Annotated in this window: 98 protein-coding genes and 1 pseudogene (1 of these 99 running past the window's edge); 49 read left to right on the top strand and 50 right to left on the bottom strand. The window is 66.5% G+C overall.

Annotation, left to right across the window (positions count from 1 at the left end):
* Nucleotides 1-247, bottom strand: part of the annotated coding region (locus tag DBV14_RS12420; protein WP_311732796.1) for an ESPR-type extended signal peptide-containing protein (this coding region is incomplete at its 3' end). The annotated region extends 1,539 nt beyond the left edge of the window; 247 of its 1,786 annotated nt are in view.
* A gap of 564 nt (nt 248-811) precedes the next feature.
* Here DBV14_RS12420 and DBV14_RS12415 point away from each other — a divergent pair.
* On the top strand, nt 812-1,966 hold the full coding sequence (locus DBV14_RS12415) for a DUF2827 domain-containing protein (RefSeq protein ID WP_124459488.1): 1,155 nt from the start codon (nt 812-814) through the stop codon (nt 1,964-1,966).
* Nucleotides 1,967-2,067: 101 nt separating this feature from the next.
* On the opposite strand, the gene DBV14_RS12410 is transcribed toward DBV14_RS12415, so the two are convergent.
* The 5 genes from DBV14_RS12410 to DBV14_RS12390 form a co-directional block, all read right to left on the bottom strand.
* On the bottom strand, nt 2,068-4,653 hold the full coding sequence (locus DBV14_RS12410) for a bifunctional aconitate hydratase 2/2-methylisocitrate dehydratase (protein ID WP_124459487.1): 2,586 nt from the start codon (nt 4,651-4,653) through the stop codon (nt 2,068-2,070).
* 77 nt (nt 4,654-4,730) lie between these two features.
* A complete protein-coding gene (locus DBV14_RS12405; RefSeq protein WP_124459486.1) occupies nt 4,731-5,303 on the bottom strand; it encodes a hypothetical protein in 573 nt (190 codons plus the stop codon).
* A gap of 38 nt (nt 5,304-5,341) precedes the next feature.
* A complete protein-coding gene (locus DBV14_RS12400; protein ID WP_124459485.1) occupies nt 5,342-6,343 on the bottom strand; it encodes a CoA ester lyase in 1,002 nt (333 codons plus the stop codon).
* On the bottom strand, nt 6,340-7,143 hold the full coding sequence (gene tam, locus DBV14_RS12395; RefSeq protein WP_124459484.1) for a trans-aconitate 2-methyltransferase: 804 nt from the start codon (nt 7,141-7,143) through the stop codon (nt 6,340-6,342). The genes DBV14_RS12400 and tam overlap by 4 nt, the downstream gene beginning before the upstream one ends.
* A 23-nt stretch (nt 7,144-7,166) precedes the next feature.
* Nucleotides 7,167-8,153 carry a malate dehydrogenase gene (locus DBV14_RS12390; protein WP_042578072.1) on the bottom strand — a complete coding sequence of 329 codons (987 nt, stop codon included), beginning with the start codon at nt 8,151-8,153 and terminating at the stop codon, nt 7,167-7,169.
* Nucleotides 8,154-8,337: 184 nt separating this feature from the next.
* On the opposite strand from DBV14_RS12390, the gene DBV14_RS12385 reads away from it, so the two are divergent.
* The 18 genes from DBV14_RS12385 (at nt 8,338) to accD (ending at nt 27,705) form a co-directional block, all read left to right on the top strand.
* Entirely contained in the window at nt 8,338-9,096 is a 759-nt protein-coding gene (locus DBV14_RS12385; protein WP_124459483.1) for a GntR family transcriptional regulator, read from the top strand.
* Nucleotides 9,097-9,328: 232 nt separating this feature from the next.
* Nucleotides 9,329-9,775 (top strand): succinate dehydrogenase, cytochrome b556 subunit, encoded by a 447-nt coding sequence (gene sdhC / locus DBV14_RS12380; RefSeq protein WP_124459482.1) that lies wholly within the window; start codon nt 9,329-9,331, stop codon nt 9,773-9,775.
* 13 nt (nt 9,776-9,788) lie between these two features.
* The gene (sdhD, locus tag DBV14_RS12375; RefSeq protein WP_093434813.1) at nt 9,789-10,154 is read left to right on the top strand and encodes a succinate dehydrogenase, hydrophobic membrane anchor protein; all 366 of its coding nucleotides are present in this window, start codon (nt 9,789-9,791) and stop codon (nt 10,152-10,154) included.
* Between the two features lie 7 nt (nt 10,155-10,161).
* Nucleotides 10,162-11,970 (top strand): succinate dehydrogenase flavoprotein subunit, encoded by a 1,809-nt coding sequence (sdhA, locus tag DBV14_RS12370; protein ID WP_124459481.1) that lies wholly within the window; start codon nt 10,162-10,164, stop codon nt 11,968-11,970.
* A 47-nt stretch (nt 11,971-12,017) separates the two neighbouring features.
* The gene (locus DBV14_RS12365; RefSeq protein WP_124459480.1) at nt 12,018-12,719 is read left to right on the top strand and encodes a succinate dehydrogenase iron-sulfur subunit; all 702 of its coding nucleotides are present in this window, start codon (nt 12,018-12,020) and stop codon (nt 12,717-12,719) included.
* Between the two features lie 22 nt (nt 12,720-12,741).
* Nucleotides 12,742-13,056 carry a succinate dehydrogenase assembly factor 2 gene (locus tag DBV14_RS12360; RefSeq protein WP_124459479.1) on the top strand — a complete coding sequence of 105 codons (315 nt, stop codon included), beginning with the start codon at nt 12,742-12,744 and terminating at the stop codon, nt 13,054-13,056.
* Between the two features lie 24 nt (nt 13,057-13,080).
* On the top strand, nt 13,081-14,391 hold the full coding sequence (gltA, locus tag DBV14_RS12355) for a citrate synthase (RefSeq protein ID WP_124459478.1): 1,311 nt from the start codon (nt 13,081-13,083) through the stop codon (nt 14,389-14,391).
* 188 nt (nt 14,392-14,579) lie between these two features.
* Complete coding sequence (locus tag DBV14_RS12350; protein WP_124459477.1) at nt 14,580-15,533, top strand: LysR substrate-binding domain-containing protein; 954 nt, start codon at nt 14,580-14,582, stop codon at nt 15,531-15,533.
* A gap of 62 nt (nt 15,534-15,595) precedes the next feature.
* Nucleotides 15,596-17,017: a 3-isopropylmalate dehydratase large subunit gene (leuC, locus tag DBV14_RS12345; RefSeq protein WP_124459476.1), complete on the top strand. Its 1,422-nt coding sequence runs from the start codon at nt 15,596-15,598 to the stop codon at nt 17,015-17,017.
* Nucleotides 17,018-17,041: 24 nt separating this feature from the next.
* Nucleotides 17,042-17,698 (top strand): 3-isopropylmalate dehydratase small subunit, encoded by a 657-nt coding sequence (gene leuD, locus DBV14_RS12340; RefSeq protein ID WP_124459475.1) that lies wholly within the window; start codon nt 17,042-17,044, stop codon nt 17,696-17,698.
* 39 nt (nt 17,699-17,737) lie between these two features.
* Nucleotides 17,738-18,826 carry a 3-isopropylmalate dehydrogenase gene (gene leuB / locus DBV14_RS12335; protein ID WP_124459474.1) on the top strand — a complete coding sequence of 363 codons (1,089 nt, stop codon included), beginning with the start codon at nt 17,738-17,740 and terminating at the stop codon, nt 18,824-18,826.
* A 92-nt stretch (nt 18,827-18,918) separates the two neighbouring features.
* The gene (asd, locus tag DBV14_RS12330) at nt 18,919-20,061 is read left to right on the top strand and encodes an aspartate-semialdehyde dehydrogenase (protein ID WP_124459473.1); all 1,143 of its coding nucleotides are present in this window, start codon (nt 18,919-18,921) and stop codon (nt 20,059-20,061) included.
* Nucleotides 20,062-20,229: 168 nt separating this feature from the next.
* Nucleotides 20,230-23,031, top strand: a complete 2,802-nt coding sequence (locus DBV14_RS12325) for a FimV/HubP family polar landmark protein (protein WP_124459472.1) — start codon at nt 20,230-20,232, stop codon at nt 23,029-23,031.
* Nucleotides 23,032-23,061: 30 nt separating this feature from the next.
* Nucleotides 23,062-23,883, top strand: coding sequence for a tRNA pseudouridine(38-40) synthase TruA (truA, locus tag DBV14_RS12320; RefSeq protein ID WP_124459471.1), 822 nt, complete (start codon nt 23,062-23,064; stop codon nt 23,881-23,883).
* Nucleotides 23,880-24,587, top strand: a complete 708-nt coding sequence (locus DBV14_RS12315; RefSeq protein ID WP_124459470.1) for a phosphoribosylanthranilate isomerase — start codon at nt 23,880-23,882, stop codon at nt 24,585-24,587. Before truA ends, DBV14_RS12315 begins: the two co-directional genes overlap by 4 nt.
* Nucleotides 24,588-24,635: 48 nt before the next feature.
* Complete coding sequence (gene trpB, locus DBV14_RS12310) at nt 24,636-25,922, top strand: tryptophan synthase subunit beta (RefSeq protein ID WP_124459469.1); 1,287 nt, start codon at nt 24,636-24,638, stop codon at nt 25,920-25,922.
* Nucleotides 25,922-26,767 (top strand): tryptophan synthase subunit alpha, encoded by an 846-nt coding sequence (trpA, locus tag DBV14_RS12305; RefSeq protein ID WP_124459468.1) that lies wholly within the window; start codon nt 25,922-25,924, stop codon nt 26,765-26,767. Before trpB ends, trpA begins: the two co-directional genes overlap by 1 nt.
* Before the next feature lie 65 nt (nt 26,768-26,832).
* Complete coding sequence (gene accD, locus DBV14_RS12300) at nt 26,833-27,705, top strand: acetyl-CoA carboxylase, carboxyltransferase subunit beta (RefSeq protein WP_124459467.1); 873 nt, start codon at nt 26,833-26,835, stop codon at nt 27,703-27,705.
* 72 nt (nt 27,706-27,777) lie between these two features.
* Here accD and DBV14_RS12295 read toward each other — a convergent pair whose 3' ends face one another.
* Nucleotides 27,778-28,338, bottom strand: a complete 561-nt coding sequence (locus DBV14_RS12295; RefSeq protein WP_124459466.1) for a YggT family protein — start codon at nt 28,336-28,338, stop codon at nt 27,778-27,780.
* Between the two features lie 87 nt (nt 28,339-28,425).
* Here DBV14_RS12295 and DBV14_RS12290 point away from each other — a divergent pair, with 87 nt between their 5' ends.
* From DBV14_RS12290 to DBV14_RS12265, 6 genes are all read left to right on the top strand, one after another.
* Nucleotides 28,426-29,391, top strand: coding sequence for a glycosyltransferase family 2 protein (locus tag DBV14_RS12290; RefSeq protein ID WP_124459465.1), 966 nt, complete (start codon nt 28,426-28,428; stop codon nt 29,389-29,391).
* A 31-nt stretch (nt 29,392-29,422) separates the two neighbouring features.
* The gene (locus tag DBV14_RS12285) at nt 29,423-30,046 is read left to right on the top strand and encodes an LON peptidase substrate-binding domain-containing protein (protein WP_260397003.1); all 624 of its coding nucleotides are present in this window, start codon (nt 29,423-29,425) and stop codon (nt 30,044-30,046) included.
* 125 nt (nt 30,047-30,171) lie between these two features.
* Nucleotides 30,172-31,719, top strand: a complete 1,548-nt coding sequence (lysS, locus tag DBV14_RS12280; RefSeq protein ID WP_124459463.1) for a lysine--tRNA ligase — start codon at nt 30,172-30,174, stop codon at nt 31,717-31,719.
* Between the two features lie 2 nt (nt 31,720-31,721).
* Nucleotides 31,722-32,975, top strand: a complete 1,254-nt coding sequence (locus DBV14_RS12275; RefSeq protein WP_124459495.1) for an Hsp70 family protein — start codon at nt 31,722-31,724, stop codon at nt 32,973-32,975.
* On the top strand, nt 32,975-33,511 hold the full coding sequence (locus DBV14_RS12270) for a YgjP-like metallopeptidase domain-containing protein (RefSeq protein WP_124459496.1): 537 nt from the start codon (nt 32,975-32,977) through the stop codon (nt 33,509-33,511). The genes DBV14_RS12275 and DBV14_RS12270 overlap by 1 nt, the downstream gene beginning before the upstream one ends.
* A gap of 60 nt (nt 33,512-33,571) precedes the next feature.
* Nucleotides 33,572-35,533, top strand: a complete 1,962-nt coding sequence (locus tag DBV14_RS12265) for a glycosyltransferase (protein WP_124459462.1) — start codon at nt 33,572-33,574, stop codon at nt 35,531-35,533.
* On the opposite strand, the gene DBV14_RS12260 is transcribed toward DBV14_RS12265, so the two are convergent.
* From DBV14_RS12260 to DBV14_RS12150, 23 genes are all read right to left on the bottom strand, one after another.
* A complete protein-coding gene (locus tag DBV14_RS12260; protein WP_124459461.1) occupies nt 35,530-36,879 on the bottom strand; it encodes a galactosyl transferase GMA12/MNN10 family protein in 1,350 nt (449 codons plus the stop codon). The two genes, DBV14_RS12265 and DBV14_RS12260, sit on opposite strands and share 4 nt — an antisense overlap.
* Nucleotides 36,880-36,882: 3 nt before the next feature.
* Entirely contained in the window at nt 36,883-37,974 is a 1,092-nt protein-coding gene (nagZ, locus tag DBV14_RS12255; protein ID WP_124459460.1) for a beta-N-acetylhexosaminidase, read from the bottom strand.
* Complete coding sequence (gene acpS, locus DBV14_RS12250; RefSeq protein ID WP_124459459.1) at nt 37,971-38,408, bottom strand: holo-ACP synthase; 438 nt, start codon at nt 38,406-38,408, stop codon at nt 37,971-37,973. Before acpS ends, nagZ begins: the two co-directional genes overlap by 4 nt.
* Nucleotides 38,409-38,421: 13 nt before the next feature.
* On the bottom strand, nt 38,422-39,186 hold the full coding sequence (locus tag DBV14_RS12245) for a pyridoxine 5'-phosphate synthase (protein ID WP_124459458.1): 765 nt from the start codon (nt 39,184-39,186) through the stop codon (nt 38,422-38,424).
* Nucleotides 39,183-39,956, bottom strand: a complete 774-nt coding sequence (gene recO, locus DBV14_RS12240; RefSeq protein WP_124459457.1) for a DNA repair protein RecO — start codon at nt 39,954-39,956, stop codon at nt 39,183-39,185. Before recO ends, DBV14_RS12245 begins: the two co-directional genes overlap by 4 nt.
* A 1-nt stretch (nt 39,957) precedes the next feature.
* A complete protein-coding gene (gene era / locus DBV14_RS12235) occupies nt 39,958-40,896 on the bottom strand; it encodes a GTPase Era (RefSeq protein ID WP_124459456.1) in 939 nt (312 codons plus the stop codon).
* A gap of 58 nt (nt 40,897-40,954) precedes the next feature.
* Nucleotides 40,955-41,641, bottom strand: a complete 687-nt coding sequence (gene rnc, locus DBV14_RS12230) for a ribonuclease III (RefSeq protein ID WP_124459455.1) — start codon at nt 41,639-41,641, stop codon at nt 40,955-40,957.
* Nucleotides 41,642-41,658: 17 nt separating this feature from the next.
* Nucleotides 41,659-42,027, bottom strand: a complete 369-nt coding sequence (locus DBV14_RS12225) for a DUF4845 domain-containing protein (RefSeq protein WP_124459454.1) — start codon at nt 42,025-42,027, stop codon at nt 41,659-41,661.
* Nucleotides 42,028-42,058: 31 nt separating this feature from the next.
* Nucleotides 42,059-43,024: a signal peptidase I gene (gene lepB, locus DBV14_RS12220; RefSeq protein WP_124459453.1), complete on the bottom strand. Its 966-nt coding sequence runs from the start codon at nt 43,022-43,024 to the stop codon at nt 42,059-42,061.
* 8 nt (nt 43,025-43,032) lie between these two features.
* A complete protein-coding gene (gene lepA / locus DBV14_RS12215; RefSeq protein WP_124459452.1) occupies nt 43,033-44,844 on the bottom strand; it encodes a translation elongation factor 4 in 1,812 nt (603 codons plus the stop codon).
* A gap of 522 nt (nt 44,845-45,366) precedes the next feature.
* Nucleotides 45,367-46,848 (bottom strand): DegQ family serine endoprotease, encoded by a 1,482-nt coding sequence (locus DBV14_RS12210; protein ID WP_124459451.1) that lies wholly within the window; start codon nt 46,846-46,848, stop codon nt 45,367-45,369.
* Between the two features lie 108 nt (nt 46,849-46,956).
* On the bottom strand, nt 46,957-48,033 hold the full coding sequence (locus tag DBV14_RS12205) for a MucB/RseB C-terminal domain-containing protein (protein WP_124459450.1): 1,077 nt from the start codon (nt 48,031-48,033) through the stop codon (nt 46,957-46,959).
* A 36-nt stretch (nt 48,034-48,069) separates the two neighbouring features.
* Nucleotides 48,070-48,732 (bottom strand): sigma-E factor negative regulatory protein, encoded by a 663-nt coding sequence (locus DBV14_RS12200; protein WP_124459449.1) that lies wholly within the window; start codon nt 48,730-48,732, stop codon nt 48,070-48,072.
* A 17-nt stretch (nt 48,733-48,749) separates the two neighbouring features.
* Complete coding sequence (gene rpoE, locus DBV14_RS12195) at nt 48,750-49,385, bottom strand: RNA polymerase sigma factor RpoE (RefSeq protein WP_124459494.1); 636 nt, start codon at nt 49,383-49,385, stop codon at nt 48,750-48,752.
* A 58-nt stretch (nt 49,386-49,443) separates the two neighbouring features.
* Nucleotides 49,444-49,926: a hypothetical protein gene (locus DBV14_RS12190; RefSeq protein ID WP_124459448.1), complete on the bottom strand. Its 483-nt coding sequence runs from the start codon at nt 49,924-49,926 to the stop codon at nt 49,444-49,446.
* Between the two features lie 13 nt (nt 49,927-49,939).
* Entirely contained in the window at nt 49,940-51,184 is a 1,245-nt protein-coding gene (gene fabF, locus DBV14_RS12185) for a beta-ketoacyl-ACP synthase II (RefSeq protein ID WP_124459447.1), read from the bottom strand.
* 99 nt (nt 51,185-51,283) lie between these two features.
* Nucleotides 51,284-51,523, bottom strand: coding sequence for an acyl carrier protein (acpP, locus tag DBV14_RS12180; RefSeq protein ID WP_007830471.1), 240 nt, complete (start codon nt 51,521-51,523; stop codon nt 51,284-51,286).
* Nucleotides 51,524-51,622: 99 nt separating this feature from the next.
* Complete coding sequence (gene fabG / locus DBV14_RS12175) at nt 51,623-52,366, bottom strand: 3-oxoacyl-ACP reductase FabG (RefSeq protein WP_093236562.1); 744 nt, start codon at nt 52,364-52,366, stop codon at nt 51,623-51,625.
* Nucleotides 52,367-52,400: 34 nt separating this feature from the next.
* Nucleotides 52,401-53,354, bottom strand: coding sequence for an ACP S-malonyltransferase (gene fabD, locus DBV14_RS12170; protein WP_124459446.1), 954 nt, complete (start codon nt 53,352-53,354; stop codon nt 52,401-52,403).
* A 51-nt stretch (nt 53,355-53,405) separates the two neighbouring features.
* Nucleotides 53,406-54,383, bottom strand: coding sequence for a beta-ketoacyl-ACP synthase III (locus DBV14_RS12165; RefSeq protein ID WP_124459445.1), 978 nt, complete (start codon nt 54,381-54,383; stop codon nt 53,406-53,408).
* Nucleotides 54,383-55,480: a phosphate acyltransferase PlsX gene (plsX, locus tag DBV14_RS12160; protein WP_124459444.1), complete on the bottom strand. Its 1,098-nt coding sequence runs from the start codon at nt 55,478-55,480 to the stop codon at nt 54,383-54,385. The genes DBV14_RS12165 and plsX overlap by 1 nt, the downstream gene beginning before the upstream one ends.
* Nucleotides 55,481-55,541: 61 nt before the next feature.
* The gene (gene rpmF, locus DBV14_RS12155; protein ID WP_007830466.1) at nt 55,542-55,724 is read right to left on the bottom strand and encodes a 50S ribosomal protein L32; all 183 of its coding nucleotides are present in this window, start codon (nt 55,722-55,724) and stop codon (nt 55,542-55,544) included.
* Between the two features lie 155 nt (nt 55,725-55,879).
* Nucleotides 55,880-56,437, bottom strand: a complete 558-nt coding sequence (locus tag DBV14_RS12150) for a DUF177 domain-containing protein (RefSeq protein ID WP_124459443.1) — start codon at nt 56,435-56,437, stop codon at nt 55,880-55,882.
* Nucleotides 56,438-56,517: 80 nt separating this feature from the next.
* Here DBV14_RS12150 and DBV14_RS12145 point away from each other — a divergent pair, with 80 nt between their 5' ends.
* From DBV14_RS12145 to DBV14_RS12135, 3 genes are read left to right on the top strand one after another with little or no spacing between them, the layout of a single operon-like run.
* Nucleotides 56,518-57,099, top strand: a complete 582-nt coding sequence (locus DBV14_RS12145) for a nucleoside triphosphate pyrophosphatase (protein WP_124459442.1) — start codon at nt 56,518-56,520, stop codon at nt 57,097-57,099.
* Nucleotides 57,096-57,860, top strand: coding sequence for an SAM-dependent methyltransferase (locus tag DBV14_RS12140; RefSeq protein ID WP_124459441.1), 765 nt, complete (start codon nt 57,096-57,098; stop codon nt 57,858-57,860). The genes DBV14_RS12145 and DBV14_RS12140 overlap by 4 nt, the downstream gene beginning before the upstream one ends.
* Nucleotides 57,861-57,862: 2 nt before the next feature.
* A complete protein-coding gene (locus DBV14_RS12135; protein WP_124459440.1) occupies nt 57,863-59,020 on the top strand; it encodes an MFS transporter in 1,158 nt (385 codons plus the stop codon).
* Nucleotides 59,021-59,059: 39 nt separating this feature from the next.
* On the opposite strand, the gene DBV14_RS12130 is transcribed toward DBV14_RS12135, so the two are convergent.
* The 4 genes from DBV14_RS12130 to DBV14_RS12115 are packed head-to-tail and all read right to left on the bottom strand — an operon-like array spanning nt 59,060 to nt 62,265.
* Entirely contained in the window at nt 59,060-60,100 is a 1,041-nt protein-coding gene (locus DBV14_RS12130) for a S49 family peptidase (RefSeq protein WP_124459439.1), read from the bottom strand.
* A gap of 3 nt (nt 60,101-60,103) precedes the next feature.
* Entirely contained in the window at nt 60,104-60,472 is a 369-nt protein-coding gene (locus DBV14_RS12125; RefSeq protein ID WP_124459438.1) for a Rieske 2Fe-2S domain-containing protein, read from the bottom strand.
* Between the two features lie 10 nt (nt 60,473-60,482).
* Nucleotides 60,483-61,157, bottom strand: a complete 675-nt coding sequence (locus DBV14_RS12120; protein WP_124459437.1) for an HAD family hydrolase — start codon at nt 61,155-61,157, stop codon at nt 60,483-60,485.
* Nucleotides 61,150-62,265 (bottom strand): RluA family pseudouridine synthase, encoded by a 1,116-nt coding sequence (locus DBV14_RS12115; protein ID WP_124459436.1) that lies wholly within the window; start codon nt 62,263-62,265, stop codon nt 61,150-61,152. Before DBV14_RS12115 ends, DBV14_RS12120 begins: the two co-directional genes overlap by 8 nt.
* A 547-nt stretch (nt 62,266-62,812) precedes the next feature.
* On the opposite strand from DBV14_RS12115, the gene DBV14_RS12110 reads away from it, so the two are divergent.
* On the top strand, nt 62,813-66,103 hold the full coding sequence (locus DBV14_RS12110; protein WP_124459435.1) for an Rne/Rng family ribonuclease: 3,291 nt from the start codon (nt 62,813-62,815) through the stop codon (nt 66,101-66,103).
* Between the two features lie 70 nt (nt 66,104-66,173).
* On the opposite strand, the gene DBV14_RS12105 is transcribed toward DBV14_RS12110, so the two are convergent.
* Nucleotides 66,174-67,052, bottom strand: coding sequence for a LysR family transcriptional regulator (locus DBV14_RS12105; RefSeq protein ID WP_124459434.1), 879 nt, complete (start codon nt 67,050-67,052; stop codon nt 66,174-66,176).
* Nucleotides 67,053-67,159: 107 nt separating this feature from the next.
* On the opposite strand from DBV14_RS12105, the gene DBV14_RS12100 reads away from it, so the two are divergent.
* Nucleotides 67,160-68,728, top strand: coding sequence for an MFS transporter (locus DBV14_RS12100; protein ID WP_124459433.1), 1,569 nt, complete (start codon nt 67,160-67,162; stop codon nt 68,726-68,728).
* Nucleotides 68,729-68,759: 31 nt separating this feature from the next.
* Here DBV14_RS12100 and DBV14_RS12095 read toward each other — a convergent pair whose 3' ends face one another.
* The 4 genes from DBV14_RS12095 to hemC are packed head-to-tail and all read right to left on the bottom strand — an operon-like array spanning nt 68,760 to nt 72,879.
* Nucleotides 68,760-70,043: a heme biosynthesis protein HemY gene (locus DBV14_RS12095; RefSeq protein ID WP_124459432.1), complete on the bottom strand. Its 1,284-nt coding sequence runs from the start codon at nt 70,041-70,043 to the stop codon at nt 68,760-68,762.
* A gap of 7 nt (nt 70,044-70,050) precedes the next feature.
* Nucleotides 70,051-71,157 (bottom strand): uroporphyrinogen-III C-methyltransferase, encoded by a 1,107-nt coding sequence (locus DBV14_RS12090; RefSeq protein ID WP_124459431.1) that lies wholly within the window; start codon nt 71,155-71,157, stop codon nt 70,051-70,053.
* Nucleotides 71,154-71,936 (bottom strand): uroporphyrinogen-III synthase, encoded by a 783-nt coding sequence (locus tag DBV14_RS12085; RefSeq protein WP_124459430.1) that lies wholly within the window; start codon nt 71,934-71,936, stop codon nt 71,154-71,156. Before DBV14_RS12085 ends, DBV14_RS12090 begins: the two co-directional genes overlap by 4 nt.
* Before the next feature lie 16 nt (nt 71,937-71,952).
* Nucleotides 71,953-72,879, bottom strand: coding sequence for a hydroxymethylbilane synthase (gene hemC / locus DBV14_RS12080; protein ID WP_124459429.1), 927 nt, complete (start codon nt 72,877-72,879; stop codon nt 71,953-71,955).
* A gap of 84 nt (nt 72,880-72,963) precedes the next feature.
* On the opposite strand from hemC, the gene ppc reads away from it, so the two are divergent.
* The 5 genes from ppc to DBV14_RS12055 all read left to right on the top strand — a co-directional run bounded on the left by ppc (nt 72,964) and on the right by DBV14_RS12055 (nt 86,522).
* Complete coding sequence (gene ppc, locus DBV14_RS12075; protein ID WP_124459428.1) at nt 72,964-75,807, top strand: phosphoenolpyruvate carboxylase; 2,844 nt, start codon at nt 72,964-72,966, stop codon at nt 75,805-75,807.
* 169 nt (nt 75,808-75,976) lie between these two features.
* The gene (locus tag DBV14_RS12070) at nt 75,977-76,195 is read left to right on the top strand and encodes a hypothetical protein (protein WP_124459427.1); all 219 of its coding nucleotides are present in this window, start codon (nt 75,977-75,979) and stop codon (nt 76,193-76,195) included.
* Entirely contained in the window at nt 76,192-84,423 is an 8,232-nt protein-coding gene (locus DBV14_RS12065) for a glucoamylase family protein (protein WP_124459426.1), read from the top strand. Before DBV14_RS12070 ends, DBV14_RS12065 begins: the two co-directional genes overlap by 4 nt.
* Nucleotides 84,424-84,481: 58 nt before the next feature.
* Complete coding sequence (locus tag DBV14_RS12060) at nt 84,482-85,021, top strand: hypothetical protein (RefSeq protein WP_124459425.1); 540 nt, start codon at nt 84,482-84,484, stop codon at nt 85,019-85,021.
* A gap of 244 nt (nt 85,022-85,265) precedes the next feature.
* Nucleotides 85,266-86,522, top strand: coding sequence for an MFS transporter (locus tag DBV14_RS12055; RefSeq protein WP_124459424.1), 1,257 nt, complete (start codon nt 85,266-85,268; stop codon nt 86,520-86,522).
* Between the two features lie 53 nt (nt 86,523-86,575).
* Here the strand turns inward: DBV14_RS12055 and DBV14_RS12050 are convergent, their stop codons facing one another.
* Nucleotides 86,576-87,499 (bottom strand): LysR family transcriptional regulator, encoded by a 924-nt coding sequence (locus DBV14_RS12050; protein WP_124459423.1) that lies wholly within the window; start codon nt 87,497-87,499, stop codon nt 86,576-86,578.
* Nucleotides 87,500-87,547: 48 nt separating this feature from the next.
* On the opposite strand from DBV14_RS12050, the gene DBV14_RS12045 reads away from it, so the two are divergent.
* The 3 genes from DBV14_RS12045 to DBV14_RS12035 all read left to right on the top strand — a co-directional run bounded on the left by DBV14_RS12045 (nt 87,548) and on the right by DBV14_RS12035 (nt 91,909).
* Nucleotides 87,548-88,105 (top strand): GNAT family N-acetyltransferase, encoded by a 558-nt coding sequence (locus DBV14_RS12045; protein ID WP_260397002.1) that lies wholly within the window; start codon nt 87,548-87,550, stop codon nt 88,103-88,105.
* An 8-nt stretch (nt 88,106-88,113) separates the two neighbouring features.
* Entirely contained in the window at nt 88,114-89,385 is a 1,272-nt protein-coding gene (locus DBV14_RS12040; RefSeq protein WP_124459421.1) for an MFS transporter, read from the top strand.
* Nucleotides 89,386-89,587: 202 nt separating this feature from the next.
* Nucleotides 89,588-91,909: a hypothetical protein gene (locus tag DBV14_RS12035; RefSeq protein WP_260397001.1), complete on the top strand. Its 2,322-nt coding sequence runs from the start codon at nt 89,588-89,590 to the stop codon at nt 91,907-91,909.
* Between the two features lie 37 nt (nt 91,910-91,946).
* Here the strand turns inward: DBV14_RS12035 and DBV14_RS12030 are convergent, their stop codons facing one another.
* Complete coding sequence (locus tag DBV14_RS12030) at nt 91,947-92,339, bottom strand: tautomerase (RefSeq protein WP_124459420.1); 393 nt, start codon at nt 92,337-92,339, stop codon at nt 91,947-91,949.
* Between the two features lie 36 nt (nt 92,340-92,375).
* On the bottom strand, nt 92,376-93,344 hold the full coding sequence (locus tag DBV14_RS12025) for a nitrilase family protein (RefSeq protein ID WP_221621885.1): 969 nt from the start codon (nt 93,342-93,344) through the stop codon (nt 92,376-92,378).
* Nucleotides 93,345-93,481: 137 nt separating this feature from the next.
* Between DBV14_RS12025 and DBV14_RS12020 the strand changes: the two genes are divergently transcribed.
* Nucleotides 93,482-94,006 (top strand): helix-turn-helix domain-containing protein, encoded by a 525-nt coding sequence (locus DBV14_RS12020; protein WP_124459419.1) that lies wholly within the window; start codon nt 93,482-93,484, stop codon nt 94,004-94,006.
* Nucleotides 94,007-94,045: 39 nt separating this feature from the next.
* Here the strand turns inward: DBV14_RS12020 and DBV14_RS12015 are convergent, their stop codons facing one another.
* Entirely contained in the window at nt 94,046-94,492 is a 447-nt protein-coding gene (locus DBV14_RS12015; RefSeq protein ID WP_124459418.1) for a hypothetical protein, read from the bottom strand.
* A 128-nt stretch (nt 94,493-94,620) separates the two neighbouring features.
* Here DBV14_RS12015 and DBV14_RS12010 point away from each other — a divergent pair, with 128 nt between their 5' ends.
* Complete coding sequence (locus DBV14_RS12010) at nt 94,621-95,202, top strand: TetR/AcrR family transcriptional regulator (protein WP_124459417.1); 582 nt, start codon at nt 94,621-94,623, stop codon at nt 95,200-95,202.
* A gap of 3 nt (nt 95,203-95,205) precedes the next feature.
* Here the strand turns inward: DBV14_RS12010 and DBV14_RS12005 are convergent, their stop codons facing one another.
* From DBV14_RS12005 to DBV14_RS11995, 3 genes are read right to left on the bottom strand one after another with little or no spacing between them, the layout of a single operon-like run.
* Nucleotides 95,206-96,510 carry an AI-2E family transporter gene (locus DBV14_RS12005; RefSeq protein ID WP_124459416.1) on the bottom strand — a complete coding sequence of 435 codons (1,305 nt, stop codon included), beginning with the start codon at nt 96,508-96,510 and terminating at the stop codon, nt 95,206-95,208.
* On the bottom strand, nt 96,507-97,253 hold the full coding sequence (locus DBV14_RS12000) for a LytTR family DNA-binding domain-containing protein (protein WP_124459415.1): 747 nt from the start codon (nt 97,251-97,253) through the stop codon (nt 96,507-96,509). The genes DBV14_RS12005 and DBV14_RS12000 overlap by 4 nt, the downstream gene beginning before the upstream one ends.
* Nucleotides 97,250-98,323 (bottom strand): sensor histidine kinase, encoded by a 1,074-nt coding sequence (locus DBV14_RS11995; protein WP_124459491.1) that lies wholly within the window; start codon nt 98,321-98,323, stop codon nt 97,250-97,252. Before DBV14_RS11995 ends, DBV14_RS12000 begins: the two co-directional genes overlap by 4 nt.
* A 56-nt stretch (nt 98,324-98,379) precedes the next feature.
* Between DBV14_RS11995 and argH the strand changes: the two genes are divergently transcribed.
* The 5 genes from argH to DBV14_RS11970 all read left to right on the top strand — a co-directional run bounded on the left by argH (nt 98,380) and on the right by DBV14_RS11970 (nt 107,440).
* On the top strand, nt 98,380-99,777 hold the full coding sequence (argH, locus tag DBV14_RS11990) for an argininosuccinate lyase (RefSeq protein WP_124459414.1): 1,398 nt from the start codon (nt 98,380-98,382) through the stop codon (nt 99,775-99,777).
* Between the two features lie 31 nt (nt 99,778-99,808).
* A complete protein-coding gene (locus DBV14_RS11985; protein WP_124459413.1) occupies nt 99,809-101,287 on the top strand; it encodes a rhomboid family intramembrane serine protease in 1,479 nt (492 codons plus the stop codon).
* Nucleotides 101,288-101,474: 187 nt separating this feature from the next.
* Entirely contained in the window at nt 101,475-102,728 is a 1,254-nt protein-coding gene (locus DBV14_RS11980; RefSeq protein ID WP_124459412.1) for an efflux RND transporter periplasmic adaptor subunit, read from the top strand.
* Between the two features lie 9 nt (nt 102,729-102,737).
* Nucleotides 102,738-105,941, top strand: a complete 3,204-nt coding sequence (locus DBV14_RS11975; protein WP_124459411.1) for an efflux RND transporter permease subunit — start codon at nt 102,738-102,740, stop codon at nt 105,939-105,941.
* Nucleotides 105,941-107,440 carry an efflux transporter outer membrane subunit gene (locus DBV14_RS11970; RefSeq protein WP_124459410.1) on the top strand — a complete coding sequence of 500 codons (1,500 nt, stop codon included), beginning with the start codon at nt 105,941-105,943 and terminating at the stop codon, nt 107,438-107,440. The genes DBV14_RS11975 and DBV14_RS11970 overlap by 1 nt, the downstream gene beginning before the upstream one ends.
* A 141-nt stretch (nt 107,441-107,581) precedes the next feature.
* Here DBV14_RS11970 and DBV14_RS11965 read toward each other — a convergent pair.
* The 3 genes and pseudogenes from DBV14_RS11965 to DBV14_RS11955 form a co-directional block, all read right to left on the bottom strand.
* Nucleotides 107,582-107,779, bottom strand: a pseudogene (locus tag DBV14_RS11965) (ShlB/FhaC/HecB family hemolysin secretion/activation protein); the annotation flags it as partial.
* A 246-nt stretch (nt 107,780-108,025) separates the two neighbouring features.
* Nucleotides 108,026-108,472: a hypothetical protein gene (locus tag DBV14_RS11960; RefSeq protein WP_124459409.1), complete on the bottom strand. Its 447-nt coding sequence runs from the start codon at nt 108,470-108,472 to the stop codon at nt 108,026-108,028.
* A 259-nt stretch (nt 108,473-108,731) separates the two neighbouring features.
* A complete protein-coding gene (locus DBV14_RS11955; RefSeq protein ID WP_124459490.1) occupies nt 108,732-110,054 on the bottom strand; it encodes a tol-pal system YbgF family protein in 1,323 nt (440 codons plus the stop codon).
* Nucleotides 110,055-110,274: 220 nt separating this feature from the next.
* On the opposite strand from DBV14_RS11955, the gene DBV14_RS11950 reads away from it, so the two are divergent.
* The 4 genes from DBV14_RS11950 (at nt 110,275) to DBV14_RS11935 (ending at nt 113,696) form a co-directional block, all read left to right on the top strand.
* Nucleotides 110,275-110,850: an RNA polymerase sigma factor gene (locus tag DBV14_RS11950; RefSeq protein ID WP_124459408.1), complete on the top strand. Its 576-nt coding sequence runs from the start codon at nt 110,275-110,277 to the stop codon at nt 110,848-110,850.
* Nucleotides 110,851-110,878: 28 nt separating this feature from the next.
* A complete protein-coding gene (locus DBV14_RS11945; protein ID WP_124459407.1) occupies nt 110,879-111,646 on the top strand; it encodes an anti-sigma factor in 768 nt (255 codons plus the stop codon).
* A gap of 44 nt (nt 111,647-111,690) precedes the next feature.
* Nucleotides 111,691-112,458 carry an SGNH/GDSL hydrolase family protein gene (locus tag DBV14_RS11940; protein ID WP_124459489.1) on the top strand — a complete coding sequence of 256 codons (768 nt, stop codon included), beginning with the start codon at nt 111,691-111,693 and terminating at the stop codon, nt 112,456-112,458.
* Nucleotides 112,459-112,700: 242 nt separating this feature from the next.
* A complete protein-coding gene (locus DBV14_RS11935; protein WP_124459406.1) occupies nt 112,701-113,696 on the top strand; it encodes a tetratricopeptide repeat protein in 996 nt (331 codons plus the stop codon).
* A 62-nt stretch (nt 113,697-113,758) separates the two neighbouring features.
* On the opposite strand, the gene opgC is transcribed toward DBV14_RS11935, so the two are convergent.
* Nucleotides 113,759-114,901: an OpgC domain-containing protein gene (gene opgC / locus DBV14_RS11930; protein WP_124459405.1), complete on the bottom strand. Its 1,143-nt coding sequence runs from the start codon at nt 114,899-114,901 to the stop codon at nt 113,759-113,761.
* Between the last annotated feature and the right edge of the window lie 190 nt (nt 114,902-115,091).

Raw genomic sequence — 115,091 nt, 5'->3', positions numbered from 1 at the left:
GCTGGCACAGGCTCAATCCCCCGTTCCCCAGGGTCGCCTGGGCTTCAGCCCGGCCGCCCATGAACAGGACGGGGAGGCCCAGCACCACGCTGGCAACCAGGTTCAGTGCGAAGAAACCGCGAGCCTCGCGCCGGCCGAGCCCTTGCCTGGCGCCGCTGCTGCGCTTGCCACGCGCCGGCGTGGTTTCAGCGATGGCCACCCACGCGCCCAGTGCTTCGTTCCAGATGCTTCTGTATGACTTGTTCATTTGTTCAACTTAATTCACGATTTGCTTAGCCAGGCACAGTTCAGCAAGAAGCACGACGTTCCTGGCTCAAAACCCGTCGCGAAAGACACCCGATATGGAGCGTCTATTTACAAGAAGAATGGAATGTACGGAGTTGTTTACATTCAGGGTGCAATGCAACATTAGGGAAAAATCAACCGGATGATTTAGTTCACAAAATTGAAAAGAGACTGGCGCCACCAAGGCGTCTGCGTTGCCGAAGGACGACGGCATCAAGGCCCGACCTACAATCAAAATCGCTCTCCCCTGCTTCGCCGGGTGTGAAAAAAGTCCGCATGAAGCCGCCTTCCTCCCGGTTTGGTGCTCATATGTAGCGAATGGATGGCTTTCCCGAAGTCAAATGAACGAAGCCTTTCGTTGACATGTGAGGCTGCGCGGCGTGAGACTTAAATCACAAAATCAGGCCTCCAATTCATCCGCCCTCGGCTTCATTTAACAATTCGGTGACTTTTTTATAATTCCACAACCCGGCGCCCGCTTGATTTAACATTTCGGTGACGTTTAGAAATCCCCGAGAAAACAGAAATGAATTCCGAAATCCATCTGCGCATTGGCATCACCATCGGCCTTCATCACGAGGCCGAGACGCTGTGGAACAACGGCATCAAGCAGAACGCCGTGTTCCTGGCGGAAGCGTTGAAGCACTGCCCGGGCGTGGCCTCGGTGGTGCTGGTCAACACCACGGCCATCCCCATCACCGCCGCCCTGCCGTGGGACCAGGCGCGCTGGCCCACGGTGACTTTCGAAGCGGCCAAGGACAACGTGGACGTGCTGATCGAGTTGGGCGGCCAGGTCGACCCTGCACAAACCGACTACCTGAAGCGCCGCGGCGCGCGGCTGGTGTCGTACTGCTGCGGCTTCGAGTACGTGCACGCGATGGAGTCGATGCTGTTCAACAAGCCGCTGTGGGGCCGGAACCTGTTCGTGAACCAGCGCTACGACGACATCTGGATGGTTCCGCAGGTGGCTCACATCAGCCAGCCGTATTTCGAGGTGCTTCGCCGCGCCGAGGCGCGCGCCGTGCCCTTCGTGTGGAGCCCGGTGTTTCTGGACGAGCGCACCCGCGCCCTGCCCGATGCCGGCATTTACCAGCCTCGCCAGCCGCACCAGCCGCATGGCGGGCCGCGCCGCCTGAGCGTGATGGAGCCGAACATCAACGTCGTGAAGTTCTGCCTCTACCCGATCCTGGTTGCCGAGCTGGCATACCGCGCACGGCCCGAAGCCATTGCGATGCTGCAGGTCACCAACGCCGAGCGGCTGGCCAAGGACAACATGGAGTTCATCACGCTGATGAACCAGCTCGACCTGGTGCGCCAGCACAAGGCGGTGTTCCTGGGCCGGCACGAAACGCCGGTGTTCCTGGCGCAGAACACCGACATCGTGATCTCGCACCAGTGGGAGAACCCGCTCAACTACTTCTACCTGGAGACCTGCTGGCAAGGCTATCCGCTGGTGCACAACGCACACCTGTGCGCGGACCTGGGCTACTACTACGAGGGCAACGACGTGGCCGCGGGCAGCGCCCGCGTGCTGGAAGCGATCGACACGCACGATGCGCAGGCGCTCGCGTACCGCGAACGGCAACGCGGCCTGATCGACCGCTACCTGCCGGGCAACGCGGCGTCCACCGAGATCTACAACAGCCTGCTGCTGGGCCTGATGCAACGCCCGGCCAGATGAACGCAGCCGGGCGCATGCTGCGCTGCCCTTGCCAGGGCAGCGCCCACAAAAAAGCCCCGCCGGAGCGGGGCTTCTTCAATGGAGCGATCTGACCGGGAAGATCAGGCCGCGACGGTGTCCGCCACGCCCTTGTAGTCGTCGATCTTGTCGAAGTTCAGGTACTGGTAGATCTGGGCGCTGGACGCGTCGAGCACGCCCGTTGCAGCCATGTATTCCTCGCGGGTCGGGATGCGGCCCAGTCGCGAGCAGATGGCGGCCAGTTCGGCCGAGCCCAGGTACACGTTGGTGTTCTTGCCCAGGCGGTTGGGGAAGTTGCGGGTGCTGGTCGACATGACCGTGGCACCTTCGCGCACCTGCGCCTGGTTGCCCATGCACAGCGAGCAACCCGGCATTTCGGTGCGCGCACCGGCATTGCCGAACACGCCGTAGTGGCCTTCTTCGGTGAGTTGCTGCGCGTCCATCTTGGTGGGCGGCGCAATCCACAGCTTGACCGGAATGTCGCGCTTGCCTTCGAGCAGCTTCGACGCGGCGCGGAAGTGACCGATGTTGGTCATGCACGAGCCGATGAACACTTCGTCGATCACGGCACCGGCCACGTCGCTCAGCGTCTTCACGTCGTCGGGGTCGTTCGGGCAGGCCACGATGGGTTCGTGGATCTCGGCCAGGTCGATCTCGATGACGGCGGCGTAGTCGGCGTCGGCATCGCCCTTGAGCAATTGCGGATCTTTCAGCCAGGCTTCCTGCGCGGCGATGCGGCGCTGCAGGGTGCGCGCGTCGGCATAGCCTTCGGCAATCATCCACTTCATCAGCGTGATGTTGCTGTTGATGTACTCGATGATCGGTTCCTTGTTCAGGTGCACCGTGCAGCCGGCGGCCGAGCGCTCGGCCGAGGCGTCGCTCAACTCGAAGGCTTGCTCGACCTTCAGGTCGGGCAGGCCTTCGATTTCAAGGATGCGGCCCGAGAAGATGTTCTTCTTGCCTTGCTTGGCCACGGTCAGCAGGCCCGACTTGATGGCGTACAGCGGAATGGCGTTGACCAGGTCGCGCAGCGTGACGCCGGGCTGCATCTTGCCCTTGAAGCGCACGAGCACCGATTCAGGCATGTCCAGCGGCATCACGCCAGTGGCGGCCGCGAAGGCCACGAGGCCGGAGCCGGCCGGGAAGCTGATGCCGATGGGGAAGCGGGTGTGGCTGTCGCCACCGGTGCCGACGGTGTCGGGCGTCAGCAGGCGGTTGAGCCACGAGTGGATCACGCCGTCGCCCGGGCGCAGCGAAACACCGCCGCGGTTGGCCATGAACTCGGGGAGTTCGTGGTGCATCTTGACGTCGACCTTCTTGGGGTACGCCGCCGTGTGGCAGAACGACTGCATCACGAGGTCGGCCGAGAAGCCCAGGCAAGCCAGGTCTTTCAGCTCGTCGCGCGTCATCGGGCCGGTGGTGTCTTGCGAGCCGACCGAGGTCATCTTGGGTTCGCAGTAGGTGCCCGGGCGCACGCCGGTGCCTTCGGGCAGGCCGCAGGCGCGGCCGACCATCTTCTGCGCGAGCGAGTAGCCCTTCTTGGTGTCGACCGGGCTGGTCGGCAGGCGGAACAGCGTCGACACGGGCAGGCCCAGCGCTTCGCGCGCCTTGGCCGTGAGGCCACGGCCGATGATCAGCGGAATGCGGCCACCGGCGCGCACTTCGTCGAACAGCACGTCGCTCTTGACACTGAATTCAGCGATGACCTTGCCGTCTTTCAGGGCCTTGCCTTCGTAGGGGCGCAGCTCGACCACGTCGCCCATGTTCATCTGCGTCACGTCGAGCTCGATGGGCAGGGCGCCCGAGTCTTCCATCGTGTTGTAGAAGATGGGAGCGATCTTGCCGCCGAGGCAGACGCCGCCGAAGCGCTTGTTCGGCACGAAGGGAATGTCTTCGCCGGTGAACCAGAGCACCGAGTTGGTGGCGCTCTTGCGCGACGAACCCGTGCCGACCACGTCGCCGGCGTAGGCCACGAGGTGGCCGCGTGCGCGCAGGTCTTCGATGAACTTCACCGGGCCGCGCTTGCCGTCTTCTTCAGGGACGATGCCGGGGCGTGCGTTCTTGTGCATCGCCAGGGCGTGCATCGGAATGTCGGGACGCGTGGTGGCGTCGGGTGCGGGCGACAGGTCGTCGGTGTTGATTTCGCCAGCCACCTTGAAGATGCTGACGGTGATGCTTTGCGGCACTTCGGGACGGCTGGTGAACCACTCGGCATCGGCCCAGCTTTGCAGCACGCCCTTGGCATGCACGTTGCCCTTGTCGGCCTTTTCCTTGACGTCGTGGAACTGGTCGAACATCAACAGGGTTTTCTTCAGGCCCTCGGCCGCCACGGCGCCGACTTCGGCGTCGTCGAGCAGGTCGATCATGGGGCTGATGTTGTAGCCGCCGAGCATGGTGCCGAGCAGTTCGGTGGCGCGGGCGCGCGACAGGAACTCGCTCTTTTCGGTGCCATGGGCCACGGCCGCGAGGTAGCTCGCCTTGACCTTGGCGGCGTCATCGACGCCGGCGGGCACGCGATAGGTGAGCAGGTCGAGCAGGAAGGCACCGTCCTTGGCGTTCGCGCTCTTCAAGAGCTCGATGGCTTCGGCGGTTTGCTTCGCGCTCAAGGGCAGCGGCGGGATACCCAGCGCGGCGCGCTCGGCAACATGGTCAACGTAGGCTTGCAACATCTTCTTTTCTCCGGAAACTGAGCTGGCAGGGCATGCGGGCGGTCAAGCAAGAGCCGCGCCGCACGCCGTTTCGTTACTTACTTCTTGGCCCCGTCGGCGCCTTCGAAAAGGGCCTTCGGCGGGTTCTTCTTCATTTCTTCGGCAAACGCGACCTGGGCTTCGGTCTGGCATTCGTCGGCAATGCGCAGGCCGGCCTTCTGGTTCATCAGCATCGACTTGTTGCCCAGCTGCAGCCACATGGCGCCGGCACGGGGGTCTTCGAGGCGAATGGCACCGGTGCGGCTTTCGACCGGGTGCATGCGGTACTTCAGGCCCTTGGTGGTGACGGTGAAGAAGCCGGGTTTCTTCTCGTCGGGGGTGACGGTCACGTCGGCGCCGAGTTCGCACTGGGCACGGCCGATGGACACGCGCTGGGCGACGGCCAGGTCGGCTTCGTTGAGCGCGACATCGGTGTCGGTGTTGATGGGGGTCACTTCCTCGACGGCCTTGGCCGCCTTGCGGGTGACCTGGCGCTTGGGCGGCGCCTTCTTGGCTTCAGTGGATTTGGCGGCGGGCTTCGCAGCGGCCGGCTTGGCGGGCGCTGCGGTCTGTGCCATGGCACCGAACGGCAGAGCCAGGGCCACTGCGGCGATCAGGGCAATTTTCTTCATGTGAGGGTTTCCTTGAGGCTGGGTTCGAAGGTTTCGTTTCAGGAGGCCGCGAATGCAAACCAGGCTTTCGCCTCGGGGGGCAACGCGCGCCCTGTTGCGTGGGCGCGCGTCAGGACCTGCCAGAAATGGCGGTAGCTCGCGCGGTCGTGCAATGTGCCATCAATTTGTGTCGGAGCCCAATCCGCGGCTGCGGCTTTTGCAATGATTTGTGTAGCAATCTGGATTTGCGCCTCGTCTGGCGCAAACGCCTCGAGGATGGGGCGGATCTGGTTCGGGTGGATGCTCCACATGCGCGTGTAGCCGAATTCGGTGGCCGCCCTGCGGGCCGCCGTGCGCATGGCATCGGTGTCGTTGAACTCGGTGACGACGCAGTGCGACGGCACCTTGCCGTAGGCGTGCGCGGCCGACGCCATGGCCAGCTTGGCGCGCACCACCAGCGGGTGGCTGAACTGCCCGGCGGCACCCATGCCATCGGCGGGAATGGCCCCGGCATGGGCCGACACGAAGTCCATCAGGCCGAAGCTGAGCGACTGCACGCGCGGGTGCGCGGCGATGTCGAAGGCGTTGTGCACGGCGAGCGGCGATTCGATCAGCACGTGCAGCGGCAGCGCTTCGGCATCGGCCGCCTCGAGCGCCGCGACGGCCTGCAACACGTCGGCCACCGATTCGACCTTGGGCACCATCAGGTGGCTCAGGCGATGGCCGGCACGCCCGGCAATGGTGATCACGTCGCCGGCAAAGGCCGGATGGTCGACCGGGTGCACGCGCACGCCGACGCGCATGCCGGGCTTGGCCGCCAACGCGAGTTCGGTGACGAGCGCGGCATGTTCCGCCTCGCCGCCCACGGGGGCGCCGTCTTCGCAATCGAGGGTGACGTCGAACACGCAGGCGCCAAACTCTTCGGCCATTTCGGCCTGAAGCGCGAGGCTTTTCTTCATGCGGGCTTCGACGCCGCTGTAGTGATCGCAAACGGGCAGCGTCACGGCGCCGGCCTGTGCGCCGAGCAACACTTCCGCGGGGTGGACGGCCTTGTTGGTCATGCCTTCTTTTGCGCCACGATGAACATCCGCGGGAAGGCCAGCAGCCGCTTGCCGTCAGTGCGCGGCGGATAGGCCTCGTTCACGCGGCGTTCGTATTCGGCGAGGTAGCTCGCCTGCAGGTCGGGCGAGAGCCGGTCGACGAAGGGCTTCAGGCCCGTGCCGCGCACCCATTCGACGATGGATGCGGCATCGGCCATGCGGTGCTGGTAGATGGTGTGCCAGACGTCGACATGGGCGGCCAGGGGCGCCAGCAGGTCGTAGTAGCCGCTCAGCGGCAGCAGCCTGGTGCGCAGCCTGTCGGCATCGCCGATGGGCTCGACCCATGGTGCTTCGGCCGCCAGTTCGCGCATGAGGCGGTGCGTGGGCTCCTGGCGGTTGTCGGGCATCTGGACGGCGAGCACGCCGCCCGGGGCCAGCGCGTCGAACAGGCGCGGGACCAGCTTTTCGTGATCGGGCACCCATTGCAGGGACGCGTTGGCATAAATGAGGTTGGGCGCTTGAGCCGGGTCTTGCTTTTGCCCTTGCTCTTGCGGCGCCCAGGTCGCGATGTCGCTCAACTCGAAGTGCGCTTGCGGCAGGCGCTCGCGCGCGCTGACCAGCATGGCTTCGGAGTTGTCGGTCCCGAGGACTTGGGCCTTCGGGAACCGCTGGACCAGCAACTCGGTGGAATTGCCCGGGCCGCAGCCGAGGTCGACCACGCGGGCAGCCTCGGTCAGTGGCACCCGCGCCAGGAGTTCCTGTGCGGGGCGGGTGCGCTCGTCCTCGTAGCGACGGTAGAGCGCGGGATTCCAGTCGAGCATGCTGTGGATTTGCCTTACAGCACTTACAGCAGGTGGGCAACGCCGGCGCGTTCGCCTTCGAGCTCTTCGAGCGTCTTGTTGATGCGTTCCTGGCTGAATGCGTCGATCTCGAGGCCTTCGACCAGCTTGTACTCACCGTTTTCGCAGGTGACCGGGAAGCCGAACATCACGTCCTTCGGAATGCCGTACTGGCCATCCGACGGAATGCCCATGGTGACCCACTTGCCGTTGGTGCCCAGGGCCCAGTCGCGCATGTGGTCGATGGCGGCGTTGGCGGCCGAGGCAGCCGACGACAGGCCACGGGCTTCGATGATGGCCGCGCCGCGCTTGCCGACGGTCGGCAGGAAGGTGTTGGCGTTCCATTCCTGATCGTTGATCATCTTGGCGACGCTTTCGCCGTTGATGGTCGCGAAACGGTAGTCGGCGTACATCGTGGGCGAGTGGTTGCCCCAGACGGTGAGCTTCTCGATGTCGGCCACGGCCTTGCCGGTCTTGGCGGCGATCTGGCTGGCGGCACGGTTGTGGTCCAGGCGCAGCATGGCGGTGAAGTTCTTGCGCGGCAGGTCAGGGGCGCTCTTCATGGCGATGTAGGCGTTGGTGTTGGCGGGGTTGCCGACCACCAGAACCTTGACGTTGCGGCTGGCGACGGCGTTCAGGGCCTTGCCTTGTGCCGTGAAGATGGCGCCGTTGACGGCCAGCAGTTCGGCACGTTCCATGCCGGGGCCGCGGGGGCGCGAGCCGACCAGCAGGGCGTAGTCGGCGTCCTTGAAGGCGGTCATGGGGTCGCCGTGGGCTTCCATGCCGGCCAGCAGCGGGAAGGCGCAGTCGTCCAGCTCCATCATCACGCCCTTGAGCGCCTTCTGGGCCTTCTCGTCGGGGATTTCGAGCAGTTGCAGGATGACCGGCTGGTCTTTGCCGAGCATTTCGCCGGAAGCGATACGGAACAACAGGGCGTAACCGATTTGACCGGCGGCACCGGTGACGGCAACGCGGACGGGCTTTTTGCTCATGGGAAGACTCCAGAAGGTGATGAAACGGTGTCGGCGCGCTCGTGGTGCGCCAATGGTCCAACGGGGGGATTACCTTCCCGCGGCGCGGGACCGGCCAGCATTTTAAGCCGATTCCCCAAAGCCCGTCTTATGTCTTATATAAGATATCCTCGGGGGTGCCGCCACGGCGCACCCCACCGCTGCCATGAACACGCCCACAGCCCTCGACGAGCCCACGACGCCGTCCTTCAGTCCGCTCTACCAGCAGATCAAGACATTGATCCTGCAGAGCCTGCAGGCGGGCGAGTGGAAGCCGGGCGAACCCATCCCGAGCGAGATGGACCTGGCCGCGCGCTACCGCGTGAGCCAGGGCACGGTGCGCAAGGCCATCGACGAGCTTGCCGCCGAAAACCTCGTGGTGCGGCGCCAGGGCAAGGGCACCTTCGTCGCCACGCATGCCGAGCAGCATGTGCAGTACCGCTTTCTCAAGCTGGTGCCCGATGCGGGCGACCCGAACACCGAAGGCCCCGCAGTCCGCACCATCGTCGATTGCAAACGCCTGCGCGCTTCGGCCGACGTGGCCCGCGCCCTCGGCCTGCGCACCGGCGACGCGGTGCTGCAGGTGCGCCGCGTGCTCGCGTATGCGGGCGTGCCGACCATCCTCGAAGACCTCTGGCTGCCCGGCACGCCCTTCAAGGGCCTCACGGCCGAACGGCTGCGCGCCTGGCCCGGCCCGATGTACGCGCTGTTCGAAACCGAGTTCGGCGTGCGCATGGTCCGCGCCGAAGAAAAAATTCGCGCCGTGCTGCCCGATGCCGAACAGGCCGAGCTGCTGGCGGTGTCGCTGCAGATGCCCCTGCTGAGTGTGGAACGCGTCGCGCACACCTACCATGACATGCCCATGGAGTTGCGCCGCGGGCTCTATCGCACCGACACGCACCACTACAGAAATCAGCTGGGCTGACCCCTACCCCGATGCAGACGAATGCCGAATTCCATTGCGCGAATGTGCGCACACAACGTTCGCGATGTGATCCGAAGTCAATAGCATCCGACTGCAACGGTGCGTTGACGCGAGCGCGTCCGCAGCACGATGGTGCATTGCAATAGAATTTTGCGTTGTTTGCATTTCCGCATAAGAAACAAAAGCGTTCGCTCTCAGAACAAGCCACCAAGCCACGAAAGCCCTCCTCCCCATGACAGAGCTTGCATCTCCCCCCCGGCCGCCGCGTCGCGAATTCCGCAACATCAATGCATTCACCGATCTCAGGACCTACCGCCTGCCGCCTGCCGGCATCGTGTCGATCCTGCATCGCGTCAGCGGCGTGATCATGTTCCTGCTGCTGCCGTTCATCATCTGGATGTTCGACACGTCGCTGTCATCTGATTACTCGTTCGCCAAATTCAAGGCCGCTTTCAACACCGGCATCGGCTTTGCGCCGGGATGGTTCTTCAAGCTCGTGGCGCTGGCCCTGATCTGGGCCTACCTGCACCACTTCATCGCCGGCCTGCGCCACCTCTGGATGGACGTGAGCCATGCGGCGGTGACCAAGGAATTCGGCCATACCTCGGCCATGGCCACGTTGTTCCTGAGCATCCTGCTCACCCTGGTGCTCGCCGCCAAGCTGTTCGGTTTTTACTGAGAAGGAGCCCCCCATGTCTGTGAATTACGGCTCCAAGCGCATCGTCGTCGGCGCACATTACGGTTTGCGCGACTGGCTTAGCCAGCGCATCACGGGCGGCCTGATGGCGCTCTTCACGATCATCCTGCTCGCACAGCTGATCTTCTCGCGCGGCCCCATCGGCTACGACCTGTGGGCCGGCATCTTCGCCGCGCAGTGGATGAAGGTACTGACCTTCTCCGTGATCGTCGCCCTGCTCTATCACGTGTGGGTCGGCATGCGCGACGTGTGGATGGACTATGTCCAGCCCGTCGGCATTCGCCTCGCCCTGCAAATTTTCACCATCGTCTGGCTTGTCGGTTGTGCGGGTTGGGCCATTCAAGTGCTTTGGAAGATCTGACCCCACCATGACCTACACAAAAGAACAAATCACCAAGCGCAAGTTCGACGTCGTGATCGTCGGTGCCGGCGGCTCCGGCATGCGCGCGTCGCTGCAACTTGCCCGCGCCGGCCTCAACGTGGCCGTGCTCTCCAAGGTGTTCCCCACGCGTTCGCACACCGTCGCAGCCCAGGGCGGCGTCGGCGCTTCGCTCGGCAACATGAGCGAAGACAACTGGCACTACCACTTCTACGACACGATCAAGGGTTCCGACTGGCTCGGCGACCAGGACGCGATCGAGTTCATGTGCCGCGAAGCACCGAAGGTCGTGTACGAACTCGAACACTTCGGCATGCCGTTCGACCGCAACCCCGACGGCACCATCTACCAGCGTCCGTTCGGCGGCCACACCGCCAACTACGGCGAGAAGCCCGTTCAACGCGCCTGCGCCGCGGCCGACCGCACCGGCCACGCGATGCTGCACACGCTTTACCAGAAGAACGTCGAAGCCCGCACCCAATTCTTCGTCGAATGGATGGCCCTGGACCTGATTCGTGACGACGAAGGCGACGTGGTCGGCGTGACCGCGCTCGAAATGGAAACCGGCGACCTGCACATCCTGCAGGCCAAGACCGTGCTGCTGGCCACCGGCGGCGCGGGCCGCATCTTCCAGGCCTCGACGAACGCCTTCATCAACACCGGCGACGGCCTCGGCATGGCCGCGCGCTCGGGCATCCCGCTGCAGGACATGGAGTTCTGGCAGTTCCACCCGACCGGCGTGGCCGGCGCGGGCGTGCTGCTGACCGAAGGCTGCCGCGGCGAAGGCGCCATCTTGCTGAACAGCAACGGCGAACGCTTCATGGAGCGCTATGCGCCCACGCTGAAGGACCTGGCACCGCGCGACTTCGTCTCGCGCTCGATGGACCAGGAAATCAAGGAAGGCCGAGGCTGCGGTCCCAACAAGGACTACGTGCTGCTCAAGCTCGACCACCTGGGCGCCGAGACCATCCACAAGCGCCTGCCTTCGGTGTACGAAATCGGCGTCAACTTCGCCAACGTCGACATCACCAAGGAACCGATTCCCGTCGTGCCGACCATCCACTACCAGATGGGCGGCATCCCGACCAACATCAACGGCCAGGTCGTCATCCAGAAGGGTGAAGACAACAGCGCCGTGGTGAACGGCCTCTACGCCGTGGGCGAATGCTCGTGCGTGAGCGTGCACGGCGCCAACCGCCTGGGCACCAACTCGCTGCTCGACCTGCTGGTGTTCGGCCGCGCGGCCGGCAACCACATCGTCGAGTTCAACGACAAGCTCAAGGAACACAAGCCCCTGCCCAACGATGCGGCCGACCGCACGCTGGAGCGCCTGAACCGCCTGGAGTCGACCACCACCGGCGAATACGCCCAGGACGTGGCCGGCGAGATCCGCGCGGTCATGCAGCAGCACGCCGCCGTGTTCCGCAAGCAGGCCTCGATGGACGAAGGCGTGGTCAAGATCGCCGCCGTGCGCGAGCGCGTCAACTCGATCGGCCTGAAGGACAAGTCCAAGGTGTTCAACACCGCCCGCATCGAAGCGCTGGAAGTCGACAACCTGATCGAAGTGGCGCAGGCCACCATGGTCTCCGCAGCCGCCCGCAAGGAATGCCGCGGCGCCCACACGGTGGAAGACTACGAACGCCCGGCGGACGACCCCGTCGCACCGCTCGGCCGCGACGACGCCAACTGGATGAAGCACACGCTCTGGTACAGCCAGGACAACCGCCTCTCGTACAAGCCCGTCAAGCTGCAGCCGCTCACCGTGGCCTCGGTTCCGCCGAAGGTCCGTACGTTCTAAGCACCGGCTAACGCCAGCCAAGTAAAAGCATTCACAAGGTCACTACGATGAAGCGCACATTCCAGATCTACCGCTACGACCCGGACAAGGACGCCAAGCCTTACATGCAGACGGTCGAGATCGAACTCGACGGCCACGAACGCATGCTGCTCGACGCCCTGATGAAGCTCAAGGCGCAAGACCCGACGCTGTCGTTCCGCCGCTCGTGCCGCGAAGGCGTCTGCGGTTCCGACGCGATGAACATCAACGGCAAGAACGGCCTCGCCTGCCTGACCAACATGCTCACGCTCAAGGGCACGATCGTGTTGAAGCCGCTGCCGGGCCTGCCCGTCATTCGCGACCTGATCGTCGACATGACGCAGTTCTTCAAGCAGTACAACTCGATCAAGCCGTACCTGCAGAACGACACCGTGCCGCCCGAGAAGGAACGCCTGCAGTCGCCCGAAGAGCGCGAAGAGCTCAACGGCCTGTACGAGTGCATCCTGTGCGCGAGCTGCTCCACGAGCTGCCCGAGCTTCTGGTGGAACCCCGACAAGTTCGTGGGCCCGGCCGGCCTGCTGCAGGCCTACCGCTTCATCGCCGACAGCCGCGACGAAGCCACCGCCGAGCGCCTGGACAACCTGGAAGACCCGTACCGCCTGTTCCGCTGCCACACGATCATGAACTGCGTCGACGTGTGCCCGAAGAGCCTGAACCCCACCCGGGCCATCGGCAAGATCAAGGAACTGATGGTGCGTCGCGCCATCTGATCTTTTTCTTCTAGACATCACCATGCAAACCGCCGACGAACTCCTGCAGCCGCTCAGCGAACGTGCGCTGAGCAAGCTGAAATGGCGTTGCCGGCGCGGCCTGCTCGAGAACGACCTGTTCATCGCCCGCTTTTTCGAGCGGCACGAATCCCACATGACCGTCGGTCAAGCGGGAGCGATGGAGACACTGATGGACCTGTCGGACAACGACCTCCTCGACCTTTTGCTACGCAGGAAGGAGCCCGAGCCCGAATGGGCCGGGGCCGAGGTGGTCGCATTGCTGCTGCTGATGCGCACCGACGGCGCCCAGCGCCCCGCAATCTCTCCTTCGTCCTGAATCCTCCTCTGAAAGAAAATCGAAATGAAAGCATCCGATACCAAGGCCACGCTGTCGTTCAGCAACGGCGGCGACAGCGTCGAGCTGCCGATCTACAAGGGAACCGTCGGTCCCGACGTGATCGACATCCGCAAGCTGTATGCACAGACCGGCATGTTCACCTACGACCCGGGCTTCATGTCGACCGCCGCCTGCCAGTCGGCCATCACGTACATCGATGGCGACAAGGGCGAGCTGCTGTATCGCGGCTACCCCATCGAACAGCTCGCGACCAACTGCGACTTCATGGAAACCTGCCACCTGCTGCTGTACGGTGAACTGCCGGACGCAGCCAAGAAGGCCAACTTCACCAAGCTCGTGACGAACCACACGATGGTGAACGAGCAGATGCAGTTCTTCCTGCGCGGCTTCCGCCGCGACGCGCACCCGATGGCCATCATGACCGGCCTCGTGGGCGCCCTGTCGGCCTTCTATCACGACAGCACGGACATCAACAATCCCGAGCACCGCGAGATCGCCGCGATCCGCCTGATCGCGAAGATGCCCACGCTCGTGGCCATGGCCTACAAGTACACGATCGGCCAGCCGTACATGTACCCGAAGAACGACCTGAGCTATGCAGGCAACTTCCTGCACATGATGTTCGCCACGCCGTGCGAAGAGTACAAGGTGAACCCGGTGCTCGAGCGCGCACTCGACCGCATCTTCATCCTGCACGCGGACCACGAGCAGAACGCATCGACCTCGACCGTGCGCCTGTGCGGCTCGTCGGGCACCAACCCCTTCGCGGCGATTGCAGCCGGCGTGGCTTGCCTCTGGGGCCCTGCCCACGGCGGCGCCAACGAAGCAGCACTGAACATGCTGTACGACATCCAGAAGGAAGGCGGCGTCGAGAAGATCGGCGAGTTCATCAAGAAGGTCAAGGACAAGAACTCGAACGTCAAGCTCATGGGCTTCGGCCACCGCGTGTACAAGAACTACGACCCGCGCGCCAAGCTGATGCAGGAAACCTGCAACGAAGTGCTGACCGAGCTGGGCCTGGAAAACGACCCGCTGTTCAAGCTCGCCAAGGAACTCGAAAAGATCGCCCTGGAAGACGAGTACTTCGTGTCGCGCAAGCTCTACCCGAACGTCGACTTCTACTCGGGCATCGTGCAACGCGCCATCGGCATCCCGGTGCCGCTGTTCACCGCGATCTTCGCGCTGGCCCGCACGGTCGGCTGGATTGCCCAGCTGAACGAAATGATCGGCGACCCCGAGTACAAGATCGGCCGCCCGCGCCAGCTGTTCGAAGGCTCGCCGAAGCGCGACGTGAAGCCGATTTCGGCCCGCTGACCGGCCCGGGGCTTCGGCCCTCGCTGCCCATCTGAAAAGCTGCCTTCGGGCAGCTTTTTTCGTTGGGGCGCAATCCGCAAGCCCCTCTTCGCCAGCGGGCAGGCAGGCCATCGCATATCGCGATGGCTTTAGGGTTAAAACAGGAAGAAAATAGCCGACTCATCGCCAGATGCGATGTCCACAGCCCCATGAGCACGTCCGAACGCAACTTTGCCCGCCGCATCGACCTCACGTCGTTGCAGCTGTTCGTGGCCGTGTGCGAGCTGGGCAGCATCGGGCGCGCGGCGGAGCGCGAATTCATTGCGGCGTCGGCCATCAGCAAGCGCCTGTCCGACCTCGAAGCCACGCTCGGCACCACCCTGCTCTACCGCCATGCGCGCGGCGTCGACCTCACGCCCGCCGGCGAAAGCCTGCTGCACCACGCGCGCTCGGTGCTCTACAGCCTGGAGAAGATGCAGGGCGAGCTCAGCGAATATGCCGACGGCGTGCGCGGCCACGTGCGGGTGCACGCCAACATCTCGGCCATCGTTCAGTTTCTGCCTGAAGACCTGGGCGTTTTCACGCGTGCCCACGAGGCCATCAAGATCGACCTCGAGGAGCACCTGAGCAGCGAGGTGATCCGCGCGGTGCAGGAAGGCGCGGCCGACCTGGGCGTCTGCCACGTCGCCGGCGGCGCGGGCGAGCTGCAAAGCCTGTCGTACCGGCACGACCGCCTGGCGCTGATCGTTCCCACGGGCCATGCACTGGCGACCGAAAGCGCCATCGACTTCATCGACTCGCTGGCCTTCGACCACGTCGGCCTGCACACCAACAGCTCGATCTACGTCGCAATGCACGAAGCCGCGCTGAACGCCGGCCGCAGCATCAAGCTGCGCATCCACGTCACGGGCCTGGACGCCATGTGCCGGATGATCGAAAACGGCCTGGGCATCGGCGTGATGCCGCAGCGCGCCTTCGAGCTGATGCAGAACGGCATTGGCCGCGGCCTCGTGAGCGTGGCGCTGAACGACGCCTGGGCAGCCCGCGAAATCCGCCTGGTGGCACGCGACTTCTCCACGCTGCCGGTGGCGGCGCGCTCGCTGGTCAACCACCTGCACGCTGCGGCCGACTCGGCGGACGCCACGGAACAACTCGCGGCCTAGATCAAATAGATCGCATCGACCGCAGACAGACAATCCATTTCCCCACGAAAGAAGAGACCGACATGGCACGCACGCTCTACGACAAGATCTGGGACGAACACGTCGTCCACACCGAGGAAGACGGCACCGCGATCCTCTACATCGACCGCCACCTGGTGCACGAAGTCACCAGCCCGCAAGCCTTCGAAGGCCTGCGCGAAGCCGGCCGCAAGCTGTGGCGCATCAGCTCGGTGGTGGCCACGGCCGACCACAACACGCCGACCACCGGCTGGGAACGCGGCTACGAAGGCATTGCCGACCCGACCAGCAAAGAGCAGGTCACCACGCTGGACAACAACATCGCCGAGTTCGGCGCCGCGGCGTTCTTTCCGTTTCTGAGCAAGCGCCAGGGCATCGTGCACGTGATCGGGCCGGAGTCGGGCGCGACGCTGCCGGGCATGACGGTGGTCTGTGGCGATTCGCACACCTCCACGCACGGCGCTTTCGGCGCACTGGCACACGGCATCGGCACCAGCGAGGTCGAGCACGTGATGGCGACGCAGACGCTGCTTGGCAAGAAGGCCAAGAACATGCTCGTGAAGGTCGAAGGCAAGCTGCCCCTGGGCTGCACGGCCAAGGACATCGTGCTGGCCATCATCGGCAAGATCGGCACCGCCGGCGGCACGGGCTACACCATCGAATTCGCGGGCTCGGCCATTCGCGAACTGAGCATGGAAGGCCGCATGACGGTCTGCAACATGGCCATCGAAGCCGGTGCTCGCGCAGGACTGGTGGCGGTCGACGAAAAGACCATCGGCTACATCAAGGGCCGCCCGCTCGCGCCCTCGGGCGTGGAATGGGAACAGGCCGTGAGCTACTGGCGCACGCTGCAGTCCGACGTGGGCGCGACCTTCGACGCCGTGGTCGAGCTCGACGCCACGCAGATTCCGCCGCAAGTCACCTGGGGCACCTCGCCCGAAATGGTGGTCGACATCAACGGCCGCGTGCCCGATCCCGACAAGGAAAAGGACGCCAGCAAGCGCGGCGCCATCGAGCGCGCGCTGGTCTACATGGGCCTGGAGCCCAACAAGGCAATGAACGACATCTTCATCGACAAGGTGTTCATCGGCTCGTGCACCAACAGCCGCATCGAGGACATGCGCGAAGCCGCCGCCGTAGTGAAGAAGCTCGGCCAGAAGGTCGCCAAGAACGTGAAGCTCGCGATGGTCGTGCCCGGCTCGGGCATGGTGAAGGAACAGGCCGAGCGCGAAGGCCTCGACGTGATCTTCAAGGCCGCGGGCTTCGAATGGCGCGAACCCGGCTGCTCGATGTGCCTGGCCATGAACGCAGACCGCCTCGAACCCGGCGAGCGCTGCGCATCGACCAGCAACCGCAACTTCGAAGGCCGCCAGGGCGCCGGTGGCCGCACCCACCTCGTGAGCCCGGCCATGGCCGCCGCCGCCGCCGTGCACGGCCACTTCGTCGACGTGCGCACCTTTGCCTGATCTGGCCTGACCTGGAGACATCACATGCAGAAATTCACCGTGCACCAGGGCCTCGTGGCCCCCATGGACCGCGAGAACGTCGACACCGACGCGATCATTCCGAAGCAGTTCCTGAAGTCGATCAAGAAGACCGGCTTCGGCGTGAACCTGTTCGACGAATGGCGCTACCTCGACGCCGGCTTTCCGGGGCAAGACCCGGCCAGCCGCAAGCCCAACCCCGACTTCGTGCTGAACCAGCCGCGCTACGCGGGCGCTTCCGTGCTGCTGGCACGCAAGAACTTCGGTTGCGGCTCGTCGCGCGAGCACGCGCCGTGGGCGCTCGACCAGTACGGCTTTCGCGCGATCATTGCACCAAGCTACGCCGACATCTTCTTCAACAACAGCTTCAAGAACGGCCTGCTGCCGATCGTGCTGCCCGAAGCCCAGGTCGCGCAACTGTTCGACGAGGCTTTTGCGTTCCCCGGCTACAAGCTGACCATCGACCTGGAGCGCCAGGTGGTGGTGAAGCCCGATGGTGGCGAGTTTGCATTTGACGTGCAGGCCTTCCGCAAGTACTGCCTGATCAACGGGCTGGACGACATCGGCCTCACGCTGCGCCACAAGGACAAGATCAAGGCTTTCGAGGCCGAGCGCCTGGCGCAGAAGCCGTGGCTCGCGCATACGATGCTCGCCAACGCCTGAGCGCGTTCTTGTTTCTCTTTTTTTCAACACACGACAAAAATGAAAATCGCAGTTCTCCCGGGTGACGGCATCGGCACCGAAATCGTGGCGGAAGCCGTCAAGGTGCTCAACGTGCTCGACCTGAAGTTCGAGATGGAGTCGGCACTGGTCGGCGGCGCGGCCTACGAGGCCCACGGCCACCCGCTGCCGGAAGCCACGCTCAAGCTGGCGAAGGAATCCGACGCGGTGCTGTTCGGCGCGGTCGGCGACTGGAAGTACGACAAGCTCGACCGCCCGCTGCGTCCGGAGCAGGCCATCCTGGGGCTGCGCAAGAACCTCGGCCTGTTCGCGAACTTCCGCCCGGCGATCTGCTACGAGGAACTGGTGGACGCGTCGAGCCTGAAGCCCGAGCTGATTGCGGGCCTGGACATCCTGATCATTCGCGAGCTGACCGGCGACATCTACTTCGGCCAGCCGCGCGGCCGCCGCATCGCGACCGACGGGCACTTTCCGGGCACCGAGGAAGCCTTCGACACGATGCGCTACTCGCGCCCCGAGATCGAGCGCATCGCGCGCGTGGCCTTCGAAGCCGCCCGCAAGCGCAGCAAGCGCGTGACCAGCGTGGACAAGAACAACGTGCTGGAAACCTCTCAGCTGTGGAAAGACGTGATGCTCGACATCGCGAAGGAATATCCGGACGTCGAGCTCGACCACATGCTGGTCGACAACGCCGCCATGCAGCTGGTGAAGGCGCCCAAGAAGTTCGACGTGGTGGTCACCGGCAACATGTTCGGCGACATCCTCTCGGACGAGGCCGCGATGCTCACCGGTTCGATCGGCATGCTGCCCTCGGCATCGCTCAATTCGAGCAACCAGGGCCTGTACGAGCCCAGCCATGGCAGCGCCCCCGACATTGCTGGCAAAGGGGTTGCCAATCCTTTGGCTACAATCCTGTCCGCTGCCATGATGCTCCGCTTTTCACTCAACCAAGCCGAAGCTGCCGACCGTATCGAGTCGGCAGTCAAGGATGTGCTCGCCTCCGGCCTGCGCACGGGTGACATCTGGTCAGAAGGTACGAAGCGCGTCGGCACCCGTGAGATGGGCGATGCGGTCGTTGCAGCAATCACCAAAAAGACGATTACCGGCTAACCGCAGCCCGCTTCGTCACGCCCCTCCCCGGCTCGACGAGTCGGGGGGCAAAAAAAGACAACTTCTTTCTTTTTTCATAAGGGCAAACTGAAATGGCGAACGCATCTCAACCTCTGGTCGGCCTCGTAGGCTGGCGCGGCATGGTCGGCTCGGTCCTGATGGACCGCATGCAGGCCGAAGGCGACTTCGGACTCATCGAGCCGGTCTTCTTCTCGACTTCCAACGCTGGCGGCAAGGCCCCGGCAATGGCCAAGAACGAGACCGCGCTGAAGGATGCGAACGACATCGAGGCCCTGAAGAAGTGCGACATCGTCATCACCTGCCAGGGCGGCGACTACACCAGCGAAGTTTTCCCCAAGCTGCGTGCCGCCGGCTGGAACGGCCACTGGATCGATGCCGCTTCCACCCTGCGCATGCAGGACGACGCGGTCATCGTGCTCGACCCCGTCAACCTGCCGGTGATCCAGAACGCGCTCACCAACGGTGGCAAGAACTGGATCGGCGGCAACTGCACCGTGAGCTGCATGCTCATGGGCGTCGGCGCCCTCTACAAGGCCGGCCTGGTCGAGTGGATGACCAGCATGACCTACCAGGCGGCATCGGGCGGCGGCGCGCAGCACATGCGCGAGCTGCTGACGCAGTTCGGCACCCTCAACGCCGAAGTGCGCGCGCTGCTGGACGACCCGAAGTCGGCCATTCTCGAAATCGACCGCAAGGTGCTGCACAAGCAGCAGAACCTGAGCGCCGCTGAAACGGCCAACTTCGGCGCACCGCTGGGCGGTTCGCTGATCCCCTGGATCGACAAGGACCTGGGCGACGGCATGTCCAAGGAAGAGTGGAAGGCCGGTGCCGAGACCAACAAGATCCTCGGCCAGGGCGCGGGCTTCGGCACCGCCGCCGTGCCGGTCGACGGCTTCTGCGTGCGCATCGGCGCCATGCGCTGCCACAGCCAGGCGCTGACCTTCAAGCTGAAGAAGGACGTGCCGGTCGCCGACATCGAAGCGCTGATCGCCGCCGACAACCCCTGGGCGAAGGTCGTGCCGAACACCCGCGAAGCCACGCTGAAGGACCTGACGCCGGTGGCCGTGACGGGCACCATGAACATCCCGGTCGGCCGCATCCGCAAGCTGGCGATGGGCCCCGAGTACGTCGGCGCCTTCACCATCGGCGACCAACTGCTGTGGGGTGCCGCCGAACCGCTGCGCCGCATGCTGCGCATCCTGCTCGAAGCCTGATGCGGGTTGCTCAGGCCCATTTGAAACACAATTTGTTGCCACCCGGCAACACAAGATGTGATCGTAAGTATGCGCGCACTGGGTAGAACAGGCGCATTGCCTTGTCAGTGCCCGGTGATGATGCTAACGTCCTCTTACAAATTCTGGGCCTGAGCCGCCCCTATCAGCATGACAAGACATCTGTTGCCTGCGGCCAGCCCATCGGCCGTTCGCCCGCCTCTGCCATCGAACGGTTGGCGCCTTTCCATCCTGGGCGCCGCCGCCGTGGTGGCGCTGGGCATTGCCAGCACCGACGCCAGCGCCTTCACGCTGGGCCAGCTGAAGGTGCAATCGGCATTGGGCGAACCGCTGCGCGCGGAGATCGACGTGACCGAAATCGCCGCATCCGAAGCGGACGGTCTGAAGATCAACATCGCCACCGCCGAAGCCTTCAAGAACGCGGGCGTTCCGTACAACGCGGCCCTGAGCGACGTCAAGGCAACGCTGCAACGCCGTGCGGGCGGCCAGTACGTGGTGCGCCTGAGCGGCAATCGCCCGCTCAACGATCCGTTCATCGACCTGCTGCTGGAAGCCAACGGTGCGTCGGGCCGCATCGTGCGCGACTACACCGTGCTGCTCGATCCGCCGGCCACGCGCCAGGCTGCGGCGAGCACGCCTGCAACCCCCATTGCCCCCCAAATCAGCACGCCCGTCGAGCGCCCTGCGCCGGCAGCCCGCGCACGCCGCGAGCGAGCCCCCGTTGTGGCAGCCGCGCCTTCGGCACCCGTTGCAGCCGCACCGGCTCCGGCGGCCGCGGCGCCAGCCCCCGTCACCGCGGCCGCACCGGCTCGTGCCGGCGGTGGTAGCGGCGAACAGGTCACGGTCCAGCGTGGCGACACCGCCAGCAAGATCGCCGGCGCCCACAAGCCGGCCGATGTTTCCCTCGATCAGATGCTGGTGGCACTGCTGCTGGCCAATCCCGATGCCTTCGTCGGCGGCAACGTCAACCGCATGCGGGCTGGCGCCGTCCTCGACCTGCCAAGCGCCGCTGAAGCCGCCGCCGTTACCCCGGCGGAAGCACGCCGCACGGTTACAGCGCAAAGCCGCGATTTCGGCGCCTACCGCCAGCGCCTCGCCGAAAACGCACCCACCTCGAATGTCGCTGCTGCGAGCCGCAAGGCCACGGGCAAGCTGCAGACCAACGTGGAAGACCGTAACGCCGCGGCCAGCGCCCCCGACAAGCTCACTATTTCCCAGGGCAGCGCCTCCACCCGTGCAGCCGACGAAAAGGTTGCGCAGGCGCGCCAGGCGAAGGACAGCAACAGCCGCGTGGCGGAGCTGTCGAAGAACATCGAAGAGCTGAACAAGCTCAAGACGGCCACCGGCACAGGCACAGGCTCGTCGGCACCTGCTGCCGCGGCGCCGGCCACACCGAGCATCCCGGTTCCGGCACCCACGACGGCCCCCGCTCCGGCAGCCGCCGCACCAGCGGCGCCAGCGCCAGCACCCGCTGCACCCGCTGCGCCCCCCGTTGCTGCCGCGACACCCGCCGCTTCGCCAAGCCCCGCCCCTACACCCGAAGCGACAACGCCTGCTCCCGCAGCAGCCGCTGCTGCGGCACCTGCCGCCGCAGCGCCCGGCACCACACCGGCCAGCCCCGACGCAGCAGCCACGCCGGCAGCCAGCGAAGCCAGCCCTGCAGCCGCCGCACCGGCACCCGCTCCCAAGCCCGTGGTCAAGGCAGCACCTCCGCCGCCGCCCCCACCGGAACGCAGCTTCTTCGAAGAACTGCTCGACAACCCGTTGATGCTCGCGGGCGCGGCGCTGATCGCACTGCTGGTCGGCTTCCTGCTCTATCGCGTGCTGGGTCGCCGGCGCGAGGAAATGAGCGAAAGCGTGTTCCTCGAAAGCCGCATTCCCAAAGACTCGTTCTTCGGTGCCAGCGGCGGCGAATCGGTCGACACCAAGCATCGCGGCGATTCCACCGTCTCGTCGCTGTCGTACTCGCCGAGCCAGCTCGACGCGGGCGATGTCGACCCCGTGGCCGAAGCCGACGTCTACCTGGCCTACGGCCGCGACCTGCAGGCCGAGGAAATCCTGCGCGAAGCACTGCGCCTGAACCCAGACCGCACCGCCATTCACCTGAAGCTGCTCGAAATCCACGCCAAGCGCCGCGACGTCCGGGCCTACGAAAGCCTGGCCACCGAAGTGCACAAGCTCACCGGCGGCCTGGGTTCCGACTGGACCCGCGTGGTCGACATGGGCAAGGAACTCGATCCGGGCAATCCGCTGTACGAATCGGGTGCACCGCGCAGCGCCAGCGCTGCCGAGACGGCCGCCTTCGCCGGCGCCCTGGCCGCAGCCGCCAAGCCGGTGGCCGCGCCGCCTGCTGCTGCCGCGCCCATCGCCGCCGCACCACCCGCCTTCGTACCCTCGGTCGCACCGCTGGACTTCGACCTTGACCTGAGCCAGCCGCCCGCACCCGCTCCGGCGCCCGTCCAGAACCACGCACCGGTCGGCGCCAGCTTGCCGAAGTCGGCCTACGCACCCGCCCCGACCACGGCGCGCCCCGCCGCGCCGCTGTCCAACGGCCATGCCGCGACGCCAGTCGATCTCGAAAACGATTTCGACACGGCACCCGGCGCACTGACGCCCGACACCCGTCCGTCCACGCTGAGCCTGAGCGACGCGGAACACAACACCCGCCCTGCCATGCTGCGCAACGCGCTGCCGGCCGATTCGGGCTTCATCGAATTCGACATGAGCGCGCTGGCAGGCCTGCCGGCACGTTCCCCCGAAACCGCCGCGGCCAAGCCGGCAGCAGCGGACGACGGCGACGACAGCCCGCACGCCGTCAAGCTGTCGCTCGCTCGCGAGCTGCAAGCCATCGGCGACGTCGAAGGCGCCCGTTCGCTGGTCGAGGAAGTCGAAGCCGAAAGCGCTGGCGACCTCAAGTCGCAAGCACGGCAATTGCTCGCCGAACTGCGCTGAGCATTTGCTGCTGTTTCCTTTCCTGAATTCGTGAGGCTGGCGCTAGGCATCCGGTACAACGGCCAGGCGTACGAGGGCTGGCAAAGCCAGCGCTCGGGCCGCACGGTGCAGGACAAGCTCGAAGCCGCCCTCGCGAAATTCACCGCACAGCCCACCGGCACGATCGGCACGCTGTGCGCCGGCCGCACCGACGCCGGCGTCCATGCGCTGATGCAGGTGGTGCACTTCGACACCACCATCGAGCGCGAACCCTTCTCCTGGATGCGCGGCACCAATCGCTTCCTGCCCGACGACATCGCGGTGCAGTGGGCCCTGCCGGTGCCTGACGAGTTCCACTGCCGCGCCAGCGCCCTGGCCCGGCGTTACCTCTACGTGCTTTCGCAGTCGCCGGTACGGCCCAGCCTCGACACCGGGCGCGTCGGCTGGTCGATGCATCCGCTCGACGGCGACGCGATGCGCAAGGCCGCGGCCCTGCTCATCGGCACGCACGACTTCAGTTCGTTCCGCGCCTCGGCCTGCCAGGCCAAGTCGCCCGTGAAGAACCTGCGCCGCATCGAGATCACCCGTGTCGGCGAAGGCGAGCGCTGCCGCTGGCACTTCGAGTTCGAAGCCGACGCCTTCCTGCATCACATGATCCGCAACCTCATGGGTTGCCTTGTGCGCATCGGCCGCGGCGACGAGCGCCCGGCGTGGATTTCCGAGGTGCTGGAAGCCCGCAGCCGCAAGGTGGCGGCCCCAACTTTCTCGGCAGACGGCCTGTACTTTCTCGGCCCGTTGTACGACGCCAAGTGGGGTCTGCCGGCCGAGTCCACGCTGCAGGCCGGCGGGGCTCCTTATGATGGCCCGCCATGACAGCTGCAGCAGCCACCGCACCCCGCACCCGCATCAAGATCTGTGGCCTGACGCGTGAGGCCGACGTGGACGCGGCCGTCGAAGCCGGCGCCGACGCCATCGGCTTCGTGCTCTACGCGCAAAGCCCTCGCGCGGTAACGGCCGAGCGCGCCGCCGAACTGGCCTCGCGCCTGCCCCCGTTCATCACGCCCGTGCTGCTGTTCGTGAACGAGGATGCTCCCAAAGTCATAGCGTCGCTCGCACGCGTGAAGGGCGCCATCGCCCAGTTCCACGGCGAGGAAACGCCCGAACAGTGCGAGGAAGCCACCGGCCCGGGGCGCTTTCGCTACATGCGCGCCGCGCGTATTCCGCTGGGGGCTGCCGGCGCCGGCTTCGACCTCGTAAAATACGCGTCCGATTACTCCCACGCCCAGGCCATCCTGCTCGACGCGCATGTCGAAGGTTATGGCGGTGGCGGCAAGGCTTTCGATTGGTCACTTCTTCCACCCGCCGTCGACGCTCACCTCGTCTTGAGTGGTGGGCTCACACCTGCAAACGTGAGCGATGGCATTCGCATCCTGCGGACGCGCTGCAAGACGCTGTCCGTTGATGTGAGCTCGGGCGTCGAAATCGACGGCCCGGGGAACAAGGGCCTGAAGGACGCCGGAAAAATCCGGCAATTCGTCGCCGCCGCAAGAGCCGCCGACACGTCCTTCTCCAGTTAGCCGCCGCACCCGATCGTCATTCGGGCCGCGGCCCAACGATCGAGAACCATGCAAAGCAATTTCCAGGACTATCAGCAACCCGACGCCACCGGCCACTTCGGCAACTACGGCGGCACCTTCGCGAGCGAAACGCTCACCCACGCGATCAACGAGCTGCGCGACGCATACGCCAAGTTCAAGAACGATCCGGCCTTCCTCGCCGAATTCAACTACGAGCTGAAGCACTTCGTCGGCCGCCCCTCGCCGATCTACCACGCCGCGCGCACCAGCCGCGAAATGGGCGGCGCGCAGATCTACCTGAAGCGCGAAGACCTGAACCACACCGGCGCCCACAAGATCAACAACGTGATCGGCCAGGCGATGCTCGCTCGCCGCATGGGCAAGCCCCGCATCATTGCCGAGACCGGCGCCGGCCAGCACGGCGTGGCCACCGCCACCATCTGCGCACGCTACGGCCTCGAATGCGTGGTCTACATGGGCAGCCAGGACGTGAAGCGCCAGAGCCCGAACGTCTACCGCATGAACCTGCTGGGCGCCACCGTGGTGCCGGTCGAGTCGGGCAGCAAGACGCTGAAAGACGCGCTCAACGAGGCCATGCGCGACTGGGTCACGAACGTCGAGAACACCTTCTACATCATCGGCACCGTGGCCGGCCCGCACCCCTACCCGACCATGGTGCGCGACTTCCAGAGCGTGATCGGCACCGAGTGCATCGACCAGATGCCGGCCATGCTCGCGGCCGACGGCATCACCGGCGAAGCCGAGGGCAAGCAGCCCGACGTGGTGGTCGCCTGCGTGGGCGGCGGCAGCAATGCGATCGGCATCTTCCACCCCTACATTCCGTTCGCCAACACGCGTCTCATCGGCGTGGAGGCAGCGGGCGAAGGCCTGGACAGCGGCAAGCACGCGGCCTCGATCCTGCGCGGCAGCCCGGGCGTGCTGCACGGCAACCGCACCTACCTGCTGCAGAACGAAGACGGCCAGATCACCGAAACGCACAGCATCAGCGCCGGCCTCGACTACCCGGGCGTCGGCCCCGAGCACGCCTACCTGGCGGACATCGGCCGCGCCGAATACGTGAGCATTACCGACATGGAAGCGCTCGAAGCCTTCCACTACCTGTGCCGGACGGAGGGCATCATTCCAGCGCTCGAATCCAGCCACGCCGTGGCCTACGCCATGAAACTCGCAAAGACCATGCGCCCCGACCAATCGATCCTGGTGAATCTCTCCGGCCGAGGCGACAAGGACATCGGCACCGTGGCCGACCTGTCGGGCGTCGATTTCTACGACCGCCCCTCGATGCGCGGCCTGAGCGTGAAGGGAGGCAAGTGATGAGCCGCATTGCCGCCACCTTCAGCACGCTCCAGTCGCAGGGCCGCAAGGCGCTGATTCCCTACGTTACCGCCGGCTTCCCCTTCGCCGACATCACGCCGGAGCTGATGCACGGCATGGTCGAGGCAGGCGCCGACGTGATCGAGCTGGGCGTGCCGTTCTCCGACCCCATGGCCGACGGCCCCGTGATCCAGAAGGCCGGCGAAGCCGCGCTGGCGCTGGGTATCGGCATGAAGCAGGTGCTCGCCATCGTGGCGGCGTTCCGCCAGAAGGACGCGACCACGCCCGTGGTGCTGATGGGCTATGCCAACCCGGTCGAGCGCTACGACCTCGTGCATGGCAAGAAGGCCTTCATCCGCGATGCGGCGGCCGCCGGCGTCGACGGCATCCTGGTGGTCGACTACCCGCCCGAGGAGTGCGAAGACTTTGCCGCGGACCTGAAGGCCGCCGGCATCGACCTGATCTTCCTGCTGGCCCCCACCAGCACCAACGAGCGCATGGCCCAGGTCGCGCGCGTGGCCACCGGCTACGTGTACTACGTCTCGCTGAAGGGCGTGACGGGCGCCGGCCACCTCGACACCGAGGCGGTGGGCCAGATGATCCCGCGCATCCGCCAGCACGTGAGCATCCCGGTCGGCGTGGGCTTCGGCATCCGCGACGCGCGCACGGCGCAGGCGGTCGGTTCGGCCGCCGATGCGGTCGTCATCGGCACGAAGATCATCCAGCTCATCGAAGACCAGCCACGCGACAAGGTGGTGCCGGCGGTGCGCGAATTCCTCGCCGGAATCCGCGAAGCGCTGGACGCCCTGCCGGCGGCTACCCCCAAGAATGCGGCTGGCCGATAATCTGGCTTGCCCTCACCCCAGCCCCTGTCCCGCCCGCGGGACAGGGGAGCTAATTCCGGAGTCCTATGAGCTGGCTTGAAAAACTGCTACCCGCCAAGATCGCACAAACCGACCCTGCCGAGCGCCGCCAGGTGCCCGAGGGCCTGTGGATCAAATGCCCTGCCTGCGAGACGGTGCTCTACAAGACCGACCTCGAGCACAACCAGAACGTCTGCCCCAGCTGCAGCCACCACCACCGCATCGGCGCCCGCGCGCGGCTCGACGCCTTCCTCGATGCCGAGGGACGCTACGAAGTCGGCCAGGAAGTGCTGCCGGTCGACGCCCTGAAATTCAAGGACAGCCGCAAGTACCCCGAGCGGCTGAAAGAAGCGCTCGAAAACACCGGCGAGACCGACGCACTGGTCGTGCTGGGCGGCTCTGTCCACAGCATCAGTGTGGTCGTGGCCTGCTTCGAGTTCGAATTCATGGGCGGCAGCATGGGCAGCGTGGTCGGCGAGCGCTTCGTGCGCGGCGTCGAGACAGCCATCGAGCAGAAGGTGCCCTTCATCTGCTTCACCGCCACCGGCGGCGCGCGCATGCAGGAAGGCCTGCTCTCGCTGATGCAAATGGCCAAGACCAACGCCGCGCTCACGCGCCTCGCGAAGAAGGGCCTGCCCTACATCAGCGTGCTGACCGACCCGACCATGGGCGGCGTGAGCGCCGGCTTCGCTTTCGTGGGCGATGTGGTCATTGCCGAACCCAAGGCGCTGATCGGCTTTGCCGGCCCGCGCGTGATCGAGTCGACCGTGCGCGTGACGCTGCCCGAAGGCTTCCAGCGTGCCGAGTTCCTGCAGACCAAGGGCGCCATCGACTTCATCAGCGACCGCCGCGAACTGCGCAAGACCATCGCCAGCACGCTCGCGATGCTGCTGCGCCAGCCGGCCGACGCGGTCAGCTGAACAAGACCAGCCAAACAAGGCAAAGGGCCCGGGTGCGATGCACCCGGGCCCTTTTTGTTTGCGTGGGCTGACTCAGAAAGTCAGTTGATAGGCAAACACCAGCAGGTTGCCCAGCACGATCGCAATCACCTGCAGCACCACGATGGCTGCCAGCGGCGACAGGTCGACGCCACCGATCAACGGAATGAAGCGGCGAAACGGCCGCACCAGCGGTTCGGCCAGGCGCGAGATCAGGTCGAGCAGTATCGGCGATGCGCCCGGCACCCACGACAGCACCGCATAGACCACCAGCAGCGCCGTCAGGCCCGACACCGCGAGCTGGAGCAGGCCCACCAGCGACACCAGTGGCAAGGTCGCGATGCGCCCCAGGTTGCCGATCAGCAGCCACAGCAGCAGGAACTTGGCGAGCACCAGCAGCCACGCCGCGATCAGGCTCGCCAGGTCCCAGCGCTTGACCGACGGCACGATGCGCCGCAGCGGCAAGACGATCCAGTCGGTGATCGCGAACACGAAGCGGCCGAGCGGATTGCCGAAGGGCACGCGGTGGTATTGCATGTACAGCCGCAGCAGGCAGGCGCCGCCGAGCAGGCCGACGATCACGTCGAGTAGGAACGAGGGTATCTGGTACAACATGTCGGATTGGAGAGAGGCGCGCGAGCGCGATGGCTCCAATTCTGGACCACAAGCCTGCGCACCGCCCACACTGCCCTTCGGAACTCCATGCCTTTGCTCAGCGTCGTGCTTCCCACGTTCAACAGTGGCGACTTCGTTGTCGAAACGCTCCACTCGCTGCTGGCGCAAAGCTTCACCGATTTCGAGTTGCTGATCATGGACGACGCGAGCTCGGACGGCACCTGGGAGCGCCTGGCCGCCTTCGATGATCCGCGCATCCGGCGGCACCGCAACGCGTTCAATGTCGGCCTGCCGACCAACATGAACATCGCCATGGCCATGGCGAAGGGCAAGTACCTGGCGCGCGTGGACCACGACGACTGCGCCCTGCCGACGCGCTTCGAGAAGCAGGTCGACTTTTTGGAGAAGAACCCGTCGGTCACGGTCGTCGGCAGCCAGCTCGAGCACTTTCACGACCAGGCGGGCATCACCGGCCTGCCGCCCGACGACGCGATGATCAAGGCGCGCATGGTGGAAGGCGCCAACTACCTTGCGAACCAGAGCACGCTGGGGCGGCTGGACTTCTACCGGGCCCACGCGCTGCAGTTCGACCCCAATCTCTACGTCGTCGACGACCTGGGCTTCTGGATGGACTGCATGCTGCACGGCGCATCGTTCGCGAACCTGCCCGAGCCCCTGACGCGCTACCGCATCCACGAAAACATGACCTCGCGCACGCTGCGGCTGGACCGGCTCTACGCCTCGAAAGACCGCATCTACCGGCGCTTCCTGCCGCTGCTGTTTCCACGCCTGCGAGGCCACGAATGCGAGCACCTGCTGACGCTGTACCGGCGCCCGCAAGACATGCCCCAGACGCTGGCCCACATGGTCGGCCTTCACCACGCGGCCCGCAGCGCGCTGTCGGAAATCGACACTCGCTGGGGGCAAAGCGCCAGCGGCTGCCAGCAGTCGATCCTGAATCTTCTCAACGGCGCGCGACAGGGCTTTGAAGCGCTCGGCATACTGCGTCCGGAACACGCAACGGTTCTTGACCTGATCTTTCAATCCCGCTGACTTCGGCGCCCTGGCCCCGCCCCTTCTTCACGTGCTCATTCCTCTTTTTCCGCTCGGCACCGTCCTGTTTCCCGATGGCCTGCTGCCATTGCGCATCTTCGAGGTCCGCTACCTCGACATGATCGGCAAGTGCCGCAAGGCCGACGCGCCTTTCGGCGTGGTCAGCCTCACCAGCGGCAGCGAGGTGCGCAAGGCCGGCGCCGATGCCGAGAGCTTTGCCGGCATCGGCACGCTGGCCGCGATCCGCGAATTCGATTCGCCGCAAAGCGGCCTGCTGCAGATCGAGTGCCTCGGCACGCAGCGCTTTCGCATCCGCCGCACCGAGCTGCAGAAGCACGGCCTGTGGATCGGCGATGTGGAGCTTGTCCCGGACGACGTCGCGCTCGAGATCCCAGACGATCTGCAGCACACGGCGACGGCACTGCGGCGCCTGGTCGGCACGCTCGAAGAGCGGCGCGGCGCGCAAGGCGAGTCGGTTCGGCTGCCCATCGGCGCGCCCTACCGCTTCAACGACTGCGGCTGGGTGGCCAACCGCTGGTGCGAGCTGGTGCCGATGCAACTCGAGCTGCGGCAACGGCTGATGGAGCTCGACAGCCCGCTGATGCGGCTCGAGCTGGTCAGCGATCTGCTCGCACGCACGGGCATCACTGAATAGGTCGCTACGCTTTTCATAGCGCATTGCGCAGGATTGACGGGCACTAGGGGCCGGTCTTATTCAAAGGGCCATGGGCTAAAATGCCAGCCCCGCGCACGCTCCCGGTTGCGCGCCACCCGCCTCCCATGTCCGATCAAAAGTCCCCACCGCCTCCTCCGCCTCCCGTCGACGAAAACCAGCTCATCGCAGAACGCCGCGAGAAGCTCAAGCTGCTGCGCACGGCGCAGGCCGAGGGCAAAGGCGTGGCATTCCCGAACGACTTCAAGCCGGGCCACCGCGCCGCGGCGCTCGTCGAAGCGCACAACGCCACCGAAGCCGAGGCGCTCGAAGCTCAGGCCGTTTCCGTCAGCGTGGCGGGCCGCATGATGCTCAAGCGCGTGATGGGCAAGGCCAGCTTCGCGACCCTGCAGGACGCTACCAGCCGCATCCAGCTCTACGTGACGCGCGACGCCATCGGCGAAGAGGCGTATGCCGACTTCAAGCGCTGGGACCTGGGCGATATCGTGGGCGCCGAAGGCACGCTGATGAAGACCAAGACCGGCGAGCTGTCGGTCAAGGTGACCCAGCTGCGCCTGCTCACCAAGAGCCTGCGCCCGCTGCCCGACAAGTTCCACGGCATGGCCGACCAGGAGCAGAAGTACCGCCAGCGCTATGTCGACCTGATCACCGACGAATCGGCCCGCGTGCGCTTCACCGCGCGCAGCAAGGCCGTGAGCGCGCTGCGCGAGTTCATGGTGGCCAACGACTTCCTCGAAGTCGAAACGCCCATGCTGCACCCCATTCCGGGCGGCGCCAACGCCAAGCCGTTCAAGACGCACCACAACGCGCTCGACCAGGAAATGTTCCTGCGCATCGCGCCCGAGCTGTACCTCAAGCGCCTGATCGTCGGCGGCTTCGAGCGCGTGTTCGAAATCAACCGGAGCTACCGCAACGAGGGCATCTCGGTGCGGCACAACCCCGAGTTCACGATGATGGAGTTCTACGCGGCCTATTGGAACTACCGCGACCTGATGGACTTCACCGAGACGCTGATCCGCACCATCGCCGACAAGGCCGTGGGCACGCAGCAGCTCACCTACGGCGGCAAGGCCGTCGACCTGACGCAGCCCTTCGAGCGCCTGACGATCCGCGAAGCGATCCTCAAGTACACCGAGGCGGCCGATGTGGCCCAGGGCGTGGACGACACCGCATGGCTCATCAACGGCCTGCGCAAGCTCGGCCTGAGCGAAGAAAAGGACAAGCTCTCGCAGCGCAGCCTGGCCAGCCTGCAGGTGATGTACTTCGAAGAGACGGTCGAAGAGAAGCTCTGGCAGCCGACCTTCATCATGGAGCACCCGACCGAGATCTCTCCGTTGGCACGTGCCAACGACGAGCGCCCCGAGGTCACCGAGCGCTTCGAGCTCTACATCACCGGCCGCGAATTCGGCAACGGCTTCAGCGAGCTGAACGACGCCGAAGACCAGGCCGCACGCTTCAACGCGCAGGTGGCCGCCAAGGACAGCGGCGACGACGAAGCCATGTTCTACGACCACGACTTCGTGCGTGCGCTCGAATACGGCATGCCGCCCACCGGCGGCTGCGGCATCGGCATCGACCGGTTGATGATGCTGCTGACCGATTCGCCGAGCATTCGCGACGTGATCCTGTTCCCGGCGCTGCGCACGGAGTCTTGAGCGTGTTGTCACCGTCGTCGCTGCCGACGATCGGCATCGACTTCGGCACCTCCAATTCCGCCGTGGCCTGCCGGGTCGACGGCGTGGCCCGCCTGCTGCCCATCGAAGGCGCCGCCACCACGCTGCCCACTGCAATCTTCTTCAACTCCGAAGACCGCACGACGCATTTCGGCCGCGAGGCCGTCGCCCAGTACCTGTCGGGCACCGAAGGCCGGCTGATGCGCTCGCTCAAGAGCCTGCTGGGCAGTGCGCTGATGCAGGAAAAGACCGCCATCTACGACGGCCTCGTGAGCTTCGAGGACATCATCGCGCGCTTCCTGCGCGAGCTGGCCGTGCGCGCCGGCCGCGAGCTGGGCCAGTCGCCTGAACGCGTCGTCATCGGGCGCCCCGTGCACTTCGTGGACGACGACCCGAAACGCGACGAGCGCGCCGAAGACAGCCTGCGCCACGCCGCGCGCGCCGCGGGCTTTCGCGACATCGCATTCCAGCTGGAGCCGATTGCCGCGGCCTTCGACTACGAGCAGCGCATCACCAAGGAATCGATCGTGCTCATCGTCGACATCGGCGGCGGCACTTCCGACTTCACCGTGGTGCGTGTCGGGCCCGATCGCGCCACGCGCGACGACCGCAGCGACGACGTGCTGGCCACCAGCGGCGTGCACATCGGCGGTACCGATTTCGACCAGCGCCTGAACCTGGAGCGCGTGATGCCGCAGTTCGGCTTTCGCCACACCGGCGCGCAGGGGCGCGAGGTGCCGAGCAAGGTGTTCTTCGAGCTCTCGTCCTGGCATTTGATCAACTGGCTGTATGCCGCCAAGGCCGTGCGCCAGGCCAAGGAGCTGCGCACCAGCTACAGCGACACGCGGCTGCACGACCGGCTGATGGCCGTGCTCGAGGAGCGCCATGGCCACCGCATTGCCAGCGCGGTGGAAGCGGCCAAGATCGATGCCTCGGTGACCGACGCGGAAACCACCATCGACCTGTCCTGTGCCGAAGCGGGGCTGGTCGCCACCCTGTCGCCGGCCGACATGGCGCAGCAACTGGCAACGCCGCTGGAGAACGTGATCGCTTGCGCGCATGCCTGCGTCAAGCGCGCCGGCCTTCGCAGCAACGACCTCGACGCCATCTACCTCACGGGTGGCTCGTCGGCGCTGCGGCCTTTCCAGCACGCGCTTCGCAAGAGCTTCGCGGGCGTGAACCTGGTCGAAGGCGACCTGTTCGGCGGCGTGGCGACCGGCCTGGCCTGCGCGACATGATGAAGTACCTGGCGGGCTATCCGGCATCGCTGCTGGACCAGGTCCGCCAGCTGATGGCCGAGGACAAGCTGGGCGCGCTGCTGGTCGGCCGCTATCCCGAGGGGTCGCACGGTATCCAGACCGACCGTGCGCTCTACGACTACGTGAGCGGCCTCAAGAGCGACTTCATGCGCAAGGCCGATCCGCTGTCCAAGGTGATGTACGACAGCAAGCTGCACGTGATCCGCAATGCGCTGGGCACGCACACCACGGTCTCGCGGGTGCAGGGCGGCAAGCTCAAGGCCAAGCGCGAGATCCGCGTGGCCAGCCTGTTCAAGGAAGTGCCGCTGGACTGGCTTCGGATGATTGTTGTGCACGAGTTGGCACACATGAAGGAGCGGGAGCACGACAAGGCCTTTTACGCCCTGTGCACGCACATGGAGCCCGGCTATCATCGATTCGAGTTCGACCTGCGCCTGTACCTGGAGCACCTGAATGCAGGCGGCAAGCGCCTCTGGTCGGGGACAGCGGCACCCGCAACGCCCAGCCCCGACTGACCGACACCGTTCACCTTCAAGCGGCCACCCCAAGTCACCAGTCCCATTGCTGAAGTGCACATGACGACGCTGCCCCGGCTCAACTTCACGTCGCTGTCCTCGCACGAGACCTGCGGCGACATCGTCGAAGCCTTCAGGCTGGCGGCCGAAAGCCTGGGTTACCCGACGCGCTTTACCCCCTGCTACATCGAGCCGGGCGAAATCAACATCCTGTTCTTCTTCTGGGATGTGCCGTGGGAGCACATCGAGCAGCACCACCCCGATTGCATCGTCGTCAATTTCGAGCCGATGGTGCACGGCACCCATGCCTGGAACGATCGCTACCTCGATGTGCTGAAGCGCTGTTATCTCTGGGAGTACAGCAAATCGAATTTCCAGCGGCACCGCGAACTGGGCTACCGCAACGCGGACTACGTGGCGCTTGGCTGGGAGCCCGGCGCGGCGGAGATCTTGCCGCTGGCCGACATCCTGCCCGACGCACAGCAGGACATCGACGTCGTCTTCTTCGGCTCGCTGACGCGCCGGCGCATCGACATTCTTGAAGGCCTCATGGCGCGCGGACTGCGCGTGGAGGTCAATCGCGGGCGCGCCTGGTCGCTGGAAGAGCGCAACGGCTTCATGCGCCGCGCCAAGATCGTGCTCAACCTGCACAACTGGGAAGAGTCGCGCATCGTCGAAGTGCCACGCCTGTCGATATTGCTGCGCCATCGCAAGGCGGTGGTCTGCGAGCTCTACCCCGACAGCGAAATCGAGGCCTCGGTGCGCGACGCGGTGGTCGGCGCGCCTTACGAAAAGCTCATCGAGACCATCGAACAGCTGCTCGCCGACGCGCCCCGTCGCGCGGCGCTCGAGCGCGATGGCCTGGAGCTGTTCAGCCGCGCGTTCGCGCCTCCGCTGATCGGCCCCGCCATCGAACGCTTTCTGAGCTGGCGCGCACAGCAAGCCGACCGGTTCGTGACGACGGCGATCCTGCCCCGCGTGACGGTCTGCCTCATGGCGGGGGACTCGCCAGATGCGCTGTCGCAAACCCTTCAGGCATGGGCGGCGCAAGGCGACGCCGCGCTCCAGGTGGTGCTCGTCGCGCCGGCAGGGCTTGCGGGCATCGACACGCTGCTCGCCCAGGCGGGCATCGCGAATGCCCAACTGATTTCATTGCCCGTCGCGTGCGATCGCGCGACGGCGCGCAACCTTGCGTTGGCGCAGGCGCAGGGCGACTTCATCGTCTTCTCCGATGCCGGCGACATCCCTGCTCCCGAGCGGCTGCAGCGGCAGGCCGCACTGATGGCCGCCTGCCCCGACATCGACGTCGTGGGGTGCTGGTGCGAAACGCACGAAGGGCCGTTCGAGTTTGCCGAGCGGCACCAGGACATCCTCGTGGAGTACCTGGGCCCTCGCCCGCTGCTGCTGTCGGCCTGCATGGTGCGGCGCAGTTTCCTTGAGCGCAGCGGCGTGCGCCACGATCCGGAGCTCACGTCGCATGACGACCTGCACATGCTGTGCAAGAGCGCGGCCGCTGGCGCGCGCTTCGCGGTGATTCCGCAACTGCTGCATCGGCCGTTCGCGCCGCCCGCGCCCGCCGACGCGGCCCGTGCCGCCGTGCTGGCATCGCGCGCGCGCACACTGGTGCTGGCCTACCTGCTGCCGAAAGCCAGCAGCGAAGACGTTCACGAAATCGCGAAGCTCTATGCCTTGCATTGGCCATCGGAACTCGGCTTCGCGCAGGCCCTTCTGCAGACACTGGCACGCGCATGCTTCGAGCCCGCCGCGGCACCGGCGCTGCAGCGGGTCGAACACGAGACGCTGACACGCGCACTTCGGCACGAGGCACTGCGCCTGCTGCGGATCTATTTCAATGCGGGACTGGCCGACAAGGCGTGGCTGGAAGAGCAGTTCGCGTCTCCCGAGGTGGCGCGGTTCCTGGCCCCCGCGGCCAACCAGTTGCCGGTGCGGGTCTTCAGGCGCGAACCGGCGCCTGCCGCTGCCGTGCACGGCGAACCGCCGCCAGCGGCCGAAGCCAGCTAGCGCAGCCGCTGGGAGGCCGCGTCCATCGAGGCCATGTAGGCCGAGCGGTACGGCTCGTCGAGGTTGATGAAGTGCACCAGCAGCGTCTCGTCCGAGGCCAGGCACGGCGGCGTGTTGATGCTGAGGTTGTCGACGATGACACGGTCGTCCACCAGCCCCTCTTCCGACAACACCTGGTTGGTGTAGTACTGGTCGCCCTGGCTGCTGTAGACCGCCGATTTGTCGTCGACCTCGCCGATGCGCTGCCAGATGCGCGCGAGCAGCTCTGCATTGCGCGCCGTATTCCGAAAACCCATCACGCCCGAATTGAAGGACCAGCCGCCCACGTCCTTTGCCAGCAGCAGGTCGCGCCCTTCGAGCAGTTCATCGATGCGGCGGGCCTGGTTGAGAAAAAGGGTGTCGGCATCGACCCAGATCACCCACTGGTGATGGGCGATGTGCTGCTGCAGCAGCCAGCTGCGAACCCACGATCCACCGATGCCCGGGCCGACCGCGTCGGGCACGGCGCGGTACACGTGATAGGCGTAGCCGTGCCGGTCGCAGTAGCGCTTCACGTTGTGCTCGGAGACCCGCGCGTAGCTGGCGACATGGTGGGTGTACAGCGTGACGAAGGCAATCTGAGCGCCGGCGTTGTAGCTCGACATGGCGTCGTCCGACAGCGCGGGGAACGCCGCGGGCTGCAGCACGGGATGCCCATGCACGAGCGCATTGGTGACCTGCGCCGCCAGCAGGTCTTGAAGGTTGGGGTCGTGCAGCACCTCGTCGCGCCACCGCCCCTCGGGCATGGCAACCGGCAAGGGCGCCAGGTTGACGACGAAGATGCGCGCCTGGAACCACTGCGGAATGCGCCAGGAAACGTTGACGTAGATGTCGCCGACCATGGCGTTGCATTCGAGCAGGCCGAGCGGGCCCAGCCGCGCGGCTTCGTCGATCGACGGGTTCACCAGGGCCACGGCATTGCCTGCGTCGCCCATCAGCTGGTGCAGCGCCGCGCGGTTGGCGGCGGTGTTGCGCAGCACCGCCATGTTGGTCATCGCGGGGCCTCTGCGGTCGCCGGTGGGCGGCCCTTCCACGACCAGTGCATCGCGGTCCTGCATCAGGGTGTCGATGGCCACGGGGTGGAACACCACCGAGTCGCCATCGAGGAACAGGAGCCAGTCGTTCTCGGGCAGCGTGCGCAGATGGCGCAGCATCTGGCTGTAGCGCGCGCTGGCGAGCAACGCCGGGTGGCGCAGGCGGTCCGCCTCGACCCATTGGTGCGGGTAGCCGAACAGCCGGCAATAGTGCGCATGGTTGCGCAACACGGCCTCGTCCTTGTGTGCAAAGAAGCTGAGGCACAAAGGCATGGACTACTCCACCAGGCCGCTTCGCGACAGGAGGCGCCTGGCGCCCTGGTAGGGCGTTGAATCAGCGAGCGACGACCACGGCACCGCTGCCGAACGGGGCAGCAGCGCGCGCCGGCGCGCCTCGCTGGCGGCATCGCCCGCCCAGCGCCCGGCATCGCGGGCCGCGCCGAAATCTTTCAGCAAGGCGTCGAGCGGAGCACCGTCGCCGATGCTCTGGTTGCACAGCAACGCCAGGTCGCAACCCGCCTCGATGGCCGCCAGGGCGGCATCGGCGTAGCTGAGCAACTGGCCGTCGATATAGCGCCCGGCCTCCATGCTGAGGTCGTCGCTGAAGATCACGCCGTCGAAACCGAGCCGCTGCCGCAGGATGTCTTGCAGCCACTTGGTGGAGAACCCGGCTGGCCGCTTGTCGACCTTCGGGTAGATCACGTGCGCCGGCATCACCGCGGTGAGCGTGCCCGCCAGCCAGTCGTAGGGCCGCGCATCGTCGGCCAGGATGGCTTTCAGGCCGCGCTTGTCGACGGGGATTTCGACGTGCGAATCGGCGGTCACGAAGCCGTGCCCCGGGAAATGCTTGCCGCAGTTGCGCATGTCTGCCTGCAGCATGCCGTGCATGACGCTCTTGGCCAGCAGCGCGACCATGCGCGGGTCGCGATGAAAGCTGCGCGTGCCGATGACGCTGCTGCCGCCGTAGTCCAGGTCGAGCACCGGCGCAAAGCTGAAGTCGACGCCGCACGCGCGCAGTTCGGCGGCCAGCACCAGGCCGGTCGCCGTGGCAGCCTTGGTGGCCTGCATGGCGTCGCGCATCCACAGCTCGCCCAGGGCGCGCATCGACGGCAGCCGCGTGAAGCCATCGGTGCGAAAGCGCTGCACGCGCCCGCCTTCGTGGTCCACGCAGATCAGCAGGTCGGGCCGGATCGCCTTGATCTCGGCATTGAGCGCGGTCATCTGCGTGCGGTCTTGCCAGTTGCGCGCGAAATGGATCACGCCGCCGACCAGCGGATCGGCCAGCCGCCGGCGGTCGGCCGCGTTCAGTTCGGTGCCGGCCACGTCGACGATCAACGGCGAATGGACGGGGGGAATCGGGTTCGTCATGCGTCGCTGCTGCTGATGCTGATGCTGGTGCTGTTGTCGCTGCTCTTGTGCTCGACCACGACGAAGCTCGCCGCGTATTCGGTTTCGTCGGTCACGGTGACATGGGCCGTGAGCCCCTTGGCCTCGAACCATTCCTTGAGTTCGCCATGCAGCACGATCACCGGCTTGCCGCTGCGAAGGTTCGCGATCTCGCACGACCGCCAGGTCATGGGCATGCGCATGCCCATGCCAATGGCCTTGCTGAAGGCCTCTTTGGCGGAGAAACGGGTGGCAAGGTAGCTGAGGCCGCGCTTGGGCCAGCGTGCGCTGCGGGCCTTCCAGACCGCGAATTCGGCGTCGCACAGCACCTTGCGGGCAAAACGTTCGCCCTGGCGCTCGAAGGTCGCGGCGATGCGACGCAGGTCGCAGATGTCGGTGCCAATGCCGTAGATCATGCGGCGCCGGCGTTCACTGCGCCTCGCTGATGCAGCGCAGGTACTCCCGCGTGGTGGCCGTGTAGCCGAACTCGAGTGCGTCGGCCACGAAGGCGTGGCCGATCGAGACTTCATGCACGCCGGGCACCGCGCGCAGGAAGGCAGTGAGGTTGTCGCGGCTCAGGTCGTGGCCGGCGTTGACGCCCAGGCCCGCCGCATGCGCCGCTTGTGCCGAGGCAGTGAAGCGTGCGAGCACGGACGCTTCGTCGGGGGTGCCGCGCGATGCGGCGTAGCTTTCGGTGTAGAGCTCGACACGGTCGGCGCCCACGGCCTTGACCGCCGCCATCATCTCGGGAATCGGGTCCATGAACAGGCTGACGCGCACGCCCAGGGCCTTGGCCTCGGCGATCAGCGGGCGCAGGCGCTCGGCGTCGTCGGGGAAGGTCCAGCCATGGTCGCTGGTCGACTGGGTTTCGCTGTCGGGCACGAAGGTGGCCTGGTGCGGCTTGAGCGCGCGCACGAAGTCCATCAGGTTCTGGAACGGGTTGCCTTCGATGTTGAATTCGATCGCCGGCCAGTCTTTTGCCAGCAGCGCCGACAGGTCGCTGACGTCGTGCGCGCGGATGTGGCGGGCGTCGGGCCGCGGATGCACGGTAATGCCCTGCGCGCCGGCCGCCAGGCAGGCCTGCGCAGCCTTCACCACGCTCGGAATGCCCAGGTGGCGGGTGTTGCGGACCAGGGCCACCTTGTTGAGGTTGACCGACAGCGAGGTGGTACCGGCGTTGCCTGAAGTGCTCATAGTGCTTGCAGATCTCTCATCATTTGCCGCGTGCGCAGCGTGGACACGCCGCAATGGTAGTTGAGCAAGGCGCGCAGCTGGTTTCGCAGGGCACTGTTGCTGCCGGTATTCATGGTGGCAATTTCGCGCAGCGTGGCGGTGAAAGGAGCGCGGTCGTCGAGCACGCCTTGCAGGGACTGCCAGTCGGCACCGGCCAGCGCGGCTTCGTCTTTTGCGGCCTGCCGCAACCCGGCTTCCGGCACGAGGCTGTAGCGGCCCCTGGCCGAGAGCGGCTCGAGCGTGAGGGTCTGGACGTCGAGGGCGGGCAGCAGGCCGACCTCGCGCAGCAGCAACAGCTCGAAGGCCCGCAGCGCCGCGGCCTGGGTGGCTGCTTGGGCGCCGGCATGGTCGCCCGCCAGCACCTGCACCACGCCGGCGTAGGCATCGAACAGCGCCTCGTGGGCGTCGTCGCGCGCCAGCAGGCGCAGCAGCAGTTCGTTGACGTAGTAGCCCGACATCAGCGACTCGCCGGTGGGCATGACATGGCCGCCCATCCACTCGGCGCCCTTGAGCGTGCGGATTTCGGCATCGCCGCCGTAGTTGAGCTGCAGGGGCTGCAACGGCAGCAGCACCGGCCGGAAGTTGGAACTCGGCCGCTTCGCCCCCTTGGCCACGAGCGCGATGCGCCCGTGGTGGCGGGTGAAGACCTCGAGAATCAGGCTCGACTCGCTCCAGTCGTAGCGATGGAGCACGTACGCCGGCTCGTGCGAAACGCGGTGGGCAGCGGCCACTTCATTCGTAGCCGAACGAGCGTACGCGGGCTTCGTCGTCGGCCCAGCCCGAGCGCACCTTGACCCACAGTTCGAGGAACACCTTGGCGTCGGCCAGCTTTTCGAGCTCGACGCGGGTTTCCATACCGATGCGCTTGATGCGCTCGCCCTTGTCGCCGATCACCATGGCCTTGTGGCCGTCGCGCTCGACCACGATGGTGGCGGCAATGCGCAGCAGGCGCTTCTGGCCCTTTTTCTGGGGCGGCTCTTCCTCGAACTTGTCGATGATCACGGTCGAGGTGTAGGGCAGTTCGTCGCCGGTCAGGCGGAACAGCTTCTCGCGCACCAGTTCGCCGGCAAGGAATTTCTCGCTGCGGTCGGTGAGCTCGTCCTCGGCATAGAACCAGGGTTGTTCGGGCAGGTACTTCTCGCAGATACCAAACAGGCGCTCGACGTCTTTCGCGTTCTTGGCCGACATCGGCACGAACTCGGCAAAGCTGTGCTTGCCCTGCATGGTCTGCAGCCAGGGCGCGATGTCGCCACGGCGGTGCACGTTGTCGAGCTTGTTGGCCAGCAGCACGGTCGGGATGCCCTTGCCGAGCAGCTTGAGCACGCGCTCGTCGGCCGGCGTGAAGCTGCCGGCCTCGACCACGAAAAGAATCAGGTCGACGTCGCCGACCGCGCCCTGCACGGTCTTGTTGAGCGACTTGTTCAGCGCGTTGGCATGCAGGGTCTGGAAGCCCGGCGTGTCGACGAACACGAACTGCGTGGCGCCCAGCGTGCGCATGCCGGTGATGCGGTGGCGCGTGGTCTGCGCCTTGCGCGAGGTGATGCTGATCTTCTGGCCGACCAGCGCATTGAGCAGCGTCGACTTGCCCACATTGGGCTTGCCGACGATGGCGATGAGGCCGCAGTGCTGCGGCCCGGTTGCAGCGGCGTCGCCGGCTGTATCGCCCGTCATGTCACCGGTTGTGTCTTCGGGTCCCGCTACGGGATTGATAGCATCGTTCATTGTGTTTTCACGCGGCACCGCGTGCCTTGAGCCGGATCAACATGGCGGCCGCGGCAGCCTGCTCGCCGGCGCGGCGCGAGCCGCCGATGCCGCGTTCGCGAAGGCCCAACTCGGGCACCTCGCACTCGACATCGAATGTCTGCTTGTGCGCTGCGCCCAGCGTCGCTGCCACGCGGTACACCGGCAGCTTCATTTTGTGACCCTGCAGCCATTCCTGCAATTCGGTCTTCGGATCCTTGGCCGCGGCTTCCATGCGCGGGGTGATTTCGACCGACTCGTACAGCCGGTGCACCAGCGCCTGGGCGGCTGCAAAGCCGGCGTCCAGGTAAACCGCGCCGATCAGCGCTTCGAGCGCGTCGGCCAGGATCGACGGCCGGTTGGGGCCGCCCGAACGGGCTTCGCCTTCGCCGAGCCGCAGCAGCGGCGATATCGCCAGCTCGAGCGCCAGCCGGTGCAGGGTGTCCTGCTTGACCAGGTTGGCCCGCACGCGCGACAGGTCGCCCTCGGGCAGCGCCGAAAGCCGGGTGTAGAGCAGGTGCGAGACAGCAAGGTTCAGCACCGAGTCGCCGAGAAACTCGAGGCGCTCGTTGTGGTCGGCCGAGAAGCTGCGGTGCGTGAGCGCGAGCTGGAGCAGCCGGGCGTCGGAGAACGTGTGCTGGAGACGCGCTTGCAGCGCGACGAGGCTGCCGTCCACCTTTTTAAGCGCCGCGTTCAGCGGGACTGGCCCTTGTACTTGAGGGTCAGGTAGGCTGGTCCGAACAGGGGAATCTCGCGTTCGTACGCGTACGAGACCACGACCTTGTCGCCCACCTTCTTGATCTCGAGATCCTTGCCGCTGATCGACTTGAAGTCGTCGATGGCCTGCGAACGATCGAAGATGGCGCGTACTTCGGGCACCGTGGAGCCTTCCTTGGCCTTGTTGACAGCCTTGTCGATGGCCTGCCATTCGATCAGCGTCGGAATGACCTGCGCGACGACCACGCCCAGGCAGCCGAGCACGACCGCGACAAACACCAGGCCGATGAATGAGATACCGCGCTGTTGCGCGGCCCTGCTGCGGATGGACCGGTTTGTTCTCATGCCCTCTTACCCCTCGTACAGTTCTGACTGCTTATTTAAATGTACCGATGCGCCCCGGATCACCGAAGTTCATCCAGACCAGGAACGCCCTGCCCACGATGTTCTGGTCAGGCACGAAGCCCCAGAAACGCGAGTCCGCCGAATTATCGCGGTTGTCGCCCATCATGAAATATTGGCCGGCCGGCACCTTGCAGACCACGCCTTCGACCGAGTAGCGGCAGTTTTCGCGGAACGGGAAATCGCTGGCGCCCGGCACGAAGGACGGCGCGGCATCGTCGTTGAGGATCTTGTGCTGCTTGCCGTTCAGGTCTTCGTCGAACTGCTTGAGCAGGCGCATCGACTCGCCATCGAGGTAGTCGGCGGCCGGCGTCTTGGAAATCGGCTGGCCGTTGATGGTGAGCTTCTTGTTGAGATAGGCCACCTCGTCGCCCGGAATGCCGACCACGCGCTTGATGTAGTCCATGCTCGGCTTGGGCGGGTAACGGAACACCACCACGTCGCCGCGCGCCAGCGGCGTGCCGTCGGTGATCTTCGTGTTGATGACCGGCAGGCGCAGGCCATAGGTGAACTTGTTGACCAGGATCAGGTCGCCGGTCAGCAGCGTGGGCATCATCGAGCCCGACGGAATCTTGAAGGGCTCGTACAGGAACGAGCGCAGCAGGAACACCACCAGGATCACGGGGAACAGGCCGGCCGTCCAGTCGAGCCACCAGGGCTGCATGAGCAGCCGCTCGCTCGCCTTGGCGTCGACGGTGTCGACCTGCGTGATGCCCTGCCCCGCCAGCCGCGCATTGCGCTCGGCCAGCGTGGCCTCGAGCTTTGCGGCCGCCTGCTCGCGCCGCGGCAGGAAGACGAAGCGCTCGGCCAGCCAGTAGCAGCCGGTGATCACCGTGGCCAGGAACAGCAGCAGTGCGAAGTTGCCTTCGATCGCGCCGAAATACCAGGCACCGACATAGCCGGCAAATGCCGCGAGGACCAGGGAGGTGATGAATGCCATTTTTTTGATCAGTCTTCGACTTGCAGAATCGCGAGGAAGGCCTCTTGCGGGACCTCGACAGAGCCGATCTGCTTCATTCTTTTCTTGCCCGCCTTCTGCTTCTCGAGCAGCTTCTTCTTGCGGGAGATGTCGCCGCCATAGCACTTGGCGAGCACGTTCTTGCGAAGCGCCTTGATTGTCTCACGCGCAATGATGGTGACCCCGATGGCGGCCTGGATCGCCACGTCGTACATCTGGCGCGAAATGATCTCGCGCATCTTCGAGACCACCGCCCGGCCGCGGTACTGCGACTGGCTGCGGTGCACGATGATGGACAGCGCATCGACCTTGTCGCCGTTCAACAGGATGTCGACCTTCACCACGTCGGAGGCGCGGTACTCCTTGAACTCGTAGTCCATGGAGGCGTAGCCGCGGCTCACCGACTTCAGCTTGTCGAAGAAGTCGAGCACGATTTCGCCGAGCGGCATCTCGTAGGTCAGCATGACCTGGCGGCCGTGGTAGGCCATGTTCATCTGCACGCCGCGCTTCTGGTTGGCCAGTGTCATGACGGAGCCGACGTATTCCTGCGGCATGTACAGGTGCACGGTGACGATGGGCTCGCGGATCTCGCTCATGCGGCCGACGTCGGGCATCTTGGACGGGTTCTCGACCATGATGACTTCGCCATCGTTCTTGACCACCTGGTAGACCACGCTCGGCGCGGTCGTGATCAGGTCCTGGTCGAACTCGCGCTCCAGCCGCTCCTGCACGATCTCCATGTGCAGCAGGCCCAGGAAGCCGCAACGGAAACCGAAGCCGAGCGCCTGGCTCACTTCGGGCTCGTAGCGCAGCGACGAATCGTTGAGCTTGAGCTTTTCGAGCGCATCGCGCAGCGAGTCGTACTCGCTGGCTTCGGTCGGGTAGAGGCCCGCGAACACCTGCGGCTGGATTTCCTTGAAACCGGGCAGCGCTTCGGTGGCCGTGGCGGCCGCGCCGCCGGTGCCGGGCTTGATCAGCGTGACGGTGTCGCCGACCTTGGCGGCCTGCAGTTCCTTGATGCCCGCGATGATGTAGCCCACCTCGCCCGCTTCGAGCGAAGGGCGTGGTTCGTTGGCGGGCGTGAACACGCCGACGCTGTCGGCGTTGTACATGGCGCCCGACGCCATCATCTTGATGCGCTCGCCCTTCACGAGCCGGCCATCGACCACGCGCACCAGCATGACGACGCCGACGTACGGATCGAACCAGCTGTCGACGATCATGGCGCGCAGCGGGCCGTCGGGGTTGCCGCGCGGCGCCGGCATCTTGTGCACGACGGCTTCGAGGATGTCGTCGATGCCCATGCCGGTCTTGGCCGAACACGGAATCGCATCGGTCGCGTCGATGCCGATCACGTCTTCGATTTCGGTGCGCGCGTTGTCGGGATCCGCATTGGGCAGATCCATCTTGTTGAGCACCGGCACCACTTCGACGCCGAGGTCGAGTGCGGTGTAGCAGTTGGCGACGGTCTGCGCTTCGACGCCTTGCGATGCATCGACGACGAGCAGTGCGCCTTCGCATGCCGACAGCGAGCGGCTCACTTCATAAGAGAAGTCGACGTGGCCCGGCGTGTCGATCAGATTGAGGTTGTAGACCTGTCCATCGCGTGCCTTGTAGTGCAGTGCGGCGGTCTGTGCCTTGATGGTTATCCCACGCTCTTTTTCGATGTCCATCGAGTCGAGCACCTGCGCTTCCATCTCACGCTCGGCGAGGCCGCCGCAACGCTGGATCAAACGGTCTGCGAGCGTCGACTTGCCATGGTCGATGTGCGCAATGATCGAAAAATTTCTGATGTGATTCATCAACGGGAACGCTTAAGTACTTGAATTGGCTCGTGCGCAGAGTGCGACAGGCAAGAAAAAAGGGCGCGTCTTCTGGAGACGCGCCCTGAACCAACAAGCAATGGCAACTGCAGTAGTTGGAACTTCATTGTAGGCAAAAAGGGAAGCACGTACATCCGGGAACAGGGTCCAAAGGGGTCGTTGCAGGTCCACAACATCAAAGATATATACAGGTTATCCACAGGATCGGTGGAGCACTCACTGAACAACTTGTGGGCGATCTGTGGAGCACCGGTGGACTGCTGTCTGACATCTCGCATCGTGAAGGTCATTGCATTCCTTATGCGCTGACCGCCCGCCGAGGGAGCCTTATTCTACCGAAAATCGTCCTTAGCCTTTTATAAAGTTAGTAGGCACCAACAAAAATCGATGCTTTCAAGCCCTCAGATTTTTTTGAGGCACGGCGCCGGAACGTCGTAAACACCTCAAAAAAACGGCCCCAAACCCGACTGCCGGGTGGGGCCACTTGACGCCAGCGTCAGATCAGCGTGCGGGACGGATCAGGGCGTATTGGGCCCAGTCGCCCCGGCGGAACAGCACGCTGAGCGGCTTGCTCTTGTCGGACTTGCCCAGGGCGGACTCGAATTCCCGCGTGTTGGCAACCTCGACATTGCCCACGGCCAGGATGATGTCGCCCTCGCGCAGGCCGGCACGCGCAGCGGCGTCGCTGGCGGTATCGACCTTCACGCCGCCCTTGAGCTTGAGCTCTTTCTTCTGCGCATCGTTGAGATCGCTCACGGCCAAGCCGATCGACTTGGCGGCAGCGGAAGCAGATGGCTTGGGCGTCGGTTCGTCGCGGTCGGCCGCGCGCTTGGCTGGCTTGTCGGGCTCGATCTCGGCAATGGTCACGTTCAGGTCGCGCGAGGCGCCGCGGCGGAACACCGTGAGCGTGCTCTTGGTGCCCGGCTTGGTGTTGCCCACCAGGCGCGGCAGGTCACTCGGCTTCTCGATGGGCTTGCCATCGAACTTGGTGATGACGTCACCCGGCTCGACACCGGCCTTCTCGCCCGGCGATCCGGCCTCGACACCGCGCACCAGCGCGCCCTGCGCCTTGCCCAGGCCGATGGCCTCTGCCACGTCCTTGGTGACCTGGTCGATCTGCACGCCGATGCGGCCGCGCGAAACGCGGCCCGAGGTGCGCAGCTGGTCGCTCACGCGGATCGCCTCATCGATCGGGATCGAGAACGAAATGCCCATGAAGCCGCCCGAGCGCGAGTAGATCTGGCTGTTGATGCCCACCACTTCGCCGCGCATGTTGATCAGTGGGCCGCCCGAGTTGCCGGGGTTGATTGCCACGTCGGTCTGGATGAACGGCAGGTACTCGCCGGTGTCGCGCTGCTTGGCGCTCACGATGCCCGCGGTGACGGTGTTCTCCAGGCCGAAGGGCGAGCCGATGGCCATCACCCACTCGCCCACGCGCAGCCTGGAGATGTCGCCGACCTTCACGGCGGGCAGGCCGGTGGCGTCGATCTTGACGACAGCCACGTCGGTGCGCTTGTCGGCACCGATGATCCGGGCCTTGAACTCGCGCTTGTCGGGCAGCGTGACCAGCACCTCGGAGGCGTCTTCCACCACGTGCGCATTGGTCATGACATAGCCGTCGGCCGTCAGGATGAAGCCGGAACCGACACCGCGCGGGCGCTCTTCTTCCTGCGGCTGCTGCGGCTTGTTGGAACGCGGCCCCTGGCGCGGCGCGCCCGGAAGCGGCTGGCCGAAGAAGCGGCGGAAGAACTCCTGCATCTCTTCGTCCATCTCGCCATTGCCGCCGCGCTGGGCGACCTTCTCGACGGTGCGGATGTTGACCACGGAAGGGCCGACCTGATCGACGAGGTCGGTGAAGTCGGGCAGCGTGCGTGTCTGCGCATGAACCGGCTCGACCGGCAGGAAGGTGGCGCCGGCCGTCAGCGCGAGCGCAGCCGCCAGCAGGCCGGAACGAAGCTTGTGTCCCTCGACTTTGAAGATCATCGGTTTTCTTTCAAAAGAACAGAGCGGCTAAAACAACAACAAATGCTGTGAGTCTGCGAAGCTTGCTTGGTTCAGCGCAATGTGCGCAACAGGCGATTCCGCGCCCCGTCAGCGCGTACGCGCTAGACTCTGGGCGAAAGCGTTGAGCGTTTGCGGCGGGACTTCACCGACCGCGGTCAGCCACCAGTCGCTGGCCGGCTCGGGCAGGCGCCGGCGGATTGCATTGGTCGCACCGATGGTCAGCACGCCGTCGCGCGGCGCGCGCGTTGCGTCGTAGCGCTCGATGAAAAGCGACACCGAGGCCAGGCCGTCGGAGAAGGTCCACTGGACCGTCGCGGCGTCCGGCTTGGCCTGCGACTTGCCGTCGCCGCTGGTCGGACGCTTGAAGAAGCTTCGGGGCTTGAATCCGGCCACGGGCGAACTGAGGGTCCAGCCTTCGTCTTGCGCGGTGGTGCGTTCCAGCTCCAGCTTCTCGATGCGATAGCCCGAGGTGTTGGCCATCATCTGCGCCAGGGCCTGGGCCTTCACCGGCGCGTCGAGCTGCAGCTCGGAGAATGCCGACTGCTCCACTACGCGCGATTCGCTGTCGAGGGTCTGCAGCTTCACCACCAGGCCCGAGCGGCGCTCGCTCCAGATGCGGTAGCCGAAGCGCAGCCCGTCGTGCGGCACCAACTGCACCACGTCTGCATCGAAGCCCGCCACGCGGTCCTTGCCAATGGCGCGCACGTCGTAGAAATCGCCGATCGACGAATCGGGCTTGTCCGGGAGATTGGGGAAAAGATCGAGGTTTTCGCGCTTCTCGACCTTCACGACCTTCGCCTCGGGCAGGAAGGTCATGACATTTCGGTTGCGCCGGAAGGTCGAACGCTGCGGCCCCGACAGGGCTTCGATACGCTCGATCTGGTGGTCGCCGTCGCGCACATGCCAGATGCGTGCACTCGACAGGTCGCCGCCCGGCGCCGACACCACGAAGGTGCCCACATAGTTGCGCTGCCGGGCGCCCGCGTGCATGCGCTGCAGCCATTCGGTGACGCTCATCGCCGGCGGTTCGTCCGTCTGTGCCGTTGCGGCGCTCTTCGCATTCGTCGAGCCCGAGCGGGTCTGTGCGGTGGCAACCTGCGCCAGGCAGAAAGCGGCAAACACGAGCACGCAGGCGCGTGCGGAAATCGGCATCTGAACGGTCATTGCGGGCGGCTGGGGACGACTAGGCACGACACGCGCTCAGCGCGTGGGCCCTTCGAAGGTGGCGTTGCGCAGGAATCCGGAGGGCATTTGCGAAGCGCCGCCGGCTTGCTGGTGCGCTTCGAGCAATTGGTCGAGCCGCGGATCGCGCAGCATGACCTGCGGCGCACCGTTGCCGACGATGACGCGGGTCGGGGTCAGCGTGCCGCTGCCCGGTTGCTGGCCATTGACGGCCGCGGTCGCGAGGACCGAATTCACGGCCGGCTGCTGGACCGACGCGAGCTGCGCGCCGCCTTGCGGCACCGCCGCGCCGTTGCCGACCAGCGTCCAGCTGACGGCGACCACGGCCACCAGCGAAGCCGCACCGGCCACCAGCTTCCAGCGAAACACCGGCTCGTTGGCCGCTTCGACCCTGCGCTGTACAGGTACGGCTGCAACAGGCACCAGCACAGGCGCGGCAACCGCGACGACGGGCTCCGCGGCCAGCCGCTGCTGAAAGCGCGCCAGGAACGCGGAGGTGTCGCTGCACGGCGCATGGGCGCCCGAACGCAGGACATCGCCCACCACGTGATACGCCTGCCACGCAGCGCGCGAATCGCTTTCGTTGCAGACCGCGTCGATCGCCTGCGCGAACGCCTCGCCCTGCAAATGACCATCCGCAAGTGCGGACACCTGTTCCCGAACTGTCATCGCTTGATTCATTTCATTCACCTGCTTGCTTACCAACGCTTGCCGGACTGGTTGTCCAGCAGCGGTTTGACCTTGACCGAAATGGCCTCACGCGCCCGAAAAATACGCGAACGCACCGTACCGATAGGGCAATTCATGACCTCGGCAATCTCTTCGTAACTCATGCCCTCGATTTCGCGCAGCGTGACCGCCTGGCGCAACTCGGCTGGGAGTGCATCCATCGCAGCCTCGACGGCATTGGCGATTTCCTTCGCCGCCATGACCGATTCGGGGGTTTCGTCGCTGATTGGTTCGTTTCCCGGGCGGTAAGTTTCATCGTCGTCGTCAGAAGACGGCCGCAGGGCGCTTTCGGAGATGGTCGGATCGCGCTTCATGTCCACCAGCGCCTTCTTGGCGGTGTTGACGGCGATCCGGTAAAGCCAGGTGTAGAACTGGGCCTCGCCGCGGAACTGGTGCAGCGCGCGGTAGGCCCGAATGAAGGTTTCCTGCGCAATGTCCTCGATCAGGTCGACATCGCGCACCATCCGCCCGATCAGGCGTTCGATGCGGCGCTGGTACTTGATGACCAGCAGCTCGAAGGCCTTCTGGTCGCCCGCCACCGTGCGCTGCACCAACTGGAAATCGACCTCGCCCGGGCGCGGCGCCTCGGCGGACACGTCGGGCATGTCGGTCACGCCGGAGTCCGGTGGCACGGGAGGCGGGGAAGTGGTCATTGACGAAGGTTCAGGGCGCGTCGGCGGGTGCCGTCGCGCGCCAGGGGTCGCCAGCGGGCGCTGCAGTGGGAGCGCGCGAATATACCGCGCGACGCACGTCGCGCCAGCGCTCCGGCATGGCCCGCTGCTCGATCCAGATCCAGCGCCGCGCGCGGCCCGGCTCGGTGAGCCGAACGAGCATCAGGGACTGGAAATCGAGCGCTACCGCGGCTTGGGCCGCGCGCACGAAGCGGGTCGAATCGGCGCCCGACAGGGACCAGCAGAGCCCATCGAAATGCAGGACGGCCGCGCCATCGCGCCGCAAGCCGAAGCCCGCGGCAACGCCCGCAAACACGACGCTGAGAACCAGCAGAAGCTGGCGCCATCCGGCGCTATCGAACAGATAGCAGGATGCACCCGCGCAGCAAGCGCCCAAGGCCCAGAGAACAATCAGTATCCGGGTTGCGCCGCGCGAGCGCCCCACCGGATAGGTCACCGACGGCGCGCTGTGCATGAAAGAGCAATGCTCAAGCGCGCTTGAACACCAGCGTGCCGTTGGTGCCGCCGAAGCCGAAGTTGTTCTTGACCGCGACATCGATCTTCAGATCGCGCGCCTCGTTGGCGCAGTAGTCGAGATCGCACTCCGGATCCTGGTTGAAGATGTTGATGGTCGGCGGGCTCTTCTGGTGATGAAGCGCCAGCACCGTGAACACCGATTCGATGCCGCCCGCGCCGCCCAGCAAGTGGCCGGTCATGGACTTGGTCGAATTGACGACCAGCTTCTTCGCGTGATCGCCGAACGCCAGCTTGACCGCATTGGTCTCGTTGATGTCGCCGATCTGCGTCGAGGTGCCATGCGCGTTGAGGTACTGGACCTCATCGGCATTGACGCCGGCATTGGCAAGCGCCATGGCCATCGAACGGCGGGGGCCGTCGACGTCGGGCGCGGTCATGTGGTACGCATCGCCGGTCAGGCCGAAGCCCGAGACTTCGGCGTAGATCTTGGCGCCGCGCGCCTTGGCGCGCTCGTACTCTTCGAGCACCAGCACACCGGCGCCCTCGCCCAGCACGAAGCCGTCGCGGTCCTTGTCCCACGGGCGCGAGGCCGCGGCGGGATCGTCGTTGCGGGTGCTCAGCGCACGAGGCGCGGTGAAGCCGCCGATGCCGAGCGGAGAAATGGTCGACTCGGCGCCGCCCGCGATCATGACGTCGGCATCGCCGTACTCGATCATGCGTGCCGACGTGCCGATGGCATGAAGACCCGTGGTGCAGGCAGTGACCACGGCGATGTTCGGGCCCTTGAAGCCGTACTTGATCGACACGTGGCCAGAGATCATGTTGATGATCGATGCGGGCACGAAGAACGGCGAGATGCGGCGCGGGCCGCGGCTCGCGTATTCGCCATGCGTCTGCTCGATCATCGGCAGACCGCCGATGCCCGAGCCGATATTGCAGCCGATGCGCACGGATTCTTCATAGGACAGCGCTTCGCCGGTCGGCAGTCCGCTGTCCTGCACCGCCTGGATGGCGGCGGCGAGCCCCAGATGAATGAAGCGGTCCATGTGACGCGCTTCTTTCTCCGAGATGTATTGGGTGATGTCGAAACCCTTGACCTCACCGGCGAACTTGCAGGCGAAGGCGCTTGCATCGAACGCGGTGATGTTCGCAATACCCGACTTCCCGGCCAACAGGTTGGCCCAGGATTCGGTTGCGGTGTTTCCGACAGGAGCGATGCAACCGAGTCCGGTCACGACGACGCGGCGTTTGGTCATGCCGGCAAACCTTTCTGGAAGCGCTGGACAACTGGCTGTCGGCGCGGGCGATTCAAAGAAGAGCGCCGGCCGCAGTCACAGTGTTGTCAGCTGGGCCGATCAGGCCTTTTGATTCTTGGTGGCGTAGTCGACGGCGTTTTGCACCGTGGTGATCTTCTCGGCGTCTTCGTCGGGAATCTCGATGCCGAACTCGTCTTCGAGTGCCATCACGAGTTCGACCGTGTCGAGCGAGTCGGCGCCGAGGTCGGCCACGAAGGCCTTTTCATTCGTCACTTGGGACTCTTCCACGCCGAGTTGCTCGGCGATGATTTTCTTGACACGTGCTTCGATATCGCTCATTTGGTTCCCTCTGAGGGTTGTAGGTAATCGGTGGATTTTAGCCGGGCGCATTGTGGCATTTGCCGTGCGCCCGGTACGGGAAAAGATTGCGCCTTGCGGCTACATGTGCATGCCGCCGTTGACGTGCAGTTCTTGCCCCGTCACATAGGAGGCCTGGGGCGATGCGAGGTAAGCCACCGCATGCGCGATGTCGGCCGGCTTGCCCAGGTGGCCCAGCGGGATCTGCTGGAGCAGCGCCTGTTGCTGGGCTTCGGGAAGGCTGGCCGTCATGTCGGTTTCGATGAAACCCGGCGCGACGCAGTTGACGGTGATGTTGCGGCTGCCGAGCTCGCGGGCCAGCGCGCGGGTCATGCCCGACACACCGGCCTTGGCCGCCGCGTAGTTGGCCTGGCCGGCATTGCCGGACGCACCGACCACGCTGGTGATGCTGATGATGCGGCCATAGCGCTGCTTCATCATCGGACGGATCACGGCGCGCGACAGGCGAAAGACGGCCTTGAGATTGGTGTCGAGCACCGCGTCCCAGTCGTCGTCCTTCATGCGCATGGCGAGCGTGTCGCGCGTGATGCCTGCGTTGTTGACCAGCACGTGAATGGCGCCGTAGGCCTTCACGATTTCGTCGATCAGGGCTTCGACGGCAGCGCCGTCGTTCACGTCGAGGGCACGGCCGCGGCCGTCGAAGGCGCTGAGGGCCGAAGTGATCTTCGCCGCGCCTTCGTCGGTGGTGCCGGTGCCCACGACCTTCAGGCCGCGCTGGGCAAGCTCGAGCGCGATCGCCGCGCCGATGCCGCGCGATGCGCCAGTGACCAGGGCGACTTGCCCTTCGAATTTGGGAATGCTCATAAAAGAAAAATTGTCGGGGCCTTGCTTGCGCCGTTCAGCCGGCGAGCGATTGTCGGGTTTCCGCGAGCGTGGCCGGGTCGTACACCGACGCAGCTTCCAGATCGGGGGCGATGCGCTTCACCATGCCGGCCAGCACCTTGCCGGGGCCGCACTCGATGATGGCGGCTACACCGCGCAGTTTCAAGGCCTGGATGCTCTCGACCCAGCGAACCGGGCCGGCCGCCTGACGCACCAGTGCGTCGCGGATGCGGTCCGGGTCGGTCTCGACGGCCACGTCGATGTTGTTCAGCACGGGGATCTGCGGAGCGGCAAGCGTCACGCTGGCCAGCTTTTCGCGCAGCGCCCGCGCTGCCGGCTTCATGAGGCTCGAATGGAAAGGCGCGGACACGGGCAACAGCAATGCACGCTTGGCGCCATTGGCCTTCAGCAGCTCGCAGGCCTTGTCGACCGCGGCCTTGCTGCCGGCGATCACGGTCTGCATCGGGTCGTTGAAATTCACCGCCTCGACGATTTCCGCGCTGCCGGCACCGAAGCTGGCCGTGGCTTCCGCGCAGCCAGCCACCACCTTGCCGGACTCCATGCCGAGCACCGCGGCCATCGCGCCAATGCCCACGGGCACAGCCTGCTGCATGGCCTGCGCGCGAAAACGCACGAGCGGTGCCGCTTGCGCCAGCGTCAGCACGCCGGAAGCGACCAGCGCCGAATACTCGCCCAGCGAATGTCCCGCGACCACGGAAGGCGTTGCACCCCCTTCGGCCAGCCAGGCCCGCCACGCGGCGACGCCGGCCACCAGCATCACGGGCTGCGTGTTGGTGGTGAGCGCAAGCTCTTCCTTGGGGCCGTTCTTGATCAGCGCACCCACGTCTTCGCCCAGCGCATCGGAGGCTTCGCGCAGGGTTTCGGCCACGGCCGGATGGTCGCCCCATGCGTCGAGCATGCCGACAGCCTGCGAGCCCTGACCCGGGAAGACAAAAGCAAAGGATTTCATTGTTTTATGCGTCATATCGCGTCGCGGCGCTCATCGAGGCGCCGCAACACGCTACAGATTCAATAGCACCGCGCCCCAGGTGAAACCACCACCCACGCCTTCGAGCATGAGGGTTTCGCCCTTTTTCACCTTGCCGGAACGCACAGCCTCGTCGAGCGCCAGCGGAATCGAGGCGGCCGACGTGTTGCCATGCTCGTTGACGGTAACGATCAGCTTTTCGCGCGGAAGCTTCAGCTTCTTGGCCGTGCCTTCCATGATGCGGATGTTGGCCTGGTGCGGAATCAGCCAGTCGATGTCGGCCTCGGTCTTGCCAGCCTTGGCCAGCGTGGCGCGCGCCGCTTCTTCGAGCACGCGAACCGCGAGCTTGAACACAGCCTGCCCGTCCATGTGCAGCAGCGGCGTGCCCAGCACGTTGCCACCCGACACATGGCCCGGCACGCACAGAATGCCGACGTGCTTGCCATCGGCATGCAGGTCGCTGGCCAGGATGCCCGGTTCTTCGCTGGCTTCGAGCACCACCGCGCCCGCGCCGTCACCGAACAGCACGCAGGTGGTGCGGTCGTTGAAATCGAGGATGCGGGAGAACACTTCGGCACCGATCACCAGCGCACAGCGCGCCGTGCCGGTGCGGATCATCGCGTCGGCGACGGTCAGTGCGTAGACAAAGCCGCTGCAGACAGCCTGGACGTCGAACGCCGGGCAGCCGGCAATGCCGAGCTTGTGCTGGAGGATGGCGGCCGACGACGGAAACACCATGTCGGGCGTGGAGGTCGCGACGATGATCAGGTCGACATCGCTGGCCTTGCGGCCGGCGGCCTCCAGGGCGTGCCTGGCGGCTTCAAGGCCTAGATCGCTGCTGGTAACTTCCGGCGCGGCAAAGTGGCGCGCATGAATGCCGGTGCGCTCGACGATCCACTGGTCGGAAGTTTCGATTCCGCGTGCCGCCAGATCCTTGGCGAGGTCGTCGTTGGTCACGCGGCGTGGGGGCAGGTAGCTGCCGGTGCCGGTAATGCGTGAGTAAGGGGTCATCAAACGTGAAGGGCCGTCGCGTCGACCGGCACCGCCGGTTCCTGCCGCGCGAGCAATGGCGCGGCGTGGGCGATGCGGGCCCGCACGCGATCGAGCAGGTTGTTGCGAGCGGCATCATAAGCGCGATCCAGCGCGTAGCCGAAAGCCACTTCGTCGGCCGAGCCATGGCTCTTGAAAACCAGTCCACGCAGGCCCAAAAGGGCGGCGCCGTTGTAACGACGGTGATCAACGCGACCTTTAAAGGCTTTTAGGACCGGGTAAGCAACAATTGCCGCAATTTTGGTGAAAACGTTTCGCGAGAACTCTGCCCGGATGAATTCCTGGATCATCGACGCCACGCCTTCACTGGCCTTCAACGCCACGTTTCCGACAAATCCGTCGCAGACGATGATGTCGGTCGTGCCCTTGAAAATGTCATTGCCTTCGACGTTGCCGTAGAAGTTCAAATCTTTGGAATTGGCGGCCGTACGCAGCAGTTGGCTCGCTTTTTTAATCGTTTCGCTGCCCTTGATGGCTTCTTCGCCAATATTGAGCAGACCGACCGAAGGCGACTCGTTGCCGGTCAGCGCCGAGACCAGCGCGGAGCCCAGCACGGCGAACTGAAGCAGGTCTTCGGCGTCGCAATCGACGTTTGCACCCAGGTCGAGCACGGTCGTCGCCCCGCCCTTGGCGTTCGGCAGCTGCGGCGCGATGGCCGGGCGATCGATGCCTTCGAGCGTCTTGAGCAGATAGCGCGCAATGGCCATCAGCGCACCGGTGTTGCCGGCGGAGATGGCGGCTTGCGCCGAGCCGTCCTTGACCTGCTGGATCGCGACGCGCATCGAAGAATCCTTCTTCTTGCGCAATGCGATTTCAACGGGGTCGTCCATGCCCACCACCTCGCTGGCAGCGACGATGCGGGCCCGTGGATGCGCGGCAAAGCCCGCCAGTGCAGCCGGCGCACCGACCAGCAACAACGAGGCCTCGCTGTGCCGCTCGAGAAACGCGCGGCAGGCCGCAAGCGTGACGCGCGGCCCATGGTCGCCCCCCATGCAATCCACGGCGAGCGTGATTGCAGAAGGCGCAGCAGCGGATTCGGGAGAAAGAGACGTAGCCATCAAAACAAAGGCCCGACGCTACAGCAGAAGTAGCTTCGGGCCTCGGCCTTGGGATGCGAGATCAGGCTTCAGACTTGTTCTTGAGCACCTGGCGGCCACGGTAGAAACCGTTGGGGCTGATGTGGTGACGCAGATGCGTTTCGCCGGTGGTCGGTTCCACGGCGATGCCGGGCACGACCAGCGCATTGTGGGAACGGTGCATGCCGCGCTTGGAAGGCGACTTCTTGTTTTGCTGGACGGCCATGATGGCTCCTGGACTGTTAGGTGAGTGATTGGATGCGGGCTCAAGCGGTGGCAATACAAAAAAGATGGCGGCATGTATGGAATGCCCTTCCCTGTATCGCTGCTCACGGCGGCGCGCGCGAAGCCCATGATTATAGCCCAGCCTGCGGAAAAGGGCTACTTGCCCTCGCCCGGCTTGCGCGAACGCAACGCTCCGAGCACCGCAAAGGGGTTCGGCTTGGCCGCTTCGGCCTCCTGGAAATCGTCGTCGCTGGACGAGAGCTGCACCGGGACCGGGCAGACGTCGTGAACGGGCGTGACGGGAATTTCCATCAACAACTCGTCTTCGATCAGGGACTGGAGGTCGAAATCGCGGCTGATGACCAGCAGGTCTTCTTCAGATTCCTCGTCTTCGGCCTCCGCCGTGGCCTCGTCGGCCACGAAACGGAACCAGCGGTCGACCGTCAGCAGGGTCTCGACCGGCGACAGGCAACGCTGGCAAACCAGCGGTACGGTGGTTTCGGCTTCCAGGTGCAGCCAGGGCGTCGGCTTGCCGTCCGCGCCGGAGCGCTCCTCGCCAGTGGCTTCCCAATGGACCACGGCATCGGGCGCTGGGGCGGCCAGTTCGGCGACCAGGCGCTCGTAGCCAGGCACCGGGTCGGCAGCCTCAAGGGACGCGGCGGCAGCCGCAAAGGCTGGCACGTTGAGCCGTTCGGGGGCAAATTCTCTGTTCATCCACGCCAGTCTATCGCGCCCGCCGCATCTCCACAGCGAGCGTGCCGCACGGTTTTGGGCAGCTCACGCACAATCGTCCCATGCAACGCACCGTGATCCTCGCCTCGACCTCGCGCTACCGCCGCGAACTGCTCACCCGCCTTCGATTGCCCTTCGATGTGCAGTCCCCCGAAGTGGACGAAACACCCCTGCCCGGCGAAACGCCGCGCGACCTGGCGGTGCGCCTGGCGCTCGAAAAAGCCAACGCCGTGGCCGCCCGCTTTCCTGAAGCCGTGGTGATCGGCTCCGACCAGGTGGCCGACCTGGCCGGAGAAGCCCTCGGCAAGCCCGGCGACCATGCCCGCGCCACCGCCCAACTGCGCCGCATGCGCGGCCAGACGCTGATATTCCAGACCGCCGTGGCCGTCGTCTGCCATGCGACGGGCTTCGTCCAGCGCGACATCGCCCCTGTTCGCGTGGTGTTCCGCGACCTGACCGATGCCGCCATCGAGCAATACCTGCTGGCCGAGCAGCCCTACGACTGCGCCGGCAGCGCCAAGAGCGAGGGCCTCGGCATTGCCCTGCTGAGCGCCATCGACAGCGACGATCCATCCGCACTGGTCGGCCTGCCGCTGATCCGCACCTGCCAGATGCTGCGCGCCGCGGGGGTCGACCTCCTGTGACGACACCCGGCAAGCTCTACCTCGTTCCCGCGCCGCTCGACTTCGGCTGCGACGTCCAGGCCCCGCTGCAAGACGCCCTGCCGCTCGGCACGCTGCAGGTGGCTGCGGGCATCACGCACTGGATCTGCGAAAACGCCAAGTCCGCGCGCGCCTATCTGAAACGCATCGACGCGGTGGCACCGCTGGCTGCACCCCTGCAGGCGCAAACCATCCAGGAACTGCCGCGCGAAGTGCACAAGAAGGGCGATCACGCGGGCCAGTTCGACGCCCGCCCCCTGCTGGCCGCCGCACTCGAAGGCCATGACATCGGCCTGCTCAGCGAAGCCGGCATGCCGGCCGTGGCCGACCCCGGCTCTTCGGTGGCGCGCGCCGCGCACGACCTCGGCATCACCGTCGTGCCGCTGACCGGCCCGGTGTCGCTGCTGCTGGCACTGGCGGCGAGCGGCCTGAACGGCCAGAACTTCGCCTTCGTCGGATACCTCCCGCAGGACGCCGGCGAGCGCCAGGTTCGCATTCGCGAACTCGAAGCACTCGCGCTCAAGACCGGCCAGACGCAGTTGTTCATCGAAACGCCCTACCGCAACGCCGCGTTGCTGCAGGGCCTCGTGCAGACACTGCAGCACAACACCCGCCTGGCGGTTGCTCGCGGCCTCACGCTGGCCACCGCCCATGTGCGCAGCGAAACAGTGAAGGGCTGGCGCGCCAAGCCCCAGACCGCAACGGACGAACGCCTGCCCGCCGTGTTCGCGATCGGTCGCTGAAGATGGTCGCCGTGACCGCAGGCACGCGCTGGGCTTCGCGCGCGCAGTTCTTTTCCGCCGGCTTCATCTTCGCGACCTGGGGCGTGCACGTGCCCACGGTGAAGGCGCACTACGGCATCGACGAAGCACAACTGGGCCTGGCAATGCTCGCGGCCGGCGCCGGCGCGATGTTCGGGCTGACCAGCGCTGGCCGCTGGATCGGCCGCAATGGCCCGCGCCGCATGGCCGGCATCTGCGGCTGCATCTACGCGCTGCTGCTGGCCGGCCTGATCGCCATGCCCGGCTATGTCGCGCTGCTGGGTTTACTGGCGGCCTTCGGCCTCGTCACCAGCGTGTTCGACGTTTCGATCAACACCGAAGCCGCGCAACTCGAACTGCACAGCGGCACGCCGTTGATGAGCGGCATGCACGGCATGTTCAGCCTCGGCGGCATGGCGGGCGCGGCCAGCGGCAGCGCGGCGCTGGCCGCCGGGCTTGGCGCCCAGGCTCATTTGCTGCTGGTGGCCGCAGCCATGGTGCTGGTCGTCGCCGTGGCTTCGACACGCATGTTGCCCAAGCCCGTCACCGCGAGCGGCGAGGCCGACGCCGACCACGGCTTTCTCCTGCCGCGTGGCGCGCTGGCGGTGCTGGGCGTGCTCGCTGCACTGGGCCTGATCGCCGAAGGCGCGATCTACGACTGGAGCGTGCTCTATATGCAACAGGAAGTCGGTGCTCCGCAGCAGCAGGCCGCACTGGCCTATGCGAGCTTCTCGGGAGCCATGGCAGCCGCGCGCTTTGGTGGCGATGCCATGCGTGCCCGCTTCCAGCCGACGGCGCTGCTGCTCGGCAGCGGCCTGTTGGCGGCCGCCGCCATGACGCTGGTGCTGCTCACCGACCTGCCCTGGCTGGCCCTGGTCGGCTTCGCGGGCGTGGGCATCGGCTTTGCGAACGTGGTGCCCATCTTGTTCTCCGCCTCGGCGAAGGTGCCGGGCATCGAGCCGGCACGCGGCATTGCGGCGGTCTCGGCGGTGGCCTATCTGGGGTTCATGGCAGGCCCCGCGGTGATCGGCCTGATCGCGCGGGCCACCTCGCTGACGGCCGCGCTGTATGTGGTCGTGGTTTTCGCCGTCGCGCTGGCGGGTTCGGCGCGCTACACCGCCAGCAGCGAAGAAAACCGGTAGCGCCGACTGCTGTTGGTCAGCGCTCGGCCAGCGCTTCCTTCAGCGCAGCGCCGGCGTGCTGTGCATCAGGCGCACAGTGGTTTCAGCCATGGAGGCGCCGAACTTCTTGGCCAGCTTTTCGGCCACGTTGTCGCGGCGCGTGTAGTCGATCACCTCGTCGGCCTTGATGACTTCGCGGGCCACGTAGTCGACGTTGCCCAGCTGGTCGGCCAGGCCGTACTGGACGGCTTGTTCACCGCTCCAGAACAGGCCGCTGAAAAGGCCAGGGGTGTCGAGCTTCAAACGGTCACCGCGGCCGGTCTTCACCACATTGATGAACTGGGTGTGGATCTGGTTCAGCATCGTCTGGGCATGGGCGCGCTGCGCGTCGCTCATCGGGCTGAACGGATCGAGAAAGCCCTTGTTCTCGCCGGCGGTCAGCAAGCGGCGCTCGACGCCGACCTTTTCCATCACGCCGGTGAAGCCGAAGCCGTCCATCAGCACGCCGATGCTGCCGACGATGCTGGCCTTGTCGACATAGATCTTGTCGGTGGCGGCGGCGATGTAATAGGCGGCCGAGGCGCAGGTTTCTTCGACCACTGCATAGACCGGCTTCTTGTGCTTGGCCTTCAGCCGCTTGATTTCGTCGTTGATGATGCCGGCCTGCACCGGGCTGCCGCCGGGCGAATTGATCAGCAACACCACGCCCTTGGCACCGTCGTCTTCGAAGGCCGTCTTCATGGCCGCGACCACGAATTCGGCGCTGGCATCGCCGCCGGCGGCGATTTCGCCCTTGATCTCGACGACGGCCGTGTGCGCCGTGGTCTTGGCGGTGCTCGGCGTGCTGCGCGAAAGCGCGAACCAGGCCAGGAAGATGAAGAAGGCAAGCCAGGACAGACGCACGAAGGTCTTCCAGCGGCGCGTGGCCTTCTGCTCGCCCAGCGCGGCGAAAGCGAGCTTTTCAAGCGTTGCGCGCTCCCAGCCGGGGCGCTGTGTAGGGTCTTGAGCCATGTTCTTGGAGGTGTCTTGCGTAGGCGTGAGGGGAGCTACCGGCTCAAACGGATCGAAACCTTCAGGTTCTCTGCGATTCGGGTCGGTCATGTGTCAGAAGGTGAGGGGTTGGAGGTTCCAGTCAGTATGCCAGTGCACCACGCCGTCATGCTCGCTCAGCGAGATCTTCACGAGGCCGCCACGGCAGGGGCCACCCGCGCATTCGCCGGTATCGGGCTTGTAGACCGCGCCGTGCGTCGCGCACAGCAGCCACTGGCCGGTGTCGTCGAAGAAGCGGTCGGGCTGGAAATCCATTTCCATCGCGACATGGCTGCAGCGATTGAGGTACGCATGGGGCAGCCCCTCGAAACGCACCGCGAAGGCGCGGCAGGTTTCCCCGCCATGGACCACATCGAAAGGCACGGCCTGGCCGCCTTCGACCAGGTCCGCGGCATTGCACAGCGGGATGCGTTCTTCGCTCATGACGAAATTTTCAGGCGTTGTCGAGGAGCCACGTTTCCAGGCTGGCGACCGAGTGGGCGACGAACAGGGGCTTGAATTCGTCGAAGCTGGCGGGCTCGTGCGCGCCGTAGCTGACCCCCACGCTCGGGCAGCCGGCGTTCTGCGCCAGTTGCAGGTCGTGCGTGGTGTCGCCGATCATCAGGGTGCGCTCGGCCGGCACGTCGAGTTCTTCCATCAGCTCCAGCAGCATGCGGGGGTGCGGCTTGCCGAAGGTTTCGTCGGCGGTGCGCGAGGCCTCGAAGCGGTCGCGCAGGGCCACCGACTTCAGCGCCTCGTTCAGGCCGCGGCGCGACTTGCCGGTGGCCACGGCCAGCTTGTGGCCGCGCGCGCGCAGCGCGTCGAGCATCTGCAGCACGCCATCGAACAGCACCAGGTCGTCCTGGTGCTGCAGGTAGTGGTAGCGATAGCGGGCGCCGAGCTCGGGGTACTTTTCCTTGGGCACATCGGGCGCCGCGCGCGCCAGCGCCTCGGCCAGGCCCAGGCCGATCACCCAGGCGGCGTCGTTCTCGCTCGGCTTGGCGCCGCCGACATCGACCACCGCGGCCTGGATGCAGCGCACGATCAGCCGCGTGGAGTCGTAGAGGGTGCCGTCCCAGTCGAAGGCGATCAGGTCGAAGCGAAGGGGTCTTGCAGAAGAATCAGTCATGGGACGTGGGAGTGGGATGTTGGGCCATCGCGTCGAGCGCGGCGGACGGCAACAGCGTGCGCAGTTCGGGCGGCAGGTCGGCCTGCAACGCCACGCGTTCGCCGCTGGCAGGGTGGTTGAACTGGAGCCGCCAGGCATGCAGGAACATGCGCTTCAGGCCGAGCTTCTGCAAGGCGCGCTGGCGCTCGAAGTCGCCGTATTTGTCGTCGCCCGCGATCGCATGGCCGGCCGACGCCAGATGAACGCGGATCTGATGAGTGCGGCCGGTCTTGATGGTCACGGCCAGCAACGACAGCGGCGCGGCGTCCCCGGGCAGCGCGAGCCGGGCCAGCACGCGCACCAGCGTCACGGCGCGCATCGCGTCCGGATGGTCCTTGGCGACCACGCGCACGCGGCGCTCTCCGGCGCCGGCCGTGCCATCGGAGCCCGGCAGCAGGTACTTGGCCAGCGGCGCATCGAGCACCTTCTTGTTGGCGGGCCAGTTGCCTTCCACCAGCGCCAGGTAGGTCTTGCCGGTTTCGCGTTCGCGGAACTGGTCCTGCAGGGCAAGCAGCGCGCTGCGCTTCTTGGCGACCAGCAGGATGCCCGAGGTCTCGCGGTCCAGCCGGTGCACCAGCTCCAGGAACTTGGCGCCCGGCCGCGCGGTGCGCAACTGCTCGATCACGCCGAAGCTCACGCCGCTGCCGCCATGCACCGCCACGCCGGCGGGCTTGTCGATGGCCAGCACGGCATCGTCTTCCAGCAGCACCGGAAACTCGCGGGCCGGCGCGGGCGGGGCGGCGCCCTCTTCCGCGCGCGGCGAAATCCGCACCGGCGGCAGCCGCAGAACGTCGCCGACCTCGATGCGGGTCTCGGCCTGGGCCCGGCCCTTGTTGATGCGCACCTCGCCCGACCGGATGATCCGGTAGACGTGCGTCTTCGGAACGCCTTTCAGATGGCGGAACAGGAAGTTGTCCAACCGCTGGCCGGCGGATTCGGCGTCGACCGTAATGAATTTGATGGCCGAATGCGGCGCCCCGGTTTCACCCGAGGCATCCCCTGAGGCGTTTCGGCCTGCGGGATTTGGAGCGGTCTCGGGGCTTTGCTTCGCACCTATAATGTTTTTCACCAGCGCGGTCGTGTAAGTGCTTGATTAGACAGAAGTTTAGAGCACTGACGACCATGCTGTGAGGTCGATGCCGCTTTGGCGCCGAGCTGCAAACCCCGCGCAATTGCGCAAAGTGGCAAGCCAGGCACCCGAGTCAAGCCGACACCCACGAAACACCGATACGGAATACCCAGCCTGCAGCTTCCAAGCTGCTGGCGGATCGAAGCGAGTCCCTTGTTGTGTTGATGCTGCTGATTCAAATGTGCTTGCGCTGGCTGACCTGGTTTCGGCCGGTCGCCTCAGGCATTGAATCGCCCGCAGCGCGCGCCACCCTTGCGCAACCGGCTATCAAAAAGATAGCTACTCAACACCGAATCTGGCTCGCGCCCATCCACGCGCCCCCACCCCGGCTGTCTTCTTGAGCTGACGCTCGAGAGGCCTGCTCGCGCCTGGCGCGGCAGTCACAGCATCCGGGGCCAAGCGGCAATTCCCCTGGTTTCGCGGGCGTCGTCCGTGCATCGTTGGCCCTTCACGGGCCGCAGAACGATACATATAAGGACAACGCATCATGAAGCGGATGCTGATCAATGCCACGCAGCCGGAAGAGCGGCGCCTGGCCATCGTCGATGGGCAAAAGCTCCTCGACTACGAAATCGAGATCGAAGGGCGCGAACAGCGCAAGGGCAACATCTACAAGGCGGTCGTGACCCGCGTCGAGCCCTCGCTCGAAGCCTGTTTCGTCGATTACGGCGAAGACCGCCACGGCTTCCTGCCGTTCAAGGAAATCTCCAAGCAGTACTTCGCCGAAGGCGTGTCGGCCAGCCAGGCCCGCATCCAGGACGCGATCCGTGAAGGCCAGGAACTGGTCGTCCAGGTCGAAAAAGAAGAACGCGGCAACAAGGGCGCAGCCCTCACCACCTTCATCTCGCTGGCCGGCCGCTATGTCGTGCTGATGCCGAACAACCCCCGTGGCGGTGGCGTTTCGCGCCGCATCGAGGGCAACGACCGCGCCGAGCTGAAAGACGCGATGGACCAGCTCGAATACCCGAAGGGTATGAGCATCATCGCGCGCACCGCCGGCATCGGCCGTTCGGCGCCCGAGCTCCAGTGGGACCTGAACTACCTGCTCAAGCTCTGGAGCGCCATCGACGGCGCCGCCCAGGGCGGCAAGGGTGCCTTCCTGATCTACCAGGAATCGTCGCTCGTCATTCGCGCCATCCGCGACTACTTCGACGACAAGATCGGCGACATCCTGATCGACACCGACGACATCTACGACCAGGCGCAGCAGTTCATGGCGCACGTCATGCCCGAGCATGCCGCCCGCGTGAAGCGCTACCGCGACGATGCGGCGCTGTTCAGCCGCTTCCAGATCGAGCACCAGATCGAGTCGGCCTACGCCCGCACCGTGCAACTGCCCTCGGGCGGCGCCATCGTGATCGACCACACCGAAGCACTGGTTTCGGTCGACGTGAACTCGGCCCGCGCCATCAAGGGCGGCGACATCGAAGAAACCGCCACCCGCACCAACCTTGAAGCCGCCGACGAAGTGGCCCGCCAGATGCGCCTGCGCGACCTGGGCGGCCTGATCGTCATCGACTTCATCGACATGGACGAGTCGAAGAACCGCCGCGAGGTCGAGATCCGCCTCAAGGACGCGCTCAAGCAAGACCGCGCCCGCGTGCAGTTCGGCTCGATCAGCAAGTTCGGCCTGATGGAAATGAGCCGCCAGCGCCTGAAGCCGGCGCTCAGCGAAGGCTCGTCGATCCCCTGCCCCCGTTGCGGCGGCTCGGGCCACATTCGCGACACCGAGTCCAGCGCACTGCAGATCCTGCGCATCATTCAGGAAGAGTGCCTGAAGGACAACACGGCCGCCGTGCACGTCCAGGTGCCGGTCGAAGTGGCGTCGTTCCTGCTGAACGAAAAGCGCCCCGAAATCGCCAAGATCGAGCTCAAGCAGCGCGTCACCGTGCTGATGGTGCCCAACAAGACGCTCGAAACGCCGAACTACAAACTCGAGCGCCTCAAGCACGACGATCCGCGTCTCGACCACATCGAAGCCAGCTACAAGATGGCTGACGAGATCGAAGACCCGACGGCCGTCACGCGCCGTTCGCAAGAGCCCACCAACAAGCAGTCGCCGGTCATCAAGGGCGTGCTGCCCGATGCACCCGCACCCGTGGTGCCACCCAAGCCCGAAGCCGTGCGCGCGCCTGTCGCCGCGGCACCGGCACCGGTCGCACCGCCCGTGGTGAGCGCGCCCGTTCCGGCGCAAAGCGGCTTCTTCGGCTGGATCAAGAACCTGTTCGGCGGCGCTTCGGCCCCCGCTCCAGCGCCGGCACCGGCCGTCATTCCGGTCGAGGCACCGAAGCCCCGCCGCGATGGCCGTCCTGGCCGCGATGGCGAAGCACGCGGTGAAGCACGCGGCGGCGCACGTGACGGCGAACAGCGCCGTGGCGGTCGCGGTGGCGAAGGCCGCGGCGGTGAAGGCCGTGGCGAAGGTGGACGCTCCGGCGGTCGCGATGGCGAACGCCGTGGCGGCCGTGGCGGCGAGCGCCGTGAAGGACGCGAAGGCCGTGAAGGCCGCAGCACCGAGCTGCGCAACGACGGCGCCAACCCGCCGCGCGAACAACGTGAGCAACGCGAACCGCGCGAGCAGCGTGAACCCCGCGAGCCCCGTGAAGCACGTGCACCGCGCGACGGCGAACAGCGCCGCAACGGCCGCGGCGAACGCCGCGAGGGCGATGGCCGCGAAGGCCGCAATGCCCCGGCCGAGGCACTCGACGGCAACGTCAACCTCGAAGCCCAGCAACTCGCATCGGGCACAGCAGCAGGCGACGAAGGCAATGCAGCGGAACGCGCACCACGCGCCCGCGGCGAACGCCGGGAACGTGGCGAGCGCGGTGACCGCAACGGCGAACGTGGCGGCGAGCGCAACAACGACCGCGGCGACCGCAATGGCGACGCACAGCCCCGCGGCGAAGCCGCCGCAGGCGACGACGCTGCAGCAGCCCAGGGCGAGCGCCAGCCGCGCAACGGCCGCGACGAGCAACGCGCACCGCGCGGCGATCGCAATGACCGCAACGACGGCCGTCGCGAGCGCCGCAACGACGCCCCGCAACAGCTCAACGGCGATGCCGATGTCCGCGTGGCCGAAGCAGCAACCGACGCCGACCAGGGCAGCGACGCCGCCAACAACGGCGGCAACGAGCAGGCACCGCGCCGCGATGGCGACGAGCGCCGTGGCCGTTCACGCGACCGCTACGGCCGCGACCGCCGCGAACGTGGTCCGCGCGACGAAAGCGAAGCTGGCGCGCAGCAAGCTGCCGACGGTTCGCCCGCCGCAGTGGAAGCCGTCGCAGCCAATGACGTGCAAGAAGCGCCGGTGTCCCGCCAGCAGCAGCAACTGCCGCTGGTGTCGGAGCGCGCTGAACGCGCTGAAGCCGCTGTTGCATTTGCAGCAGCACCCGCAGCCCCGGAAGTTCGCGAACCCGCCCCGCAGCAGGCCCGCGCCGAACAGCGCCCCGCACCGGTAGCGGCGCCAGTCGCAGCAGCGCCCGTCGTGGCAGCTCCGGCCGCCAACGGCCGCGCACTGCCCAAGGTGCAGGCCTTCGAACTGCCGCTGGACGAACTCGCGCAAATCGCCGAGCGCTCGGGCCTGCAGTGGGTCAACTCGGACGCGGAGCGCATTGCGCAGGCGCGCGCTGCCATTGCCGCCGAGCCGAAGCCGGTCCACGTGCCGCGCGAACGCCCACCGGTGATCGTGCTCGACGAAGGCCCGCTGGTGCTGGTCGAAACCCGCCGCGACCTCGCCTCGATGTCGCTGCCTTTCGAGCAAGAGCAACAACGCACGCTCTGAGCACGCTACCGCTGCTCAACGGCAAATGAAAACGGCGCCTTCGTGGCGCCGTTTTTTTTGGCCTCGAGTTTCAGGCCCGAAGCGGCAACGCCTCGAACTCCGGCGAACCAGGCATCTCCAGGATCAGTTGTCCGAACCGGCAGGCGCAAGGCGTCTTGCCGTTCGCGCTCCAGATCAGCGAGAAGTCGACACTCGGCAACGGCGGCAGTCCGTAGCGCCCATCGACGATCTTCATGCCCGGTTCCACCTCTTCGCGCGTGAGCACCGTCACCGCGAGCCCCGCCAGCACCGCCGCGCGAATGCCCTGCGTGCTGGCCGAGGTGAACACCACGTGCCAGTCGACCGATGCCAGGTCCAGCGCCGAACCGGCCACCTGACGGTTGACGCAGGGCTTCGGAAAGAAGGCCAGTGGCAGCGATGCACCCTTCGGTGCCTCGAAAGTTTCGGCCGCGGCCCAGACCAGTTGCGTGCGCCGCAAGCGCGTGCCTTCCACGCAATCGGGCGGCGACATCACCACCGCGAGATCAAGTTCGCCGGCGCGGATTGCCGCGCGCAGGTCGATGTGCATGCTCACGCAGACTTCCATTCGCACCGCCGGGAACCCGCGCGCGAACTGCGAAAGTAGAGGTGGCAACCGGTCGCCCATGAAGTTGTCCGGTACGCCGAAACGCACCACGCCCGAAATCGGCGACGGCTGAAAGCGCCGCGTCATCGCGTCGAGCGTGTCGAGGATCTGCTGTGCGTAGCGAAGAAAGTCTTCGCCGTCTTCGGTCACGGTAAGGCGGCGCGTCGTGCGATGCAGCAGCGGCCGGCCCACCTGCTCTTCGAGTTTGCGGATCTGGTGGCTGATGGCCGATTGGGTCAGGTTCAGGCGTTCCGCGGCGCGCGTGAAGCCGCCGGTTTCCTTCACGGCCACGAAGGCGCGCAACAGCGTGGGGTCGAAGTCCATGGGCTACCGATAAATGACGATTTCTAATGGATTCTAGGAAATTAAATCATTTCCATCATGAGAGGGGTTTCACCAGAATCGGCCGCTTCTCTTTCGAAAGCTGCTCGATGTCTCTCTCTCACGCCGGCAAGAACCGGATCGCCCTGTCCGCGGTCTGCCTCATTGCCTTGATGTTCGGCCTGGAAATTTCCAGCGTGCCGGTCATTCTTCCCACGCTCGAAAAATCACTGCATGGCGACTTCAGCGACATGCAGTGGATCATGAACGCCTACACCCTGGCCTGCACCACGGTATTGATGGCAGCCGGCACCGTGGCCGACCGCTATGGCCGCAAGCGCGTGCTGATCGTCGGCGTGGCGCTGTTCGGCCTGACCTCGCTGGTGTGCGGCATTGCGCAGAACGCGCCCGTGCTGATCGTCAGTCGCTTCCTGCAGGGCCTGGCCGGCGGCGCCATGCTGATCTGCCAGCTCGCGGTGCTGTCGCACCAGTTCCAGCAAGGCAAGGAGCGCAGCAAGGCCTTCGCCATCTGGGGCGTGGTGTTCGGCATGGGCCTGGGCTTCGGGCCGATCATCGGTGGCGCCATCGTGGCGTTGTCGAGCTGGCAATGGGTGTTCCTGGTCCACGTGCCGCTGGCCGTGGTGGCGCTGGCGCTCGTGCTGGGCAGCGTGGAAGAGTCGAGCGACCCCGATGCGAAACGGCTCGACCTGCCCGGCATCGTCACGCTGTCGCTGGCGGTGTTCGGCCTCACCTACTTCATCACGCAGGGGCCGGGCCTCGGCTTCACGAGCCCCGTGGCCATCGGCATCCTGGTTGCCACGGTGGCCAGCTTTGCCGTGTTCCTGTGGGTCGAGAAGATCAACCCGCATCCGATGTTCGACTTCTCGGTTTTTCGCATCCGCAATTTCTCGGGCTCGATCATCGGCTCCATCGGCATGAACTTCAGCTTCTGGCCGTTCATGATCTACCTGCCGATCTACTTCCAGAGCGGCCTGGGCTACGACGCCGTCACCGCCGGCTCGGCGTTGCTGGCCTACACGCTGCCGACCCTGGTGCTGCCGCCGCTGGCTGAGCGCCTGTCGTTGCGCTACCGGCCCGGCGTGGTCATTCCCGCCGGCCTGTTCGTGATCGGGCTGGGCTTCATCGCCATGCGCTACGGCAGCAGCCTGCCGCAGGCCAGCTGGCTCACGCTGTTGCCCGGCTGCCTGCTGGCCGGCATCGGGCTGGGCCTGACCAACACGCCCGTGACCAACACCACCACCGGCTCGGTGTCGAGCGCCCGCGCGGGCATGGCCTCGGGCATGGACATGAGCGCGCGGCTGATCACGCTGGCCGTGAACATCGCGCTGATGGGGTTCATCCTGCTCGAAGGCATTCACTCGCACCTGAAGAGCGCCCTGTCGGCATCGCTCGATGCGCAGCAGTTGCGCGCGCTGGCGGAGAAGATCGCGGCAGGCAGCTTTGCATCGCTCGGCGAAAGTTTTCCTGCGCTGTCGCAGGCCGACCCATCGGGCACAGCCGTTCATGGGGCACTGGTGCAGAGCTTCGGGTTGGTGATGCTCTATGGAGGCATCGGCGTGTGGGTGCTGGCTGGCATCAGCCTGCTGATTTTCGGCAGCGGCAAGCCGTCGGCGCAGGCCTCGTCGGGCTTGAAGGCCGAAGAGTCCGCGTGCTCCTGAAGCCAGGAGGCACGCGAGTGCCACAAGACGCTCAGGTGCTTTCGATCTGCGCCGCGCGCTTCCACGCTTCGGCGGCCTGCTCGGTGTCGTCGCGGGCCTCGGCCAATTGCGCCAGCGCGAGCCAGGCGCGCCGATAAAGGTCGGTGTCCTGCAGGCCCAGCCCGGCCTGCATCAGCAACTGCTGGGCCTTGCCCCACAGCTGGCGCTTCATGCAGGCCATGCCCGCGAGGTACTGCAGATTCGGGTCGCGCGGGTTGTTGCGTTGCGCGCTTTCGATGCGGGCCAGCCAATCGGCATCGACCGAATCGAGCCCGGCTTCGAGCGCACGCGCGAGCTTGACGCGCAGCGCATCGCCCAGGCCGCGCGGGTTCGCGACCATGCGCTCCCAGGCCGGCAGCAGCCAGCCGCGCGCCAACGCCAGGTCGCCACGCAACGCGACCATGCGTTGCGCCGCATGGATTGCGACTTCAGGCATGCCGCGTTCATTGGCATCGAGCTCGGACCATGCACGCAGCAGTTGCGCCGGATCGTGCGCGCCCGACAGCAGCTCGGTGGCAAGGCCGCGCACGATGCTCTGCGCCGCGGCTTCGGAGAAGGCGCGGTGCTTGGCCAGCAGGCGCGCGGTTTCCAGGGCCTCGACGGTGCGCCGGTCCTGGCGCGCTGCCTTCAGGCGCAGGCGCAAGGCCAGCGTGCGGCGCTGCGCGCCCTGCGGCAGTTCTTCGAGCCGTGCGAGCGCGGCGGCCGCATCGCGGTCTTCGAGTGCCCAGCGCGCGGCGCGTAGTTGCACGCCTTCGCGCGTCTCCGGGCTCGCCAGCACGGTGCGGTCGGTGCTTTCGTTCAGGGCCTGCTGCAGATGCGCATCGCGCGCCGGCTTGTCTTGCAGGGCCTGTGCGCTCTCGGCCGCCAGCAGGTGCGACAGCACGCGCACCTGTTGTGCCTGCGGCAGGTTGGCGCCGAGGGCCGCCAGCGTTTTTTCTTGCGTCAGCGCGGCCTGCGCGGCCTTGCGTGCACGCGAGAAGCGGCCCGCAATCAGTTGCACCATCGCGTCGAGCAACGCGGCATGCAACGTGCGCTCTTTCTGCTGGAGCCGCCATTGGCGCGCCTGCGTCGGCAGCGAGAACAGCGCGGCCAGCGCACGCAGCGCCGTGTGCAGCAGCACGAAGGCCACCAGCAGGATCACCAGCACGAGGTTCAACGAAAGGTCGACGCGCCACGGCGGCCAGAACACCGTGATCGTGCCCTGGTTGTTGCCCGCGAACAGGGCGACGGCCGCGGCGACGGCGAAGAGCGCAAGGAGCCAGATTGCAGCGCGCATGTGCGGGTCAGCGTCCTGCGGCGGCGGTCGCCAGGGCGGCCAGCGTGTCGTCGATGCGCGCGGGCTCGGTCGACCTCACCTGCTGCTGCAGTTGCTGCAGCAACGTGGCCGCCGCCTGCGTGCGCCGCGACGCGGGATCGAAATAGCGGTTCAGCGCGGCGGTCACCTGGGTCAGTTCGGTGCGCGTGGCATCGACCTGGCGCGACAGCAGCGACAGGCGCGCGTTCAGCAGCTTGAGCTTGAGGTTCTCGCGCAGGAAGTAGGACTGTTCGGGCGCCAGCAGCACGGCTTCGGGGCTCTGGATGCGGCCCACGCGAACCAGCGAACGGGCTTCCCCGCGCAGCGTGAGCAGCACGCGGCGCCACCAGGGCGCATCGGCGGGAATCGGTTCGGCCTGCCAGGCATTGAGCCCGGTGCCACGCACGGCCACCGCGTTGAGCGTCGGCAGGTCGTCCACGTTGCGCATCAGCTCGTCGAGCTTTTGCAATGCTTCTGCACCGTCGGTGCTGGCGCTGCTGCGCAGGCGATCGGCGTCGCGCTGCATGGCGCGCTGGAGCGGGGCGAGCCGCGGCTGGGCGGCACGCGCAATGCGCAGGTCGCCGGCCTTCAGCGCCGCGAGCAAGGGCTCGACACTGCCCGTGACCTGCGCCTGCTGCAAGGCAAGGCGCACGGCCGATTCGATGTCGACCACCAGGTTTTCATCGCGCGAACGCGAAAGGCTCTGGATCAGTTCTTCGAGCTGCGAACGCTGCAGCGCGACTTCGGCCACGCGGCTTTCGATCAGCGCCACGCGGGCCGCGGCATCACGCACAGTGTCGCTGGCCTGGCGTGCCAGCGTGCGCGCTTCCATCGATTGGGCGATGGCATCGGCGCTTTGCCGTGCCAGCTGTTCCTTCATGCCGCTGACCTTCTGCCACAGCGCGATGGTCGAGACCAGGGTGACCACCGTCACCACGGTCAGCAGGCCGAATCCGATGCGCGACAAAGTCACTGCGGCCGCGGCCTGCGCGGCGGGCGTCTGGTGCGGCGCCAGCGTGGCGGGCACCGGCGCGGCGGCAGCGGCGGAAGGGGGAGAAATGTCGTCGGGAGGGGACGACGGAGAGGCGGCGCTCATGCCAACGATTCTATCGACGCGATCAGCGCTTCCCGCAAAGGTGTGCATACACGCAACGCCCCGAAACCCGCGGCGCGCGCGGCTTCGCCGATGCGGGCATGGGTCACTACCGCGCTCGCACCATGCCAGTCGGCACCGGGCATCGCGCGCTGCAGATTGCCGATGGCTTCGGAGCTGCTGAAGAGCCAGATTGCGCGGCCTTCGGCGCCATCGACGACCAATCGGCGCGCCTCGTCGTCGAACGACGGCGGCAGCCGGCGGTAGGCCACCACGGTGTCGCGCAAGCCCGCGGCGGCATCGATTTCATTGGCGAGCCAATCGCGTCCGGTGGGCCGGCCCGCTTCGTCGCCGCCGCGCACGATCAGCACGCGCGTGCCATTCGACACCTGGGCCTGCACACGCTCCCACAGCGCCTCGGAGTCGAAGCGCGTGGCTTCGGGTGGCGGTGCGTCGATGGCTTCGGGCGGCACGCCGGCCCGCAACAGGGCGCGCGTGGTGCCGGGGCCGGTGGCCCAGAAGCGGCGGCCCGCCATCGCCTGCGTTGCCGCATCCGGTCCCTGGTGCAGGAAGAAATTCTCGACGGCCGTCGCGCTCACGAACATCAGCGCCGCATAGCTGGCGAGCCTGCGCCACGCCGTGTGCAGCGGTTCGACATCGTCCACCGGCGCAATCACGATCAGCGGCAGCGCAATGGCATCGATGCCGGCGGCGCGCAGTTCATCGACCCATTGCACCGCCTCGCGGGCCGGCCGCGTGACGATGACGGGGCGCGTGGTCATCGTATGACCACGGATTTCAGTGGGCGCCCGCGTCACGCAGCAAAGCGGCGGCGCGTGTGCCGAGCGCGTCGGCCTGGGCAAAGTCGCCGGCCGGGGCCAGCGCGTGGACCTTCACCAGCGGCGCGTTGCCTTCAGGGTCGCCCCATGCGGCATCGATGCGCAGCGCGCCATCGGCCTGCCAGCGCGCATGCGCCGCCAGCGGCATCGAGCAGCTGCCGCCCATTGCGCGGCTCACGGCGCGTTCGGCGGCCGTGGAGAGAAAGTCGCCACGGTGCGCCAGCGAGCCCAGCAGTTCGATCAGGTCGGCGCGGTCCGCGCGCACCTCGATGCCCAGCGCGCCCTGCCCCGCGGCGGGAAGCATGGTGTCGGGATCGAAGGCCACGCGGATGCGGCTTTCGAGGCCCAGCCGCTTGAGTCCGGCCGCGGCGAGCACGATCGCGTCGTACTGCCCTTCGTCGAGCTTGCGCAGGCGGGTGTCGAGGTTGCCGCGCAGCGGTTCGATGCGCACGTCGGGCCGCAGCGCGCGCAGCAGCACCACGCGGCGCAGGCTGGAAGTGCCGACCACCGCGCCCTGCGGCAGTTCGTCGAGCGAGGCATAGCGGGGCGACACCAGTGCATCGCGCGGGTCTTCGCGTTCCAGCACGCAGGCCAGGGCAAAGCCCTCGGGCAGGTCCATCGGCACGTCCTTGAGCGAATGCACCGCGATGTCGGCGCGCCCTTCTTCCAGTGCGAGCTCGAGTTCCTTGACGAACAGGCCCTTGCCGCCGACCTTGCTGAGCGAGCGGTCCAGGATCTGGTCGCCGGTGGTCGTGAGGCCCAGCAGGCTGACCGTGTGGCCCCGTTCTTGCAGAAGCCCCTGCACGTGTTCGGCTTGCCACAAGGCCAGGCGACTCTCGCGCGTGGCGATGACGATATTGCTCAAGACCGTTCCCAAAAAGTACATGTTTCCAGACCGCCGGAATGCTAGCATGTTGCGCCGCAGCAACGCAGGCGGCGCGTCCATTCAAGTCCCCAGGAACAACATCGAATGAAAGCCAGCAAGACACCTGCTCCCCCCAAGCGCCGCCAGGCCGAAGACCAGCCTCTGATCGACGACATCCGGCTGTTGGGCCGCATCCTCGGCGACGTGATCCGGGAACAGGAAGGAGACGAGACCTATGCGTTGGTGGAAAAGATCCGCACGCTTTCCGTGGCATTCCGGCGCGACGCCGACCAGGCGGCCGACCGCGCGCTGAAGAACCTGCTCAAGGGCCTGAGCGCGGCCGAAACGGTGCGCGTCATTCGCGCCTTCACCTACTTCAGCCACCTGGCCAACCTGGCGGAAGACCGCCACCAGATTCGCCGCCGCACCGAGGCCGAGCGCGAAGGCGTGCAGGCCGACGGCGACCTGCAGACCGCCCTGGCGCGCATCCGCAAGGCCGGCGTCAAGCCCGACGAAATCGTCGCCTCGCTGGCCCACAGCTACGTGTCGCCGGTGCTCACGGCACACCCGACCGAAGTGCAGCGCAAGAGCATCCTCGATGCCGAGCGCGCCATCGCGCTGCTGCTGACCGTGCGCGACGAAATCCGGCTGCGCCAGAACGCCTATGCCGGCGGCAAGGACGCGCTCTCGCCCATCGAGCTGGCCGACAACGAAACCCAGATGCGCACGCGCGTCACGCAGATCTGGCAGACGCGCCTGCTGCGCTTCTCCAAGCTCACCGTGGCCGACGAGATCGAGAACGCGCTGAGCTACTACGAAGCCACCTTCTTGCGCGAAATCCCGCGCGTCTATGCCGACCTCGAAAAGGCGTTGGTGCAGGGCGGCGTCACGCCATCGGTCGCGCCCTTCCTGCGCATGGGCCAGTGGATCGGCGGCGACCGCGACGGCAACCCCAACGTCACGGCCGAAACGCTCGAATACGCGCTGAGCCGCCAGTCCGAGCTGGCGCTGCGCCACTACCTCACCGAGGTGCACTACCTGGGCGGCGAACTGTCGCTCTCGGCCACGCTGGTCGATGTGTCTGTCGAAATGCAGGCACTGGCCGAGCGCTCGCCCGACACCAGCGAGCACCGCAAAGACGAGCCCTACCGCCGCGCCCTCACCGGCGTGTACGCGCGCCTTGCGGCCACGCTGCGCGAGCTCACCGGCGGCGAGGCCGCGCGCCACGCCGTCGCGCCGCAGAACCCGTATGCCAGCGCCGAAGAGTTTCTTGCAGACCTGCGCACGCTGGAAGAGTCGCTCGACGAAAAGCACGGCAGCGTGCTGGCCGCGCAGCGCCTGCGTCCGCTGATCCGCGCGGTGGAAGTGTTCGGCTTCCACCTGGCCACGGTCGACCTGCGCCAGAGCTCCGACAAGCACGAAGCCGTGATTGCCGAGCTGCTCGCCACCGCGCGCATCGAGCCTTCGTACGCTTCGCTGGCCGAAGAAGCCAAGCAGACGCTGCTGCTGAAGCTGCTCGACGACGCCCGCCCGCTGCGCGTGCCCGATGCCGACTACTCGCCGCTGACCCAGAGCGAGCTCGCGATCTTCGCGGCCGCCCGCGCCTCGCGCGCACGCTACGGCGCAGCCGCCATTCGCCACTACATCATCAGCCACACCGAAACGGTGAGCGACCTGCTCGAAGCGCTGCTGCTTCAAAAGGAAGTGGGCCTGCTGCGCGGCGCGATGGCCACCAACGCCGTGTGCGACCTCATCGTCGTGCCGCTGTTCGAAACCATCGAAGACCTGCGCAACGCCGCGCCCATCGTGCGCGCCTTCTATGCGCTGCCGAACATCCAGGCCCTGATCGAGCGCTCCGGCGCCGAGCAGGATGTGATGCTCGGCTACAGCGACAGCAACAAGGACGGCGGCATCTTCACCAGCAACTGGGAGCTGTACCGCGCCGGCATCGCGCTGGTGTCCCTGTTCGACGAGCTCAACAAGAAGAAGGCCAACCCGATTCGCCTGCGCATGTTCCACGGCCGCGGCGGCACGGTGGGACGCGGCGGCGGCCCGAGCTACCAGGCCATCCTGGCGCAGCCGCCGGGCACAGTGCGCGGCCAGATCCGCCTGACCGAGCAGGGTGAAGTCATCGGCTCCAAGTACGCCAACCGCGAGATCGGCCGGCGCAACCTCGAGACGCTGGTGGCCGCCACGCTCGAAGCCACGCTGCTGCCGCAAGGCAAGTCGGCACCCGCCACCTTTCTCTCGGCCGCAGGTGAACTGTCGAGCGCCAGCATGGCCGCGTACCGCAAGCTGGTGTACGAAACCCCCGGCTTCGGCGACTACTTCTTCGGCTCCACACCGATCCGCGAAATCGCCGAGCTCAACATCGGCTCGCGCCCCGCGTCGCGCAACCCCAGCCACAAGATCGACGACCTGCGCGCCGTGCCGTGGAGCTTCAGCTGGGGCCAGTGCCGGCTCACCATTCCGGGCTGGTTCGGCTTCGGCTCGGGCGTGGAGCAGTTCCTCGCCTCGGCCGGCAACGCCGCGGGCAAGAAGGAGCGCGTGGCGTTGCTGCAGCGCATGTATGCGCAGTGGCCGTTCTTTCGCACGCTGCTGTCGAACATGGACATGGTGCTGGCCAAGAGCGACCTCGCACTGGCCTCACGCTATGCCGAGCTGGTGACCGACCGCAAGCTGCGCCAGAAGGTGTTCTCGATGATCGATGCCGAATGGCACCGCACCTCGGATGCGCTTACGCTCATCACCGGTGCCAAGCAGCGGCTCGAAGGGAATGCCGAAATGCAGCGCTCGGTGCGCCACCGCTTCCCGTACATCGACCCGCTGCATCACCTGCAGGTCGAGCTCATGCGGCGCTACCGCGCGGGCGACGGCGGCGAGCGGCTGCAGCGCGGCATTCATATCTCGATCAACGGCGTCGCGGCCGGCCTGCGCAACACCGGCTGACGATTAGTCGCGCACTACCAAAGACAAAGGGCGCCTTGTGCGCCCTTTCCTACGTGAACAGTCGGCAAACAGGAACCTGTAAGGTCATTTAAAAGAGTACGGTCGGTACACGTTCACAGTTCTCGCAATCGCGCGGCAGCTCGAAGTCGTCAAACAGGAGCCCGTTGCAATGTCAGTCCCGCAGTCCCTTTCCCATTCGCAAGTCGATTTCGTCAGCAACGATTTCGAAGCCCTCGCTTCCCACATGCGTCACTGCGCGCGTGCCCACGGACGATGGTTCTCGGTGCGAAGCCACATGCAACGGGTGCGCGCACTCGCTGCGGGCCGCATCGTGACGATGGCCTGCATGGCCGTGGTCCTTGTCATCGGTCTCGTCGCGATCGCTTGAGCGCCGCAGCCGTCGTCGACCGCCTCCAGGGGCTCAGTCACTACGCCCGGACCCTTCTTCTGGGTCCTCATGACCCGGTAGCACTTCCGATCCGCGCCGAACTCTTCGGTGCCCAACGTTTCGAACAGCACGGCCACAGCCTGGCCCGTGCCCAGGTGGTGGAAGAAGACCACCGCCGCACGCGCGAAGGTGCGCCTTTTTTTCCGCGCGTCGACGAAAACCTCGAGTCGTTGCGCGCCGCCTTCGACTACATCGCGCTGATCTCGCTGAGCGGGCGCTATGTGTCGCCGGCCGCCGAATGGCTGCTCGACAACTTCCACCTGGTCGAGGCGCAGCTCCAGCAGATCCATGACGGCGTGCCGCGCAGCTACTACGCGCGCCTGCCGAAGCTCACCACGCCGCCGCTGGCGGGCCTGCCACGCGTGTACGGCATTGCGTGGGCCTATGTGGCGCACACCGACAGCGTGCTCAATGCAACGCTGTTCACCGCGTTCCTCAACGCATATCAAGACATCGACGAACTCACGCTCGGCGAGCTGTGGGCGCTGCCCACCACCCTGCGCGTGGTGCTGCTCGAAAACCTGCGCCGCGTGGCCGAGAGCATTGCCGAGAACAAGGTCGCGCGCGAAATCGCGCACGCCGCCTGGGACGCCGCGCCGCATCTCTCGACCCAAGACCTCGACGTGCTCTACCGCGCGCTGCAAAGCCATGGCCTGCAAGACAACTACCTCACGCAGCTGTGGCAGCGCCTGCCCGTCGAGCACGGCGAAGACATGCCCGCGCTGGTGCGCTGGACCGAGCAGCACTGCCCCAACGGCCCGGCGCTGATCGGCGACGCGCAGAACGCGCAGGCCGCCGCCAACCTCACGGTCGGCAACATCATCACCACCTTGCGCATGATCGGCCAGGTCGAGTGGAGCGACCTGATCGAGCCGGTGAGCCGCTCGCTGCGCGTGCTGCGCCAACTGCCGAGCTTTGCCAACGAGAGCGAACTCACGCGCCAGCAGATCACGCATGCCATGGAGCAGGTGGCACGCAGCACCGAGCGGCCCGAACGCGAAGTGGCGCAGGCCGTGGTGGCGCTGGCATCGAGCGCGCCGGCCGACGAAGCCGGTGCGGAAACCGACCGCGCCGATGGCACCGCCGGCTATTACCTCTTCGGCCAGGGCCGGTCCGCGCTGATCGCGTCGCTGCAGGCCGATGGCGTGCCGGACCGCGCCACGCACGCTGCAAAGGTACGGCCCGCGCGCGACCATCGCGGCTGGCGCCTGCCTGTTTATGTGGGCGCCGTGGTGCTCGGCACCGCGCTGCTGCTCGCAGCCGTGGTGCACGGCCTGCCGCATCGCGAAGACTGGACCACCGTCGTCGCGCTGATCCTTCTCGCATGGCCAATATCCGAAGCGCTGATTGCGCTGGCGCAACGCATCATGGCGGAGTCGGTGCGGGTGCTGGCCCTGCCACGCCTCGATTTTGCGAACGGCATTCCCGAGCGGCACCGCGCGCTCGTCGTCATTCCCACGCTGCTGGGTTCCACCGCGAACAACGCGCAACTCGCGCACCGGCTCGAACTGCACTGGCTGGCCAACCGCGAGGCGTACGCGCAGTTCGCGCTGCTGACCGACTGGGCCGACGCCCCGCAAGCGTCGATGCCCGACGACGCGCCCTTGCTTAACGACGCCCTGCAACGCATCGCCGCGCTCAACGCCAAGTACCCGCCCGCGGAAGGCGCCGCACCGCGTTTTCTGCTGCTGCACCGCCCGCGCAGCTGGAGCGACACCGAGCAGCGCTGGATGGGCTGGGAGCGCAAGCGCGGCAAGCTCGAAATGCTGGTGCGGCTGCTGGCCAGCAAGGATGCCGACGAAGAAGCCAGCGGCTTTCTTCCGCTCGCGCCGGGCCAGCAGATCGCACCCGGCCGCACGCCCTATGTGCTGACGCTCGACAGCGACACGGGCCTGCCGCCCGGCGCGCTGCGCGACCTCGTGTCCATTGCCGCGCATCCGCTGAACGCGCCCGAAGTCGATGCGCAAAGCCGGCGCGTGGTCGCGGGCTTCGGCATTCTCCAGCCGCGCATCGTCACGCCGTTCCCGATGCAGAACGAGCGCTCCTTCTTCCACTGGGTGTTCGCCGGGCAATGCGGGCTCGACCCCTATGGCAGCGGCGCGTCCGACATCTACCAGGACGTGTTCGGCAGCGGCTCCTTCACCGGCAAGGGCTTGCTGAACGTGCGCGCCGTGCACGCCACGCTCGACCAGCGGCTGCCCGACAGCGCCGTGCTGAGCCACGACCTGCTCGAAGGCACGGTCGCGCGCTGCGCCATGGTCAGCGACGTGGTGCTGGTCGAAGACCACCCGCACCATGCCGGCGTGGCCGCCTCGCGCGTGCACCGCTGGGTCCGCGGCGACTGGCAGCTGCTGCCGCTGATGTGGCGCGCGCGCCGCTTCGGCATCGACGCGCTGGGCCTCTGGAAAATGAGCGACAACCTGCGCCGCTCGCTGGTGGTGCCGGCTTCTTTCGCGCTGCTGGTGCTGGTGATCTTCACGCAGGCCATGCCGCTCGGCTGGGCGCTGGCCGCGGTGGGCGCGGCACTCACGCTCGGCCCGCTGCTGGGCGCGCTGGCCGGCCTGGTGCCGACGCGGCGCGCCATCGAGCTGCGCCACTTCTTCGACATCGGCGCTGTCGAACTGCTGCGCGCCATGGCCGGCGCGGCCTGGCAGTTCGTGCAACTGGCGGCGCAAACGCGCCTGCTGCTCGACGCGGCCTTCCTGGCCACCTGGCGGCTGCTCGTCAGCCGCAGGCACCTGCTGCAATGGACGACGGCGGACCAGGCCCAGGCGCAATCGAGCCAGCGGCTGAAGCCCTTCGTGCGCAGCGCGGCCCTGGCCAGCGCGGCCTGCCTGGTGCTTGCCGTGCTCGCCAACTGGAGCGCCTACCCGGTGCTCGGCCCGCTGCTCTTCGTGCTCTGGGCGCTGGCGCCCATCGCGGCCTGGTGGGGCAGCCGTGTCCACGAGCAAGCCGAAGACCCGCTTCAGCCCGCGCAGCGCAGCTACCTCGAAAAGCTGGCGCACGACACCTGGCGCTTCTTCGAGCACGTGGTCGGCCCGGAAGACAACCACCTGCCGCCCGACAACCTGCAGCTCGAGCCGCAGCCGACCATTGCGCACCGCACCTCGCCGACCAACATCGGCATGTACCTGCTGGCCACGTGCTGCGCGCGCGAGTTCGGCTGGATCGACACGGCAGCCTTGCTGGCGCGCATCACCGCCACGCTCGACACCGTCGATCGCATGCAGAAGCACCACGGCCACCTGTTCAACTGGTACGACACGCAAACGCTGAAGCCGCTGCCGCCCGACTATGTGTCCAGCGTGGACAGCGGCAACTTCGCGGGCCACCTCGTGGCCGTGGCGCAGGCTTGCCGCGCCTTCGCGGCGCAGGAAGGCTGCCAGAGCCATGAAGAGCCCGCGCTGGAAGCTCTGGCCCAGCGCTGCGACGCACTGCACGACGGCATGGATTTCAGCGGCCTCTACGACGCCAAGCGCCACCTGTTCCACATCGGCCTGCGCGTCGAAGAGAACGTGCTCGACGCCAGCTACTACGACCTGCTGGCCTCGGAGTCGCGGCTGCTGAGCTTCCTGGCAATTGCAAAAGGCGACGTGCCGCGCCGCCACTGGATGGCGCTGGGCCGGCCCTTCCTGCTGGTGGGCTTCCAGCCCAGCCTGAAGTCGTGGTCGGGCTCGATGTTCGAGTACCTCATGCCGGCGCTGGTCATGACGGAACCCACCGACGGACTGCTGCAGGTGGCCAATGCCGCGGCCATCGCCGAGCAGCAGGCGTTCGGCCGTGCGCAGAACATGCCTTGGGGCGTTTCCGAATCGGCTTACTTTGCGCAGGACCATTCGCTGGCCTACCAGTACTCGCCCTTCGGCGTGCCGCGCCTCGCGCTGCGGCGCACGCCACCCACCGACCGCGTGGTGGCGCCCTATGCCAGTGCAATGGCCGCGCCGTTCGCGCCCGAAGCCGCCGTCGTCAACCTCGAACGGCTCGAATCGCTCGGTGCACGCGGCGAGTTCGGCTTTCATGACGCCGTCGACTTCACCACTTCGCGCCAGGCCGAGGGCCAGGACTTCACCGTGGTGCGCAACTTCATGGCGCACCACCAGGGCATGTCGCTGGTGGCGCTGTGCAACGTGCTGTGCGCCGAGGCGCCGCGCCGCTGGTTCGGCAGTGCCGCGCTGGTGCAGGCGCACGAATCATTGCTGCACGAACGCACGCCGCGGCAGATCATCGGCAGTGCCGACCCGCGCACGCCGCCCGAGCCCAGCCAGGCCGAGCTGGCGCCACTGTTCCAGCCCCGCGTGGTCGACCCCATGGTGCCGGGCTTCCAGCCCACGCACCTGCTGTCGAACGGCCGCTACACGGTGGCACTGCGGGCCAACGGTGCGGGCGTGAGCCGCTGGCGTTCGTTCAACGTGACCCGTTGGCGCGACGATCCGCTGCGCGACAGCTACGGCACATTCTTCTACCTGCGTGACGAAGGGCAGAGCGAGCTCACCTCGCTCACCGCCCTGCCCGCGCCCGGCGCCGACTGGCAATACCGCACCCGCTTCCTGGCCGACCAGGTGCAGTTCGATGCAACCGGCCCCGGCCTGCAGGTGCGCACCACGGTGCTGATCAGCCCCGAGGACGACACCGAGCTGCGCAACATCACGCTGCACAACACCGGCGACGAAACGCGCACGCTCGAACTCATCTCGTACTTCGAGCCGGTGCTGTCGAACCCCAAGGCCGACGAGGCGCATCCGGCCTTTGCCAACCTGTTCGTCGAATCGCGCTGGGAGCCCGCGTGGCGCGCGCTGCTGCTGGCGCGCAAGCCGCGCCTGCATGGCGACCCGGTGGTGGCGGCCGTGCACTTCGTGGCCTCGGTCGATGCCAACGTGCTGTCGATCGACTGCATGACCGACCGGCGCGCCTTCATCGGCCGCAACCGCACGCTCGCCACGCCCGCGCTCGATGCGCAGCCCAAAGCCATCAACGGCACGCCGGTGAACGGCCTCGACCCCATCGCCTGCCTGCGCGTGCGCCTGTCGATTGCGCCGGGCACCACCGCGCGCCTGAGCTTTGCCACCGCCGCCGACGAAAGCATCGAAGCGCTGATGCCCAGCATCGACCGCTACCTGCAGCCCATGCACGTGGAGCGCGCCACCCGCATGGCCGCCACGCTGGCCCAGGTGCGGCTGCGCGACCTGAGCATCGCGCCCGCGCAGAACCTGGCGCTGCAAGACCTGACGACCATCCTCACCTACACCACGCCGCGCGTGATGAGCGACCGCGGGCTGATCGACCTGCGCCAGATCTGGCGCTTCGGCATTTCGGGCGACAAGCCCATCGTGCTGGTCTACATCCACTCGATGACCGGCATGGGCCTCGTCAACACGCTGCTGCGCGCGCAGCCGTGGTGGGGCTTCGGCGGCGTGGCCTGCGACCTGGTGGTGCTGAACAGCGAACCCAACTCGTACCTGATGCCGCTGCAGCGCGAAATAGAAACGCTGCGCTCGCGCGTCGCGCAGCAGACGCAGAACAGCTTTCCGCGCAACGACACAGCCGGCTTCTACCTTTTGCGCGACCAGGACGTGGTGCCTTCGGAAAAGGCCGCGCTGTCCAGCCTGGCGCGCGTGGTATTCACGGCCGACGGCCGCGCGCTCGAAGTGCAGGTGGCGGCGTTGCATGAAGCACGCAACCCGACGATTGCCGACGACAGCAGCGCGCCGGTGCAGCATCGCACGCCTTTGTTGTCTGCGCGGCCCGCGCAGCAGTCGGCCCGGCCCGCCACGGCACCGGCACCGGTGCAGGCCCCCACCGGCACCTTCGATGCCGACAGCGGCGAGTTCCGCTTCGAGGTCGGCCAGGACCGCCGCACGCCGCGCCCCTGGATCAACGTCATCGCCAACGCCGCCTTCGGCTTCCAGGTGTCCGAATGGGGCACCGGCTACACCTGGGCCGGCAACAGCCGCATGCACCAGGTCACGCCGTGGTCGAACGACCCGGTGCAAGACCCGGCTTTCGAGCACTATCTGCTGCAAGACGTGGCTTCGCGCGAGATGCTGCCGCTGACGCCCGCCGGCGGTGGTGGTGGTGGCGACGGCACCACCCGCCACCGCGTGCGGCACGGGCAGGGCTACACCATCTTCGAATGCCGGCAAGGGGCACTGGTGCTGGAAACCACCTTCTTCGCGGACCGCGACGAGGCCGTCAAGCTGGTGCACGTGCGCGTACGCAACGAAGGCGCCGGCCAGCGCCGCCTGCGCGCGCTCGGCATGGTCGAGTGGCAACTGGGCGCCGCGCGCGGCGAACGGCGCACCGTGCATTGCTGGAAGCCCGAAGACCAGCCGGCCGTGTTCGGCCAGCAGCGCGAATCGAGCGCGGGCTTCGGCGGCAGCGCGGCCTTTCTGCTGCTCGCCGGCTTGCAGGGCGCGACGACCGGGGCCACGCAATGGACCTGCGACCGCAGCGAATTCTTTGCCGGACGCGGCATCGTCGAAGTGCCCGACACGCTGGCGCGGCGCGCCGGCAGCGGGCTCGACGCCTGCGCGGCCATCGGCGGCGAATTCGTCGTCGCGGCCGGTGAGACCGCAAGCTTCAGCTTCGTGCTCGGCCATGCCAACACCGCCGACGCGGCGCTCGAACTCGCGCGCCGCTGGCGGCAGCGCGACGTGCCCGAGGCGCTGGCGCAGGTGCGCGGCTTCTGGGACGACCTGCTGGGCCGCCTGCAGGTGCGCACGCCCGACCCGCTGTTCGATGCGCTGGTCAACCGCTGGCTGGTGTACCAGACGCTGGCGTGCCGGCTCTGGTCGAAGGCCGGCTTCTACCAGGCCGGCGGCGCCTTCGGCTTTCGTGACCAGTTGCAGGACGCCATGGCCTTCGCGCTCACCGACCCGCCGCGCCTGCGCGAGCAGATCCTGGTGAACGCGGCGCGCCAGTTCCCCGAAGGCGACGTGCAGCACTGGTGGCACATGCCCGGCGGTGCCGGCGTGCGCACGCATTTCTCCGACGACCTGCTGTGGCTGCCCTACGCGTCGGCGCACTACGTCGAGGTGACAGGCGATGCATCGCTGCTCGACGAAATGGTCGGCTTCATCGAAGGCCCCGGCATTCCCGAGGGCGCCGAAGACGCTTACTACGCGCCGCAGAACAGCGGCCGCATGGCCACCGTGTTCGACCACGGCGCGCGCGCCATCGACCGCAGCCTGAAGACCGGCGTGCACGGTCTGCCGCTGATGGGCACCGGCGACTGGAACGACGGCATGAACCGTGTCGGCAACGAAGGCCGCGGCGAATCGGTGTGGCTGGCGTGGTTCCTGTGCAGCGTGGTCGAGCGCTTCGCGCCCATCGCGCAGGCGCGCGGCGAACACGAACGCGCCGCGCGCTGGACCGGGGCGCGCACCGGCTGGATCGCCGCGCTGCACGACGCCGGCTGGGACGGCGCCTGGTTCCGCCGCGCCTTCTTCGACAACGGCGCGCCGCTGGGCTCGTCGACCAACGACGAGTGCCGCATCGACCTGATCGCGCAGGCCTGGTCGGTGCTCTCGGGCGCTTCGGACGAGGCCCACACCGGCCCGGCCATGGCCGCCGTCAAGAAGCACCTGCACGACGAGCCGGCCGGCCTGCTGCGGCTGCTGGCACCGCCCTTCGCCAACTCGACCAACAACCCGGGCTACATCCAGGCCTACCCGCCGGGCGTGCGCGAGAACGGCGGCCAGTATTCGCACGGCGCCGTGTGGGCGCTGATGGCGCAGGCGCTGCAGGGCGACCACGACGCGGCCTGGCAAAGCTTCGAGGGCCTGAGCCCGGCCCACCGCGCGCAGCACCCCGAACGCGGCCCGGCGTACGAGCTGGAGCCCTACGTGATGGCGGGCGACGTCTACGGCGCCGCGCCCTACGTGGGCCGTGGTGGCTGGAGCTGGTACACCGGCTCGGCCGCGTGGCTGCACCGCGCCGCCATCGAGACGCTGCTGGGCCTGAACGTGAAGGGACGCCAGCTGTCGCTGACGCCGCACGTGCCCGCGCACTGGCCGGGCTTCGAGCTCGCGCTGCGGCTGGGCAAGCACAGCCTGGTGCTGCAGTGGGGCACCGTCGAGGGTGCGGCCGCGCCCACGCACCATCTGGCGGTGGGCGAATGGATCGACTGGCAGGCGTTGCCGGTGGATGCGGTGGTGCGGGTGGGTCCGTGAGTTAAGGTCCGGGGCCGCTTTCACCCGCGTTCCCCTTCGTGCTCCCCTTCGCGTTTTCATGACCAAAATCCAGTTCCGCCGCCGGCTCATCGTCATCATTCTTCTGTGCGTCGCAGTCGGTGGCGCCTTCCTGCGGCACTACGCGACACCGGGTTCGACCGCACGCGACATCGGCACGCTGCTGATGGTGCTGTGGGTGCCGATCATCGGCAACGTCATCGCCTGGCTCATCGGCAAGCGGCCGCGCAAGGCGCCGCCTGCCGAGCCGGCGAGCTTCGATGCGTTGGCCGCGTTCACGCCGCACCTGCTGGTCGAGCTCAAGTTCCGCAAGCCCGCGATCCCCTCGCAAGACCTGCCCATTGGCGCGGGCGAGTACCGCTGCGCGCTGGTGGTCGACAACGAAGGCTTTTCGGCGCGCTGGTTCGTGCCGCAGGGCCAGTTGCTCGAACGCGGACTGCCCCACGCGCTGGAAGTCGAATTTCTTTCCCCGGCCGTGGCCAGGCCGAAGTTTCCCCACGGCACGGAGTTTCGCGTGCTGATCGGCGACTCGTTCATCGCCGATGGCCGGGCACTGCAGTCGTACCCCGTCATCACCTAGCCAGCCTTGCGATGTCGCCCCTTGCAAGGGGCCTTGATGGCGATGGCCGCCACGGCGGCGGCGCAAGGCCACACCGGCACACGGCGGCACACCGCGGCAGCCCCAAAAGTGCCGATTGTTAGCCCCAGGGAAACTGACTACTGCTGGCCAGGCCCTTTGTCGCGAAGGCGTCAACTCGCACACTCCAATGCCCTTCACAAGCATTGGCGCGTGCGTCGCCGGTGCCTTCCAGGAAAGCATCTCCATGATGAATTCACCCAGCAGCAACCCCTGCGTCGACGACGTGGCCGCAGCGGCCACACCGGCTCCCGCCCATGCCACCCACACCACGCGCTCGGCGTGGCTTGCCGTCGGCTCCATCGCCGTCGGCACCTTCGCCATGGTCTCGACCGAGTTCATGCCCATCGGCCTCCTGACCGACATCGCGCGCGGGCTCAATGTGTCCGACGGCACGGCCGGTCTCATGATCACCATGCCCGGCGTGCTGGCCGCCTTTGCCGGCCCTGCGCTCATCGTCGCTTCGGGCCGGCTCGACCGGCGCACGGTGCTGATCACGCTCACCCTGCTGCTGATCGCGTCGAACCTGCTGGCCGCCTTTGCCCCCAACTTCGGCACCATGCTGGTCGCGCGGCTCATGCTCGGCCTGGCGGTCGGCGGCTTCTGGACCTTTGCACCGGCCGCGGCCACGCAACTGGTGCCGCATGCCTCGCAGGCGCGTGCCATGTCGCTGGTGCTGGCGGGCGTGTCGGCCGCCACCGTGCTCGGCGTGCCGGCGGGGTCGCTGCTCGGCACCCTGTTCGGCTGGCGCGCTTCGTTCGCGGTGACCGGCGCACTCGCCACGGTCGTGCTGCTGGTGCAGCTGTGGCTGCTGCCCGCGATTCCGCCGCTGCGCGCCATCGGTGCGCGCGACCTGCTCACGCCGCTCACGCGCCGCATGGCGCAGGTCGGCCTGCTCGCCGTGCTGTTCTTCATCGCCGGCCACTTCGCGGCCTACACCTACCTGAAGCCGCTGCTGCAGCAGGTGTTCGGCCTGCAGGCCAACGCGGTCTCGACGCTGCTGCTGGTCTATGGCGCGGTCGGCTTCATCGGCACCTTCCTCGGCGGCAGCCTGGTGGCGCGCAGCGTGCGGGGCACCACCCTGCTGGCGGCGCTGATGCTCGCGACGGCACTGCTGCTGTCCACGGTGATCGGCACCGGCTGGGTGGCCGGCGCCATCGTGGTGGTGATCTGGGGCATCGCGTTCGGCCTCATCCCGGTGGCGCTCACCGGCTGGATGATGGAAGCCGTGCCCGATGCACCGGAAGCCGGCCAGGCCCTGCTGGTGACCGGCTTCCAGGTGGCGATTGCCTCCGGCGCGCTGATCGGCGGCGTGACGGTCGACGGCTACGGCATCTCCAGCGCGATGGTGCTCAGCGGCGTGCTGGTGCTGATTGCCGCGCTGATCGTCGGCACGCTGGGCCGCGCACGCGGCGGTGCGCCGCTGGCTGCAATTCCGGAGTAACGGAGTAACTCGGCCGCCGGGCACCGCCCGTTCCCTCGGTCTTTTCTCTCCCCTCAGTGGCGGCCGGTTTTCCCGGCCGCCACGAGCGCATCGAGCACCACGCGCAACGCCTTGTTGACGGGCTTGTCCCGCCGGATCACAAGCGCCAGCGTGCGGTGCATGCGGGGGTTCAGCCGGCTGGTCTTCAGCTCGGGGTGCGCACCGCGCCCCACCATCGACATCGCGGGCACGATGCCGTAGCCCAGCCCCGCGGCAACCATCTCCTTCATGGCCTCGACGCTGCCCAGCTCCATCACGGGCTGCGGCTGCAAGCCTTCGGCGGCAAACCAGCGGTCGACCAGCTTGCGCGTGTTGGCCGCGGGCTCGAACAGCACCAGCGGCAGCGCCGCAAGGTCCGCCGGCGCCACGCGCGCCTTCAACGGCGCGAGGTCGTGGCGGCCGATGGCGACGAAGGCGTCGTCGAGCACCGGCATCACCGTCAGTGAGCGCCCCGCCGCCGGCAGCGTGACCAGCGCGAGGTCGATGCTGTTCTCTTCCACCTTGCGCACATGGTCGTCGGTGTTGCCCGTGCTCACCACGATGCTCAGCGCCGGAAACTGCGCGCGCAAGGCCCGCAGCACGCCGGGCAGGAAGTACAGGCAGGCCGTCGCGCCCGTGCCCAGCCGCACGCGGCCCGTGATGCCGCTCGCATGGTCGGCCAGTGCGTCGATGGCGTTGTCCACCGCGCTCTCGATGTGGTGCGCGTGGCGCAGCAGCTCCATGCCTGCGGGCGTGGCCCTGGCACGCTTGCCGACCCGCTCGACCAGCCGCACGCCGAGCCGCCGCTCCAGCTGGCGGATCTGCAGGCTCACCGCGGGTTGCGACACGCCGAGCCGGTCGGCCGCGGCCGAGAAGCTGCCAGTTTCGATCACCAGCCCGAAGGACTTGAGCTGGTCGAGGTTGAGTGTCTTTTCCAAGGTATTCCTTATGCTTTGCATAGGCAGGCGAAGCTTCACTTATCGATGGCGGCTCGTCAAGATCGGGGCATGTCATCGCAATCCCTTGCCGCCCACGCCACCAACGCTGCCGTCACTGCAGCAGCAGCCACCGTTGAAATCGTCGATGCCGAGCCGCATCACATGCCCGCGGTGCAGGCCATCTACAGCCACTACGTGCTGCACGACCTGTGCTCCTTCGAAGAAGAAGTGCCATCGGTCGGGCAGATGCAATCGCGCCTTGCCGATACGCTGCGGCACGGCCTGCCCTACCTCGTCGCGCTGAAGAACGACGAGGTGGCCGGCTACGCCTATGCCGGCGCCTACCGCGCCCGCTCCGCCTACCGCCACACGGTGGAAGACTCGATCTACGTCGCGCAGGGCATGCACGGCCACGGCATCGGCAAGGCGCTGCTCGCCGAGGTGATCCGGCGCTGTACCGACAGCGGCTTCACGCAGATGGTGGCGGTGGTCGGCAACAGTGCCAACGCCGGTTCGCAGCGGCTGCACGAAAGCCTGGGCTTCGCGCACGTGGGCGTGCTGCGCAACGTCGGCTTCAAGTTCGGGCAGTGGGTCGACACCGTGCTGATGCAGCGCCCGCTGCGCTGAGCCCCGGCATGTCGTCGAACGACACCACCACCGCCCCCGCGCGCGGGTGGCTTGCGCTGCTGTGCGCGAGCCGCCTGCTGCAGGCCATGATCGTCACGGCCTACTCCGGCGTGCTGCCTTTCATGATGGCCGACTGGGGCATGACCGCCGCCCAGGCCGGCTCGATCCAGAGCGCATGGCACGTCGGCTACATGACCTCGCTGTTCGCCGTGGGCCTGCTGGCCGACCGCTACGGCCCGCACCGCATCTTCGTCGGCGGCAGCATGGTCAGCGCGATGGCCGCGCTGGCCTTCGCGCTGTTCGCGCACGACCACCGCTCCGCGATGCTGCTCTACGGCCTGGCCGGCCTGTGCGCCGGCGCGTCGTACACGCCGGGCCTGCAACTGCTGGCGCGCAACACCGAGCCCGCGGTGCGCGGCCGTGCGATGGGGCTCTTCATCGGTGCATCGTCGATGGGCTATGCGCTGTCGCTCGCGGTGGTCGCGGCCTTCAGCCATGCGCAGCACTGGCGGCACGGCCTGCTGGTGGCGGCCGGCTGCACCGTGGCCGGCGCATTGCTGACGGTGCAGGCGCTGCGGCGGATGCGCCCGCCGCAGCGCGCCACATCGCCAACTGGTGAAGGCACCTGGCACGCACTCGTTGCCACGGTGCGCGACAAGCCGGCGATGGCCGGCAACTGGGCCTACGCCTTCCATTGCTGGGAGCTGATGGCGCTGTGGGCATGGCTGCCCGCCTACCTGGTGGCCTCGTCGGGTGGCACGGCCGCCTGGCAAGGCGCGGGCATTGCCCTGGCGGCCTTCGCGCACCTGGTGAGCGTGTTCGGCAGCGTCGCGGGCGGCGCCGCATCCGACCGGCTGGGCCGTGCGCGGGTCATGATGATCGCGACCGTCGCCAGCCTCTGCATGTCTTTCGCGTTCGGCTGGATGTGGACATGGCCGCTGTGGTTGCTGGCCGCGGCCGCCGCCATCTACAACCTGCTGGCGATCGCCGACTCGTCGGTCTATTCGACCGCGCTGGCCGACGTGGTCGCGCCGCACCGGCTGGGCGTGGCGTACTCGGTGCGCTCGGTGATGGGCTTCGGCGCGGGCGCGCTCAGCCCGTGGGTGTTCGGCCTGGCGCTGGACTGGGGGCAGACGCACTTCGGCATCGGCAGCACGCACGGCTGGGTGGCCGCGTGGAGCTCGGTCGGGCTCGGCGCGCTGCTGGGGCCGTGGATGATCGCGCGCTTCGCGAAGCTGGAGCACGAGCGGCACTCACAAAGACAATGCTCACAAACGTAAGCAAATAACGATATTTAACAATCAATTTCGCCCAACGGCTTGCATATCACCAGAGAGATCTGCATGGGCACGGAGATTGCGTCTTCGTCGCCGCTTCGCGTGGCCTCGGCTTCGTGCTTTTTTCCGTTGACTGTCGAATGAGTTGGACGACGTTGCGGCCATGCAAGGCACGCCTATCCACATAAGACACAGGGAAAAATCGATGGTCCATCGACTGCGCTATCTGCTGCTCGCCTTGAGCGTGTCAGCGAGCCTCGCCGGCTGCGGCGGCTCCTCTTCGGGAAATGGCCTCCTGGGCATTTCGCCTCCACCCAGCAGCACGCCGACGAGCGACGGCCCCGTCGGTGGCACATTGACTCCGTTCGTCCCCGAGACGCCTCCGGCCGCACCCCCCGTCACGGCACCACCCGAAACCTTGGCACCCCCACCGGTTTTTTCCCCGGTGACACGGTTCGCCAAGCAAGTGCCTCCCGTTCAAGACAGTCCCGCCTACGTTTCGGAAGCGGCCGACTACGACCTGGGGTCGGCCATCGTGAGCACCGCTGACGTGAAGCCCTTCGTCTTCCTGGCCCGGCTGCACGGCGGCCTCTGGTATCCGGGCAGGCCGCTGCGCCCGTCCGATGCGCTGCCGGCCAGGTACCCCGTCATCGTCTTCCTGCACGGCCAGCATTCTTCCGGCGTTCCCAACTACCAGGGATACGACTACCTGGCCGATGACCTTGCCGCACACGGCTACGTCGTGCTGTCCATAGACGCAAACGACATCAACGCGGCCAGGTGCGCAAGTTGCAGCAGTGGCGGCGACTACACCTCGCAGTCTCGCGGCCAACTCGTGCTTGCCACGCTGGACAAGCTCAAGAAGATCAACGACGGAACCCAGACCACGAATGGCATTTCATTGAGATCCCTCGTGGGCAGGATCGACTTCGACCGGGTCGGCATCATGGGGCACTCGCGAGGCGGCCAGGGCATCAACGATGCCATCCAGCTCAATGACCTGCGTCTTGGCGTCACCCTCCAGCAGTTGCGTGCCGCCACGAAAGAGCTGCAGAACGAACGAGACGTCTGGGCCAGCAATGTATGGTTCTCGGCGACGGGCGCAGCTCGCACGACGGGCACCAAGCAGGCTTTCCTCGCGACGCTGAACGCATTGACTTCCGCCCTGTCGACTACAGGCATTTCCGATGCCGATCTTTCCGCGGCCCTCGACAGCAACAACATCGCGCTGGCCGCGAGCGCTGCAACGGGGCCGAATGCTCCGCCGAAATATGTCTTCAAGGCCGCGCTGTCTCTCGCTCCGACCGACGGCCGCAACTTTCAGAAGATCGCCAACGTGCCTTTCGCGGCAATGGTGCCCTCCTGTGACGGCGATGTCCGCAACCTGAACGGCGTCAACGTGTTCGACCACAACCGCTTCAACAAGGATGCCGCCGACACGGCGCCCCGCTTTCAGGTCGTGGTGCGCGGCGCCAACCACAACTACTTCAATTCCCAATGGACCGGCGACGACTATTCAGCCAATGCGGCCGACTATTGCTATCTGAGTTCCATGACAAAGAGCGGCTTGCGGCTCGCCCCCGCGGATCAGGCGGCCGTGGGATTGTTCGTGATCGACAGTTTCATGCGCAACTTCGTCGGTGGCGAGACCGCGTTCGCGCCCTACTGGAACGGCTCGGCTCCGCTGCCTGCACAAGCTTGCCCCGGGGGCAAGGCACCCTGCGACAGCCGGGTGGCGCTGTCGGTCCAGACCAACGGCCAGACGAACGGCGTCAACAACCACAAGCTGATTGCACCGTTCGACGACACGTATCGCCTCAACCAGCCCTACGACAGTGCAAGCACATACCTGCACGCCGGTGACCCGCTCGACCTGATCGACACATCGGCCTTCGCAGGCAGTGTCTACACCTGCGCAACCGACTTTGCGCTTCCAGGCGGACGCATCCCGACCTGCACGCCCTCCTTGCCAGCCGACGCGTTCTTCAGGTCTGCGGTCAGCACCTATGTCGGCGGCCTGATTTCGGTGCCGAACCAGTTGCTCCTCGGCCTGACACGGCCCGACATGCCATTGACGTTCACGCTGAAAGAGCCTGTGCCCGGCGCCCCGGCCCCCGCCGTCAGCGAGGATGCGCTGTCGACCTCCGGCTACGACACGCTGAGCTTTCGCATCGCAATGATTCGTCCGGCACAGCCAACGGAAACCTTGCTCGCACGCCAGGAAGCGACCGTCACGCTGACAGACAACAACGGCGTGAGCTCCCCCGCGATCAAGGTCAGCGACTTCTCGGATGCGCTCGACAGCAGCATGCAGTTCGCCGTTCCGGCCGGCACTCGCGCGGCCGAATTGCTGAACATGGTCGCGATTCCGCTCGCGGCGTTCAAGCCCGACCCGGCAACCGCCAGTGCCTTCGATCCCGCGCGCCTCAAGACGATGACGCTGAGGTTCGCCAACTCACCGAACGACGGCACCAAGGTTGCACTGACGGACGTTCAATTGCAGATCCTGGGGCGCGCACAGCCCTGACGACGACGCATGGGGCACAGCCCCATGCGCCAGTTTTCTACGGTGCCTCGCCCTCCGACCACTCGGGGCTGTAGCCGCCGAGCGTCGGGTGGTACATCTCGTCGCCGCTGTGCTGGGTGAATTCGACATTCAGCCGGTCTTCGCGCAGGCCCAGGATGTCGATGCAATCGCGGCACAGCGCCTTTGCCACGTCGAGCCGCAGCTCGGCGGAACGGCCGCGGCGTATGTCGCACATCAACACCGACACCTCGACCGGCTCGCCATCGACCATGCGCCAGACACCGCCCTCGCCCACTTCGCGGATCGCGATGCTGATGCGGCGGATGTCGACGCTCATCATCCGCGCGTAGGTTTCACTGAGCTGTTTCGCGAGGCGTTTCTTGTCGGCCACCGGATGCGGGCCGTTCACATCGAGTTGCAGGTAAGGCATGTCGGAAGGCTCCCAGGGAAAGGGTTCAGCGGCGGCTCACCGCGCCAGCGCCTTGCCGCCGCGGTAGCCGAGCAACGGATCGTACAGATCGGTGCGCCGGTCGCGGTGCAGGTCGTTCAGCGGCGTCCAGATCGGCGCGGAGCGCGCGGCCGTCAGGTCGACGTCGGCGTAGAGGATGGTGTCTTCGTCGGGTCCGGCGATGCGGCCCACGGGCCAGCCGTTGGTGCCCGCGATCAGCGAGTTGCCCATGAAGCCAGAACCGCGCTCCTGCCCCACGCGGTCGGCGGCGGCAATGAGCACGTTGTTGGCGTGCGCCGCCGTGATCGTCAGGTAGGCGGCCATGCAGGTGCCGCTTGCGTCGTACAGCGGCGGCGGCGTCCACACCCAGTTGGTCGGCGTGCAGATGATGTCCGCGCCCAGCTGCGCAAGGATGCGCGGCGCTTCGGGAAACCAGATGTCCCAGCACACCAGCAGGCCGATGCGGCCGATCTTCGTCTCGAACACCGGGTAGCCCTCGTCGCCGGGCGTGAACCACAGCTTCTCGTTGTTCCACAGATGGGTCTTGCGGTAACGGCCTATGTAGCCGTCGGGGCCGACCAGCACGGCCGTGTCGAACAGTTGCAGGCCGTCTTGCTCGACCAGGCAGCCGACGATGTAGACGTCGTGCTTGGCCGCGAACGCGATCCAGCCCTGCACGGTGCCGCCGCCGGGCACCGGCTCGGCGTGAGCGTAGGCCTCTTCGCGGCCGGTGAAGCAGTAGCCGGTGGTCGCGAGTTCGGGCAGCACGATCAGCTTCGCCTGGTTTTCGACGGCGGCGACGAGGCGTTCGTGCACGGCCCTGGCGTTGCGCTCGAGGTTCTCGACGCCGACCTGCGGATCGAACTGCACGACGGCCACGCGCACGGGGCTGGCGCGCAGGCCGGGGATGGCGTCGCCGCTGGTGGCGATGTCGGGTACGTTGCCAAGGGGAAGGCCGGACGGATTCATCTGGGTGGTGGAAGTCATCGAAGTCATGACATTAGGTTTCAAATTAAAACCAGAAGGATCGTAGCCATTTAAGTTTTACTTTGCAACCAGACTGCCATTGCGGTCTAATCCTGCAACCGGTTGGCGCACGCGCCTTGCAAGGAAAGAAGAGAAAGATGGCCCAAAGAAAAAGCCTGAAAGACGACCCCTGTCCGATGGCGCGTTCGCTCGAGATCGTGGGTGACCAGTGGTCGCTGCTGGTCATTCGCGACGCTTTCGACGGCATGAAGCGCTTCGGCGAATTCCAGCAAAGCCTGGGCGTGGCCAAGAACATCCTGGCGGACCGCCTCAAGTGGTTGGTGCAGGAAGGCGTGCTCGACCTCGTGCCCGCATCCGATGGCTCGCTGTACCAGGAATACGTTCTCACGCCGAAGGGCAAGGGGCTGTTCCCCGTGGTGGTCGGCCTGCGGCACTGGGGCGAGGCGCATCTTTATGCCAAGGGCGAGCCGCACTCCGTGCTGGTCGAGCGCGGCAACGGCAAGCCGGTGCCAAAGATCGACCTGCGCACGCGCGACGGGCTGCCGCTGGATGCGGCGGATACCTTTGTGAAGAAGCTGCCGCCGCCGACAGCGGCGACTGCGGCGAAGGCCAAGCCAGCGGCACGCGCCAAGGCGCCCACGGCCAAGGCAGGCGCTCGCTGAATTCCTGGCGCGGCTTGTCCGGGTTGGCTTGCTGGCTGGCTATTTGGCCGCGGCGGCTTTCGCCTTGGCGGCCAGCGCCGCAAACTCTTCCTTGCCGAAGGCGGTGCCGAACAGGCCCCAGCCTCCTTCGGCCGCCTCGGTCAGGATCACCCAGGTGCGGGCGGCTTGGCTCGGGTCGCCCGACAGCCGGGTGACGATCTCGGTGGCTTCCTTCGTGATCTGCTTCTGGCCTTCGCGGTTCAGCGAGCCCGGCGGCGTGATGATCTGCACGCGCACCGTGCGAGCCTGCGCGCTGGTGGCGGTCTGCACCGCCGACGCCGGCATGCGATGGATATACGCCGCCGTGTTGTCCAGGTGAAAGGGGCCTGGGTTCGCCACGCCTTCGGCGCGCAGCACCGCCAGCGTGAGCGCTTCGCCGAGTTGGCGGTCGGTTTCGGCACCGGCCGGAAACAGGTCCGCGGCAGCGTAGACATCGATCATGGGCATGGGAAGCTCCTGCAAAGATTCAAGGATTCAAGGGCTGTTGATTCTGAATGACGGTCATCATCCACATCGCGGATGATGATGAACATAATCCTGATCGTCAAGCACACCACCGAGGACTTTTCACGCCCATGGGCCATTCAAGAGCGAACAAGGAAGAAAGCCACGCGCGCATCGTGCAGACCGCCGCCGCGCGTTTCCGCGAAGCCGGCGTCGACGGCGTGGGCGTGGCCGAACTCATGAAGGACGCGGGCCTGACGCATGGCGGCTTCTACCGCCACTTCGCCTCGCGCGACGAGCTGGTGGCCGAGGCGGTCGAATGCGCGCTGAGCGACGGCGGCCGTGCCGTCGAAGCCGTGGCCACATCCAGGGCAAGCCGCCCGGTCGTGGCGGCCAGGCTGGTCGATGCCTACCTGAGCACCGCGCACCGGGACGCACTGGCCTCGAGCTGCGCCGTGACCACGCTGGCAGGCGACGTGGCCCGCGGCAACGAACGCACGCGCACCGCCTACACGCAGCAGGTGAACACGTACCTCGACCTGCTGGCCAACCTGGCGGCAGCGGAAAAATCGAAGGAGAAGCGCGCGAAGGCGATCGCGGCGCTGTCTTCATTGGTCGGCGCGGTGTCGCTGTCTCGCGCGGTCAACGACGACAAGCTCTCGCAGGAAATACTCAAGGCGGCAGGGGACGAGCTGAAGGCGCTGCTGGGCTGAACGCTACTCCCCCAACAGCTCCCCAATAGGCTGCAGGTCTTCCACCCGGTCGCAGATCGACTTGATCACCATCGTGATCGGAATGCCCAGCAGCAGGCCCCAGATGCCCCAGAGCCAGCCCCAGAAGATCACGCCGACGAACACGGCCACGGGGTTCATGCGGCTGGTGCGGCTGGTGAGCCAGGGCATCAGCAGGTTGCCGATGAGCGTGTGAATGGCCAGCGACACGCCGCCCACCACGATGCCCATCTGCAGGCTGTTGAACTGCAGGAACGCCACCAGCCCGGCCGCCACCAGCACGATCACCGAGCCGATGTACGGAATGAGGTTGGTGACGCCCGCGATGATTCCCCAGACGGCCGCGTTCTCGACCCCGATGACCCAGAACGCCAAGCCGGTCGCCACGCCCACCACCGCGCTCACCAGGATCTGCACCAGCAGGTAGCGCTCGATGTTGCGGGTGATGTCGTCGAGCACGTGCACGGTGACCTTTTTCTTCTGCAGGCTCGACCCGGTGATCTTGATGAGCTTGCGCCGGAAGGTGTCGCCCGAGCACAGCGCAAAGTACGTCAGGAAGGCCACCAGCGTGAGCTGCCCCGCCGCGCTGAGCAGGCCGACGGTGCCGCTCAGCAGGTAGTCGCGCACGTTGAAGCCGGGCCGTTCGATGACGACGCGCGCCACGCCCTTGCGGGCCGCGACGCGCGCGGAGTTTTCCTCGGCGGCCTTCTCGAGCTGGGCGGCGGCCTGCTGCACGCTTTCGAGCGGCGTGGCGCTGGCGCCCTTGTCGCGGCGCATGGCCTGCCCGAGCTTCTGTGCCGCCACGGGCAGCGAATCGAGCAGTTGCGTTGCATTGCCCGAAAGCGAATAGCCGGTCCAGCCCAGGCCCCCGAACAGCCCCAGAAGGATCACCGCCGCACCGATCCAGCGCGGCAGCTTCCAGCGGTGCAGCCGTTCCACCAGCGGCGACAGCGCGTAGGTCAGCATCAGGCTCAGCATCAGGGGAATGAAGACGGCCTGGCCCCACTGCAGCGCGAAGACGCTGGCCAGCACGGCCAGCACCACCAGCGAGGCGCTGCGCACGTCGACCGGCATGTGCAGCAGCAGGCGCTCGCGGGCCTGCGTGGGGGCTTCGGCCGACGCCGCCTTGTCCGGTTCGGAAGCCGGTTCGGGTGCTGATGCGGAGACGGGCTCGGGAGCAGGCGACTGCGGGGGCTCCGCAGGCTGCGGCTCTGGCGCGGACTGCGGAGCCTCAGCAGTTGCCGCCACGCTCGCGGGCTTGCCGGAAGGCGCGTTGTTTTCTTCGGTCATCGCGCTTCCTTCAGCAATTCGCGCACGGCGGCCAACTGGCGCCGCGACACGGCCACGGGTTCGGGAATCGCATCGAGGCGCAGGGCCCAGCCCTCGGCGTCCTCGCCGTCGTCGTACCTTTCGAGCGCACGAATCGCCGAGCGCGCCACCAGCGCATTGCGGTGCACCCGCAGGAAGCGGGTCGGGTAGCGTTCCTCGAACTCGTTGAGCGAGCCGTCGAGGATGTGGCTGCGCGTGGCGGTGCGCACGGTGAGGTACTTGTATTCGGACTTCAGGTAGAGCACCTCGGACAACGGCACGCGCTCGGCGCGGCCCCGGTCCTGGATGAGCACGGTCTCGGGCACGGCCTCGGCCTGCAGCGCGCGGCGCTCCTTGAGAAAGCGCTCGGCCTTCAGCAACGCCTGTTGCAGGCGCTCGGCGCGCACGGGCTTGGTCAGGTAGTCGACCGCGTCGAGCTCGAAGGCCGTCACCGCGTGGCTGGCATGCGCCGTGACGAACACCACGGCCGGCGCGTCGGGCCGGCTGCGCAGCGCACGCGCCACCTCGATGCCATCGACGCCGGGCATGTGCACGTCGAGCAGCACGAGGTCGAGCGCCATCGTGGCCAGGTGCTGCTGCGCCTCGGCGCCCTGCGAGGCCTCGGCCACCACCTCGGCGGCGGGCGAAGTGCAGTCGCGCAGCAAGGTGCGCATGCGCGAGCGGGCCAGGGCTTCGTCGTCGACGATGAGCGTCTTGAGGGTCATGATTCGGCGGGGATGGCAATGCGCACCCGGTAGTTTTTCTGGTCCATGCCGGCGCTGAACTGCATCTGCATGTCGTGCAGCAGGCGCAGGCGGTCGCGCACGTTGGCAAGCGCAATGCCATGGCCGCGCGGCAGTGGCTCGTCGGCCCAGCGCAGCGGCGGCAGGCTGTTGACCACCTCGATCACCACCATGGAACCGCGCCGCTCGGTGCGGATGCGCAGCTTGGCGCCGTCGGGGCTGGGTTCCACGCCGTGCTTGATGGCGTTCTCGACCAGCGGCTGCAGCAGCAGCGGCGGCAGGCGCGCGTTGCTCGCGGCGGCATCGAGGTCCCAGCGGATGCGCAGGCGGTCGCCGAAGCGCACCTGCTCGATGGCCAGGTAGCGCTCGGCCAGCGCAATTTCGTCGGCCAGCGTGCCCGATTCGCCGGGGTCGGCCAGCGCCTGCCGGAACAGCTCGGCCAGGTCTTCGAGCATGGTCTCGGCCTTGCCCGGCTCCTCGCGCACCAGCGCGATGGCGCTGTTGAGCGTGTTGAACAGAAAGTGGGGGCGGATGCGCGACTGCAGTTCTTCGAGCCGGGCCGTGGTGGCCGCGGGCGTCTGGCCGCGCGCGCGCAGCACCATCGCCGCCATGACCAGCCCCGAGAAAAGAGCGCCGGCCAGCGCGCTGGCCAGCCACGGCGCACTGGCCAGCACGCCGGTCAGCCGCAACAGGCCGCAGCCATAGAGCGCGGCAATGGCGCCCAGCGTGCCGCCCACCGCGTACTGCCACTGGCGCGGCAGGCGCCGCAGCGGTTTCTTGAGCCCGCAGGCGGCCACCAGCCAGAGCAGCGTGGCGGGCAAGGCGCCGCCCGTGACAGTGGCCGTCTGCACCAGCCATTCGGCGGGCGTGGCGGCCACGAACAGCGTGGCAATGGCCACCACCGCTTCCACGAACACCACGGTGCGCAACACCACGCCGATGCGGCAGGCATCGAACAGCGAAAGATCGCGACGCGCGGGCGAACGGGCCCTTTCCGACGATGCCGGGGGCGTGGGGTTGGAGCTGGCCGATAAAATCGCCGGGTTGCGCATCACAGACATCAGTTACATCGGGTGACCAACCCATTATTGCCTCCTGGACGGCTCCCATGACCCAAAACCAACTCGACAAGAAATCCGAAGCCTGGTCGGCACTGTTCTCCGAACCAATGAGCGACCTGGTGAAGCGCTACACCTCCAGCGTCTTCTTCGACAAGCGCATGTGGCAAGCCGACATCCAGGGCTCGCTGGCACACGCCGGCATGCTCGCCGCGCAAGGGATCATCGGCGTGCAGGACCACGCCGCGATCGAACGCGGGATGGCGCAGATTCGCGCCGAGATCGAATCCGGCGCCTTCGAGTGGAAGCTCGACCTCGAAGACGTGCACCTGAACATCGAAGCCCGCCTGACGCAGCTGGTCGGCGACGCCGGCAAGCGCCTGCACACCGGCCGCAGCCGCAACGACCAGGTGGCGACCGACGTGCGCCTGTGGCTGCGCGGCGAGATCGACCTGATCGGCGACCTGCTGGTCGAGCTGCAGAAGGCGCTGGTCGACATTGCCGAGAAGAACGTCGAAGTCATCCTGCCCGGCTTCACCCACCTGCAGGTGGCGCAGCCGGTGAGCTTCGGCCACCACATGCTGGCGTACGTTGAAATGTTCAGCCGCGATGCGGAACGCATGGGCGAAGTGCGCCGGCGCGTCAACCGCCTGCCGCTGGGCGCCGCCGCACTGGCCGGCACCAGCTACCCGCTCGACCGCGAGCTGGTGGCCAAGACGCTGGGCATGGATGGCGTGTGCCAGAACAGCCTGGACGCCGTGAGCGACCGCGACTTCGCGATCGAATTCACCGCCGCCGCCAGCCTGTGCATGGTGCACATCAGCCGCATGAGCGAAGAGCTCATCCTGTGGATGAGCCAGAACTTCGGCTTCATCCAGATCGCCGACCGCTTCACGACCGGCTCGTCGATCATGCCGCAGAAGAAAAACCCCGACGTGCCCGAGCTGGCCCGCGGCAAGACCGGCCGCGTGGTCGGCCACCTGATGGCGCTCATCACGCTCATGAAGGGCCAGCCCCTGGCCTACAACAAGGACAACCAGGAAGACAAGGAGCCGCTGTTCGACACCGTCGACACGCTCAAGGACACCCTGCGCATCTTTGCCGAAATGATCGGCGGCATCACCGTGAAGCCCGAGGCCATGGAAGCCGCCGCGCTGCGCGGCTACGCCACCGCCACCGACCTGGCCGACTACCTGGTGAAGAAGGGCCTGCCCTTCCGCGACGCCCACGAAACCGTGGCCCATGCCGTGAAGGCCGCCACCTCGCACAAGGTCGACCTGGCCGAACTGCCGCTGGCCGTGCTGCAGCAGTTCAACCCGAGCATCGAGAAAGACGTGTACGACGTGCTGAGCCTGCGCGGCTCGCTCAATGCACGCAACATCCTGGGCGGCACCGCGCCCGCGCAGGTGAAGGCGCAAGTGGCGCGCCACCGCGCACGCCTGGGCTGAGCGCAACGGCCACCCGCCGGGCAGCCGCGCCGTGTTCTACGCCATCCCGCTCGAAAACCGGCCGAGCTGGCGCAATCCGCCGTGGCTGACGGTGCTGCTGATCCTCGTGAACATGCTCGTGTTCTGGGGACCGCAGCGCAGCGAAGAAAACGGGCGCGAGCGGGCCGCCCTTTACTACACGAAGAGCGCGCTGCCCAAGCTGGAGCTGCCGCCCTTCGTGGACTGGCTCGAAAAAACCGACCCGAAGCGCGGCAAGCAGGCCAGGCGCATGCTGCGCTTCGAAGAAAGCTACCTGCAACTGCTGGAAGCGCTGCAGAGCGAAAAGCAGTTTCTGCAGAAGCTGCGGGCCGATGAAGTCGTCACGCCCGCCAACCCGCGCTACGACGAATGGAAGCGCGACCGCCAGCAGTACGAGGCGATGCTGCCCGCGCCTTTCACCGAGCGCTGGGCGCAGGACTACGGCAAGGACGCCGAGTCCAAGCCCTGGACCCTCGTCACTGCCGCGTTCCTGCACGGCAGCACCGGCCACCTGCTGGGCAACATGCTGTTCCTGTTCCTGTTCGGCTTTTCGGTCGAGCTGGCACTGGGCCGCGGCACCTATCTGACCTTCTATCTGCTCGGTGCCATCGGCGCCTCGCTGCTGGCCGGCTGGGCCTATGCAGGCAAGGGCAACTACGGCCTCGGCGCCTCGGGCGCCATCTCCGCGCTGATGGGCATGTACGCGGTGATGTACCGGCTGCGACGCATCCGTTTTTTCTACCAGCTGTTCTTCTATTTCAACTACGTCACCGCGCCGGCCCTGCTGCTGCTGCCGGCCTGGATTGCCAACGAGCTGATGCAGCACTGGCTCGGCGGCCAGGGCATTGCCTACATGGCCCACCTGGGCGGCCTGCTCACCGGTGCCGCGCTGATGGCCGGCGCCATGCTGCTCGGCCGCGTGAAGACGCCCGAGACCGTCAAATCGGAAATGGTGAACGACGACGACCGCTTCGAGCAGCACGTGGCCGCCGCGCGCAAGCTGTCGGCGGCGATGAAGTTCGAGCACGCCTGCGCCGAATGGCGCGCCGCGGCGGCCCTGCGCCCCGGCGACGCCGACACGCTGCGCGCCTGGTTCAACACCGCGCGCCTGCAACCGGCCAGTGACGACTTTCACCAGGCCGCGCGCCGCATCTTCCGCCTGCCCGCCACCGACGAAGACACGCTGGCGCTGCAGCACACCAGCTTCACCACCTACCTCAATCAGGCCAAGCCCGGCGTGCGCCTGAAGCCCGACGACATGGCCCGGCTGGCGCGCCGCTTTGCGCGCATCCGCCAGTTCGGGGATGCCGACAAGCTGTGCCGCATCCTGCTGAAAACCGCGCCCGAGCATCCCGAGTTGGCCGACACGCTCTCGGTTTGCGCCAACGGGCTGCTGCACGCGGGCGAACGCGACAAAGCCATCGGCCTGCTGCCGCATCTGCTGCGGCTCGCGCCCAACGACATGGTGACGCGCGCGCTGCAGCGCGCCTGAACGCCTGAAGGCAGCGCCGCGACGGCTCCGGCCGCCACGTCACATCGCCGTCACGCGACCGCCATGCCGTGGCGCTGCAATTGCAGTAAACCGCGTGTAAAGCCGCCCCCGCCCCTCGTGCATCGTTGAACTTGAGGGCGCTCGCTCGCTCCATCCGGGGCTTTTGCTTACTTCCATTGCCTGATTCATGCCTGACCACACCACCTCCCGCTTCGCCCTGCTCCTCACGGCCCTGGCCATCGCCGCGCTCGCAGGGTGCTCGCGCACCAGCGTGGAGACTCCGGGCACGGGCAAGCCGGCCGCCGCCGCACCAGAAAAGGAAGTCGGCGCCGTCACCCTGAAGCAGGAGACGCTGGCCCTGAGCACCGAGCTGCCCGGCCGCACCGCGGCCCCGGTCATCGCCGAGATCCGCCCGCAGGTCGGCGGCATCCTGAAGGAGCGGCTCTTTACCGAAGGCTCGCAGGTCAAGGCCGGCCAGGTGCTCTACCAGCTCGACCCCGCCTCGCTGCAAGCGGCCCACGCCAGCGCGCAGGCCAGTGTGCGCAAGGCCGAGTCGGCCCTGGCCACGGCGCGCACGGTGGCAAAGCGCAATGCCGAACTGGTGAAGATCGACGCCATCAGCCGCCAGGTGTTCGACGAAACCCAGGCCGCCGAGCAACAGGCCGAAGCCGACCTGGGCGTGGCGCGCGCGGCCGAGCAGACCACGCGCATCCAGCTCGGCTACACCCGCATCACATCGCCCATCACCGGCTGGGCCGAGCTGTCGACCGTGACGCCCGGCGCGCTGGTCACCGCCAACCAGGCCGCGGCCCTGACCACCGTGCAGCAGCTCGACCCGATCCACGTGCACGTCACGCAGTCGAGCAGCGAGCTGCTGCGCCTTAAGCGCGAGCTGGCCAGCGGCCGGCTGCAGCGCGCCAGCGATGCCGAGGCGCGCATCCAGCTGGTGCTGGAAGACGGCAGCGCCTACCCGCATGCCGGGCGCCTCACCTTCAGCGGCGTCACGGTCGATGCCGGCACCGGCAGCGTCACGCTGCGCGCGGTGGTGCCCAACCCCGACAAGCTGCTCATGCCCGGCATGTACGTGCGCGCCGTGCTGCAGGAAGGCGTGAACACCGCCGCGCTGCTGGTGCCGCAGCAGGCCGTGACGCGCGCGCCCGACGGCAGCGCCTCGGCACTGGTGATCGGCGCCGACAACAAGGTCGCCAAGCGCCCGATCAGCGTCGGCCGCGCGGTCGGCACACGCTGGCAAGTGCTCGACGGGCTGGCCGCGGGCGACCGCGTGATGATGGAAGGCTCGCAGCGCGTGAAGGTCGGCGACAAGGTCAAGGTGGTCGATCTCGGCGCCAGGCCGGCCAGTGCCGCGCCGGGCCCCGTGGCCAGCGCCGAGCCAGACATCGATGCCGGCGCCGGCGCCACCTCCGCCACCGTCGCGCGCTGAGGCCACCCCATGGCCCAGTTCTTCATCGACCGCCCCATCTTCGCGTGGGTGCTTTCCATCGTCGTCATGCTCGCCGGCCTCATGGCCATTCGCACGCTGCCGCTCGAGCAATACCCCGACATCGCGCCACCGCGCGTGTCCATCAACGCCACCTACACCGGCGCCTCGGCCAAGACGGTCGAAGACTCGGTCACCCAGGTCATCGAGCAGCAGCTCAAGGGGCTGGACAACCTGCTGTACATGCAGTCGACCAGCAACTCGTCGGGCGTGGCGCGGCTGTCGCTCACCTTCAACGCGGGCACCAACATCGACGTGGCCCAGATGCAGGTGCAGAACAAGCTGCAGCAGGCCATGTCGCGCCTGCCGCAGCAGGTGCAGAGCCGCGGCGTCACCGTCACCAAGGGCGGCAACGACTTCTTGATGATCGTCTCGATGTACTCCGGCGACGGCAGTGCCTCGGCCGTGGACGTGGGCGACTACATCAGCAGCAACCTGGTCGACGTCATCAGCCGCATCGACGGCGTGGGCGAAGTGCAGACGCTGGGCACCGGCTACGCCATGCGCCTGTGGCTCGACCCCGACAAGCTGCGCAAGTACGCGCTGATGCCTTCCGACGTGGGCGCCGCCATCACCGCGCAGAACGCGCAGGTGTCGGCCGGCCAGCTGGGCGCACTGCCCGCCGCCTCGCAGCAGCAGCTCAACGCCACCATCACCTCGCGCAGCAAGCTGCAGACCGCCGAGCAGTTCGAGAACGTGGTGCTGCGCGCCACGCCCGATGGCGCCGTGGTTCGCCTGAAAGACGTGGCCCGTGTCGAGCTGGGTGCCGAGAACCTCACGGTGCGCTCGCAGCTCGGCGGCCGCCCCGGCGCCGGCCTGGGCGTGGTGCTGGCCGACGGCGCCAATGCCGTGCAGGTGGCCGAGGCGGTAAAGGCCAAGGTGGCCGAGCTGCAGCCGCTGTTCCCGAACCAGCTGCAGACCTTCGTGAGCTACGACACCACGCCTTTCGTCAGCGCGTCCATCGACGAAGTGGTGAAGGCGCTGGCCGAGGCCATGCTGCTGGTCGTGCTGGTGATGTACATCTTTCTGCAGAACTTCCGCGCCACGCTGATTCCCGCCATTGCGGTGCCGGTGGTGCTGCTGGGCACCTTCGGCGTGCTCTCGATTGCCGGCTACTCCATCAACACGCTCACCATGTTCGGCATGGTGCTGGCCATCGGCCTGCTGGTGGACGACGCCATCGTGGTGGTGGAAAACGTCGAGCGCGTGATGCACGAGGAAGGCCTGTCGCCCAAGGAGGCCACGCGCAAGTCGATGGCCGAGATCACGCCCGCGCTGGTCGGCATCGCGCTGGTGCTGTCGGCGGTGTTCATTCCCATGGCCTTCTTCGGCGGCTCGACCGGCGTGATCTACCGGCAGTTCTCCATCACCATCGTCTCGGCCATGGCGCTGTCGGTGTTCGTGGCGCTCACGCTCACGCCGGCGCTGTGCGCGACGCTGCTAAAGCCCGTCGCCAAGGGGCAGCACGCGGTGCCGCGCAAGGGTGTGTTGGGTGCGGTCGACCGTTTCTTCGCGGGCTTCAACCGCAACTTCGACAAGGGCGCCGACCGCTACCAGGGCATGGTGGGCGGCATCGTGCGGCGCGGCAAGCGCAGCATCGTCGTGTACCTGCTGATCGCGGCCGTGATGGCGCTGCTGTTCATGCGGCTGCCCACCTCCTTCCTGCCCGATGAAGACCAGGCCTTTCTGCAAGTGCAGGTGACGCTGCCGCCCGGCGCGTCGGACGCACGGCTGCAACCGGTGGTCACGCAGATGCAGGACTACTTCACCAAGCAGCCCGAGGTGCTGAGCGTGAACGTCATCACCGGGCAGAACGGCGACCAGAGCTCGGCGCGTGCCTTCGTCAAGCTGAAAGACTGGGCCGAGCGCGAAGGCGACGGACAGTCGGCCGCCGCGCTGGCACGCCGCGCCAACAAGGACCTGTCGACCATCCGCGACGCGCGCATCTTCGTGCTGCTGCCGCCGGCGGTGCGCGGGCTCGGCGCCAATGCGGGCTTCAACTTTCACCTGAAGGACATCAACGGCCTGGGCCACGATGCGCTGGTGAAGGCGCGCGACCAGGTCATCGAGCTGCTGGGCAAGCGGCCCGAGGTGGCCAACGTGCGCAGCAACAACCTGGACGACACGCCGCAGTTCGCCGTCGACATCGACGATGCGCGCGCCGGCGCGGCCAGCCTGGCCACGTCCGACATCGACAGCACGCTGTCGAGCGCCATGGGCGGCACCTACATCAACGATTTTCTCGACAACGGCCGCGTCAAGCGCGTGTACATGCAGGGCGACACCGCCTTTCGCATGCTGCCCACCGACATCGACCGCTGGAGCGTGCGCAATGCGCTGGGCCAGATGGTGCCGTTTTCGGCCTTCTCCAGCTCGCGCTGGACCTACGGCTCGCCGCAACTGCAGCGCTACAACGGCAGCCCCAGCTACGAGTTCGTCGGCGATGCCGCGCCGGGCGTGAGCTCCGGCGACGCCATGGCCGCGGTCGATGAAGTGATGAAGCAGATGCCACCCGGCATCGGCTACGAATGGACCGGCGCATCGTTCCAGGAACGGCTCTCGGGCGCGCAGGCGCCAGTGCTCTATGCCATTTCGATCCTGTTCGTTTTCCTGTGCCTCGCGGCCCTGTACGAGAGCTGGTCGGTGCCGTTCTCGGTGATCCTGGTGGTGCCGCTGGGCATCGTCGGCGCGCTGCTGTTCACCAGCTTCCGCGGCTTGAGCAACGACGTGTACTTCCAGGTCGGCCTGCTCACCACCGTCGGGTTGTCGTCGAAGAACGCCATCCTGATCGTCGAGTTCGCCAAGCAGTTGCAGGAGCAAGGCAAGAGCGTGATAGAGGCCACGCTCATGGCCGTGCGGCTGCGCCTGCGCCCCATCCTCATGACCTCGCTGGCCTTCGGTTTCGGCGTGCTGCCGCTGGCCATCGGCACCGGTGCGGGCGCGGGTGGCCGCCAGTCCATCGGCACCGCGGTGCTCGGCGGCATGGTCGTTGGCACCGCGCTCGGCATCTTCTTCGTGCCGCTGTTCTTTGCATTGATTCGCGGCTGGTTGCAGGGGCGGCGCAAGCCCGCCGATGCCGTCGTGCCCGACGCGGCGAACGGCTCGCTGCCGCCCGCGGCGACCACTGCGACCACTGCGGAACAGGGAGGCCACTGATGCGCCGCCAGCAATTCTTTCCCCGGCGTACCTTGCGCGCACTCGCCTGCGCCGCCATCGCTTCCACCGTGCTCGCGGGCTGCGTCAACCTTGCGCCAGCTTATGAAAAGCCCGCTGCACCAGTGCCACAGGCACTGCCTTCAGCGGGTGTCGATGCGGCCACGCCGATTGATGTGGCGTGGCGCGATTTCTTCGTCGATCCGCGCCTGCAGGGCGTGGTCGAGCTTGCGCTCGCCAACAACCGCGACCTGCGCGTGGCCGCGCTCAACATCGAGCGCGCGCGGGCCCAGTACGGCATTGCGCGCGCCGGCCTGTTCCCCACCGTCGAAGCCGGCGCGGGCGGCAGCCGCTCGCGCACGCCGGGCAGCCTGTCGACCAGCGGCGAGGCGCGCTACGCCACCCAGTACAGCGCCGACCTTGGCCTGACCAGCTACGAGCTCGACCTGTTCGGACGCGTGCGCAACCTGAGCGAGTCCGCGCTGCAGAGCTACTTCCAGACCGAAGAAACACGGCACAGCACGCAGATCAGCCTGATCGCCGCCGTCGCCACCGCCTGGCTGCAACTGGCCGCCGACGAGCAGCGCCTGCAGCTTGCGCGCAGCACCCTCGACAGCCAGCGCAAATCGTTCGAGCTCATCCGGCGCAGCCATGCATTGGGTTCGCAGTCGGGCCTGGCGCTCGCGCAATCGCAGAGCACCGTCGATGCCGCGCGCGCGGATGCGGCGGCCTTCGACAGCCAGGTCGAGCAGGACCGCAATGCGCTGGCACTGCTGGTCGGTGCAACGCCACCGGCCGAGTTATTGCCGGTGGCGGCGGCTGTGGCTGCCACGCCGACGCCGGCGGCCACGGGCACGAACACGGCTGCAGCTGTGGCGCTGCCAGCCGAACCTGCGCCCGCCGCGCAACTGCTGGTGCCGCCCGCGGGCTTGTCGTCGGACGTGTTGCAACAGCGCCCCGATGTGCGCGCCGCCGAGCACGCGCTGCGCGCCAGCAATGCCGACATCGGTGCGGCGCGTGCCGCGTTCTTTCCGCGCATCGCGCTCACGGCATCGGCCGGCACCGCCAGCAGCAACCTGTCGGGCCTGTTCATGGGCGGCAGCAAGGCCTGGAGCTTCGCGCCGTCGATCAGCGTGCCGATCTTCGACGGCGGAGCCAACCGCGCCAACCTGCGCGTGGCCGAAGCCCAGCAGAAGATCCAGCTCGCGACCTACGAGAAGACCGTGCAGACCGCGTTCCGTGAAGTGGCCGATGCGCTGGCCGAACGCCGCACGCTGGCCGAACGACTCGACGCGCAGCGCTCGCTGCTCGGTGCGACCTCGCGCAGCTTTGCGCTGTCGCAGTCGCTGTTCAGGAGCGGTGCCAGCAGCTATCTCGATGTGCTCGACGCGCAGCGCGCGTACTACGCGGCGCAGCAGACGCTGATCGGCCTGCAGCTCACGGAGCAGACCAATCGGCTGACGATCTACAAGGCGTTGGGTGGGGGGTGGAAGGAAGGCTGAGGCCAGCCTTCTTTTCTTCCTGCTCAGGTCCGCTGCTGCGCTCTGCTGAATTTTTTCTGCGTTGCCGCCGTTACAGGCAGGAAGCTTCAGGCGCGAAGTGCCCTCGCCGAACTCTTCTTCCAGCGCGGCGCGCAAGCCAAAACCGCCCGTGCCGTGCTTGTAAGCTAGCGCGCCCTCAGGCGTGGCATCGCCAGTGAACTCCTTGTGGTTCAGGCTGAACTCCAAGCCACCGACCACGCGGCGTTCCACCTCGACCTCGGCGTCGTCCACGAAGTCGCACGACTCGCGCCGCCGGCCCTCGACGGCCACCGTAGTCTTGCACTGCTGGTCGCGAAACAGGCGCGAAAACTTGATCTCGGCGTTGTTGCTGTCGTCCAGACCGAAGGTGGGGCGCTACTTCTTGGATTGGACGTACTTGACGATGGCGAGCCTGGCTGTTCAGAAAGTATCAAGCCAAGTCGCGCTCAAGATTGAGTCGCAACATTGACGCGAAATCTATTTCGAGAATAGGCAGGATTACAAAATAAATTAAGCGCCGCGTTTATTTTCACCAGAATGCTCGAACAAGCTCGCGAGAAACGAGGGTTACAGCAAATTGTTGTAGTCGTAGGCATATTCCGCTTGCTCGTAGTCACTCCAGATATGACCATCCAATCTATCTACAACAATCCTGCCTCCACCTTCACCATTGACAATCAAAAACTCTGGCGCGTTCGTTTTAAATATGACCTTCATAGGGTGAAGCAGGTTTTCATCAATCTTCGCTGGAAGCAACTCACTTCCTTTTGTCAACTGTCCTTTGACTCTATCGACCATCTCTTCCGGAGTTAATAAATTTCCATCCCTGTATCCAACTGGGACATTCAATGCATCGATACCATCTCTTCTAAAAGAAGTGACCAACGCAACGCCCAACAGTCTGTCAATGCCATACCCCAAAAAGCCTTTGTAATAACGATTTTCGTCAATCACAACGCCTTTTACAGCAGGCCTGCCCGGGGGAAATATGTCACCGCCCAATGTTTTTCGCATCAAATATATATCGCACGAACTCAATGCATTCCCCTTACTTTTGGTTTTCAATATACAAGGCCCTCCCACTCATTGAATTCTGAAAAAATTGCACTGAGATTCCGTAGCCTTCCCCATAACCCAGTCCCAGCTCTTGCCTGCAGATTAGGGATACAGACAGAAGGCGGCCTAACGATTCGATCCCGGCCGCCGACTGGCCTCGCCGGGTTCACGATCTCCCGTGGGCCAGAACCCGAGGATCGTCTCCCCGACCGCCCGTCTACGTCTGCGCCTCAGCCGACACCACAGGCCGCAGCAACCACCGCACTTCCTTCGTCTGCTCGCTGTCCGGATAGCGCGCTTCCAGCGTCGTCAATATCGGCTGCGCCATGTCCGCGCGCCCCAGCCCCTGCACCAGCGCGCGGGCGGCCAATTCATAGGCCTGCGGAATTGCCTCGTTCCCCCTGAAGCGCCGGTCGAAGCCGGAGAGCAGCGCCAGCGTGGCGTGCGCATCGCCGTTGCGCCATTCGGCCCGCGCCATCGCAATCACCATCGCGGGGTCGTCGAGCGAAAAGGTCTTGTCGCGCTCGCGGCAGAGCTTGAAGACTTTCAGCGCCTCGGACGCCATGTCGCGCCGCATCAGCAACGCAATGAAGCGCCGCGCCTGGTCGAGCATGGTGGCCTGCTTGTCGGGCACCATGGCCAGCACGCGGTGGTAGCGGCGTTGCGCCGCGAGGTCGTCCGACGCGGCGGTGCGTTGCGCCTCGTACGCGGTGCCAAGGGCGGCGGCCAGGTCGCCATCGGTAATGAGTTGCGCCACCTCGGCGTCGGTGCGCTGCGCGGCAATCTGCTCGGGCGTGCGGCGGTCCACCGGGGCGCCATCGCCCAGGCTGCTGCCGGGCACGGCGTCGATGCCGAAGGCCTCGTGGTGCTGGAACATGACGTAGCCCAGCAGGCTGGCCATGACCCAGCCGAAGTAGATGAACGCGAAGTTGACGATCGGCAGGATGATGCGGCCGTCGAACATGGGCACCACCATCGAAATGGCGACCTGCGCGCCGGTGCTCAGCAAGAAGAGAAAGAAGCACAGCAGCGCATAGGGCCAGCCGATGATGCGCATGGCGTCCATCACGTAGCCGGGGTTCATGGCCTGGAAAAAGCTGCCCGACTGCACCAGCACGATCACCGCCGCCGGAAAGGTGAACGACATGACGAACAGCGCGACCGTGCCCAGCACGGGCGAGTACCAGGCGAGCCAGCCGATCAAGAGGGCCTGCACCACCGAGATGGCGAACAGCTTCCACGGCAGGTAGGTCCAGTCGTCGCTGGACTCGCGCCCGAAGTTGGCCGAATCGCGGATGCCGCGCGCGCCAAGCGCAATCACCTTGAATCCGTAGCGGCTGGCCGCCAGCATGATGCCGATCTCGATGAGCAGGAAGGCCAGGGCGTTGGGCAAAAAGAAGATCGCCTCGAACAACAGGCTGCAGAACGACAGCACCAGCCCATAGGCCAGCGGCCGCATCTGGAGCGGAAAGGCAAAGAAGCTGTTGAGGCGGTGCCAGAACGGCGGCGCAGGCGGCAGCGAATCCTTGATGACGATCATGGCAACGGCCTGCTTTCTTCTTGCTTGATGGGTGCGCATGCGCGCCTGCGGCGCCTGTGTGTCTGCCTGCTCCCCGCACGCGGCCCGCCCGATTTTTGCGGCGCAGTATACGTTAACAAATGTATCAATTTCGCGACGCGCGGGCCGCTCTTGCGCCTGAATCCGGACGGCCTTGCGGGCCGTATATCTGGCATGCGCACCGATGGCCCACAATTCGCGAATGACAGCACCCAGCCCGGACGCCGAACTGATGGCGTTGATCGATCGCATCGGCCATCGCGACGAAGCCGCCCTGCGGCAGCTCTACGACCGCACCTCGCCCAAGCTCATGGGGCTGGCGATGCGCGTGGTCCGGCAGCGCGAATGGGCGGAAGACGTCTTGCAGGAAGCCTTTCTGACCGTCTGGCGAGTCGCCGGCGACTATCGATCGTCGCTGAGCCCGCCGCTGGCCTGGCTGGGGCTGATCGTGCGCAGCCGCGCGCTCGACCTGCTGCGCCGGCGCACCGCCGACCGCGCCCAGCTGACGCAGGAATTCGACGAGCTGATGGCCGACACCCTGGAATCGGACGCGCCCAACCCGGCGGACACGGCCGATGCGAGCGAGCAGGCCTGGGCGCTGCACCAATGCCTGGAACAGCTGGAAGGCCGGCAGCGCGAGGTGGTCAGCCTGGCCTACCTGCGCGAAATGAGCCACGGCGAACTGGCCGAACAGCTGAAGCTGCCGCTGGGCACGGTCAAGACGTGGATCCGGCGCGGGCTCGAAAAACTGCGCGTCTGCATGGGACGCTTTGCATGAATGCGATGAAGAAGAAGGTGATGTCCCCATGAATCTCATCGCACACCCCGAACTGCTGGAGCTGCTGGCCGCGAGCCACGCGCTGGGCACGCTGCGCGGCGGCGCCCGCCGCCGCTTCGAAGCCATGGCCCGCGAACAGGCGCCGGTGCGCGCCGCGGCGCTGGTCTGGCAAGGCCGGCTCGCGAGCATGACCGAGTTGCAGAGCCCGATCGTTCCCGACGCGGCCGTGTGGACCCGCATCCGCAACATCATCGACGCCGAGAAAACGCAGCACGCCATGGAGCGGCAGCGCGATGCCGCCAATGCCGCCGCCAGCGCCAAAGACAAGCCGGGCCCCGGCGGCTGGCTGCGCAGCCTCGCGCTGTGGCGCGGCGCCACGGCGGCCGGCGCGCTGGCCACCGTGCTGGCCGTGGTGGTCGGGCTCAACCTTCGCGACCAGTTGAACAACGCGCCGGCGGTGCAGTACGTGGCCGTGCTGTCGGACGACCAGTCCGCCGCCTCCATGCTGGTGACCTTCGATCCGAAGAAAAAGCAGCTGGTGCTGCAGCGCGTGGGCGGCTACGCCGAAGCCAGCGACAAATCGCTGCAGCTGTGGGCGCTGCCGCCCGGCGGCGCGCCGCGCTCACTCGGGGTGCTCGACAACAAGCCGGGCCTTCGGCTGGCTGCGTCGGAATCCGATGTCCACGCCGTGCCCACCTTGGCCGTTACATTGGAAGCCAAGGGTGGCGTCCCGCCAGGCAGCGGACCCAAGGGGCCGATTGTCTTCAAGGGCGCCCTCATTGAGAAAACCATCTGATCTGACCTGACCTGTTGTTCCCTCCTGCCTTGCCGATGTCTTCGATGAAATCCGCGCTGGCCGCGGTCGCGCTGCTCACGGCCGCGCTTGCCGCGCACGCCCAGCCCGCCTTCTTTCCCCAGGAATCCGAGACGGCCGCCGCCGAGGCCGCGTACGCCCGCGACTACCTGTCCGCCAAGGAGCGCTGGCACAACGAGCTGGCGGCCTTTGCACGCGCCGACCAGGAGCGTTTTCCGGCGCCGGGCGGCGTGGTGTTCGTCGGCAGCTCCACGGTGCGCATGTGGACGCGCATGCAGCAAGACTTTGCGCGGGTGCCCGGCGGCATCGTCAACCGTGGCTTCGGCGGCTCGACGCTGCTCGACTGCAGCCTGTTCGCGCGCGACCTGGTGGTGCGCTACAAGCCCCGCCAGGTGATGGTCTACGCCGGCGACAACGACCTGGCCGAAGGCCGCACGCCGCTGCAGGTGCTCGACAGTTTTGCGCGCTTTGCCAACGCGGTGCGCGCCGAGCTGCCCGATACGCGCATCAGCTTCATATCGGTCAAGCCCAGCCCGTCGCGCGAGCAGCTGATGCCGCAGATCCGCGAGACCAACCACGTGATCTCGGCGTACCTCAACCTGCTGCCCAACAGCGAATACATCGACATCTACACGCCGATGATCGGCGCCGATGGCCGGCCGCGCCCCGAGCTGTTCCGCAGCGACAAGCTGCACATGACGGACGAGGGCTACCGCCTGTGGCACTCGGTCATCGCGCCGCACCTGCCGAGCATTCCGGCGGCGCCGGTTGCGTCTTCCGCTCCCCAGCCCTGAGCACGGCCAGGGCAGCGACACAGGCCCTGATCGGTTCGAGGCCCGCTCCGACAACGAATGCGTCGCTGCGCGTTGGCCGTGACCCATTTCACGAAGGCTTGCGCGTTCGATCGAAATGGCGTCGAACGCCACCAACAAGAGACATATGCGCTGGATAGACTCGCGCCGGGCTTGCGCGGGCGCAATTGAAGCCTGCGTACCCAATAAAAATTTGCCGTCCAGAACGGCAAGGGAGGACCTCCATGGGTATGAAATTCTTCGCCGCGATTTTGCTATCGCTGCTTCTGTCCGCATGTGCAACGAAACCCAACGTGCCTGCCGCGCCGCCTGCCGCCCAGGCCGGGAGCGTTGATGCCGGAACCGCACTGGTGGCACAGGCGGCAGTGTTCTTGAACACGAAGAAACCGGCGCAAGCATTGCCCTTGGCCGACCAGGCCATCGCTTACTACGAGAGCACCTACCGCAAGAGCGGAGTGCTTGTGTTTTCCGCCCGCTCGCTGCCAGAAAGCATGCTCTATGCACTGGAGGGAGCCGAGGCGAAGATGTCTGCACAGGTCTACGGCGTCGAGTGGGGACTTGCATACTTCGCGAAAGGCTTCGCGCTGGTCGACCTGCACCGCATTCCCGAGGCGAAGGTTGCATACGATGCCGCAATCAAGCTCTCTCCGCGCAATTCGAAGTACCTCTCGGAGCGAGCGCAAATTGATATCGTCGAACGCAATTGGCAGAAGGCATTGGAGGCGTTTCAGAAAGCACTGGACGCAGCAGACCTGTCTCCCCCCCAACTCAAGACTGCGGAGACGACGCGCGCGCTGAGGGGCATGGCCTTCGCTCAGGTCGAACTGGGGAACCTCGCCGCAGCCAAGGCCCTCCACGAACGCGTGCTTCAGCTGGACCCGAAAAACGAAATGTCGCTGAACGAGCTTCGGTACATCCAGAATCAGAAAAAGGCGGCCGGGGAAGAAGAGGCAATGACCGTTTTCACCAGGGCGAACTATTTCCGCGTCGTCGTCAAGCAACGCCGGTGCGACGCAATGGATGGGCCGCTGGTCGCCGCGGCAAACGCGAGATTCGAGGCGGCAAGAAAGGCCATTGCCGCGCGCTACGGCGAAACCTATTTTCCAGAAAATCAAGCCACGAGAATCACCATTTCGGATGCTCCGTGCGATCAGCGTGCATTGGATCTGTACCAACAGGGCGTGCAATCGATGGAGTCATTACTGGCACGCCAGAAATAAGAAGCGCCTGTTCGATCCCGGCTTGAACGCGCCGTGGGCCGGGTTGCTTCGATGGATCTTTTCTATGCCGGTGCCGGCCCCGAAGGCACATCGTCCGCCGGCGGTGGCACGTCCGCGCCGCGCGTGAAGCGCGCCACGAAGTACATCCCCGCGAACACCGCGAGCAGCAGCAGGCCGTCGCCCCACCAGGGCCGCGCGGTCTGGCTGTCGCCATAGAAAGCCAGCACCAGCAGCACCGCCACGAGGTGCGCGCAGAACACCGGCAGCGACGCCGAGCCCATCGCCTCCAGCCAGTGCAGGCGCGGAATCTTGCGCATCAGCCACGGCCCGAAGCGCACGGCCAGAATGCCCAGCGCCACGAGGTTGACGAGCCGCAGCGGCCCGAGCTGCCACTTGTCGAACAGCAGGTTCAGCTCCACGTCGCCGCCGAACGGCGCCTGGCCGTTGATGCCGGTGTGGCGCCAGTAAAGGCCATACAGCGCAATGCCCGCCGCCAGCACCAGCAGCCACGCCGGAAAGCGCAGCGGTCGAGCCTCGGGCCCGTTGCGGGTGGCGCCGATGCACAGCCCCGCGAACCACAAAAATTGCCAGGCGTAGGTGTTGAAGGCACCCATTTCATGGAACGGCACCGGCACGCCCAGGTAGCGCACGGCCAGCCCATAGACCCATTCGCTGACACCGAACTGCGCCGCCGCCCAGACGCCGACGCTCACGACCATCACCAGCGTCCAGCCGTGGCGCATGGCAAAGGCGAGCACCCACGGGCTCATGAGCATGAAGAAGATGTACATCGGCAAGATGTCGAGCAGCGCGGGCTCGTAGATGAGCAGCAGCCCGTACAGGAAGCCGTCGCGCGGCTCGGCCAGGTAGTAGGACACGAGGTTCTTCACCGCGGGCTGGTCGATGTGCAGCCCGAGCGCGGCGATGACGGTGAACAGGAACAGCAAAATGGCGGCCTGGCACAGGTAGACCTTGACGACGCGCCGCCAGAAAGCCTTGCGCATGGAGTCGACGCCGCGCACGTAGCCGATGCGGCTGTAGACGAGGCCGGCGACGAAGGCGGAGAGCAGCACGAAGCCTTCGGCGGCCGAAACGAACCCAAAAGGCTGACCCAGCGGATCGGTGAGCCGCGTAGGAAGGTGGGTGACGGTCATGAGCACGAGCATGAGCCCGCGCAAGGCGTCTATTTCCCAGTAACGTTTCATCGGTCGGCGGCGAGGTCTCGGTGGCGGCCTGCGCGGCGCACGCAAGACGGTACGGATTGTAAGAAGGCCGGTGTAACTCTCCTTGCGCCGGCTTGAAGCCACGTTTCGCGTGGTGGATGTTCTGGCGCTTGAGTTTCTTGGCGCTGCGGTTTGGGAGCGGGTGCGGGTACGGATGCGGGGTCATTCTTGG

This window comes from Variovorax sp. KBW07, assembly GCF_003852515.1.
Taxonomy (GTDB): Bacteria; Pseudomonadota; Gammaproteobacteria; order Burkholderiales; family Burkholderiaceae_C; genus Variovorax.
The sequence above is the reverse complement of the archived record's forward strand: the minus strand, read 5'-3'. Positions and strand labels throughout refer to the sequence as shown.

Coding starts and splice junctions, on each gene's coding strand:
- DBV14_RS12415 (WP_124459488.1), top strand. CDS start 812: ATGAATTCCGAAATCCATCTGCGCATTGGCATCACCATCGGCCTTCAT.
- DBV14_RS12410 (WP_124459487.1), bottom strand. CDS start 4,653: ATGTTGCAAGCCTACGTTGACCATGTTGCCGAGCGCGCCGCGCTGGGT.
- DBV14_RS12405 (WP_124459486.1), bottom strand. CDS start 5,303: ATGAAGAAAATTGCCCTGATCGCCGCAGTGGCCCTGGCTCTGCCGTTC.
- DBV14_RS12400 (WP_124459485.1), bottom strand. CDS start 6,343: ATGACCAACAAGGCCGTCCACCCCGCGGAAGTGTTGCTCGGCGCACAG.
- tam (WP_124459484.1), bottom strand. CDS start 7,143: ATGCTCGACTGGAATCCCGCGCTCTACCGTCGCTACGAGGACGAGCGC.
- DBV14_RS12390 (WP_042578072.1), bottom strand. CDS start 8,153: ATGAGCAAAAAGCCCGTCCGCGTTGCCGTCACCGGTGCCGCCGGTCAA.
- DBV14_RS12385 (WP_124459483.1), top strand. CDS start 8,338: ATGAACACGCCCACAGCCCTCGACGAGCCCACGACGCCGTCCTTCAGT.
- sdhC (WP_124459482.1), top strand. CDS start 9,329: ATGACAGAGCTTGCATCTCCCCCCCGGCCGCCGCGTCGCGAATTCCGC.
- sdhD (WP_093434813.1), top strand. CDS start 9,789: ATGTCTGTGAATTACGGCTCCAAGCGCATCGTCGTCGGCGCACATTAC.
- sdhA (WP_124459481.1), top strand. CDS start 10,162: ATGACCTACACAAAAGAACAAATCACCAAGCGCAAGTTCGACGTCGTG.
- DBV14_RS12365 (WP_124459480.1), top strand. CDS start 12,018: ATGAAGCGCACATTCCAGATCTACCGCTACGACCCGGACAAGGACGCC.
- DBV14_RS12360 (WP_124459479.1), top strand. CDS start 12,742: ATGCAAACCGCCGACGAACTCCTGCAGCCGCTCAGCGAACGTGCGCTG.
- gltA (WP_124459478.1), top strand. CDS start 13,081: ATGAAAGCATCCGATACCAAGGCCACGCTGTCGTTCAGCAACGGCGGC.
- DBV14_RS12350 (WP_124459477.1), top strand. CDS start 14,580: ATGAGCACGTCCGAACGCAACTTTGCCCGCCGCATCGACCTCACGTCG.
- leuC (WP_124459476.1), top strand. CDS start 15,596: ATGGCACGCACGCTCTACGACAAGATCTGGGACGAACACGTCGTCCAC.
- leuD (WP_124459475.1), top strand. CDS start 17,042: ATGCAGAAATTCACCGTGCACCAGGGCCTCGTGGCCCCCATGGACCGC.
- leuB (WP_124459474.1), top strand. CDS start 17,738: ATGAAAATCGCAGTTCTCCCGGGTGACGGCATCGGCACCGAAATCGTG.
- asd (WP_124459473.1), top strand. CDS start 18,919: ATGGCGAACGCATCTCAACCTCTGGTCGGCCTCGTAGGCTGGCGCGGC.
- DBV14_RS12325 (WP_124459472.1), top strand. CDS start 20,230: ATGACAAGACATCTGTTGCCTGCGGCCAGCCCATCGGCCGTTCGCCCG.
- DBV14_RS12315 (WP_124459470.1), top strand. CDS start 23,880: ATGACAGCTGCAGCAGCCACCGCACCCCGCACCCGCATCAAGATCTGT.
- trpB (WP_124459469.1), top strand. CDS start 24,636: ATGCAAAGCAATTTCCAGGACTATCAGCAACCCGACGCCACCGGCCAC.
- trpA (WP_124459468.1), top strand. CDS start 25,922: ATGAGCCGCATTGCCGCCACCTTCAGCACGCTCCAGTCGCAGGGCCGC.
- accD (WP_124459467.1), top strand. CDS start 26,833: ATGAGCTGGCTTGAAAAACTGCTACCCGCCAAGATCGCACAAACCGAC.
- DBV14_RS12295 (WP_124459466.1), bottom strand. CDS start 28,338: ATGTTGTACCAGATACCCTCGTTCCTACTCGACGTGATCGTCGGCCTG.
- DBV14_RS12290 (WP_124459465.1), top strand. CDS start 28,426: ATGCCTTTGCTCAGCGTCGTGCTTCCCACGTTCAACAGTGGCGACTTC.
- lysS (WP_124459463.1), top strand. CDS start 30,172: ATGTCCGATCAAAAGTCCCCACCGCCTCCTCCGCCTCCCGTCGACGAA.
- DBV14_RS12270 (WP_124459496.1), top strand. CDS start 32,975: ATGAAGTACCTGGCGGGCTATCCGGCATCGCTGCTGGACCAGGTCCGC.
- DBV14_RS12265 (WP_124459462.1), top strand. CDS start 33,572: ATGACGACGCTGCCCCGGCTCAACTTCACGTCGCTGTCCTCGCACGAG.
- DBV14_RS12260 (WP_124459461.1), bottom strand. CDS start 36,879: ATGCCTTTGTGCCTCAGCTTCTTTGCACACAAGGACGAGGCCGTGTTG.
- nagZ (WP_124459460.1), bottom strand. CDS start 37,974: ATGACGAACCCGATTCCCCCCGTCCATTCGCCGTTGATCGTCGACGTG.
- acpS (WP_124459459.1), bottom strand. CDS start 38,408: ATGATCTACGGCATTGGCACCGACATCTGCGACCTGCGTCGCATCGCC.
- DBV14_RS12245 (WP_124459458.1), bottom strand. CDS start 39,186: ATGAGCACTTCAGGCAACGCCGGTACCACCTCGCTGTCGGTCAACCTC.
- era (WP_124459456.1), bottom strand. CDS start 40,896: ATGACGGGCGATACAGCCGGCGACGCCGCTGCAACCGGGCCGCAGCAC.
- DBV14_RS12225 (WP_124459454.1), bottom strand. CDS start 42,027: ATGAGAACAAACCGGTCCATCCGCAGCAGGGCCGCGCAACAGCGCGGT.
- lepB (WP_124459453.1), bottom strand. CDS start 43,024: ATGGCATTCATCACCTCCCTGGTCCTCGCGGCATTTGCCGGCTATGTC.
- lepA (WP_124459452.1), bottom strand. CDS start 44,844: ATGAATCACATCAGAAATTTTTCGATCATTGCGCACATCGACCATGGC.
- DBV14_RS12210 (WP_124459451.1), bottom strand. CDS start 46,848: ATGATCTTCAAAGTCGAGGGACACAAGCTTCGTTCCGGCCTGCTGGCG.
- DBV14_RS12205 (WP_124459450.1), bottom strand. CDS start 48,033: ATGACCGTTCAGATGCCGATTTCCGCACGCGCCTGCGTGCTCGTGTTT.
- DBV14_RS12200 (WP_124459449.1), bottom strand. CDS start 48,732: ATGAATCAAGCGATGACAGTTCGGGAACAGGTGTCCGCACTTGCGGAT.
- rpoE (WP_124459494.1), bottom strand. CDS start 49,385: ATGCCCGACGTGTCCGCCGAGGCGCCGCGCCCGGGCGAGGTCGATTTC.
- DBV14_RS12190 (WP_124459448.1), bottom strand. CDS start 49,926: ATGCACAGCGCGCCGTCGGTGACCTATCCGGTGGGGCGCTCGCGCGGC.
- fabF (WP_124459447.1), bottom strand. CDS start 51,184: ATGACCAAACGCCGCGTCGTCGTGACCGGACTCGGTTGCATCGCTCCT.
- acpP (WP_007830471.1), bottom strand. CDS start 51,523: ATGAGCGATATCGAAGCACGTGTCAAGAAAATCATCGCCGAGCAACTC.
- fabG (WP_093236562.1), bottom strand. CDS start 52,366: ATGAGCATTCCCAAATTCGAAGGGCAAGTCGCCCTGGTCACTGGCGCA.
- fabD (WP_124459446.1), bottom strand. CDS start 53,354: ATGAAATCCTTTGCTTTTGTCTTCCCGGGTCAGGGCTCGCAGGCTGTC.
- DBV14_RS12165 (WP_124459445.1), bottom strand. CDS start 54,383: ATGACCCCTTACTCACGCATTACCGGCACCGGCAGCTACCTGCCCCCA.
- plsX (WP_124459444.1), bottom strand. CDS start 55,480: ATGGCTACGTCTCTTTCTCCCGAATCCGCTGCTGCGCCTTCTGCAATC.
- rpmF (WP_007830466.1), bottom strand. CDS start 55,724: ATGGCCGTCCAGCAAAACAAGAAGTCGCCTTCCAAGCGCGGCATGCAC.
- DBV14_RS12150 (WP_124459443.1), bottom strand. CDS start 56,437: ATGAACAGAGAATTTGCCCCCGAACGGCTCAACGTGCCAGCCTTTGCG.
- DBV14_RS12145 (WP_124459442.1), top strand. CDS start 56,518: ATGCAACGCACCGTGATCCTCGCCTCGACCTCGCGCTACCGCCGCGAA.
- DBV14_RS12135 (WP_124459440.1), top strand. CDS start 57,863: ATGGTCGCCGTGACCGCAGGCACGCGCTGGGCTTCGCGCGCGCAGTTC.
- DBV14_RS12130 (WP_124459439.1), bottom strand. CDS start 60,100: ATGACCGACCCGAATCGCAGAGAACCTGAAGGTTTCGATCCGTTTGAG.
- DBV14_RS12125 (WP_124459438.1), bottom strand. CDS start 60,472: ATGAGCGAAGAACGCATCCCGCTGTGCAATGCCGCGGACCTGGTCGAA.
- DBV14_RS12120 (WP_124459437.1), bottom strand. CDS start 61,157: ATGACTGATTCTTCTGCAAGACCCCTTCGCTTCGACCTGATCGCCTTC.
- DBV14_RS12110 (WP_124459435.1), top strand. CDS start 62,813: ATGAAGCGGATGCTGATCAATGCCACGCAGCCGGAAGAGCGGCGCCTG.
- DBV14_RS12105 (WP_124459434.1), bottom strand. CDS start 67,052: ATGGACTTCGACCCCACGCTGTTGCGCGCCTTCGTGGCCGTGAAGGAA.
- DBV14_RS12100 (WP_124459433.1), top strand. CDS start 67,160: ATGTCTCTCTCTCACGCCGGCAAGAACCGGATCGCCCTGTCCGCGGTC.
- DBV14_RS12095 (WP_124459432.1), bottom strand. CDS start 70,043: ATGCGCGCTGCAATCTGGCTCCTTGCGCTCTTCGCCGTCGCCGCGGCC.
- DBV14_RS12090 (WP_124459431.1), bottom strand. CDS start 71,157: ATGAGCGCCGCCTCTCCGTCGTCCCCTCCCGACGACATTTCTCCCCCT.
- DBV14_RS12085 (WP_124459430.1), bottom strand. CDS start 71,936: ATGACCACGCGCCCCGTCATCGTCACGCGGCCGGCCCGCGAGGCGGTG.
- hemC (WP_124459429.1), bottom strand. CDS start 72,879: ATGTACTTTTTGGGAACGGTCTTGAGCAATATCGTCATCGCCACGCGC.
- ppc (WP_124459428.1), top strand. CDS start 72,964: ATGAAAGCCAGCAAGACACCTGCTCCCCCCAAGCGCCGCCAGGCCGAA.
- DBV14_RS12070 (WP_124459427.1), top strand. CDS start 75,977: ATGTCAGTCCCGCAGTCCCTTTCCCATTCGCAAGTCGATTTCGTCAGC.
- DBV14_RS12060 (WP_124459425.1), top strand. CDS start 84,482: ATGACCAAAATCCAGTTCCGCCGCCGGCTCATCGTCATCATTCTTCTG.
- DBV14_RS12055 (WP_124459424.1), top strand. CDS start 85,266: ATGATGAATTCACCCAGCAGCAACCCCTGCGTCGACGACGTGGCCGCA.
- DBV14_RS12050 (WP_124459423.1), bottom strand. CDS start 87,499: ATGCAAAGCATAAGGAATACCTTGGAAAAGACACTCAACCTCGACCAG.
- DBV14_RS12045 (WP_260397002.1), top strand. CDS start 87,548: ATGTCATCGCAATCCCTTGCCGCCCACGCCACCAACGCTGCCGTCACT.
- DBV14_RS12040 (WP_124459421.1), top strand. CDS start 88,114: ATGTCGTCGAACGACACCACCACCGCCCCCGCGCGCGGGTGGCTTGCG.
- DBV14_RS12035 (WP_260397001.1), top strand. CDS start 89,588: ATGGTCCATCGACTGCGCTATCTGCTGCTCGCCTTGAGCGTGTCAGCG.
- DBV14_RS12030 (WP_124459420.1), bottom strand. CDS start 92,339: ATGCCTTACCTGCAACTCGATGTGAACGGCCCGCATCCGGTGGCCGAC.
- DBV14_RS12025 (WP_221621885.1), bottom strand. CDS start 93,344: ATGACTTCCACCACCCAGATGAATCCGTCCGGCCTTCCCCTTGGCAAC.
- DBV14_RS12020 (WP_124459419.1), top strand. CDS start 93,482: ATGGCCCAAAGAAAAAGCCTGAAAGACGACCCCTGTCCGATGGCGCGT.
- DBV14_RS12015 (WP_124459418.1), bottom strand. CDS start 94,492: ATGCCCATGATCGATGTCTACGCTGCCGCGGACCTGTTTCCGGCCGGT.
- DBV14_RS12010 (WP_124459417.1), top strand. CDS start 94,621: ATGGGCCATTCAAGAGCGAACAAGGAAGAAAGCCACGCGCGCATCGTG.
- DBV14_RS12005 (WP_124459416.1), bottom strand. CDS start 96,510: ATGACCGAAGAAAACAACGCGCCTTCCGGCAAGCCCGCGAGCGTGGCG.
- DBV14_RS12000 (WP_124459415.1), bottom strand. CDS start 97,253: ATGACCCTCAAGACGCTCATCGTCGACGACGAAGCCCTGGCCCGCTCG.
- DBV14_RS11995 (WP_124459491.1), bottom strand. CDS start 98,323: ATGCGCAACCCGGCGATTTTATCGGCCAGCTCCAACCCCACGCCCCCG.
- argH (WP_124459414.1), top strand. CDS start 98,380: ATGACCCAAAACCAACTCGACAAGAAATCCGAAGCCTGGTCGGCACTG.
- DBV14_RS11980 (WP_124459412.1), top strand. CDS start 101,475: ATGCCTGACCACACCACCTCCCGCTTCGCCCTGCTCCTCACGGCCCTG.
- DBV14_RS11975 (WP_124459411.1), top strand. CDS start 102,738: ATGGCCCAGTTCTTCATCGACCGCCCCATCTTCGCGTGGGTGCTTTCC.
- DBV14_RS11970 (WP_124459410.1), top strand. CDS start 105,941: ATGCGCCGCCAGCAATTCTTTCCCCGGCGTACCTTGCGCGCACTCGCC.
- DBV14_RS11960 (WP_124459409.1), bottom strand. CDS start 108,472: ATGCGAAAAACATTGGGCGGTGACATATTTCCCCCGGGCAGGCCTGCT.
- DBV14_RS11955 (WP_124459490.1), bottom strand. CDS start 110,054: ATGATCGTCATCAAGGATTCGCTGCCGCCTGCGCCGCCGTTCTGGCAC.
- DBV14_RS11950 (WP_124459408.1), top strand. CDS start 110,275: ATGACAGCACCCAGCCCGGACGCCGAACTGATGGCGTTGATCGATCGC.
- DBV14_RS11945 (WP_124459407.1), top strand. CDS start 110,879: ATGAATCTCATCGCACACCCCGAACTGCTGGAGCTGCTGGCCGCGAGC.
- DBV14_RS11940 (WP_124459489.1), top strand. CDS start 111,691: ATGAAATCCGCGCTGGCCGCGGTCGCGCTGCTCACGGCCGCGCTTGCC.
- DBV14_RS11935 (WP_124459406.1), top strand. CDS start 112,701: ATGGGTATGAAATTCTTCGCCGCGATTTTGCTATCGCTGCTTCTGTCC.
- opgC (WP_124459405.1), bottom strand. CDS start 114,901: ATGAAACGTTACTGGGAAATAGACGCCTTGCGCGGGCTCATGCTCGTG.